Here is a 114,392-nt window from a genome sequence, read left to right on the forward strand (position 1 = left end):
TCGAAATCCGCGGTGACCTCGTCATCCCGATTCTGTTCGGCACCGCATTGGCCTATCTGATCCTGGCTCTGCTGCTCGGCCGTGTCTTCGACTACCTGGAGAAGAAGCTGGTGATTCTGCGATGAGCGCACCCACTCAAGTGCTGTTCGACGAACCGGGGCCGAAGTCCCGCCGGAACAACATCATCCTCTCGATCGTGTCGCTGATCGTGCTGTTGGCTCTCGTGGCGTTTGTGATCTGGAAATTCGCCGACGCCGGTCAGCTTGAACCCGAGAAGTGGTACCCCTTCACCTTCGCGCAGATTCAGACCGTCCTTCTCCAAGGCATGCTCGCGACCCTCAAAGTCGCGGTCGTGGCATCGGTCCTTGCCTTGGTGGTCGGAGTGGTCTTCGCCCTCCTGCGGCTCTCACACAAGAAAGTCATCTCGGTTCCCGGAACGATCGTCCTCGAATTCTTCCGCGGCGTGCCCGTGCTGCTGCTCATCTTCGCGATGTTCCTCCTCTTCGGCAACGAGATCGGAGCCTTCTGGTCGGTCGTCTTCGGCCTGACCCTCTACAACGGAATGGTGCTGGCCGAGATCATCCGCGCAGGCATCCTCGCCGTCCCCACCGGGCAGCGTGAAGCGGCCATGGCGATCGGGCTGCGCTCGGGACAGGTGATGAGCCTGGTGCTCATGCCGCAGGCGCTGCGAGCGATGATGCCGACGATCATCGCCCAGATCGTCGTGCTCCTGAAGGATTCGGCCCTGGGCTTCATCGTCACGTATCAGGACCTGCTCTACCAGGTGAACCTCATCGGCCGTGAGTACAACAACCTGCTGCCGACGTTCATCGTCGGTGCGGCACTGTTCATCATCATCAACATGATCGTCGCCGGGTTTGCCCGCTGGCTCGAGTCCCGACTCCAGCGCAAGACCACCGCCGACACCGAGGCCGACGGCCTGACCTCGAAGATCGTCGACTGACTCTGCAGTCGCGAACAGGGCCCGGTCGACAGCGACCGGGCCCTCGTTCGACCATGTATCGTTCACATAGGAGTCGGCCATGAAGGAGTGCATCAATGCCACAGCCTCAACTCAGCCCTACACCGGTTCGAGTGGTGAAGAACATCGACCGCGAACGGTACGAGCTGTTCACCGATGAGACACCGGGAGAGTTCATCGGGTTCCTCGCCTACCAGGTCATCGATGACCACACCCTGGAACTCCAGCACACAATCATCTCCGAAGGCTTCTCCCGACGAGGCTTCGCCCGTACCCTCGTCACTCGGGTGCTCGACCTCATTCGGGCCGACGAGTCGACCATCGTGCCGACCTGTTCGTACGTGCAGGACTACCTCGAGCGGTTCCCGCAGTACGGCGATCTCGTGGCCCATCAGTGACGGAGAGACCTCGAGGCGGCGGGGCCGGCCGTTTCGCTCCGAGCCCGAGCGGTGACCTCCACATCGGCAATATCCGCTCCGGGCTGCTCAGCTATGTGCGTGCCCGGCAGACGGGCCGGCGGTTCCTGTGGCGGATCGAAGACCTCGATCGGGTGAAGGTCGGCGCGGCCGCCTCACAGCTTCAGGTCTTCGCCGATCTCGGCGTCGTCCCGGACGAGGCGCCGCTGGTCCAATCCGAACGCACTGCCGAATACGCCGCTGCGCTTGCGAGGCTGGAGGCGGACGGACTCGTCTACGAATGCTATTGCTCACGCAAAGACATCGCTCAGGCCCCCAGTGCACCGCACGCACCACCCGGAGCCTACCCGGGGACCTGTCGCCGCCTCGGGGAAGAGGAGCGCGAGTCCGCCCGGCTGAGGCTCGAAGCGAACGACCGGCGGCCGGCGCTGCGTCTGCGCGCGGACAATCGAGTTCACAGCATCGACGATGTGCTGCTCGGCCGGGTGGAGGCGGTCGTCGACGATCTCGTGCTGCGGCGAGGTGACGGTGTCTTCGCCTACAATCTCACCGTCGTCGTCGATGATGCAGCGACCGGAATCGACGAGATCCTGCGCGGGGACGATCTCGCTTCTTCGGCACCCAGGCAGGCGTACCTGGCTCGGCTGCTTGGTCTGGCCGAACCGGGCTGGGTGCATGTTCCGCTGGTGCTCAACGAGGGCGGTCAGCGGTTGGCCAAACGTGATGGAGCGGTGACTTATCAGCAGCTGCGCGGCCTCGGATGGACCAACGAGGACCTCTTCGCCTGGATGCAGCAGTCGCTGGGATTCGCCGGAGACGGTGGCCCGTGGAGATCCGTCGACGATATGGTCAGCGGCATCGATTTCGCCCGGATGTCCACGACGCCGACGGTCTTCATCCCGCCTGCGGGTTCCTAGGGCCGAATCCGCTCATGCCGGCGCCTCGTCAGGCCGCTTCTTCATCAGGCTGCTGACGAGTCGACGGCGTCTCCGATGACTCCGTCATAGATCGCTTCGAACGTGTCGAGAGTGTATTCGATATCGTGTTTGGCCACGACGTCGAGCGACGCCTTCGACATGGCATCGAGTTCATCATCGGGCATCCGGCAGATACGGGTGAACCGGTCAGCCAGCGCATCTGTGTCGCGCGGCGGGAACAGGTACCCGTTGACTTCGTCGCGGACGAGGTGCGGCAGAGCCACCGCATCGGCGAGGACCACGGGTTTGCGCGACGCCAGCGCCTCCAGCGTAGCGATGGACTGCAGCTCAGCGGTCGAGGGCATGCAGAAGAAGGTGCAGCGCTGGTAGGCCTCCATGAGCGCCTTGTCACTGATCTTCCCGAGCACATGCACACGATCGGCGATGCCGAGTTCGACAGCCAGCTGCTTCAGCGGCTCCTCCTGGTCACCACCGCCGACGATATCGGCTTCGAGCCCCAGCGCTGGATCGGTCTTCGCCACGGCCTCGACGATGTCGGCGGCGTGCTTCTCCGAGGAGAGTCGGCCGACGAAGAGAACACGCGGGGGAACGGCCCGCGACGCGGCGCAGTCGAGTTCGCGCAGATGAGCGAAGCGTTCCAGGTCGATCCCGCAGGACACCGCCCTGATGGGCGAGGAGAACCCGTTCTCGGTGAGCAGATCGGCGGCCAGCTGCGTCGGAACCGTGATGAAATCGGCGGACTGGAACTTCCGGCGCAGATCCCACCAGGCGATGGCGGTGCCGCCGTCGAGAACGGCCTTCGGAGCTTTGAGATAGGGGCGGACGTTGTCGGGCATGAAGTGGTTCGTGGCCACGACAGGGATTCCGCGCCTGATCGATTCGGAGAAGGCATAGCGGCCGATGACGAAATGCGCCTGAGTATGCACGACATCGGGGCGGACGCTGTCGAGGAGTCGCGAGAGCTCGGGCTTCGTCTCCCACGGCATGCAGATCATCCACGTCGGGTGCAGGGGCCACCTGTGAGCGGTGAGGCGGTGGACGGTGACCCCGTTCTCGACACTGACCGAGGGTTTGCCCGTGGCCGAGGGGCAGGCCACGTGGACATCATTCCCGCGAGCGGCGAGACCTTCGGCCAAGCGCTCGGCGAACTTCGCGGCACCATTGACTTCGGGGGCGTACGTCTCCGCCGGGATGAGGATGCGGCGTTTCGGGGTGGGACGGTGCGCAGACAGGATTCAGCTCTCCTCGGTGTCGGTCATGGTGTCGGAACGGCGGGCGTTCCTGCGCTGAGCTTCTCGATCTCTGACATCGGGATGATACCGCGACAATACAACGACGGCTGCGCAGGCGACCAATCCGGTGAGAGAGATGAGGATGATGAGCCAGACGGGGGAGTGGGCCGCCTCGCCGAGGACGACGGTGCCGAGGATCACGGCACCGATCGGGTCGATGACGGTCAGGCCGGCGATGACCATCTCCGGCGGGCCAGCGGCATAGGAATTCTGGACGAACAGGGACCCCAGGGCAACTGCCGCCAGCAGCGCCGCGACGTTGATCCAGGTGACCTGGTCGAGTCCGGCCTGGAGGAACTGGACGCTGACCAGGTGAGCGTTCGTCGCCACACAGGCGAACAGCAGGCCGGCGGCGATGATGAGCACGAGCTGAGGGGCGTGGCGGAAGACCACCACGATCACCAGGCCGACCGCCACGGCAACGGCAGTGATCCAGAACAGCGGCATCGCATCGGCTCCGAGGTGGACCTCCGATTGTGCCGTCGTCGCCGATAGCGCGACGAAGAGCGTCACCCCGGCGGTACACCAGACGACTGACTGGACGAGTCGCCTGTTGACCTTGAGCCCACGGTGGCGGACGCCGAGCAGCACCGAGACGATGAGTGAGAACGCTCCGATCGGCTGCACGACCATCACCGGAGCCAGCGCCAGGGCCACGAAATTGCCCGCCGTTCCCACTCCGAGGATGATCAGTCCGAGCAGCCACCGACGATTGCGCAGCAACTCGGTGAAATGGGCCCAGCTCAGGCCGTTGTGGGAGTCATCCTGCCCGGCGACCGCATCGTGCTGATACAAGGCGCCATAGGCCAGTGCCACGGCCGCGATGACGGCGAGGGCGATTGCCACTATGGTCACGATGAGTCTTCCGGTGTAGACGGTGTGGATGTGGGGAGCGGATCGCTTCGAGTCTATCGCGCGGCGCGGCGGCGAAGATGGCCGCAGACTGTGTTTGTCCTGACTGTAAGGCAACCCTGCGGCGACAGGTGGGGAAACCCTCAGCGCTGTGGCCGAAGCACCCTCAACGCTGTGAGCTAAAGCACTCGTCACGGTTTTGTTCGCCGGCCGGGGGATTTGCTAAGCTGGAAGACACGTCCGCAGGAAACTGCGGCATTCCTCCGTAGCTCAGTTGGCAGAGCATTCGACTGTTAATCGAAGGGTCGCTGGTTCGAGCCCAGCCGGGGGAGCAGCCAAGGCCCCGTCCGTTAGGACGGGGCCTTCGTCGTTGCCCGACACCGCGCTCGGGGTCGTCGACGTGGCTGGGGAATAGGCTCTGCACGCGGCGGGTTCATCTGGCATGAAGTCTTTCGGATTCCTCAGTTTCGGTCACTACGACCTTGGCGGCGACCTCGACGCCGGGCGGATGCTGCGCGATGCGGTGGAGATCTCCGTCGGTGCCGACGAGCTCGGCGTCAACGGCGCCTACTTCCGAGTCCACCATTTCGCGACCCAGGCGGCCTCTCCCATTCCGCTGCTGGCGACGATCGCCGCGAAGACCAGCAACATCGAGGTCGGCACCGGGGTCATCGACATGAGATATGAGAACCCGCTCTACCTCGCCGAGGAGGCCGCCGCCCTCGATCTGCTTTCCGACCAGCGAGTGGCGTTGGGCATCAGTCGCGGGTCCCCGGAGCCCGCCCTGCGCGGATGGGAGGCCTTCGGCTACGAGGATCTCACCGAGCCGAAGGCCGCGAACATGGCCAGAGAGAAGTTCGATCGGTTCCTCCGGGCCGTCCGCGGCGAGGAACTTGCCCCGGCCGATCCGCAGCAGTTCGGTTCGGGGAAGCGTCTGCGCATCGAACCGCATTCCCCTGGCCTTGAACGCCGCATCTGGTGGGGAGCCGGGTCCGCCTCCACCGCCGAATGGGCTGCACAGCAGGGTGTGAACCTGATGAGTTCGACTCTGCTCACCGAGGCGACAGGCGCCGCATTCGGAGACCTGCAGGCCGAGCAGATCGCCAGGTATCGTCAGGCATGGAGCGCCGCGGGGCACGGATGGACTCCACGAGTGTCCGTCAGCCGCAGCATCTTCCCGATCACCACCGACCTCGACGACCTCTACTTCGGTCGGCGAGGGGCGGGCCAAGGGGATCAGATCGGCATCATCGACGACACACGGTCGACGTTCGGCCGTACCTACGCGGGCGAACCGGACAAGCTGATCGAAGAGCTCAAGGCCGACGCGGCGATCGCGGCAGCTGATACCCTCATGCTCACCATCCCCAGTCAGCTCGGCGTCGACTACAACCTGCATATCCTCGAGTCCTTTGCCCAGCACGTTGCGCCGGCGCTGGGCTGGGCTCCTGCCGGATAATGCTGAGACGCGGGGCCGAGCCGAATTGCATGAACGTAGGATGAGACGAGGCAGAGACGACGAATAGCTGAGGGGGCCGCGTGAGCGAGAGCACGAAGATGACGCAGACGCAGAAGCGCATCCTCCTCATCGGCCTCGTTCCCCTCTTCATGTCCCTGCTGTCGGTGTCCAGCATCAACGTCGTCCTGCCCTCGATCGCTGCTGATATCGACGCCTCCACTTCGGCGCTGCAATGGGTGCTCACCGGTTATGCGCTGTCCTTCGGCGTGGTCCTCGTCGCCGCCGGACGTGCCGGAGACGTCTTCGGACGCGGACAGCTGTTCGTCATCGGAGTCGGTCTGTTCGGACTGTCCTCGCTCGTGGCCGGAATCGCCCCTGATCCGCTGACGCTCAACATCTCCCGAGTGACAATGGGGTTGGGCTCCGGATTCCTCAATCCGCAGGTCGTGGGCCTGCTGCAGCAGTACTTCCAGGGGCCGCCGCGCGGTCGTGCATTCGGGCTGATGGGCACCACCGTCGGTTTGTCGGTGGCCATCGGCCCTGTGCTCGGCGGTGCCCTCATCGCACTCTTCGGCAGCGACCTCGGCTGGAGAGCGACCTTCCTGGTCAATGTCCCCTTCGCCATCGCCTCGCTCATCCTCGCCCGGGCCTGGCTGCCTGCCGGAGCATGGCGACCCGCCGTCGACCAGGATGCGAAGAACTCCGATAGCGGGAAGGATCTCGACCCCGTGGGGGTCATCCTCCTCGGCGTCGGCGTCCTCCTGATCCTTCTGCCCTTCGTCGAATCATCGCTGGGCTGGTTCATCTGGCTGTCCCTGCCGATCGGCATCGGCATGATCTGGGTGTGGGCCCGGTGGGAGCGTCGATACGCGCGTCTGGGCCGTCCCCCGATGGTCGATCTCGATCTCTTCCGCATCCGCAGCTTCAGCAACGGTTCGATCATCATCGCCCTCTACTTCCTCGGCGTCACCAGCGTCTGGGTCCTCGTCGCCATGTACATGCAGCAGGGGCTGGGACACACAGCCCTGGCCGCGGGAATGATCGGTCTGCCGGCCGCACTGTGCTCGGCGGTCTCAGCCGATGTGTCCGGACGGTTCGTCTTCCAGATCGGGCGCCGCCTCGTTGTCTGGGGGATCGCGCTGTGCCTCGTCGGTCTGGTGGCCACGATCGCCGTCGTCGCGCTGCTGTCCCAGGGCATCGGCAGCGAGTGGTGGATGCTGCTGACCCTGGCGTTCATCGGCACCGCGCAGGGCATGGTCATCAGCCCCAATCAGACTCTCACCCTGCAGGAGGTCCCCCTGAGGTACGCCGGGTCCTCGGGAGGAGTGCTCCAGACCGGGCAGCGCATCGGCACTTCGATGGGGCTGGCGATCATGACCGCGCTGGCGTTCTCGATCACCGCGGTGAGCAATTGGCATTGGGGGATGATGGGGGCGTTCGTCGCGATCGCCGTCATCGTCGTCCTCGCCGGTATCGTCGGTCTCATCGAGGTTCGCCGAGGCGGTCCCCGCCGGGCTTGAGTGCCGCTCGCGGCGCGCCCGGCCGAGTCAGGCAATCGTCAGCTGTCAGCGCAATAATGTTACGGATTTTAGACAATCCGCTGTGTCCGAATGTGGAAGACTGTGAACGCACATCAGCCCATGGAAGGAAACACAGTGGTCGAGGCCGTACCCGATGACGAGCTGGAGCTCGAGGAACTCGTGCGCTCGGGCGGGATCGAAACCTATTTCGCCCCCGTCGTCGACGCACTGACCTTCCACCGAGTCGGCCACCAGATTCTGCAGGCTCCCACGGGTTCCCCGGAGTTGGGTCGCGCCGAGTCGGAGAACCTGCGCCACGCCATGCGCGCCTCGACGATCACGGGTGATATCGATGCCTCTCTGCGTGACTCTGCGCTGCGCACGGCAGAAGGTGCCGGACTGCCGAAGTCGAACCGCCTGTTCCTCCATGCCGAAGCTGAGTCTTTCGCGACCCTCGAGGACCGCACCGGAGAACCCGACCGCTCGGTCATCCTCCAGCTCGACGCCACTCGGGTCGCCTCGTCCCCGGCCTCCGTGCTGCGCTCGGTGCGCTCCGCACGCGCCATGGGATGGGGAGTCGGCATGTCTTCTGTGGGTGCCGACCTGCGCAGCACCGCCTTCGTCCCGCTGGTCAATCCTTCGGTGGTCGGACTCCACCCGGACGTTCTGCGCATCGACTGCGACTCTCATCTTGCCGAACTCAACCGTCTTCTCCACGCCCATCTCGAACGCACCGGTGCGGTCATCCTCGCCGACGGTGTCGAGACTGAAGACGACCTGGACCGTGTGCGTGCGCTCGGGGCACGGTTCATGTCTGGGCCCTACTTCGGTGAGGCCACGAAGCAGCCGCAGGCGTTCTCCGAGCCGAGCGAGGATGCCCTCGTCTCTCACTACTCTCGCAATCTGCCTGCGCTGGGCACCCCGTATTCGATCTCTCAGGGACTGCGGCGCGAGCCTCTGGTGATGAACCGCGAACTTCTCGTCGCTCAGATCGCGGCATTGGAAGAACGCGCTCTGGCATCGGGTACCGCAACCATCACCCTCGGCGTGTTCGGGGAGGACGACGAATTCTCCGAGGCGACGCGACTCCGGTACGAGAAGATCCGGGACACCGTGGGGCTCACGGCGATGTTCTCCGGCGGCTTCGACGGACCGCCGATTCCCGGAGTGCGCACCGGACTCGTCGACGCGTCCGATCCCATCCGCAACGAACACGGCGTCGTTGTGGTCGGGCCGGACTGGTCGGGCATGGTTGCCGCGTCGAAACGCAACGACCCGGGCAGCGACGGACAGACCGTCTTCGATGTCTACATCACGACCGACCGATACACATGCGTCGACGCCGCACGCAGCGTTCTCACTCGCGTCGCACCTCTCACCGCAACGGCGAAGCTGCGGACCTGAGCAGCGCGAGTCCGGGTGTCTCGACTCCGCTGAACGCACGTGTGATCCGAATGGGGAAGCGGACTCCGATGGTGCTAATGTTGTCTCGGCTGGCCCCCGTAGCTCAGCTGGTTAGAGCAGGGAACTCATAATTCCTTGGTCGTCGGTTCAAGTCCGACCGGGGGCACCACGAAGCGCTCCGCTGATTCGGACGCGAACCCTCAGGCCCCGTCACTCAGCTTCTGTTGGCGGCTCGACTTTCTCATTCGAATTCGGTTTGAAGACGGTCCCGGACAACGGAGCGTAGGCAGTCCACTCTCCGTCCGGTTCGTTCCTGACGAGTTCGGCAATTCTGCGGTCGTCTGCCTCCGCCTCGTCGAACAGCCGTGTGAAAGCTGCTTCCGCCTTCGGGTTCTCGGCGGAATGCTCGGCCCGTATTCGCATTGCCTCGGTGTCGTCATCGGATGAAGAGATCTCGACGACGAACTGCGGGCCGACTTCGGCAGACACGAGTCGCGCGAGATGCACGCCTTGCTCGGCGAAAATGCGCGCAGCAGTCTCCGGCACCCAATTGAAGTCGGAATCCAGCGAGTCATAGTAGGACTGTTCCCATGCCTCCAGCTGCGCGACAAGTGCGCCGGACAGCCCCGTGTCCTCGTAGTCGATGGGCATGCTGATCCACAGCACCGTACCCGCATAGTCGGGGAACATGCGGATGGTCCGCGGCGGTCGTTCGTCGGTCATCTGCTCCTCGGTCATGGTGCCAGCCTAACGCCGGTCATTCGTTCGGCCCAGACACCCGACGCCACCAGCATCTTTGATGCTTGGTTGCACGCCGAACATCGACTATCATGTGGTCAGCACCTCCTTTCGGATCGTAGGGGAAGACGTATCCGAGGTAGGAGGCAGAAATGGATATGACTCAGGGCGTACTCTTCGTCCACTCAGCACCTCGTGCGCTGTGCCCTCACATCGAGTGGGCAGCGGGCGGGGCCATCGGCGCACAGGCACGCTTCGACTGGACACCCCAGCCGGCAGCACCAGGTCTCGTGCGCGCAGAAGTCTGCTGGCGCGCGCCCGCAGGCTCCGGAGCTCGCATCGCATCTGCACTGCGCGGCTGGGATTCACTCCGCTACGAAGTCACCGAGGAGCCCTCGGCCGGAGTCGACGGCGGTCGATGGAGCCACACACCCGATCTGGGCATCTACCACGCTGTCACCGACACAGCCGGCAACATCCTCGTCCCTGAAGACCGCATCCGCTCCGTGATGGAACGCGCTGCCGGGGACCCGGCGAAGTTCTCCTCGGAGATGGCGATCGCCCTCGGCGAAGCCTGGGACGAGGAGCTCGACGCGTTCCGCCACGCAGGTGAAGGCGCACCGGTGCGCTGGCTGACGAAGGTCGGCTGAGCCGCTCCCTTCACCGCCGAACTGCACTCAAGTGCGAGAGTACGGGCGTTCACAAATGCCGATGGGCACACCTTCCTACCTCGGGTGTGTCCATTTCGCATGCTTTCGTGCCTGAACGCCCCGTGCACGACGCGCTGCACAAACCACCTTCCCAAGCACGCACCGCGTCCTGCGCCCTCATGGAAACGGCCCACTCTGAGTCGGAAAGCACAGTTTCAAAACCGTGCTTTCCGACTCAGAGTGGGCCGTAGAGCTGTCTGAGTTCGCTCAGAACCTCAGACTGAGCGGAACGCGACGACGGCGTTGTGACCGCCGAAGCCGAACGAGTTCGTGATCGCTGCAATATCGCCGGCAGGCAGATCAGCAGGAGTGTCACGGACGATGTTGATCCCCTTGACCTTCGGGTCGACTTCGTCGATGTTGATGGTCGGGGGAGCGGTGCGAGTCTGCAGCGCCTTGACCGTGAGGATCGCCTCCACGGCACCCGTACCTCCGAGGAGGTGTCCGGTCATCGACTTCGTGGCCGAGACCAGTGCATCGGAGACGTTGTCACCAAGGAGTTCGCTGATGGCCAGCGATTCCGGGATGTCTCCGACCGGAGTCGACGTGGCATGCGCGTTGACGTGCTTGATTTCGCCGGCGGTCAGACCTCCGGCGTCGAGTGCCTGCTGCATGGCGGCCAGCGCGTGCTTGCCCTCCGGCTCTCCACCGGTGATGTGGTAGGCGTCGTTCGAGATGCCCCAGCTGGCCACCTCGGCGTAGATCTTCGCTCCACGAGCCTTCGCATGCTCCTCGGTCTCGAGGATGAGCGTGCCCGCACCTTCGCCCATGACGAAGCCGTCGCGGTCGACGTCATAGGGACGCGAAGCGGTCTCGGGTGAATCGGTGCGACGTGACAGCGCCTGCATCGAATTGAACGCGGCAAGAGTGATCGGGTGGATCGCTGCTTCCGAACCGCCGGCGATGATGATGTCGGCCTTGCCCGAAGCGAGAACGTCATAGGCGTGGCCGAGGCTCTCGGTCGATGAGGCGCAGGCGGAGACCAGGGTCTGCACACCGGCACGTGCCTTGAATTCCATGCCGATAGCGGCCGCAGGTCCATTGGGCATGAGCATGGGAACTGTCAGGGGCATGACCCGGCGCGGGCCTTCCTCCTGCAGGGTGTCCCAGGCGTCGAGCAGAGTCCAGACTCCGCCGATCCCGGTGGCCCAGGAGACGGCGGTGCGTTCCGGATCGGTCTCCTCGAGACCGGCATCGGCCATGGCTTCACGAGCAGAGATGAGAGCGAACTGGCTCGAAGGATCGAGGCGTTTGGCCTGGACCCGTTTGAGATTGTCGGGCACGACCTGTGGGTCGACCTGCGCTGCGAAGTCCACGGCGAGGCCGTACTTCTCTGACCAATCGTTGTCCATCGTGTGGACGCCGGACTGACCGGCCAGAATGGCTTCCCAAGTGGCATCGACAGTCGCGCCCAAGGGGGTTACCGCACCGATTCCGGTGACGACAACTTTAGATGTCATGGTACAAACCTCGTCGATAGTGTGGACACGGCCCGTCTGTGGACGGGCCGTGTTCGGCTGCTGTGTGTCAGGCTTCCTGAGCCTTGTTGATGTAGTCGACAGCGTCCTGAACGGTGACGAGGTCCTTGACGTCGTCATCGGGGATCTTCACGCCGAACTTCTTCTCAGCGTTGACGACGATGGTCATCATCGAGATGGAGTCGATGTCGAGGTCATCGGTGAACGACTTGTCGGCTTCGACTGCTTCGACAGCCAGGCCGGTCTCTTCGTTGACGATCTCTGCCAGCCCAGCGAGGACTTCAGCTTCGGTGAATGCCATTTCTTTCCTACTTTCTGATTTCGGTCGAGGGTTTTTCGACCGTTTGAGGAACTTTTCGACGAGTGTCCCGCCGAATATCTTAGGACATTCACGGAGAGTTTTCCGTGAATGGGTGTGTCTCAGGGCAGGCGCACGACCTGAGCACCGTAGACGAGGCCCGCACCGAAGCCCATCTGCAGGGCGAGACCGCCGCTGAGTTCGGGCTGTTCACGCAGGAGACGTTCGGTGGCCAGTGGGATCGACGCCGCCGAGGTGTTCCCGTTGTCGGCGATGTCACGTGCGATGATAACGGACTCCGGGAGCTTCAGCTGCTTGGCGAGCTCGTCGATGATGCGCATGTTCGCCTGGTGTGGGATGAATGCAGCGAGGTCCTCGGCCTCGATGCCGGAAGCAGCGAGAGCCGCCTTTGCCACCTCGGCGCCGTCCCACACAGCCCAGCGGAAGACGGTCGGCCCGTCCTGACGCAGGGTCGGGAAGGGCAGTTCCCGGTCGTCACGGATGTCGTAGAGGGAATCCGTCATCCGGATGGTCGACCAGTTCTCGCCCTTCGAGCCCCACACCGTCTTCGAGATGCCGGGTTCGTCGGAGGAGGACACGACGACCGCGCCGGCGCCATCACCGAGGATGAACGAGATCGAACGGTCCTCGGGGTCGATGACCTCGGAGAGCTTCTCGGCTCCGATGACGAGGACATTGTCGAGCGTGCCTGCACGCACCAGTGCATCGGCCTGCGAGATACCGTAGCAGTAGCCGGCACACGCCGCGCTGATGTCCCAAGCCGGAATCGGCCCGGTCCCCAGTCGTGCGGTCAGAGCCGCAGCCGCTGAGGGTGTGAAGTACTCGAACGTGACGGTCGAGATGATGATGCCGCCGACGTCCTCCGGCTTCAGCCCCGCCGAGGCGATCGCCTCGAGCGCGGCTTCCTCGGACATGTCGAGGACGCCGACGTCCTTGCTGGCACGACGGCGGGTGACGATGCCCGTGCGCTGCCGGATCCATTCGTCGGAGGAGTTGATGGGTCCGGCGATATCGTCATTGGTGACGAGGTTCTCCGCACGGTAGGCACCGATTCCGGCAATGCGGGAGAAAGTGCCGAGTTCGGCAGTCTTGAGTGTAGGCATGGCGTCTTCTTTCGATTCTCAGGCGTGGGCTGCCGCGAACTCACGCGCGCCGTCGAGGTCGGCGGCCGATTTGATGGCGAATGTCTCCACGCCCTTCATGGCGCGGCGAGCGATTCCGGTCAGCGTGCCACCGGGGACGAGTTCGATCATTCCGGTCACACCGGAGTTCAGCAGCGCCTCCTGGCACAGATCCCAGCGCACCGGGTTCGTGACCTGCTTGACCAGACGGTCGACATACTCTCGGCCGGCTTCGACCGCAGTGCCGTCGGAGTTGCTGAGGATCGACACGGAGGGATCGGAGACCTCCATCGCCGAGGCGGCGGCATCGAGATCAGCGGTGGCGGGAGCCATGAACTCGGTGTGGAAGGCGCCGGCCACTGCCAGCGGGATGACCCGAGCACGTTCCGGCGGGTTCTCGGCCAGGGTCTCGAGCGCCTCGAGAGAGCCGGCAGCCACGGTCTGGCCTCCGCCGTTGACGTTGGCGGGGCTGGCCCCGGCGGCCTCGATCGCGGCGAGAACGTCCTCGGGCTGGCCGCCGACCACGGCGGACATGCCGGTCGGGGTGACGGCGGCAGCGGCCGCCATTCCATCGGCACGGACCTTGACGAAGGCCATGGCGTCCGCCGGGGTGAAGATGCCTGCGATCTGTGCGGCTGCGATCTCTCCCACGGAGTGGCCGGCGACGACGGCAGGGCTGACGCCGAGCTCAGCGGCGCAGGCGACGGCGGAGGCGACGAGCAGAGGCTGTGCCACCGCGGTGTCCTTGATCGTCTCGTCATCGGATTCGGTTCCGTGCAGACGCAGATCGATTCCCGATGCGGTCGAGAGTTCGTCGATCTGTGCCGAGAAGGTGTCGAGTTCGAGGAACGAACTCAGGAAACCGGTCTTCTGGGCTCCCTGGCCCGGACAGGTGATTGCAAGCACTCAGTTCTCTTTTCGTTGGGTTCCGTTGATCAATCTAATGGACACTGGACCGATCTCGGCGAGATTTGTCGTTGTTCGACAATACGCCGTCCTCGGACAGTCGCCCATACACCAAGGCGATGTGGATGACGAAGGCATCACGCGAAGTCGTCGGATCGAGCCCGATGGCGTCGGTGATCTTCCGCAGTCGGTAGCGCACGGTATTCGGGTGCACGGACAGTGCCTTGGCCGTGGCTTCGAGCGAGGACCCGAATTCGACATAGGCGCTCACGGTCTTCAGCAGCTGACCCGTTCCCGAGGTCAACGGTTCGTAATAGCGTTCGATGAGTTCGGTCAAGGCGATCCGGTCCCCGGACAGGGCGCGTTCGGGCAGAAGATCATCGGCTTTGACCGGGCGCGGGGAATCGGGGCGGGCGGTCGCCGCCTTGAGTGCGCGGATCGCCGCCTTCGCCGAGGTGGCCGCTTCGGCAAGTCCCGGCACTGCCGGTCCGACGATGACTTCGGAGGGCCCGAAGCAGTCCGAGAGGTCCTCGACGGCATCGTCGAGTTCCGTCACCCCGCCGAGGACGATGAGCAGACGGTTGTCGTGGATGCCCACAAGAGCATCATCGGCCCAGCGACTGGCCTTGCGGCGGATGCCGTCCAATCCCTTCTTCGCCGAGCGCTGCGGTGCGCGGCCGACGATGACGCACACGGGACCTTCTGACTGCCAGCCGAAGGCAGCGGTGCGGCTGGCGAGTTCGTCGACGGAGTCTCCGCGGACGAGGGCGTCGACGACCATCGCCTCGAGTCGTGCGTCCCAGCTGCCTCTGGCCTCTGCGGCCCGGGCGTAGACATCGGCCGCGGCGAACGCGATCTCCCGGGAGTAGATGAGCACCGCTTCGCGGAGCGCCGGCTGCTCGACGGGGCGAGCGATGTCCGGAACGCGTTCCTCGACGACTTCGACGACGATCTTGAGCAGCTGCAGGGTCTGCTGCAGGCTGATGGCCCGGATGAGGTCGCGTGGCGCAGTCTTGAAGATGTCGGAGACCACACGCAGATTCGTATCGGGCTTGCGGTACCAATCGACGAACGAGGAGATGCCCGATTGGGCGAGCAGCCCCACCCAAGAGCGATCGGACGACGACATCGAGCGGTACCAGGGCAGCTGAGCCTCCAGCCGCTGCAGAGTCACCGATGACAGGACGCCGACTCCGGCACGCAGTCTGCGGGCGGTTTCGGCACGACGGCGCAGGGTCTCGGCATCAGACATCATGAGCACGAGTTTAGATGAATGAGAACAATCCGGTTGTCAGCGACATACAAAGAGTCGAAAAAGGTGACAAACATGGCCGGAGTCTTGGAGACTCCGGCCATATTCGCTGTCAGTGTGCGGGCGAGATCAGGCGCCTGCCCCCTCGGTGGAACCCGAGTTGCCGGCACGGACATCGTTGAGCTGGTACTTCTCAGCCGCCTCGGCGGCCTTGTCGATCGAGATCTTCGCGGTATCGGCCAGCGAGATGAGTGCCTGCGTGACCACGGAAGGACCATCGACGAGGTAATAGCGACGTGCCGCAGGACGGGTGTCCGAGATTCCGTATCCGTCGGTCCCCAGCGAGGTGAAGTGGCTGGGCACGTACTGGCGGATCTGATCCGGCACAGCGCGCATATAATCCGAGGTCGCGATGACCGGGCCCTCGGTCTCGGCCATCTTCTCGGTGACATACGGAGTCCGCGGTTCGGATTCGGGGTTCTTCAGACGCTCGTTCTCGGCGTCGAGTCCGTCACGGCGCAGCTCGGTCCACGACGTCACCGACCACACATCAGCCGAGACGCCCCAGTCCTGGTCAAGCAGCTCCTGAGCCTCGAGCACCCACGGCACACCGACGCCGGAGGCCATCAGCTGAACCTTCGGTCCGCCGTTGTCGGGTCCCTTCTTCAGGAGGTAAAGACCCTTGAGCACGCCTTCGACGTCGAGATCCTCCGGTTCGGGCGGCTGGACCATCGGCTCGTTGTACATGGTGATGTAGTAGAGCACGTCAGGATCTCGCTCATCGGCGGGATCGTACATCCGGTGGATGCCGTCCTTGACGATATGCGCGATCTCATAGCTGTAGGCCGGGTCGTACGAGACCACGGACGGATAGGTCGACGCCAGCACGTGCGAATGTCCGTCGCCGTGCTGGAGGCCCTCGGCCACCAGAGTGGTGCGTCCCGCGGTGGCGCCGAGGACGAAGCCGCGAGCCATCTGGTCACCGGCGGCCCAGAAGAAGTCACCGGTGCGTTGGAAGCCGAACATTGAGTAGAAGATGTAGAACGGGATCATCGGCTCACCGTGGGTGGCATACGAGGTGCCGACCGCGGTCAGTGCCGCGGTCGCCCCGGCCTCGTTGATGCCGACGTGGAGCAGCTGACCGTCCGTGGCCTCCTTGTAGGCGAGGAACAGGTCGCGGTCGACGGAGATGTAGTTCTGTCCGTGCGGATTGTAGATCTTCGCCGTCGGGAAGAACGAGTCCATGCCGAAGGTGCGAGCCTCATCGGGGATGATCGGCACGATCCGGTGGCCGAACTCCTTCTCCCGCATAAGGTCCTTGAGCACGCGTACGAAGCCCATCGTGGTGGCGATCTCCTGTTTGCCTGATCCACGACGACCGGCCTGGTAGGCCTTGTCCGAGGGCATCTTGAGATCGACATGGGTCGATCGACGCTCGGGGGAGTAGCCGCCGAGCTCCGCGCGGCGCTCCTGCATGTACTTGATCTCGGGTGCGTCGACACCCGGGTGGTAGTACGGAGGCAGCTTCGGGTTGTCTTCGAGTTCCTTGTCCGAGATCGGGATCTGGAAGTGATCGCGGGCGAGCTTGAGATCGTCGACCGTGAGCTTCTTCATCTGGTGCGTGGCGTTGCGGGCCTCGAAGTGCGGTCCGAGCGAGTAGCCCTTGACCGTCTTGACGAGGATGACGGTGGGCTGTCCGGTGTGCTCCATCGCGGCCTTGTAGGCGGCGAAGACCTTTCGGTAGTCATGCCCGCCGCGCTTGAGGTTCCAGATCTGCTCGTCGCTGTAGTCCTCGACCATTGCCTTCGTCCGCGGGTCGCGGCCGAAGAAGTTGTCGCGCACGAAGCCGCCGGACTCACCCTTGTAGGTCTGGTAATCGCCGTCGGGGGTGGCATTCATGAGGTTGACGAGCGCGCCGTCGCGGTCCTTGGCCAGCAGCGCGTCCCATTCGCGTCCCCAGACGACCTTGATGACGTTCCAGCCGGCACCGCGGAAGTACGACTCGAGTTCCTGCATGATCTTGCCGTTGCCGCGGACGGGCCCATCGAGACGCTGCAGGTTGCAGTTGATGACGAAGTTGAGGTTGTCGAGCTCTTCGAAGGCAGCGACGTGGAGCATGCCGCGGCTCTCCGGCTCGTCGAGCTCGCCGTCACCGAGGAAAGCCCAGGTCTGCTGCTGTGAGGTGTCCTTGATCCCACGATTGTGCAGGTATTTGTCGAACTGTGCCTGCGCGATCGCATTCATCGGTCCCAGACCCATCGACACCGTCGGATGCTCCCAGAAGTCGGGCAGCTGGTGCGGGTGGGGGTAGGACGGCAGTCCCTGCGGCTTGCCGTCGATGAAGTGCGACTGCTGCTGACGGAAGCCGTCGAGCTGTTCTGCGCTCATCCGGCCCTCGAGGTAGGCGCGCGCATACATGCCGGGGGAGGCGTGGCCCTGATAGAAGATATGGTCGCCGCCGCCTGGATGGTCCTTGCCGCGGAAGAAGTGGTTGAGACCGACCTCGTAGAGGGTCGCCGAGGAGGCGTAGGTGGAGATGTGCCCGCCGACCTCGACGCCGGGACGCTGTGCCCGGTGGACGAGCATGGCGGCATTCCAGCGGTTCCAGCGACGGTAGCGGCGTTCGACCTCTTCATCTCCGGGGAACCAGGGTTCGTTCTCCGGACCGATGGTGTTGACGTAGTCGGTGGCAGTGAGGCTGGGCACGCCGATCTGCTTCTGGCGAGAGCGCTCGAACATGCGCAGCATGACATAGCGTGCTCGAGTCCGACCGCCCTCGTCGATGAGGCCATCGAGGGAGGCCAGCCATTCAGCGGTCTCCTCCGGGTCGATGTCGGGCACCTGGCTGGGCAGCCCGTTGAGGATGGGCCCGCCCTGATTCCGATTGTCCACGATGTGGTCCTCTCTTCAGCTCCACGATCTTCTTTGGTGTAGAGATCATGACCATCGGATGGTGTGTGCTCCGCAGGTTGTCTGAGCCCAGAGGCCACCCGATCTACCTGTCAGCCTAGTACTCCCAGCCGAACTTCGCGCTCCCGCGAAGTTGTGATCTCTCTGACGCATCTGCGCACTGTGCTGACAGGCTCACAGTCCGGTGTGCTGATTGAGTGCCGTTTGAGTGCGCTTGCCGCGCGCGGGCGCGCCGATATTTGCACCTTGGCCACTGTTGGCGGAAGAATACAGGCATGAGCAACTCCGCTTCTGAAAGGACATCCTCCACTTCGACCCTCGCAAACGAGCTGGGACACAACCTCGGCTTGAAAAAGGGCGACTATGTGCAAGAGGTCGGCTATGACGACGACGTCGATCAGGCACTCTGCGAGGCGATCGAGAACATCATCGGAGACAAGATCGCCGATGGCGAAGAGGATGACGTCTACGACGTGATCCTCATGTGGTGGCGGTCGGACGACGACGACCTCGTCGACGGTCTCGTCGACGCCCAGACCACACTGAAGGAGGGCGGAGTCGTCTGGCTGCTCAGCCCGAAGGCGAACCGTCCGGGACACATCAGCCCCGCCGACATCTCCGAAGCGGCTCCCACCGCCGGAATGCACGTGACCTCCACGGTCAGCGCCGCCGACGATTGGGCCGGATTCCGGCTCGTGGGCAAGAAGAACTATTCATGATCCTGCGGCCCGGTGATCGGGCCCCGGATCTCACCCTTCCCGATCACCTCGGATCGGTCATCACCCTCACCGAGGCGGCCCCACTTACCGCTCGTGTGCTCGCATTCGTTCCGTTCGCCTTCTCTCCGATCTGCGGAGACGAACTCGCCGCTCTCGAACAGTGGCAGGAACGGATGCGAAAGGGCTCTCATGCCGTCGACGTCGTGGTCGTCTCAACCGACTCCAAGTACACCTTGGCGGCGTGGGCACAGCAGACGAGGGTCGACGTCACTCTCGCATCGGACTTCTGGCCCCACGGTGAGGCGGCTCGCGCGTTCGGCGTCTTCGACGAGGTCCACGGTGTCGCCGAACGAGGAGTCTTCGTCATCTCACCTGCGGGTACGATCGTGAGTGGCAGGCATGTCGCCCGCACCGAGACTCGGGACTTCTCCGAGGATTTCGCCGCGGCGCTTTCCAGCCTCTGAGAATCGAGCCTCGCCGAAGAACCGATCGACGGCACCTTCGGCGCCTATTGAGGAGGACCCATCATGGCCACGCTGTTCACGAAGATCATCAACGGAGAGATCCCCGGCACCTTCGTCCATCAGGATGACAAGTGCGTCGCATTCCTCGATGTCGCTCCGATGACCGAGGGCCATGTGATGGTCGTCCCGCGCGACGAGATCTCTCACTGGATCGACGCCGACGCAGAGCTTCTCGCCCACCTCACCGCAGTGGCGAAGAGGATCGGAGAAGCCCAGAAGGCGGCCTTCGACTGCGAGCGGATCGGCCTCCTCATCGTCGGCTACGAAGTGCCCCACCTGCACATCCACGTCCTGCCGACGAACTCCATGGATGACTTCGACATCTCCGACCGTGCTCCGATGCAGACACCGGAGCAGCTGGAGGCGCCCGCCGAGAAGATTCGGCAGGCGCTCTCCGCACTGTCCTGATCCGATGCTGCTCGGCTCAGATCGACTCAGAGGCCTTTGACCTCGAGGTAGTGGTCGAGTGAGTCTCTGACGAGCTCGGCTCCCGCGGTTCCGCCGTAGTTCGCGCCGAATCGCGGGTCGTCGACATACATCTGCCCGAGACCGCGCACGTATCCTCCGAGGTCTCCGTCGGGATCATCTGCGGGCGTGCCCGGAACTGCTCGCAGCCATTCAATATGACGTCGGGCGAGGTCCTGGCAGCGGTCCGATTCGGGACGCGCCCCCGCCTCGGCGGCGGCGATCCAGTCCGCGGAGAGAGCGGAAACGAGGGCTTTCCACTCCTTCTTCTCCTCAGGCGACTGGCTGGACCACCATTCGTCTCCTCGTCGGTAGGCGTCGGCTCCCCAGCGCCTGGTCACTTCCTCTTCGTATTCGCGATGGTCGAAACCATCGAACATCTCTTCAGCCATGAGCGGCTCACCTGCTTTCAGTCGTGTGATGGTGACGGTGACGGCGGTGAGCTGTCGGTCGAGCCGGTCTCTCTCGCGTCCGAGTGAGACCAGATGCTGCGACAGCGCCTCGACCGGATCGTCTCTCCGATCGAGTACCTCCGATATCGTCGTCAATGGCAGTCCCAGCTCCTTGAGCAGCAGGATGCGCTGGAGGCGCACCAGGGCTGCTTCGTCGTAGCAGCGATAGCCGTTGGCGGCGATGGAGGTCGGCGGCAGCAGACCGATGGCGTCATAATGACGCAGGGTTCGGCTCGTCGTTCCCGTCAGCCGTGCGATTTCCTGAATGGACCAGTCCATGCCTGACAGCTTAGAAGTTGACGCGGCGTCAAGGTCAAGAGCCGTTTGAGACCTTCGACGAGTGGACGGTGTCAGGCCGCTTCGCGAATCGCGTCCAGCGCCGTGAATAGGTCGCGTGCAAGGTCGTCGACATGTTCGAGCCCGACCGACAGGCGGACGAGGCCGTCGCCGGGCTTCGCCGTCGCGGCTACGGGCCGGTGTGTGAGTGAGGCCGGATGCTGGACGAGGGTATCGGCGCCGCCGAGCGAGACCGCGTGCACGATGAGGTCGCAGTGTTCGACGAAGGTGCGGGCCGCTTCGAATCCACCGGCGAGTTCGATGGCGATCATCGCCCCTCCGCCGCGCATCTGCGAACCGACCAAACCTCGCGGATCGGACCCGGCGAGACCGGGATAGTGGACCCGGGCGACCTCGGGGCGTGTCTGGAGACGACGAGCGAGCTCACCTGCGGTGTCCTGAGCTGCGCGCATCCGCACGGCCAGCGTCCGCAGCCCGCGATGGAGGAGATAGGCGCCCATCGGGTGCAGGAGGGCCCCTGTGATGGCGCGGACCCGGCGCAGGCGCATGGTCCATTCGGTGTTCGTCGCGATGATTCCGCCCATCGCGTCGCCGTGACCGCCGAGGTATTTCGTGGCGCTGTGGAGGACGAGGGCGGCCCCGTGATCGATCGGCCGTTGGAGCACGGGGGTGCAGAAGGTGTTGTCGACCAGCACCGGCACAACTCCCGCTGCGGCGACGACCGAGCCGATGTCGACGAGGTCGAGGCTGGGGTTCGCCGGTGTCTCGACGATGACGAGCCCGGTGTCCTCGCGAATCGCCTCGGCGATCTGGTCCTCCTCCGCCCAGGTGACCGACGTGCCGAGAAGGCCTGACTCGAGCAGGTGGTCACTGCCGCCGTAGAGGGGACGGACGGCGACGATATGGGGCGTCCCGGCCTCGACTGCGGCCAGCAGTGCGGCGGTCATGGCAGCCATTCCCGTGGCGAAGGCGACGGCAGATTCGGCGTTCTCCAATTCGGCGAGCGCGGATTCGAATCGCGCCACACCGGGCTGCCACAGACGTTGGTAGACGGGGGAGTCCCCTTCCTTCAGAGGATGTCCGCTGGCGAGGCTCTCATAGGAATCTCCTCCCGTACGGACGTCGTTGACCGGGTTGGTGGTGGAGAGGTCGATGGCGGGGACATGGACGCCTGCGGCCGCGAGACCGTCCATTCCGCCGTGAACCATACGGGTCTCAGGGTGCATAGAAGTCATAAGCGCATTCAATACACTTCTCCCAGTCTGTGCAATGAACGTGCAATCTCCTCCAAGTATTCGGCCGTTTCCGGGATAGTCTGCGATCAGATATGGGAGACTGTGACTCATGTCGCAGAACGTCTCACTCGATGACACCGATCTTCGCCTTCTGCAGGAGCTCAACGCCGATGCCCGGGCCTCGGGTGCGGTCTTGGCTGCGGCCGTCGGGATCTCCGAATCGACGGTCTCCCTGCGTCTCAAGAGACTGAAGTCGCTCGGCGTCATCCGCGGCTTCCATATCGACGTCGATCCGACTGCGCTCGGGGTCGGTCTGCAGGCTCTCGTATCGATTCGGCTGGCCAAACACGATCGGGCCGAGATCGACGCGTTCACGGCGGCTGCGCCGAAGTTCCCTGGGGTGGTGCGGATGTACCACATGGCCGGAGCCGATGACTACCTGCTGCATATCGTCGCCACTGACACCGCTGCGGTACAGTCCTTCGTCCTCGACTACCTCACCCGATATCCCGCTGTCGCACATACGCGCACGAACCTCATCTATCGGGTCGAAGACGGTTCTGCCTGGATCCCTTCGGAGGCCTGAACTGCCATACTGGCTTCATGGCAGAGAACAAGACCCAGCCGACCGATGCCGATGTCGCCGCTTACCTCGATTCGGTGACTCCCGAGAAGCGTCGCGAGGATGGAATCGCTCTTGACGCGATCTTCCGAGACGTCACCGGTGAGGAACCCGTGATGTGGGGACCCTCGATCGTCGGCTACGGCCGGTACCACTATCGGTCGCCCGTGAACCCGCGCAACCACGGTGAGTGGCCGGCCACGGGATTCTCCCCGCGCAGGAGCCAGCTCTCTCTGTACGGACTCAAGGACCTTCCCGAAGGAGCGAGGCTGCTCCCGCAGCTCGGAAAGTACACCGAGGGGGCCGGGTGCGTCTATGTGCGCCGTCTGGAGAACATCGACGAGGCGGTGCTGCGCCGACTCATCGCGATCGCCGCTGCCCGTCCCGACGATCCCGAGCCGGGCAGCTGATTGCACACGCTGACGGTCGATGACAGGTCCTGTCCGAGAGATCGCAGAATGACCTCGGTGGCCGAGAACGTCGCGGTGTTCATCTGCGAGCCGTGATGCTCAGCCCCGATTTGCGCTGATGGACTGAGAAGTACTGCAGTCCCGCCTCGGCGTCGGCTAGGAATCGCCGGCGGGAGCGGCGGGGCAGCCACACGATCTGACCGGGGGACAGTTCGATCGTTCCGGTTGCGGTCTCAAGGGTGCCGGCACCGGCGAGGACGTGGATGAGCACGTCGAGAGATGGCCCGGTGTGTTCGCGGATCTCGCCGCCGGGGGCGAGCGCGATGACATTCGCATCGAGGTCACGGTGGTGCGTCGGCAGCTGCCAGACGGACCCGGAATCCTCGACGGTCGCGGTCAGCTCGGCAACATCGAGAACGACGCAGGGTACAGGGGTGGCGGCACGACGGATGATGCGCACCCGAACCCCGTCCTGCGTGCTCTCCAGCGGCTCCCACCCGACCGCCTCGGCGAACTCGCGGTCCATTTCGACGCGCAGCCCTTCAGGCGAGTGGTCATTGATGAGGATCAGGCTGGAGCCGACGTCAAGATCTTCATACGCTCTGATGACGAGCGGATGCCGTTCCGACTTCGGTAAGGTCCGGACGTCGATGACGGGTTCGTCTGCCACGGCTGCCCCTCTCAATCGCTTCGATAGTTCCTCCTCGAAACTATCACCGGAGTGATGACTGCCGGCCTGGGCCGGCCAGCGGCGCCGGGCAAAGACCGCTCGGGTCGGTCCTACAGGAGAACGGAAAAGGCACCCCGTGATACGGGATGCCTTGACGGTGGGCCCAGAGGGACTCGAACCCCCGACCCTCTCGGTGTAAACGAGATGCTCTAGCCAACTGAGCTATAGGCCCCACCTGCGTCGTCGATGTCTCCGACAGCGCTTGATCAGTATGCCACATCCGAGGGTGACCGGCGAAACGGGAACGCAGGCGGTCGCGGGACCGCTCAGTGCGTCGGTCCGGACTGCCATCAGGAGGATCGGAGCAGGCGTGCCGCATTGGCGGCGAAATTCTCAGCTGCCTCTGCGGTGTCGACGTCGAAGATCCTGCGATTCTGCTCAACGGCCACGGCACCGAGTGTGAGGGTGAGGATTCCGTGCGAGAGTTCGGCGCCCAGGCGATCAGCACTCAGGGCCCGAGGCGCAACGTCTGTCGGAGCGATCGAATACCCCAGCAGCACGATCTCTGCTCCATCACGGTATTTCAGCAGCACCTCGCGCAGAGACATCGCCGCGGCGAGCGGGTCGGCAGTGGCGGGACAGAGGGCATCGACTTCGGCTTTGAGCGAACGTGAGATGAGGATGAGCAGTGACTGCTTGTCCTTGACGTGCCAGTACAGTGCAGACGGCTGAACGTCGAGTTCGCGGGCGAGCCGGCGCATGGACAGATCGCCCAGACCGTACTGCGAAAGAATGCTCAATGCAGTGGTGGTGATGCTTTCGGCTGTCAGTGCCAATGAGACATACCTTTCATTCTCGAGCAGAGGTCCTTCCCGATTTTTCAGATCGCGTTCCCCTCGCTATAGTAGTTCCTGGTCACGGGATATAGCGCAGCTTGGTAGCGCGCCTCGTTCGGGACGAGGAGGTCGTGGGTTCGAATCCCGCTATCCCGACCAAGGGAAAGTGCCGCAGCATCGCTCAGGCGAGACTGCGGCACTTCTGCATTCCCGGACCGTTGTGAGACCACTCTGCGTCCAAACCATCAAGACGCGAGCAGACGCCTAGAACGAGAAGCAGCGCACGGCCGCACCGAAAGTGGTGCGGTGCGTTCTCGCCGTGGCGCAGGACCAATCGAGTTCTGACCAGATGATCGAGTTTGACCCCGATGACTGGTCCAGAACTCGATGCTAAATGCACAAAGGCGATGGGGCGCACTGCTCGAAACAGCAGTGCGCCCCATCGCCTCAACTCGTGCTCAGGCGGGTGAGCCCGGCTCTTGGGAGGAGCCGTCCGTCGCGTCGGAAGCGAACGGGTGGGTCGCCCGGCCCCGTCGTGGAGCCTGCGGCGCATCGGTTCGGTGGGCCGCCTCGGCGAAGTTCTCTGTCACGAGGTCAGAGTCGGTGCCCCGCCACCGGGCGATGGCCTTCATCACCTGATAGATGATGATCGCCGAGGCGGTGCCCAGGGCGATGCCTTCGAACTGCAGTCCGCCCGGGGTCCAGGTGAAGTTCGCGATGGCGACGATGAGCGCGACCGCGGCAGTGTTGAGATTGATCGGGTTGGAGAAGTCGACCTTGTTCTCCACCCAGATGCGCACGCCGAGCATGCCGATCATTCCGTAGAGCACGGTCGCCGCTCCGCCGAGGACTCCGGGAGGGATCGTCGCGATGATCTCGCCGAACTTCGGCAGCATGCTGAGGACGAGGGCGATGAACGCCGCGCACAGGTAGGCGGCAGTGGAGAAGATGCGCGTGGCTGCCATGACGCCGATGTTCTCGGCATAGGTCGTCGTTCCGGAACCGCCGCCGGATCCGGCGAGGATGGTGGAGAACCCGTCGGCGAAGAGCGTCCGGCCCGTCAGGTGATCGAGGTCGCGGCCGGTCATTGCGGCGACCGATTTCACATGGCCGATGTTCTCGGCGATGAGGACGAGGACGACGGGTAGGAACAGGCCGAGGTAGCCGAGATCGAACGCCGGTGCATGGAACGCGGGCAATCCCACCCAGTCGGCTTTCGAGACGGTGGAGAAGTCGAGCTCACCCTGCAGCCATGCCGCACCATAGCCGACCAGGACGCCGATGAGGATCGAGAGTCGGCCGAGCATCCCGCGGAAGAGCACCGTGGTCAGCAGGATCGCGACGATCGTGATCACGGCGGTCAGGGGAGCGGCCTTGACCCAATCCCAGGCGGCCGGGGCCAGGTTGAGGCCGATGAGGGCCACAATGGCCCCGGTCACCACTGGGGGCATTGTCACCTCGATCCATCGGACGCCGACGAAATGGACCACGAGCCCGACGAGCGCCAAGGTGACTCCCACCGAGATGATTCCACCTTGAGCCAAAGCCATGGCATGAGGTTCGAGGTCCTCTCCGGCCGTGGCCGAGAACCCCGTGACCGCTCCGATCGGGGCGAGCAGTCCGAACGACGAACCGAGGTAGGAGGGCATCATCCCCTTCGTGATGAGCAGGAACAGCAACGTGCCGATGGCGGTGAAGAACAGCGTCGTCGACGGTGGGAACCCGGTGAGAAGGGGCACGAGGAACGTCGCGCCGAACATCGCCACGACGTGCTGTGCGCCGATGCTGATGGTCCGCGGCCAGCTCAGACGCTCTTCCGGCAGAACCCTCTCACCGGGAGCGATCGTCCGCCCGTTTCCGTGCAGACGCCAGCCGCGGCGATTGCCTGTTCCTTTGTGGGTGTCCGTGGGTGCCGACTCCGCCATTGTGTTCCTCGTTCCGTTCTTCCCTGTACTGGGTCGTTGGCCGGCGGTCGGGCAGTGCTCCGGGCCGGCGAAAGAATTCTATGCTCCAGCTCACCGGCACGCCGACTCGACGGCTGACGAAGCGGTATGGCCGGTGTGTCTGAGGACCCTGCTCCGGAAGGCGGGATCAGCATTCTGATAGCCTATTGAACAGTGTTCAGGAGATCTGAACTCGACCGATTCTGACCTTGTTCAATCGCACGGAGACAAAGGACCAATCGATGACGACTGTGAACCCTGACCAGAACGTGAACCCCGGCCAACTCGCCGAGTCCATCCTCAACGGGGGAGCGGCCACCGAAGCCGACGCGCTCACGCTCCTGGCTACGCCGGATGAGGAGCTGTTCGGTCTCGTCCATGCCGGATCGCGACTCCGCCGAGAGCACTTCGGCATGACGATCAAGTTGAACTATCTCGTCAACCTCAAATCGGGAATGTGCCCGGAAAGCTGCACCTACTGCTCACAGTCACTGGGGTCGAAGGCCGAGATCCTCAAATACTCGTGGCTGAGCACCGACGAGGCCATGGAACAGGCGAGCATGGGCATCGGCGGAGGGGCATCCCGCGTCTGCCTCGTCGCCAGCGGTCGTGGGCCGAGCCGTCGCGACGTGGGCCGCGTCGGTGAGATCGTCGAACGCCTCAAAGACGAGAATCCCGAAGTCGAGGTGTGTGCGTGTCTGGGCCTCCTCAAGGAAGGTCAGGCTGAGGCGCTCAAGGAAGCCGGCGCCGATGCCTACAACCACAACATCAACACCGCGGAATCCTTCCACGACAATATCGTCAAGACCCACACCTACGAGGACCGGACGAATACCGTCGAACACGCCAAAGCGGCGGGACTCTCACCCTGCAGCGGCCTCATCGTCGGGCTCGGCGAAAGCGACGAACAGATCGTCGAAGCGCTGTTCGCGCTCAAGGCCCTCGGCTCCGAGTCGATCCCGATCAACTTCCTCGTCCCGTTCGACGGAACACCGCTCGAAGGACAGTGGAACCTCACACCCATGCAGTGCATGAAGATCGTCGCGACAGCCCGCTTCGTCTGCCCCGACCGGGAGATCCGGCTGGCCGGCGGTCGCGAGATCCACCTCAAATCCCTCCAGCCGATGGCGCTGCAGCTGGCCAACTCGATCTTCCTCGGCGACTACCTCACCGCCGAGGGCCAAGCCGCAGCCGACGACCTCGCCATGATCCGAGACAACGGATTCACTATCCTCGGCCAGGAGGACGAGGAGGCCCGGACGGAAGAATCCGTTGGGTGCTGCGGTGCGGAAGCCGGCTGCTGTTCCGACCGGCAGACCCCCGCCGAGGCGGTCGCCCACACCGATCCCGTCATCCGCAGGCGCGGTGCAGGCACCGCTGAAGTCGCCAACGCCTGAGCGGCCGCATGCCGTCAGGCTTGGCGCAGGCTGCGCTTGAGGATCTTCCCGGCCGAGTTCTTCGGCAGTTCGGCAACGAACTCCACCCGCTTCGGCACCTTGAACCCGGCCAAGCGGGACTTGACGTGACCGATGACTTCTTCGGCCGACAACGGCGGCTGGCCGTCCTTGAGGACGACGAAGGCGGCCACCGCCTCGATCCACTTCTCATCGGCGATCCCGACCACAGCCACCTCGGCGACCTGGGGCAGTTCGAAGACGGCGTCCTCGACCTGGCGGCTGGCGACCAGCACGCCACCCGTGTTGATGACGTCCTTGACCCGGTCGACGACCTCGACGAAACCGTCCTCGTCGACCTTGACGAGGTCCCCGGAATGGAACCAGCCGTTGTCGAACGCCTCGGCGGTGGCTTCCGGCCGGTTCCAATAGCCTTCGCACAGCTGCGGCGACCGGTAGAGGATCTCGCCCTCCTCGCCGGGGCCGACGTCGTCACCGTCGGCGTCGACGACGCGGGTCTCGACGAACATGACCGGGCGTCCGGCCGAACCCGGATGAGCGTCATGCTCTTCGGGGCGCAGCACAGTGCACAACGGGCCGAGCTCCGACTGGCCGAAGCAGTTGTAGAAGCCCAGCTGCGGAAGCCGCTGGCGCAGGCGCTCGAGGATCGGTCCGGGCATGATCGAAGCACCGTAGTAGGCCTTGTGGAGGCTGTCGAGGTTGCGGGTTTCCAGGTCCGGGCTGTTGGCCAGCGCCACCCAGACGGTGGGGGCGGCGAAGAACGAATTGATCTCCCGTTCCTCGAAGACGGCGAGCAGCTGCTCGGGCACAGGTGCTGGGACGATGATGTTGTGCGCGCCGATCGACAGAAGCGGCAGCAGGAAGACGTGCATCTGCGCAGAGTGATAGAGGGGCAGGGCGTGGACGGCGCGATCTGTCGCAGCGAAGTCGAGGGACATGAGGGACGACAGGTACTCGTGCAGAAGGGCGCGATGGGTCATCACCGCACCTTTCGGCGCCGAGGTGGTGCCGGAGGTGTAGAGCAGCTGTGCCACGTCCGTGTCGTCGACGGAGAACTCTGTGCTGTCGGCTGGGGCGATCTCCTCCGCGGTGGCGACCGGAACGAGATCGGCGAAGTCGATCACCTGCGCCTCGCCTCCGGTCGGGGTTGAGGTGACTGCGGACATGAGGTCGGAGTCGGAGAAGACGATCTCGGCGCCGGAATTGCTGAGGATGTAGTCGAGTTCGTCGTTCTTCAGCTGATAGTTGACAGGCACGTGGATGAACCCGGCACGGGCGCAGCCGAGATAGAGGAGGACGAAGAGGTCGGAGTTCTTCCCATAGGCGGCGACACGGTCGCCCTTCGTCACACCGAGGCGGACGAGTTCGCGGGCCACAGCGGTCACGGCAGAGTCAAGTTCTGCATAGGTCCAGGTTCGGTCGCCGAATTCGAGGGCCGTGTCGGTGGGGAAGCGGCCGGCGCTGCGTCGGATGAGGTCCGAGACCGTGGACGAGTTTCTGATGACGGGTGATTCGGGGGAGATGTGTGTAGATGTCATGATCCAAATATATGAGCGAAATCACTTTCGCCGAAAATCGTCCGTCGATCTCTACTTCGTCTGCTGCATGGTCCTCGATCCCACGGCGCCGACGATGTGCCCCGGTCCCGATGTAATAGTGTGGGGGACATGAGACATCCGAAGGTGAGTGACTGCGTAGAGGTGTTCGACTCACTGTGGCCACCGGCCTTGGCCGAGCCCTGGGATTCCGTGGGCCTGGCCGTCGGCGACCCCGACGCCGAGGTCCAGTCGATCCTCTTGGCTCTCGATCCGATGGACGCCGTGATCGCCGAGGCCGTCGTTCTCGGCGCAGACCTGGTGTTCAACCATCATCCGCTCATGCTCAAACCCGTGAAGTCGGTGAACGCCGCAACTTTGAAGGGCGGAGCCGTCCACACTCTCATCAGCAGCGATATTGCGCTGTTCAATGCGCACACGAACGCTGATTCGGCCCGCGGCGGAGTCTCCGATGTGCTCATCTCACTCCTGGGCATCGAGGGCGCGCAGCCACTGTCCCCGCATGCCGAGGCTGATGATTCGGGACGCGGCTCGCTGCCGACCGGAATCGGCCGCGTCGGCGACCTCGACCGGCCCACACCGGTCCGGGACCTTGCCAGGCTACTGGCTGCGCAGCTGCCGCGCACCACGACCGGTGTGCGCATCGCCGGCGACCCCGCTGCGACAGCGACCCGTGTCGCGGTCTGCGGCGGCGCCGGCGACTCGCTGTTCGACGAGGTCAGGGCCAGCGGCGCCGACGTCTACGTGACGGCTGACCTCCGCCATCACCCGGCCACCGAGGCGCTTGATGCGGCGAATCGTCGAGAGAGCGGACTCTCGCTCATCGACGTCTCCCACTGGGCGTCCGAGACAGTCTGGCTGAGTGCGGCGGCCGAGGCTCTCGAGACCGAATTCGCGCGGCGCGGGTTCACTGTCTCGCTGCAGCATTCGGCAGTCAACACCGACCCCTGGGTCGAACGGTACTGACAAGGAGACCGACGATGCTCATCACCGACAGCCAGAGAACCGCGCTGCAGACCCTCATCGAACTCACTGCCCACGGGCGCGCCCTGCAGTTCGAGCATGACAACCCGAAACGGGCGGAGGAGCTGCAGGAGCTCATCTCCCGCCACAAGGAGCTCGGAGAGAAGCGGACCGAAGCCGCCGCTGTCGTCGACGGCCATCAGGACGCCATCGCCGAAGCCACCGGACTCATCGAAGCACAGCGATCGAAGATCGAGAAGAAGACCGCCGAGCTCAACGACGGCACCGGTCTGACCAGCAGAGACATGGTGAATCTGCAAGAGGAGATCGCCGGTCACGAAGCTCGGGTCGCCGAACTCGAAGAATCGCAGCTGGAGGAGATGGAGAAGCTCGAAGCCGCTGAAGACGAACTCGCGGCAGTCGATGACCGAATCGCCGAGGTCACGGCCTCCGGTAAAGAGGTGCAGACCGCGGTGAAGGACAGGAAGGCCGAACTGCGGGAGCTCATCGCCGAGAACGAGTCCGCGGCGTTGGGCGCGAGGAGCGAGCTGCCGGAGCAGCTGCTCACGACGTTCGATGCCAATGTCCGCCAGGGCGGTCCCGGGGCCGCCCTGCTCAACGGACCGAACTGTCAGGCGTGCGGACAGGAGATCGGCGGAGCAGTCTGGCACGGAATGCTCGGCGCCGATGTCAACGAAACCTATGAATGCGAAGAATGCGAGGCGGTGCTGCTGCGTCGCAGTTGATTCCGTCTCGACTGACCTCGTCGAATCTGCAGGACTGGGTCGTTGTCGACGCGCGTCTCAGTCGCGGAGGACGATCATGAGGTTGGCCGGCTTCGAGTTCGTCGAGCCTGTGAACTCGACCTCATAGAACTCCTCGGCCCGGGACACAAGGTCTTCAGCGGTCTCCGGCAGGGCCCGATCATCGGACAGCAGCCGACCGGCGAACTCACCTCGGTAGAATTTCGCCCAGTGGGAGACGACGCGACGTTTCCCGCCGCTCACGGACACGGCACCCATGGTGACGACCTGATCGGTGGGACCCGGCCACACGGACCGGTAATCGCTCGAGCGGCAGTCGAGGGCCACCTCGGCGGGGTCGAGGGAGCAGGACTTCGCCAGAACCGGCTTCCAATAGGATGTCAGCTTTCCCAGGGTCCCCAGATCGGTCTTCATCGCCAGTCGGTAAGCGGGGATCTCGTCGAGTCCGTGCACCCGGCCGAACAGGGCGGAGAATACGTGGACGTCGTGGAGGCGGTCCCGCAGCTTCTCGTTATCGGTCGACTGCGCCACCAGCTCACTGGCGCCCATCGCCTCATAGAGCACACCGGAATAGGTGAGCAGCGCGGGGGCGCAGGGGATCTCATCGAGGACGGTGTTCCGTTCGACGTCCGCGGCGAGTGACGCGCCGACGCCGAGCTTCTCGAGGGCATCTCGACGCTTCGAGACCTTCTTCAGCGCAGCGAGCACACGCTTGCGCTTGGTGGTGAGTTCCGGAGCCGAGAGACCGTCGAGATCGAGCGTGGGACCGGTCGGCGACGGAGTCTTGCCCTCGGAGGGCGGCAGCAGGATCTTCACCACCCCATCGTATGATCACGCAGTGACGCGGCTGGGACCGGGTGCGGATGAGGTTGATCACGTTCGATGTCCGGTCTCCGCCGCGTGCGGGTGCTGTGTGCGTGGGGGCATTGCTGAGCGACTACACTGGGTTGCTTGAGGACAGGTCACCAGACGGTCGCGGCTCTCTTCACGAGGGCTGAGGAACGTCCGGGCTCCACAGAGCAGGGATGGTGGGTAACACCCACCCGGGGCGACCCGCGGGCCAGTGCAACAGAAAGCAGACCGCCCAGTTCCGACTGGGTAAGGGTGAAACGGTGGTGTAAGAGACCACCAGGGCGGCGGGTGACCGTCGCTGCTGGGTAAACCCCATCCGGAGCAAGATCAGACAGACGACGTTCGAGGCTGCTCGCCGAGTCGTCGGGTGGATTGCTTGAGGCCGGTGGCAACATCGGTCCCAGATAGATGACCGTCAGGCGAGAAGGGCAACCGACTCGTCGACAGAACCCGGCTTATCGGTGGCCTGTCCTCTCCCACATCCTCAGCTGCGGCGCGTCTTTCAGGACGGACTGCGACGCACCTTCGCCTTACCGCCGTTGACTGCGATCATCGCTGCTCCCACGATTCCGGCGTTGTTGTACAGCTTCGCCGGCTTGAGTTTCGCCCGCGTCTCGATGAGCGGCAGGAACTGGTCATGGGACTTCGAGACTCCGCCGCCGACGATGATGACATCCGGAGCGACCAGCAGTTCGATCTGCGAATAGTACTGTTGCAGCCGAGCCGCCCACTCCGGATAGGTCAGTCCCAGCCGGGTCCTGACCGATTCCGCGGCCTGCGTCTCGGCATCGGCGCCGTTCATCTCGATATGGCCGAGTTCTGTGTAGGGAACCATCCGGCCGTGAGTGAACAGGGCGGTTCCGATTCCCGTGCCCAGCGTCGTCAGCAGCACCGTCTTCTTCCGGTGTTTGCGCCCGGCACCGAAGGTCATCTCGGCCAGTCCGGCGGCATCGGCATCGTTGAGGAAGTACACGGTGCGGCCCGTGCTCTCGCCGATGATGTCGGAGATGGGCGAACCGATCCAACTCTGGTCGAGGTTCGCCGTGTACTCGACGAGTCCTTCGCGGATCACTCCGGGGAAGCCGCAGCCGACAGGCAGGGAGTCGATCGCGGCACGGTCGGCGACGAGTTCGAGTTCGACGGCATGTTCGCTCAGTGCATCCAACAGCGTGGCGATCGTCGCAGCCACGGCAACCGGGGTGCTCGGCTTCGGTGTGAGCTCGCGCAGCCGCTTGAACGGCAGCTTGCCCGTCACCGTGTCGACGAGTGCCGCTTTGATCCCGGTGCCGCCGATGTCGATGCCGATCGCAAAGCGTGGGGAGGTCTCCGCGCTCATATCAGCTCTCCTCGTGTGCGGGTCCGGCGGCAATCGCGGTGTCGGCATCGGGCAGAGTCAGGATATCGGCACCGGACTCGGTCACCACTAGTGTGTGCTCGAACTGAGCGGAGCGCTTGCGGTCCTTCGTCACCACGGTCCAGGAATCGTCCCAGACGTCCCAGTCGATCGTGCCGAGGTTGAGCATCGGCTCGATCGTGAAGATCATTCCCGGTTCCATCGTCTCCGCATGGGCGGGAGCCGCGTCATAGTGCGGGATGATGAGCCCGGAATGGAATTCGCGGCCGACTCCGTGCCCGCTGTAGTCGCGCACGACTCCGTAGTCGAAGCGCTTCGCGTACTTCTCGATCACTCGTCCGACGACGTTGATCTGACGTCCCGGTTTGACCGCTTTGATCCCACGCATCATCGACTCATAGGTGCGTTCGATGAGGAGACGGGACTCCTCATCGACGTCTCCGGCGGTGAATGTGTAGTTCGTATCTCCGTGCATGCCCTGGTAGTAGGCGGTGATGTCGACATTGACGATGTCGCCGTCCTCAATGACGGTCGAATCGGGGATGCCGTGGCAGATCACCTCGTTGACGGAGGTGCACACGGATTTCGGGAAGCCCCGATAGCCCAACGTCGACGGGTACGCTCCGTGATCGCACATGAACTCGTGCGCCACCCTGTCGATGTCATCGGTGGTGATGCCGGGGACGATCATCTCGCCGACGGCGGCCAGGGCATTGGCCGCGATCCGACCGGCCGCCCGCACCACCTCGACTTCTTCGGGGCTGTAGAAATTGTTTCCCCGGCCTTCATCGGCGTCGGCGCGACCGACGTACTCCGGGCGGGGGATGTCCTTCGGCACACCGCGTTCGGGCGAAATGGTGCCGGGCGTGAGCAGGCGAGTGTGAACAGTCATGATGGTGTCGATCCTATGCTGGAAACGCGGCTTTGTCCCGCCGCCCGGTCGCCTGTCGATGCCGCGGTGCGGGCCCGGTGGAGTCTAGAATCGGAAGCAGCCGTGCCAAGGAAGCGGGAGGCAGATTGAGCGACGACACGACATCGGCGGGCCACGAGTTCGCTGGACTGGGCGAAGTGGTGAGCCTGACGAGCGCACCGCAGCAGATCGCGGACCACATCCTCTCCGGAATCGCCGTCGGAGCGCTGCCGGAAGGCACCCTGCTGCCGGGCGAACGGACGTTGGCCGCGGATCTGCAGGTGTCCCGCTCGAGCGTGCGCGCAGCCCTGCTGCGGTTAGAGCGTCTGGGAGTCGTTGAGCGCCGCCGCGGCCGCGGGGGAGGGACGTTCGTCAAGACGGCCCGCCCCGAGGCGCTGGCTCCCATGGCCGGCAGAATCGACGAGTTCCATGCCGAGAGGCGGAACCTGCTTGACGCCCGCGCCGTCTTCCAGAATTCGCTGGCGGCGACCGCGGCCCTGCGACGTACCGAGGAGGAGCTGAGAGAGCTCCGCGAACTGGCCGAAGTCTATTCCCAACGCGCCGAAGCGGCCGCCGCGCGCACCGCGGACGCGCAGTTCCACTTCGCCATCGCCCGTGCCGGTCACAACCCGGAACTCGTGCGCATGGCCATCGACCTCGATACGAAGATCAACGCCGGTTTCCGTCACGACCCGTTCTCGGCCGAGCTCTTCGATCACGCCGTGGACGACCACGCCGCGATAGTCGAGGCGATCGCTGCCGGAGACGCAGAAGCTGCGGGAAGACTCTGCGAGGAGCACTTCAGGTACACGACTATCGTCCCCCGCCCCTAACCCAATTACTACCTGACGGCGGCCCAGCAACCTCGCGCGAGGTTGCTGGGCCGCCGTCAGGTAGTAATAGGGGTTCTTCAGTTGGCTAGGGCGTGGGCCACGGACACTGCTTCGAAGCCGAATGCCTCTGCGACGTTGTCGTTCGTGACGTGCCCATTGTGGATGTTGAGACCACGGGCCAGCGCAGAATCGTTCGACAGTGCCTTGTGCCACCCCTGGTCGGCGATCTTCACAGCAAAGGGCAGAGTCGCATTCGTCAGCGCCGCCGTGGCTGTGTTCGGCACCGCACCCGGCATGTTCGCCACGCAGTAGTAGACCGAGTTATGGACGGTGAACGTCGGATCGTCGTGAGTCGTCGGACGAGAATTCTCGAAGCAGCCGCCCTGGTCGATGGCGATATCGACGAGCACCGATCCCGGCTTCATCCCAGCGACCATCTCATCGGTGACGAGCTTCGGCGCCTTCTTGCCCGGGATGAGCACCGAACCGATGACGAGGTCGGCTGTGGCCAGAGACTTCGTGATCTCGTACTTATTCGACACTTTCGTGCCGATGGCACCGGCGAAGGTCTCATCGATCTGCCGCAGACGCGGAATGTTGATGTCGATGACCTCGACGGTCGCTCCGAGGCCCAGAGCCATCCGGGCGGCATTCGTCCCGGCCACACCGGCACCGATGACGACGACATTCGCGCGCTCGACACCGGGGACTCCGGACAACAGGATCCCGCGGCCGCCGTTGGCTTTGAGCAGGCTGTGAGCGCCGACCTGAGTCGACAGGCGTCCGGCGATCTCGCTCATCGGAGCCAGCAGCGGAAGTCCGCCGCCGTCGGGCTGGACGGTCTCATAGGCGATGGCGGTGGTGCCGGCCTCCATGAGAGCAGTGGTGAGCGCCTCATCCGCGGCGAGGTGGAGGTAGGTGAACAGGACGAGATCCTTGCGCAGGAAGCCGTACTCCTGGGCGATCGGCTCCTTGACCTTGAGCACGAGGTCGCCGGCTGCCCATGTGGTGGCGGCGTCGGGGGCGATCTTCGCGCCTGCTGCCTCGTATTCGGCATCGGCGATGAAGGAGCCCTCGCCGGCTCCTGCCTGCACGGTGACCTCATGGCCGTGGGCGACGAGTTCATGGACGCCGGCAGCGGTGATGGCGACTCGGAACTCATTGTTCTTGACCTCGGTGGGCACTGAAATGCGCATGGTGTGTCCTTCTCTCCTGATCGTGTGCCGCAGGGGCGGAGGCGACCGACTTCTCCGTCGGTCGTCGATGGTGTCAACTCTATTCCTTAGAAGGTTTGGAGAGCAAACCTTTAAATCTGTTTTCGTCACCAATGATGCGAAATCAGTGCGTCTGGGTGCCAGATAACGCGGAAAACATGATTCCAGTCGGGCTCAGACTGCACCAAAGATGCAGATAGAGCGCTTCCAACGCATAAGCGACACATTCCGTCAGTTCGCGACTTGAAACGGTAAGCTGAAAGCGTCAATGCAGAACCCCGCAGAGGAGAGAAGGCTCGCCATGGGACTCTACGAAGATATCGACGACCCGAACTCGAAGTACTACTTCAACCTCGAGACGAACACCGTGGAAAAGGGCCTGGTCAGCGACTGGACCCACCGCATGGGGCCCTACGAGACCGAGGAAGTCGCTCGCGCCGCCCTGGAGAAGGCACGTGAACGCAATCAGCAGTGGGACGAAGACGACGAGAAGTGGAACGGCTGAATAGATGTCGCGTCAGGAGGAATTCGTTCTCAGGACCGTCGAGGATCGTGAAGTGCGGTTCATCCGACTCTGGTTCACTGATGTCCTGGGACAACTGAAGTCCGTGGCCATCGTCCCCGCCGAACTCGAAGGCGCCTTCTCCGAAGGCATCGGATTCGACGGCTCGGCAGTCGAAGGGCTGTCCCGCGTGTTCGAGGCCGATATGGTGCTCAAGCCCGACCCCTCGACGTTCTCTCTGCTGCCCTGGCGCGGGGAGACCGAGCCCACCGGGAGGATGTTCTGCGATATCCACGTGCCCGGGGGAGAGCCGGCGCCGGCCGATCCGCGCAACGTCCTCAAACGCACTCTGGCCAAAGCCGCCGAGCGCGGCTTCACCTTCTATGTGCATCCTGAGATCGAGTTCTACCTCTTCAAGACCGACAATCTCGACCCTGTGTCCGGGATCAGCGACGGCACAGCGCCGATGCCCGTCGACACGGCCGGCTACTTCGACCATGTCAACGGGGGAACGGCCAATGATTTCCGCCGCGAAGCTGTCACCATGCTCGAAGCGATGGGGCTGTCCGTGGAGTTCTCCCATCATGAGGCCGGGCCCGGTCAGAACGAGATCGACTTGCGCTACGCCGACGCGCTGACAATGGCCGACAACGTCATGACGTTTCGGTCGGTCATCAAAGAGGTCGCGATCTCCCAAGGCGTCTACGCTTCGTTCATGCCCAAGCCGATGGCCGATCACCCGGGCAATGGGATGCACACGCACGTCTCCCTGTTCGAGGGCGAGAACAATGCCTTCTTCGAACCGGGGGCCGAATATCAGCTGTCGAAGACCGGCCGACAGTTCATCGCCGGACTGCTCACCCACGCCGCCGAGATCTCGGCAGTGACCAACCAGCACGTGAACTCCTATAAACGCCTCTGGACCGGCCATGAAGCTCCGTCGTACATCTCCTGGGGCCACCGCAACCGTTCTGCTCTCGTGCGGGTCCCGCAGTACAACTCCGGAAAGTCCTCATCCGCCCGCGTCGAGTACCGTGCTCTGGACTCCTCGGCCAACCCGTACCTGTCGTATGCGCTTATGCTCGCAGCGGGACTCAAGGGGATCGAAGAGGGCTACGAACTGCCCGAAGAGGCCGAGGACAACGTCTGGCTGCTCTCTTCCACCGAACGTCGGGCGATGGGGATCGAAGCGCTGCCGCGCAGTCTGTCACATGCCCTGGAGCTGATGGAGGGATCGGATCTCGTCGCCGAGACCCTGGGCGAAGAGGTGTTCGACTTCTTTCTGCGCAACAAACGGCAGGAATGGACCGATTACCGCGCGCAGGTGACTCCATATGAGCTCGCGAAGCACTTCACCTCGATGTGATGGCCGCTATCACCTCACGCACGACCAGCGTCCCGGAGGCCACCTCTCGGTTCCTCCATGAGCTCGATGAGCTCCTCGGTGTCCCTCTGGCCACTGACTCGCGGTTCGTTGATCTCCTCATGGCAACCCCGGATCCGCATGGAGCGGCGCTGGGTCTGCTGCGCGTGATCGAGGCCCCGGGGGAGGGTTCCGCGGCCCTGCTGGACGCAGTGCGGACCGGATCGAAGAGCGAGCTGGCCGAGGACGAACTCAACCGCCCCCTCCTGGCCCGGCTCCTCGCGGTCGTCGGCACCTCGGAGGCGATGGTCGACCATCTGGTCCGGCATCCCGACTCCCTGCCGCTGCTGCTCGTTCCCGACCCGTTCCTGCTGATCTCCACGCCTGCCGCCTCGGCGGTGTCCCTGCGAGCAGAGATGCTCACGGTCCTCGGTGCGGACCCCGAGGACCCGGCTCCGCGCGCGACTGTGACCGGAGATGACGGGGTCAAGGCGCTGCGAAGGAACTACCGGGATGCGGTGCTTCGCCTCGTCGCCGATGATCTGTCGGCGGAGTCTCCGGACGAAATCGTCGACCATGTCATGGCAGTCCTTTCCGACCTGGCCGCCGCTGCCCTCGACGCGGCGCTGGCCATTGCACGAGCCGAACTCGACGAGGCGGCCGACATCCGTCTGGCGGTCATCGCCTTGGGTAAGACCGGAGCACGAGAACTCAACTACGTCTCCGATGTCGATGTCGTCTTCGTTCTCGATTCCGCCGAGACCGAAGGGGCCAGGAGCCTGGCCACCGACCTCGCCCAACGCATGCGCGGCATCCTCTCCGATGCCGGTGGTGAGCCTGCACTGTGGGAAGTCGATACGGCGCTGCGCCCCGAAGGCAAAGCCGGAGCGCTCGTGCGTACGCTGTCGGAGTTCGAGCACTATTACGCCGATATCGCGGAGAACTGGGAATTCCAGGCCCTCCTCAAGGCCCGACCGGTGGCCGGCGATGTCGAAGTGGGGGAGGCGTTCTCCCAGTCACTCCTGCCCTTGGTCTGGCAGGCGGCCAGCCGTCCCGGCTTCATCGACGGGATCCGTGCGATGCGTCGGCGCGTCGTCGACCTCATCCCGGCGGTCGAAGCCCCGCGTCAGATCAAACTGGGTCGCGGCGGTTTGCGTGATGTCGAGTTCTCCGCACAGATGCTCCAGCTCGTCCATGGACGCAATGATGAGGACATCCGCACCCCGAATACGCTCGTCGCCCTCGGTGAACTCGGAGAACATGGCTATATCGGGCAGCAGGACGCCTCTGTCTTCTCCACTGCATACCGGTTCATGCGTGTCGTCGAACACCGAGTGCAGATCCCGAGGATGATGCGCAATGCGCTCATCCCCGATGATGAGGCCAAACTTCGGTCGTTGGCCCGTTCCGTCTTCCGGTCCGGATCTCGGACCGGGGATCGCCTCGAAGAGGCCCGCCGCGACTATGCCAAACAGGTCACCCGCCTCCACGAACAGATCTTCTATCGGCCCATCCTCGAGGCGGCTGTCGGCGTCCACGGCGCCGTCGTCGATGCACAGAAGCGCGGGTCGAGCCTGCAGGCTGCCGCCGACCGTCTTCAGGCGTTCGGATACGTGGACCCACAAGGAGCTTTGGGCCATATCAAGGCGCTGACGACTGGTATGTCACGCACTGCCATGGTCATCAAGCAGGTGCTTCCGGCCCTGCTCGATTGGTTCTCCGATGGAGTCGAGCCCGACCGAGCACTGCTGGCCTTCCGCCGGCTGAGCGAATCGCTGTCCTCCTCCGGCTGGTTCCTCAAGATGCTCCGCGACTCCGGTCTGGCGGCCAAATCTGTGGCCGAAGTGCTCTCCCTGTCCGGATATGCGACGGAACTTCTGCTGCGCCAGCCCGCCGCTGTCGCCTGGTTGGACCGCCATGAGAACCTTAAGGCCCGTGACCTGGAAATTCTCAATGCTGAGGTCGATGGACTGCTCAAGCGCCATGGCGCCGAGGCGGTCACTCCGATCCGTGAGACCTACAGTCGTGAACTTCTGCGGATCGCGTTGCGCGACGTCCTCGGGGTCGGGGACCGAGTCGCCATACCCGGTGATCTCTCCGACCTCATGGACCTGGCGGTCAGAGGTGCCCTGCAGGCGGTGCGAGCAGACCTCGACGGGTCCGAGACCCCGGACTACGAATTCGCAATCATCGCCATGGGCCGGTGGGGCGGACGGGAGATCGGCTACTTCTCGGACGCCGATGCGATGTTCGTCTACCGTCCCGTGTCAGACGACCTCGACGCCGAGGCGCGCGGAAGGCTGAGCAAGCACGTGACGAAGGTGGCCCTCCAGCTGTCGACTCGCCTCAAGGCCAGCGAAGGCGCTCAAGGGGTCGATCTCGATGCTGATCTGCGTCCGGAGGGCAAGAACGGCCCCTTGGTGCGCAGCTTCTCGTCTTACCAGGCCTATTACGCAAAGTGGTCCCAACCGTGGGAGGCGCAGGCGCTGCTGCGGGCCAGGCCGGTGGCAGGCGATGACGGCCTCATCGCCGACTACCTGGCGCTCATCGATCCGCTGCGCTATCCCTCGGAGATGCCGCAGAAGGCACTGACGCAGGTGCGCACTCTCAAGGCGCGGATGGAAGACGAGCGACTGCCGCGCAATGCCGATAAGCGACGACATCTCAAGCTCGGCCGGGGAAGCCTCTCCGATGTCGAATGGACCGTTCAGCTTCTGCAGCTCCAGCACGGGCATCAGGTGGAAGGGCTGCGCACGACCTCGACGCTGACGGCCCTCGACGTGGCCGCTGACGGGGGTCTGCTGCCGACCGAGGATGCCGAACAGCTGGCCGCTGCCTGGCAGCTGGCCACCGATGTGCGTTCGGCCGTGATGCTCTTCCGTGGGCGCACCGCCGAGTCGCTGCCGGCCGATCATACCGAGCTCGAGGCCACAGCCCGCCTGCTCGGTTATCCGGCAGGGGCGGGCCATGACCTCGAAGACGACTATCTGCGCACCACCAGGCACGCACGTTCAGTGATGGAACACCGCTTCTACGACTTCTGATTCTCCAGGTGCGGCAGTCCGCCTACGTGCGATCTGCCGCTCCCGGTCATCGGCCGAATCGGTGGTCGGTGGATGTGCTCAGTCGTCGAATTCGAGTCCGAGCAGGGCGTTTTCGACCACCTCGGGCAGGGCGGGGTGGATCCAGTACTGGCCGGTTGCCACCTCGTCGGCTTTCTGGCTGAAGGCCATGGCCTGGATGAGCGGTTGAATGAGCATCGAGGCTTCGTGACCGACGATATGAGCGCCGAGGATGCGCCTGGTGCTGCGATCGGCGATGATCTTCACGATTCCCGGATCATCGGCCATCGCCCAACCGTAGGCGACATCGGAGAACTTCTGCACCTTGATCGTGACGTCGTGTCCGGCATCAATGGCCTCTGCTTCGGTCATGCCCACATAGGCGACCTGTGGGGAGGAGAAGACGGCACCGGGAACGGCATGGTGATTGACTGCGGCGAGGTCGTTCGCCCGAGCACTGCCGGGCGACCCTGCGGCAACGTCTGCGGCCAGATTGCGGCCGACGATCTTCGCTTCGTGGTTGGCGACGTGTTTGAGCTGATGGGGTGAGGAGATGTCTCCGAGAGCGAATACTCCGGGAACGGGCTGACCGCCCGAGAGGACTCTTTGGTGCTCGTCCACGGACAGGCGGTTGCCGTCGGTGACGTCGAAACCGGCGGCCTCGACGTCGAGCTCGGCGGTGTTGGGAACCCTTCCCGTGGCCACGAGCACTCCGTCGGCGGTGATCGTCTCCGGCAGGTCCGCCTCGGCGAGGCGGCCGCTGGGTTCGAGGGTCAATGTGACTTCACCGTCGGCGATGTCGATCTGCTTGGACTGAGCACCGTGGAGGACGGTGTGGGAGGAGTCGAAGATGCGAGTGAACTCGTCGGCGGCCTCCTCGTCGATATTGCCCAGGAGGCGGGGGCCGCGGGCGAGGACGGTCACCTCGGTGCCGAGGGCGGCGAAGACGTGGGCGAATTCCATGGCGATGATCCCGGAGCCGATGATGACCACTCGCTTCGGCTGTGCGGCGCGGCGCATCACCGTGTTCGATGTGAACACCGGGTAGCCGTCGGAGTCGATGCGGGCTGTGTCGAGCCCGGCGATGTCGGGGATGATCGGGTGGGCGCCGGCGGCGATGACGATGCGTTCGGCGGTGATCTCCTCACCGGAGGCGGTGCGCACGGTCTTCTGCCCGGTGAAGTGAACATGTTCAGCGACAACGGTGATATTGGGCTGGCGGTCGCTGCTGCGGTACTCGCGTCCTCCGGATTCGATCGCGTCGATGCGGGAGAAGATGCGGTCCTGGAGTCCGGCCCAATCCACTTTCGGGTGGGTCGGGGTGAGGTTGTAGCGGTCGGCCTCGGTGGCCTGCTCGGCGAGGGTGGCGGGGTAGACGAACATCTTCGTCGGGATGCACCCGACGTTGAGGCAGGTACCGCCGAAGTGCCATTCCTCGGCGATGGCGGTCTTCAGTCCGGCGAACCGCTTGTCGAGGAACATGTTTCCCGATCCGGTGCCGATGAGCAGCAGGTCATAATGCGTCAAAGTCCATCCCTCCGATGGTGCGTGATCCGACCGGCCGCGTCGACGGCCGCAGAGCCGAAAGGGCGCCACGGGTGATAACCCGTGACGCCCTCACTCTATTCCACCCGGCGGCGGGATCTCAGTTCAGCTGGAATCGACCGCCGATCGAGGTCAGAGTGCGTAGTAGAGCTCGAACTCGGTCGGTGTCGGACGCAGACGAGCAACATCGAGTTCGTTCTCACGCTTGATGCGGATCCACGTCTCGATGAGGTCGGGAGTGAACACATCGCCGGCGGTGAGGAAGTCGTGGTCCTTCTCGAGCTCGTTGAGCGCCTCGTCGAGGGTGCCGGGGACGAGCTTGATGTCCTTGGCCTCCTCGGGTGGGAGCTCGTAGAGGTCCTTGTCGATGGGCTCCGGCGGTTCGATGCGGTTGCGGATACCGTCGAGCCCGGCCATGAGCTGGGCCGAGAAGGCGAGGTAGGGGTTCGACGAGGGGTCCGGAACGCGGAACTCGAGCCGTTTGGCCTTCGGCGAGGATCCGGTCACCGGAATGCGGATCGCGGCAGAACGGTTGCGCGCGGAGTAGACGAGGTTGACCGGAGCCTCATAGCCGGGCACCAGGCGGCGGTAGGAGTTGATAGTCGGGTTCGTGAACGCCAGCACCGCGCCGGCGTGCTCGATGAGTCCGCCGATGTACCAGCGAGCCAGGTCGGAGAGCCCGCCGTAGCCGTTCTCGTCGTAGAACAGCGGCTCGCCGTTCTTCCACAGCGACTGGTGGCAGTGCATGCCGGAGCCGTTGTCGTCGAAGAGCGGCTTGGGCATGAAGGTCGCGGACTTGCCGAGCTCGAAAGCGGTGTTCTTGATCACGTACTTGAAGTCGAGCAGCTGATCGCCTGCGTGCTGGAGCGTCTTGAACTTGTAGTTGATCTCCTGCTGACCGGCGGTGCCGACCTCATGGTGCGCCCGCTCCATCTCGAAGCCGATCTCCTCGAGCGTCAGCGACATCTTGTCACGGACATCTGCGTACTGATCCTGCGGCGAGACCGGGAAGTAGCCGCCCTTGAACGGGGTCTTGTAGCCCTGGTTTCCGCCGACCTCATCAGAGCCGGTGTTCCACGCAGCTTCCTGTGAGCCGATCTTGTAGAAGCTGCCACCGGGAGTGTTCTCGTAGCGGATGGAGTCGAAGAGGTAGAACTCGGCCTCGGCGCCGAAGAAGACAGTGTCGGCGATCCCAGTGGATTCGAGGTAGGCCTCGGCCTTGGCCGCGACCTGCCGGGGATCGCGGGAGTAGGGCTCATCGGTGAACGGATCGACGATCGAGTGCGTGACGACCAGCGTCTTGGCCTCACGGAAGGGGTCGATGTACGCGGAGGTGACATCGGCCAGCAGTTTCATATCGGATTCGTGGATGCCTTGGAAGCCTGTGATGGAGGACCCGTCGAAGAGCAGACCTTCGGTGATCTCCTCGGTGCCGTATGAGGCGGCGGGGAGATTGAAGTGCTGGACCACACCGGGCAGGTCGCAGAACCGGACATCGACGAATTTGACGTCATTGTCCGATATGTAGTTGACGAGTTCTTCAGCAGACGAGAACACTTAGGTCTCCTAGTTCGTGTACGGTGGCCGTTTGTCCTGACCACGGTCAATCTTAGTCGCCGAAGAATGAAGTGGTGATGTCGACCATGTTTCGGGCATGTTTCCTGAGGATCCACTCAGGCCGGATTTCGTAGGCTGGGGGAGTGATCAATCGTGACGACCTTGGTTCCTGGCTCGAAGGACCCCGGTTCGACAGGGAAGAAGACGACTGGCCCGGAAAGCGGCTGGGTCTGCCTGTCAACGGCTCGCATTCTCTGGCCCCGGCGTGGAAGCGAATCCTCGCCCTGCTCGTCGACTGGCTGATGTGTCTGGCGATCGCCAATCTCATCGATCCGGCGAATCCGATCCTCGCGCCCGCGTTCTTCGCCCTCGAGAATTTCGTGCTCGTGGGAACTCTCGGGTATTCGGTTGGCCATCGTCTCTTCGGCATCGAAGTCCGGCGCCTCGACGGCCACGTGCCGGGACTGATCAAGTCGCTCATCCGCGCCGTTCTCGTCGTGCTCGTCATTCCGGCGCTCATCTTCAACCGCGACAACCGCGGAGTCCACGACCTTGCGGCAGGAACCGTCATCCTCCGCCGCTGACCTCCCAATTACTACCTGACGGCGGCCCAGCAACCTCGCGCGAGGTTGCTGGGCCGCCGTCAGGTAGTAAGAGGGGAATACACGGGGAATGGGAAGCGGCGCCGACTCTCGTTGAGTCGGCGCCGCTTTCTTTCGCCTCGGCCGAGGGGTTTCGGCGGAGGGGACGCGGGTCAGCGTCCGCGCATCGCCTTGTGGTTCGGGCGGGCCTTGTTCGGGTCGATGCCCTTCGGGATCGGCGGGCGCGTGCCCTGCGTCCCGAGAGCAGCCAGACGATTGCGCACGGCCAGGACCTCGGCGCGGTTGAGCTTGCGCGGCAGCTTCTGCACGGCCGGGACGACCTGCTTCATCGCGAGCTGGCCCTCTTCCTTGCCACCCTGGAAGGTGTGGACCGGAACATTGGGGAGGATGCGCTCGTGGCGCTTCTTCTCCTTGGCCAGCAGCTTCGCGCTGCGTCCCTTCGGACCTTCGCTCAGCAGCACGACGCCGGCGCGACCGGTCGATCGGAACACGAGGTCGCGGCTCTTCGGATCGACGGCGATGGGCTTCTCATCCATCAGGTATCCGCGGCGGGCCGTGTTGAGAACAGCGCCGAAGGCTCCGGGCTGTCCGTCCATCTGAGCGAAAGCGGCGGTCTCGGCGAAGCGGCCGAGCATGAACATGCCCAACAGCAGACCGACCATGAAGCCGAGGATCGTCGTGAAGATCGCGGTGGTGCCGCCGATGAGCAGACCGATCAGCAGACCGATGAGCGTGCATCCGAGGATCGCCGCAGCCAGCAGCCACGGAGTCGCTTTGTTGTGTTTGGCGGACAGCTCGTAGACCTGACGCATCTGCGCCAGTCGGCCGGGCTTCTTGTTCGGATCCTTTGGCTTGCGCCGGAAGAGTCCCTTACGCGGTTCTTCGCTCATTCTCTCACTTGCTCTTGAGGGGCGTTGCGGCGTCGCCTCCGGTAATCAGGGGGAGGCCGACGCTCATTGCTCAGCAGTCAAGTCTACCTCTTCGCCGGGGCCGAAGGTATCCACAACGGCCTGCGCCTCCTGCTTGGCGGGGGTGTGCTTGTCCAGGTGCGCCAGATGCGAGGGGATCTCCTCTCCGCGGCGGCGCATGGCGGTGGCCCACAGGCGTCCGGCACGGTACGACGAACGCACGAGCGGACCCGACATGACACCGAGGAAGCCGATCTCCTCTGCAGCGTCACGCAGCATCACGAAGTCGGCGGGCTTGACCCACCGGGTGACGGGATGGTGCCGAGGAGAGGGACGCAGGTACTGCGTGATGGTGATGAGGTCGCAGCCGGCATCGTGGAGGTCCTGCAGTGCGGAGATGATCTCGTCGTTCGTCTCACCCATCCCGAGGATGAGGTTCGATTTCGTGACCAGGCCGGCCTCGCGGGCCTGAGTGATCACCGACAGCGATCGTTCGTAGCGGAATGCGGGACGGATGCGCTTGAAGATGCGCGGAACCGTTTCAACATTGTGCGCGAGCACTTCAGGTCGGGAGGAGAACACCTCGGCGAGCTGATCCGGCTTGGCATTGAAATCGGGGATGAGCAGCTCCACGCCGGTGCCGCGTCCGTCGACATACGAGAGGTCGTGGATCTGGCGCACGGTCTCTGCATAGAGCCAGGCGCCGCCGTCTTCGAGGTCGTCTCGTGCCACACCGGTGATCGTCGAGTAGCGCAGACCCATCTCCGCCACCGAGGCGGCCACGCGGCGAGGTTCGTCAGCGTCGAATTCAGCCGGTCGGCCGGTGTCGATCTGGCAGAAGTCACAGCGCCGGGTGCACTGTTCGCCGCCGATGAGGAAGGTCGCTTCGCGATCTTCCCAGCATTCGAAGATGTTCGGGCAGCCTGCCTCTTCGCAGACCGTGTGCAGCTCCTGCTTGCGCACGAGCGACTTCAGTGCGGTGTATTCGGGGCCGATATGGGCCTTCGCTTTGATCCAGGCCGGCTTGTCCTCGATGGGAGTCTCGGAGTTGCGGGCTTCGACGCGGAGCATGCGGCGGCCCTCTGGTGCGATCGTCATCTGAGTTCTCCTAAGCGGTGATGGTCTCGTGCAGGATTTCGTCGAGTCGCTGCGCCACATCTTCGGGAGTGACGGTCCGACCGAGCTCAGCACTGATGGACGTGGTGTCGGCGTCTGTGATCCCACACGGGATGATGGACTCATAGGCGCCGAGGTCGTTGCTGCAGTTCAGGGCCAGGCCGTGCATCGTCACGCCTTCGTGGATGCGGATGCCGATGGCACCGATCTTGCGGTCGCGACGGAGTTCGTCGCCGCGCAGCCAGACACCGGCCCGGCCCTCGATCGTGGTCGCCTCGATCTCGTATTCGGAGAGCAGTCGGATCATCGCGTCCTCGAGTTGGGACACGAAGAGTCGGACCTCTTTGGGGTCGTTGAGCTTGTAGATGCAGTAGGCGACCAGCTGTCCGGGACCGTGCCAGGTGATCTTCCCGCCGCGGTCGACGTCGATGACATCTGTGCCGTCGGTCGGTCGTTCGAAGTCCTCGGTGCGCTTGCCGGCCGTATAGACCGGGGAATGCTCGAGGAGTAGGATCGTCGATCGACGGTCGCCGGCGAGCACTTCGTCGTGGTATCTCTTCTGCAATTCCCAAGTCTGCCGATAGTCCGAGAGGACAGGGGCGAACCCGAGCGTTTCTGTGGCCAGGGGCATGGCTCCACACTATGACTCTTGACCCCAGTGTTCAATTTGTTTCCAATCACATCTGGCGACCTCCACCGAGGCTGTGGCCCTTGACACATAACGACATCGGCGAGCATCATTAAACAACACTAAATGCGACTGATCATCATCAACGGAGATGACGAACCATGACATGGGAGTTCCAAGCAACGATCGCGGATGATATCCATCGCGTCGTCGATTCCGACGGTCGCAGTGCATGGGGCGTCGTGCACAATGATTTCGATGCCGACGACCCCCGTGTTCTCGCCCTCACCGAGGTGGCTCTTCCGACCGGCGCCCGTTCCCTTCTCATCGTCCCCGCTTCGCCCGGTGGTCTCGTCCTCGACGTGATCCGCACCTATCAGGGACTGACCGAGGCCGAGCTGTGCACCCTGTTCCTGGGCATCATCGAGGAGCTCACGACGTGCACGCGACCAGAGGATCGGCTCACTCTGTCCGCGTTCTCCCTCGACGCCCACGGTCGACCGGTCCTCATTCCCGGAGTCTCGGCGCCCATTGCGACGACACCGCGCCGTGCCGTGGGAGAGATGATCTATCACGCCGTCCACGGGCGGCCGTGGGCCGAGGTGCTGCTTCCCGTCGACCTCGCTCTGTCCGAGTCATCGTCGGCTCTGCGGTCGCTCGTCGCAGGCCTCCTGGACGATGCGGCGTCCGAAATCGGGTTGGGCACCGCCCTCGCCGAGGCGGCGGATTCCCTTCGTACACTCGACCGTCCCGCTACGCTTCCAATGGTGCCTGCCGAGAGCGGAACGTCGCCGGAATCGGCCCTCACGGCTCGTCTGCGCGTGGCAACCGGACTCAGACCGCACCGGCGATCCGAGGAGGACAGCGGTTCGACGCACAGCGCACCGGCCCCGCCTCTGCGCGGAGGCGGAGTGACTCCGCTGCGCGCCGAGGCGAAGAGCTCGCGACGCTCGAGACGTGATCGCCGACGCGCAGGCGGCCGAAAGGAGTGGATGGCACCGCTGCTGGGCTCCGTGGACTCCCTGTGGACCCGCCTGCGGGCGGTGGACCTGCATCGTGTGTTCGGTCACGGCACCCTGCTCATCGGCCTCGCCGTGTGCCTGACGGTTCTGGGCGGAGTCGTCGTCTGGTCCTCATGGTCGTCCACCGCGGCCGTGAGCGGAGAAGAGGCGCCGTCCGCCGAGGGGGCGACCCGGCCGCCCGAAGCGACGTCGACGCCGAGCGCAGACGACGTGTCCGCCGTCCTCGAGGAACTGTGCGAGTCACGCGCAGCAGCTCTCAGCAATGGCGACGAGGCGGCTCTGAAGGCACTGACTGTGCCCGACTCGGCCGCCGCAGCAGCCGATGAGCTCATCGATCCCTCGGCGTATGCCGACTCCGACTATTCGATCGATGTCGAGGACGTGGAGATCGTCGCCGCCGACGATGACCGGGTGGTCGCCTCGGCGCTCATGCGGTCGAGCGGAGGCACCGGGGCCGCCCTGGTGGAGTTCGCCGAGCAGACCGTCGAGTTCGAACTGCACAGAGTCGAGGGTACATGGCTCGTAGCGGAGGTCCGGGAGGCGACGACGCGGTGAATGGCCCGAGGGGCCGACCACGAATGGTCGGCCCCTCGATCAGGTGTGTCGGAGAGTCAGGCTCAGAGGTCGAGATCGGCCTCGAAGTTGCCTTCTTCCAGACGTGCCTTGATGGTCTGCAGGAATCGTCCTGCATCCGCACCGTCGACCAGCTGGTGGTTGTAGGTCAACGGCAGGTACACCATGTCGCGGATGGCGATCGCCTCATCGCCGTCGGCCGTCTTCACGGCGATGGGACGGCGGACGATCGCGCCCGTGCCGATGATGCCCATCTGCGGCTGGTTGATGATCGGCGTGTCGAACAGTGCCCCGACGGAACCGATGTTGGTCACCGTGAAGGTACCACCCGAAAGCTCGTCCGGCATGATCTTGTTGTTGCGGGTCCGGTCGGCGACATCGTCGATGGCCTTCGACAGACCTGCGACGCTGAGGTCACCGGCATCCTTGATCACGGGCACGAGCAGTCCGCGCGGGGTATCGACCGCAACGGCCAGGTGCTCGTGATCGAAGTAGGTGATCTGCTGCAACTCGAGATCGTACTGAGCGTTGACCTTCGGGTGCACCTGAAGCGCTTCGACGATGGCCTTGGCGAAGAACGGCAGGTAGGTCAGCTTCGAACCGTGCTTGGCCTGGAATGCCTCCTTATTGGCCTTGCGCAGCTTGACGACGCGAGACATATCCACTTCGATGACCTGCGTGAGCTGAGCGGAGACATCGAGTGACTCGCTCATGCGCTTGGCGATGGTCTGGCGGATACGCGAAGCCTTCTCCGTGGTGCCGCGCAGCTTCGCAGCCTCCTCGGGGATCTCGACCTTGAACGGAGCCTTCGGAGCTCCGGCCGATGCGCCGGACTGTGCCGCGGGAGCGGCAGCAGGGCCGTTCTTCGCGGCCGATTCGACATCCTGCTTGCGGATGCGACCGCCCACTCCGGTGCCGGAGACCTGCGAGAGGTCGACACCCTTCTCGCGGGCCAGACGGCGCACGAGGGGAGTGACGTAGGCAGCGTTCTCACCGACGGTGTCGGCGGCGGCAGGTGCCTGTGCAGCTGCTTCCACCGGCTCTTCGGCCTGAGCGGCCGAGGCGGACTGTGCGGATGCGGTCGCGGCCGGCTTGGGAGCCGATTCCTGCTTCGCTGCCTCCTCCTTGGGGGCTTCCTGTTTCGGAGCCTCTTCGGCGGGGGCTTCCTGCTCCGGAGCTTCCTCGGCGGGGGCCTCTTCCTTGGGCGCTTCCTCAGCCGGTGCGGATTCGGCCGGGGCACCGGAACCGATGCGAGCCAGAGGCGCGCCGACCTCGACGGTATCGTCCTCTTCCGCCAAGTGAGCCTGAACGACTCCGGCAACGGGGGAGGGGACCTCGGTGTCGACCTTGTCGGTGGAGACCTCGAGGAGCGGTTCGTCGACCTCGACCTCTTCACCGACTTCCTTGAGCCAGCGGGTCACGGTGCCCTCGGTGACGGATTCGCCGAGCGCGGGCATTGTGATCTCGGTGCCTTCGGAGGATCCGGAATCCGAAGCGGCAGGTTTCGGATCCTCGGCCGGGGCCTCTTCGGCCGCGGGTGCTTCTTCGGCCGCCGGTGCTTCTTCGGCCGGGGCCTCTGCAGGCTCCTCGGCGGGTTCCTCCGCAGGTTCCTCGTCGTCGGTTGAAGCGCCGCTGCCGTCGCCGATGTAGGCGAGGTCGCCGCCGACCTCGACCACGTCATCTTCTTCGGCCAGGATCTTCTCGAGGGTGCCTGCGTAGGGGCTCGGGATCTCAGTGTCGACCTTGTCGGTCGACACCTCGAGCAACGGCTCGTCTACCTCGACTTCTTCGCCCACTTCCTTGAGCCAGCGAGTGACAGTGCCCTCGGTGACCGACTCTCCGAGAGCCGGCATCTGAACGGAATTCGACATGAGTATTCGTCTCCTCGGATCTTATGAGTGGAAGTGCAGGGGTTTGCCGGCCAGGGCCAAGTGCGCCTCGCCGAGTGCTTCGTTCTGCGTGGGGTGCGCGTGGATGAGCTGCGCGACTTCCTCGGGGAATGCTTCCCAATTGACGATGAGCTGCGCTTCACCGGCCTGCTCGGACAGGCGAGCACCGATTCCGTGCACGCCCACGACCGGACCGTCCTTCTCGCGGATGACCTTGATCAGGCCTGTGGTGCCCAGGATCACGGACTTGCCGTTGCCGCCGAGGTTGTACTCGAGCGATTCGACCTGGTCCGCTCCGTACTTCTCTTCCGCCTGAGCGGAGGACAGTCCGACGGAGAAGATCTCCGGTTCGCAGTACGTCACGCGCGGGATGCCCGATTCGACGACCGGTGCCGGGTTGAGGCCGGCGATCTCCTCCGCGATGAAGATGCCCTGGCCGAAGGCGCGATGGGCCAGTTGGAGTCCGGGGACGATATCGCCGCAGGCGTAGATGTTGCCGACGCCGGTGTGGAGACGTTCATTGGCGAGGACGAACCCGCGATCCATCGGGATACCCTGCTCTTCGAAGCCGAAGCCCTCGGTGACCGGGCCGCGGCCGACGGCGACGAGGAGGTACTCAGCCTCGAGCGTCGAACCGTCTTCGAGAGTGACCTTGACCCCGTCGGCAGTCTCTTCGACGCCCTTGAACATGACGCCGAGCTTGAACTTGATCTTGCGCTTCTTGAAGGCGCGCTCGAGGTTCTTCGAGATGGTCTCGTCCTCGTTGGCAACGAGGTGCTTGAGGCCCTCGACGATCGTGACGTCAGCTCCGAAGGAGTTCCAGACGCTGGCGAACTCGACGCCGATGACGCCGCCGCCGAGCACGATGGCCGAGCTCGGGACCTTGTCGAGCTGGAGAGCCTCGGTGCTCGTGATCACGCGGTCGGTGACCTCGAGACCGATGGTCTTCGATGTCGAACCGGTCGAGAGCAGAACGTTCGTGCCCTTGACGGTGTGGTTGCCGTCTTCGCCGGTGACCTCGACAGTGTCTTTGCCGACGAGCTTGCCGGTGCCGAAGTAGGTGTCGATTCCGCGAGCCTTGACCAGACCCTGCAGACCCTTGTAGTTGCGGGTGATGACCCCGTCCTTGTACTCGAGCACCTTGGCGATGTCGATCCCCTTGAACTCGGCTTCGATGCCGAAGGTCTCAGAGTTCTTGGCGGTGTCGGCGACTTCTGCGGCGTGCAGAAGAGCCTTCGTCGGCACGCAGCCACGGTGCAGGCAGGTGCCTCCCACCTTGTCGCGTTCGATCAAAGCGACCTTCATGTCGAGCTCTGCGGCTCGCAGAGCAGCGGCATAGCCACCGGTTCCGCCACCCAGAACGACAAGGTCGTAGGTCAATTCGTCACTCACGGATTTCTCCTCGTAGCTGTGAATAAGCCTGCAGTACGCAGCTTTCAGTCTTATCTTTCCACTTTTCTTGCGCGGGGCGAAGAAAAACGCTGTCTGATTGGACACAGGTGGGCATCATCACGTTCACCTCGACAGCGTGTAGAACCACCGGGCTCAGGCCTTCGCCTTCGCGATTTCGATGAGGGTGCGCACCGCGGCTCCAGTCGCGGCCTTCGGCGTGTAGCCGAAGGGTGCTGAACCGTTGAAGCTCGGTCCGGCGATGTCGATATGCGCCCAGTTCGCATCCTCTCCGACGAATTCACGCAGGAACGCCGCAGCGGCGAGCATGCCGCCGGGGCGAGGTCCTGAGTTCGTGAGATCGGCGGCGGTGGAGTCGAACCCGGAGAGCATCTCCTCGGGGATCGGCATCGCCCACATCTGCTCACCGGCCACGGAAGCCGAGGCGATGACCTCTGCCCGTGCGGCTTCGGAACCCATGACACCGGAGGTGCGTTCGCCGAGGGCGACGATCTGAGCACCGGTGAGTGTGGCCACATCGATAAGCAGATCCGGGTTCTCAGCCCCCGCATCGGTGAGCGCGTCCGCGAGGACGAGGCGACCCTCGGCATCGGTGTTCGTGACCTCGACGGTCTTGCCGCTGCGCATCTTCAGCACGTCGCTGGGGCGCTGTGCCGAAGACCCGGGCATGTTCTCCGCCATCGGCAGCCACGCAGTGACACGCACCGGGAGCTTGAGGTCGGCGATGCCGAAGAGCGCCTGAACGACGGCCGCGGAACCGGCCATATCGGACTTCATGTCCTCCATGCTCTTCGCCGGCTTGAGTGAGATGCCGCCGGAGTCGAAGGTGATTCCCTTGCCGACGAAACTGAGATGGCGCTTGGCGCCGCGAGGTGCGTATTCGACCTTGACGAGGCGGGGTCCACGAGTCGAACCCTGGCCGACGCCGATGATTCCGCCGTAGCCTCCGGCCTTGAGCTCCTTCTCGCCGAGCACTGTGACCTTGAGCTTGCGGTCCTTGGCCTGGTCCTTGACGATCTCCGCGTAGGACTCCGGGTAGAGATCCAGTGGGGGAGTGTTGACGAGATCGCGAGCTCTGTTCGTCGCGGCCGCGATCACTGCGCCGGCGTCATGGGCTGCGGCGAAGGTCTTGCCCTTGGGGCCGATAACGGTGATCTCGCCCGGAGTCCCGCCTTCGCTGCGGTAGTCGAGGAAACGGTAGGTTCCGAGTCCCGCGCCCACCGTGATCGCTTCGACCTCTGTCGGAGTGGCGGCGGGCAGGGCCAGTGCGATCGACTCGACACCGTCGAGTGCACGCAGCGCCGCTCCCGCGCCGCGACGCAGCGTTTCAGCAGCTGCGGCGACATCGGAGTCATCGGGATCGAAGTCCCCGAGCCCCACGAGCAGGACGGAGTCGGCGGCGACACCCTTCGGAGCGGGAACACGAGCGGTGGATCCGGCCTTTCCGCTGAACCCGATGGCGCGAGCGGCTTCGTCGAGGGCGGTCTTCGCCGCCTTCGCCCCTTCGAGTCCGAGGACCGTCGAGTCGGCTGCCGCCAGCACCAGAACGGAGGCGGTGGCCTTCACCGGTGAGGTCGTGGAGTAGCTGCTGAGGGTGGATGCACCAGCCATGAGTTCCCTTTCAGTCGTCTTTGAACGTTGCTTCGATCCTAATGCCAAACACGCCGACTTGCTGAAGCAGTGAGTCGAGCGCCTGCTGAAGCGATGAGGGACTCTGACATATTCTTAGGTGCGTGTACTCATTGATCTTCAGACTCCTCTTCGTTCCCATGGATGCCGAACGGGCCCATCACCTCTCGTTCTCCGCGCTGCGCCTTCTTGACTCCATTCCTCTGCTCGGTCGCCTGCTCCGCGTCGTCTGTGCCCGCGACACCGTCCGGCCCGCTCAGGTGATGGGTCTGCCCTTCCCCAACCGAGTGGGCCTGGCCGCGGGGTTCGACAAGAACGGCGTGGGGGTCCGTGCTCTGTCGTCATTGGGCTTCGGACATATCGAGGTCGGCACGATCACCGCCCATGCGCAGCCGGGCAATGATCGTCCGCGGCTGTTCCGTCTGCGGAAGAATCTCGCCCTGCTCAATCGGATGGGGTTCAACAACGACGGAGCCCGGCAGGCATCGTTCAACATCGCCGCCGAACGGAGGAAGATCGAATCCCTCCCGCAGCGCCTGCGTCCAATCGTGGGCATCAACATCGGCAAGACGAAGGTCGTCGAGGCGGCCGACGCGGTGGCCGACTATGCCGCCTCGACCCGTGCGCTGGCTCCCTTGGCCGACTACCTCGTCATCAATGTCAGCTCACCGAACACTCCCGGTCTGCGCGATCTGCAGTCCGTGGGCAGCCTGGAGCCGATCATCACCGCCGTCCGCGACACCGCCGCCGAGGTGGTCGAGCGCCCGCGGTCGACGCTGGGTCATGTGCCCCTGCTGGTCAAGATCGCCCCGGATCTCGCCGACGAGGATGTGGCCGAGATCTGCGACCTCGCTCTGCGCACCGGCGTCGACGGACTCATCACGACGAACACGACGATCGATCGCGGTGTGCTGACCGGCGCCGAGGCGGAGTTCGCCGAAGGCCAGGCAGGCGGCATCTCCGGACGCCCCGTGGCCGAACGCTCTCTCGAGGTGCTGCGTCTGGTCAAGAGGCACGTAGGCGACGAGCTCACCGTCATCTCCGTCGGCGGCGTCGCGGATGCGAAAGACGCCCGGGCTCGAGTGGCCGCGGGCGCCGATCTGGTTCAGTTCTATTCGGAGATGATCTACTCCGGTCCGTTCTTCCCCGGCCGCATCGCACGCGGCCTCGAGTCGAGCCGGCTGCTCACTCGGGGTACTGGCGGCGCTTGACCTGAGGCTTGGGCATGCGCAGCGGACGCAGCTGGATGCTGCGCATGACTGCGTAGAAGGTGATGCCCCGTTCGACCTCGCCGAACTTGTTGCGCAGCCGGTTCTTGAGGATGTAGTTGAGCACGAACCCGTCGAGGACGATCAGTGCGATGAGACCCCAGACGGCGTAGGTGAAGTACTGCTGGATCTGCACCGGCTGCGTGAACGCGATGACGAGGATGAGGATCGCGGCTGGTATGAAGATCTCGCCGATCGAGAAGCGGGCATCGATGTAGTCGCGGATGTACCGGCGCTGCGGGCCTTTGTCCCGGCGGGTGAGGTATTTCTCCTCGCCGTTCATCATGCCGATGCGTGCGCGGTCGCGCTCCTGCCGCTGGTGCTCCTTGGCTTGTCTGTTCGCGACTTTGCGATCCTTGTTCACCAAGGGCTGACGGCGCGCGGACTCCTGTTGGCTGCGCTTGGGCGTGGGCCGTCCCTTCTTCGCCTCCGCTTCGCGACGGGCGTCGGCTTCTGCGGAGAGGTCGTCATGGACTGGCTGAGAGGCGGAGGTTTCGTCCTCGGCGCGAGATTTTTTGTTTCCGAACACGAGATGAATACTACCTTTGGAGGATGAGCGAATCGACTTCAGCACTTGACAGTGCACAATTGCATGCCGAACTGGACACCATCTTCGACGAGGTTCTCGGCAATCTCACGGATCTCGTCGCCATCCCCTCCGTCGCCTGGCCGAGCTTCGACGCCGCGAATGTCACGGCCAGCGCCGAGGCTGTCGCGGGCTTGGCGCGTCAGCTCGGCCTCGAGACGGAGATCCTCACCGCGAAGCAGTCGGACGGCGCCGACGGATACCCGGCCGTCGTCGCCTCCGTGCCGGCGCCGGAGGGCGCCCCGACCGTCCTCCTCTACGCCCATCACGATGTGCAGCCGCCCGGCCGCGCCGAGGATTGGGACACCGAACCCTTCGTCGCCACCCGGAAGGGCGACCGCCTCTTCGGCCGTGGAGCCGCCGACGACAAGGCCGGGATCATGGTCCACCTCACGGCTCTGCGGCTGCTGGCCGACCGCCTCGGTGTCGGTGTGACGCTCTTCTTCGAAGGTGAGGAAGAAGCCGGCAGCCCGAGCTTCCGCAATTTCCTCGAGACCTACCGGGACCGCCTGCGCGCAGATGTCATCGTCGTCGCCGATTCGGGCAACTGGGCAGCGGGGACTCCGGCCCTGACGACGAGCCTGCGCGGAATGTGCGCCGTCGAATTCGAGGTCTCCACCCTCGACCACGCCGTGCATTCGGGAATGTACGGGGGAGTGGCACCGGATGCGATGCTCGCGATGACGAAGCTGCTGGCAACCCTCCATGACGACAACGGCTCCGTCGCTGTCGCCGGCCTGCACTCGAGCACAGAGACGTCCATCGACTTCGACGAGGCGACGCTGCGAACAGACTCCGGGGTGCTCGCGGAAACCGAGCTCATCGGCGCAGGCACCTTGGCCTCCCGTCTGTGGACACAGCCGTCGATCACCGTCATCGGTCTCGACATTCCCGATGTGGCGGTCTCCTCGAATACCTTGCAGTCCTCCCTGAAGGCCAAGCTCTCGATCCGACTCGCGCCCGGGGACACCCCCGCCTCGGCGGTCCGGGCCGTCGAGGAGCATCTGCGCGCGCATCTGCCCTTCGGTGCGCAGTTGAGCATCGGGGAGACCGAGGGCGGAAGCCCCTGGCAGGCCGATGAGAACGACCCTGTGGTCCGGACCGCCCGCCAGGCGCTCACCGACGCTTGGGGCACCGAATCGGTGACGATGGGCATCGGCGGATCGATCCCCTTCATCGCCGATCTGCTCGATGTGTTCCCCCGCGCATCGATCCTCGTCACGGGCGTCGAAGATCCCGACGCGAGGGCCCACAGCGCCAACGAATCGCTCTACCTGCCCGATTTCAAAGCCGCGATCGTCGCCGAAGCCCTGCTGCTGCAGCGCCTCGGCGACCACGGATGACACGAATGGGGAATAGCTTGCCGGGCACCGACGTTGTCGCCGGTGTAGCCTGGGGACAGGAACGCGAAAAGGAGTAACCATGACTGTGACCGAAAAAGCAGAAGCCACCCACGAGGTGGAGCTGTCGTCGACCGCTGCCGACAAGGTCCGCAGCCTGCTGGAACAGGAAGGTCGTGACGACCTGCGCCTGCGCGTGGCTGTCCAGCCCGGCGGATGTTCCGGACTGATCTATCAGCTCTATTTCGATGAGCGCTTCCTCGACGGAGACGCGGTCCGCGACTTCGACGGCGTCGAGGTCATCGTCGACCGGATGAGCGTTCCCTACCTCAGCGGTTCGACCATCGACTTCTCCGACACCATCGAGAAGCAGGGCTTCACCATCGACAACCCCAACGCCGGCGGATCCTGCGCCTGCGGAGACTCGTTCCACTGATCAGCCTCGGCTGAGGAGGAGCGCTTCTCATGGACCTGGAGGATCTGCGTGCCGTGTCGTACACGGCAACGCAGCCCCAGGTCCTTTTGTCGTATCGGGCCGGACTCTTCCCGATGGGAGTCGGCCACGGAGGCACCGGTCGGATGGGATGGTGGGCTCCACGACGACGTGGAGTTCTGTTTCCCGGTGACCTGCGCGTGACGAAGAGCCTGCGCAAATCGATGAAGCACTTCACCTTCACCATCAACCGAGCCTTCATGCACGTCATCCGGGCGTGTGCCGACCCGCGGCGGACGGGCAGCTGGATCACCGAGGAGATGATCGAGCTCTACCAGGGCCTCCACGACGACGGGTGGGCGCATTCGGTCGAGGTCTGGAACGACGATGAGCTTGTCGGCGGACTCTACGGAGTCGCCATCGGTTCGTTCTTCGCCGGCGAATCGATGTTCCACACTCAGCGGGACGCCTCGAAGGCCGCGCTGGCCCACCTCGTCGAACTCTTCGACGGAACCGACGTCGTCAGCGGAGAAAGCCGGTCCACCTCGGCGGATGCGGATACGGGACCGGTGGAGTGGCTCATCGACTCCCAGTGGCAGACATCACACCTCGCCACCCTCGGCGTGTCGGAGATCAGCGGCCTGGAGTACTCCGCGCACCTAGATTCCGCGCTCAGGGGCAGTGTCTGTCAGCATATTCTCAACAAATGAACATCTGCAGGTGAATTTCTACCGCGTGTAGCGGTAGTCTTATGAGTGACAGAGTAAGTACACGTCTCTCGGCCTGACCTGGAGACGCAGAACGTTGTGAAAGGCTGCACGTGGATTCTCCGAATCAGTCAGGACCGCAGCGGTCCTGGGCGAAGCGGCTCGGCATTCTGAGCGCCGTGTTGATACCGGCGTTGCTATCGGGTTGCACTAAAGAGCAGATCGCCACAGGATTTTTTCCCGTCGAATCGCAAGGCGCGACGAACCACACTGATGCCTATACAGCGCTGTGGAACGGCGGCTGGATCGCCCTTCTCATCGTGGGCCTCATCGTGTGGGGACTCATCCTGTGGGCCATGGTCGCCTACCGCCGCCGCAAGAACGATCGCGGACTGCCGGTGCAGATGCGCTACAGCATGCCGATCGAAATCCTCTTCACGGTGACTCCGGTCGTCCTCGTCCTCGGCTTCTTCTTCCAGAACGTCCAGGTCATGGAGAAGACGACGGATGACTCCACCCCTGGCGAGCAGGTCATCGAGGTCGCTGCCAAGCAGTGGGCCTGGGACTTCAACTATGAGACCGAAGACGTCTACTACGCCGGCACTCAGGTTGCCCTCGACGGCACCGAAGCCCCCGAGAAGACCGCTCCCGTCCTCTACCTCCCCGTCGACACCGACCTGGAGATCCGCCTGCACTCCCGCGACGTCCTCCACTCCTTCTGGGTCCCCGCCTTCCTCGAGAAGCGAGATATGATCCCCGGCCACGATCAGAGCCTGCATCTGCGTGCCGAGAAGGAAGGCGAGTATGTCGGCAAGTGTGCCGAGCTTTGCGGTGAGTACCACTCGGAGATGCTTTTCAACGTCAAGGTCGTGTCGAAGGAAGAATTCCAGGAGTACACGCAGTCGCTTGCCGATCAGGGCAACACAGGCCAGCTGGGACCGGAGTACGATCGCAACTGGTACCCGAAAGAAGGTGCTGAGAAATGACCGCCACGATGGATCAGGCGGCTCTTGATGCTCCGGTAGTTCCACGGAGCAAGGGCAAGATCATCGTCGACTGGATCACGTCGACGGACCATAAGACGATCGGGTACATGTACCTCATCGGCTCGTTCTTCTTCTTCTGCGTCGGCGGTGTGATGGCGCTCATCATCCGCCTCGAGCTCTTCGAGCCCGGAATGCAGATCGTTGAGACCAAGGAACAGTACAACCAGCTGTTCACCATGCACGGCACATTGATGCTGCTGATGTTCGCCACCCCGCTGTTCGCCGGCTTCGCCAACGTCATCATGCCGTTGCAGATCGGCGCTCCGGACGTGGCGTTCCCGCGGCTGAATGCCTTCGCCTTCTGGATGTACCTCTTCGGCAGCCTTGTGGCCATCTCCGGATTCCTCACCCCTCAGGGTGCGGCATCCTTCGGCTGGACCGCCTACGCGCCATTGAGCAATACGACGTTCACACCGGGCGCCGGTGGTAACTTGTGGGTCCTCGGACTCGCCCTGCAGGGCTTCGGAACCATCCTCGGCTCCGTCAACTTCATCACGACTGTGATCACCATGCGCGCCCCGGGCATGACCATGTTCCGCATGCCGATCTTCACCTGGAACGTCCTGGTCACCGGCATCCTCGTGCTCATGGCCTTCCAGCCTCTGGCTGCTGCGCTGCTGGTGCTCGGTTCCGACCGCGTCCTCGGTTCCCATGTGTTCAGTCCGGGCAACGGCGGACCGATACTCTGGCAGCACCTGTTCTGGTTCTTCGGCCATCCGGAGGTCTATGTCATTGCGCTGCCGTTCTTCGGCATCGTCACAGAGATCTTCCCGGTGTTCAGCCGCAAGCCGGTCTTCGGCTACAAGGAACTCGTCTTCGCGACAGTTGCCATCGCTGCGCTGTCGGTGACCGTGTGGGCCCACCACATGTACGTCACGGGCGTCGTGGCACTGCCGTTCTTCGCCTTCATGACGATGCTCATCGCGATTCCGACAGGTGTGAAGTTCTTCAACTGGATCGGCACGATGTGGAGAGGCTCGATCACATTCGAGACTCCCATCGTGTGGTCGATCGGCTTCCTCGCAACGTTCCTCTTCGGCGGTCTGACCGGAGTCATCCTGGCCAGCCCGGCCCTCGACCAGCATGTGTCCGACACCTACTTCGTCGTGGCGCACTTCCACTACGTCGTCTTCGGCACCGTCGTGTTCGCGATGTTCGCCGGATTCTACTTCTGGTGGCCGAAGTGGACGGGCAAGATGCTCAACGAAAAGCTCGGACACATCCACTTCTGGATGCTGTTCATCGGCTTCCACGGAACCTTCCTCGTCCAGCACTGGCTGGGTGTCGACGGAATGCCGCGTCGTTACGCCGACTACCTGCCGCAGGACGGTTTCACCTGGATGAACCAGGTGTCGACGGTCGGTTCGCTGCTGCTGGGTCTGTCCATGGTTCCGTTCTTCTGGAACGTGTGGATCACCCACCGCAATGCACCCAAGGTGACGGTCGATGACCCATGGGGCTACGGAGGATCGCTCGAATGGGCTACCTCCTGCCCGCCCCCGCGTCACAACTTCACCTCGCTGCCGCGGATCCGCTCCGAACGTCCTGCCTTCGACCTCAACCACCCCGAGCTGCTTGAATACAGCGGTCACGGTCAGGCAGAACCCCAGCTCACAGGAGACAACGCCAAATGAAGTCATCGATCTACGTCTTCAACCTCTGCGGCCTGTTCTTCATCGCAGTCGGGATCTTCTACGGCTTCTTCACCGACTTCACCGAGCTCGTCGGATTCCCGGCGTTGCTCCTCGTCGGACTGATGGCCCTGATGATCGGCGTCTACCTCTGGCTGACGGATCGACGCGTCGGTCGTCAGCCTCAGGACAACGACGACGCCGAGATCTCCGACGCCGATGCCGACTACGGTATGTTCAGCCCGTGGAGCTGGTGGCCGATCGTCAGCGCGGGAGCCGCCGCCGTCGCATTCTACGGAATCGCCATGGGTTGGTGGATCTTCCCGTTCGGTGTCGTGCTCGGCATCGTTGCTCTGGTCGGTCTCACCTACGAACACGATCGCGGCGATTTCGCCCACTGATTCAGTGATCTGATCGCCCAACCACTGTGGCCCGGACTCAAGTCGAGTCCGGGCCACAGTGCTATTCAACGGCAGCGGACAGACCGAAGCAGGTGGACAGGAAAACATCTTGGGGCACGTCCTCCGGTCCCTTGTCGGCGCCGGAGTGGCTGATGGACGCTTGCGTGGTCTCCTGCGGCCCGTACGTACACCCGCAGGGTCGCACTTCTGCCGTTCGCAGTCGGAGCAAACGGCGGACTGCTCTTCCGGAGCTAAAGGCGGACTGCGGTTTGGTCCAGGTTGTTCTGAATTCATCACGTTCTTCGGTGAGCATTTGAGAACATTCAGTACCAATTCGACAGAGCACACCGCGATGAAGGAGGCGTTGTGCCGACGCAATCGCCAAGATCGACATCGGGTCCACCACGGATCGCGGCGGGCGTCCACTAGGGCGGACGCAGACGCAGCCGGAGGCGACTGGAGGCTGAAGAGAGCCCTGGCGACACTCTTTCGCTGGCCAAGATGCGGCGGTGCGTCACTGTACCGTTCGGCTCATTCTCTTTCTGCCAATCTTGGGGCCGATGAGCCTCGATCGGCAGTCGAGACTTTGAGAGCAGCTATGAGGCGCCAGGCAACGTGCCAGGGGAGAGGCAGATTCCACGTCTGGGCACCGCTGAACGAACGCCCGTCTTCGTGCACGGGCCTCCCCGAGGCGAACGGAGCAGTACGTTCAGAAGCTTGCTGCAGGCCCGTCAGCGGCCCGTCGGCAGTCTCAGACGACCTAGTACCCGGCCAGAGCATTTTGAGACGCAGGACGTGGCTCTCATAGCCTACGCCGGGTGTTCCGATTCGCGGAGAACCGCATCGGTTCGACACGGGACCATTCCGATCGAGGCGGAAGCGGCTCAATCCAGGTGGTACTGCCCCTGGCCAGCAGGTGCTGAGACCGACAGGGAAAGGTGCAGATCTCCACATCAGGAGGCGGAGAACGGAGTACGCGACGGGGAGTAACGAGTGACCGCCTCTTCTGTGAATTGAGCGAGGGGCTCAGCAGTTGAACTGCTGAGCCCCTCGTATCAGGTGTGTCGGACCTGTCAGTGTCCGAGTTCCTTGTTGTTCGAACCCTCGACAGCGTCGTGGTCGTGGTGCGAAGCCTCGAGCTCCTGCTTCGTCACCGGGGCCACACGATCTTCGAAGAAGAAGCGAGACAGACGTGCACGCAGCTTCTCCATCCCCGTGATCTTGCCCTCGGCATTCGGCTCGGCCGGTACGTAGGCCGGCGACTCGAACGCGGTGATCTTCCACAGCTTGTGCGGGGGAAGAGCCTCGTGACGTTCGAGGAACTCACCGTGGGGCAGACGGATGATATGGGCCGTCTCCCGTCCGTGCAGAGCGATTTCACGATCCTTGCGCTGAAGCGCGAGGCACATGCGCTTGGTGATGATATAACCGATGATCGGTCCGAAGAAGAACAGGAATCGGAAGATGTAGATCATGTCGTTGAGCGACATCTGGAAGAACACTGCGATGATGTCACCCGATGCAGCCGCCCACATGTTGCAGTAGAAGATGATTCCTGCAACGCCGATGGCGGTACGAGTCGGGTTGTTGCGCGGACGATCGAGGATGTGGTGCTCCCGATGGTCCTTCTGCAGCCACGCCTCGAAGAACGGGTAGATGAACATGACAGCGAACACGCCGCCCATGACGATCACGGCGCTGTTGATGTTGAACGAGATCGGCCATCCGAAGATGTAGAACTCGAACCAGCCCGGGACGATGCGGAGGAACCCATCGGCCCAACCGATGTACCAGTCAGGCTGGGTACCGGCCGAGACCGGGGAGGGGTCATACGGACCGTAGTTCCAGATCGGGTTGATCGTGAACAGCGCCGAGATGAGCGAGAGCAGACCGAAGATGAGGAAGAAGAAACCTCCGCCCTTGGCTGCGAAGGTCGGCAGAACAGGTTCTCCGACGACGTTCTTCTCGGTGTTTCCGGCACCAGGGTACTGGGTGTGCTTGTGCACGACGACGAACATCAGGTGGATGCCGATGAGTGCGATGAGCAGAGCCGGCACGATCATGATGTGCAGGGTGTAGAGGCGGGCCACGATGTCGATGCCCGGGAACTCTCCACCGAAGAGGAAGAACGAGATATAGGTTCCGACGAGCGGCAGCGACTTCAGGATGCCGTCGATGATTCGCAGTCCGTTGCCCGAGAGCAGGTCATCGGGGAGCGAGTAGCCGGTGAAGCCGGCCGCCATGCCCATGATGACGAGCAGAACACCGACGACCCAGTTGAGCTCACGCGGACGGCGGAAGGCACCGGTGAAGAACACGCGGAGCATGTGGACGCTCAATGCGGCGACGAAGAGCAGCGCGCCCCAGTGGTGCATCTGTCGGATGAACAGACCGCCGCGGATCTCCAGGGAGATCGCGAGTGTCGAATCATAGGCTTCGGAGATCTCGACGCCGCGCAGCGGCAGCCAGGGTCCGTCGTAGTGCAGTTCGCCCATGGCCGGCTGGAAGAAGAACGTGAGGAACGTTCCGGACAGAACGACGATGATGAAGCTGTAGAGAGCAACCTCGCCGAGCATGAACGACCAGTGGGAGGGGAAGATCTTGCGACCGAACTCGCGCACGAGGACAGATGCCCCGACGCGGGTTTCGGCGAAGTTCGCCGCCTTCCCGATGGTGGTGGTTGGCTGTGTAGTACTCATGGGTGGTTGATCTCCCAGAACGTAGGTCCGACAGGCTCAGGGAAGTCCGACTGGGCAACCAGGTAGCCTTCGCTGTCCACGGTGATGGGCAGCTGAGGAAGCGGTCGTTTGGCCGGGCCGAAGATGACCTTGCAGTGTTCCGTCACGTCGAAGGTCGACTGGTGGCAGGGGCACAGCAGGTGGTGTGTCTGGTGCTCGTACAGTGCGACGGGGCAGCCGACGTGGGTGCAGATCTTCGAGTAGGCGACGATTCCGTCGTGCGACCAGTCCTTGCGATCCGGATCCTCTTTGAGTTCCTTGGGATCGATGCGCATGAGAAGCACGGCCGCCTTGGCCTTCTCGTTCAGCGGGTGCTCGCTGGCCTCCTCGTCGCCGATGCCCGAAGGCAGGACATGGTAGGCCGAGCCGATGGTGACTTCGTCAGCCTTGATCGGACGTTCGGAATCCACCGAGGGGATTCCGCCGACGTCGCGGGTGAGGCGAGTGCCCTTCTGCCAGAGCGTGTTGAACATCTTGTCGCCCGGCAGCGGACCGAGGTCGCGGAAGACGAGAACTGCCGGCAGCGGCGCGATCGCCAGAGCGGCGATGAGCGTATTGCGCAGCAGAGGACGACGGGCGATGCCCGACTCTTCCTTGGCCTGGTGGAGGATCTCGAGCGCAATCGCCTGATCCTCTTCGCTGCCGCCGATGTCATGGCGTTCGTCGATGCCCTCGTGATCGCTCATGAGGTTCTTGGCCCAGAGCACTGCACCGAAGCCGATGGAGAACATCGCGACAGCGGCACCGAGGCCGACGAACATGTTGTGAAGGCGGATGCTCTGCATCGATTCGCCCGGGGTGAACAGGAAGTACGCCACGATGAACCAGATGGTTCCGATCATCGAGAGGATGAACCAGGCGGCTACCTGTCGTTCGGCGACCTTCTCGGCGCGTGGGTCCGAGTCGGCCAGGCGCGGTTTGTGCTCGGGCAGACCTGGGTTCGTGAACCCGTTCAACTCCTCGAGCTGGCTGCCGCCGCCGGAGTGCTCTTTCGAGGTCATTGAATTCCCCGTCTATTCTCGTAATTGATGGTGAACGACACTGTCAGACTCACTTGGCCCTGGATGACAGCCACACTGTCAGACCGATGACGGCAGCAAGTCCGAAGAACCAGATGAACAGGCCCTCTGCCACTGGGCCCAGCGAACCGAGCTTGAAGCCGCCGGGGGAGGGGTTGTCCGAGACTTCCTTGACGTAGGCGATGACATCGCGCTTGTCTTCGGGAGTCAGGTTCGCGTCGTTGAAGATCGGCATGTTCTGGGGGCCGGTCTGCATCGCTTCGTAGAGGTGCTTCTCGGAGACTTCGGACAGGTTCGGTGCGTACTTGCCGCGGGTCAGCGCACCACCGGAGCCGACCACGTTGTGGCACATGGCGCAGTTGGTGCGGAACAGACCGCCGCCGGCAGCGGGATCACCCTTCGAAGCATCGAGGTACTCGTCTTCGGGAACTGCCGGCCCGGGGCCGAGCGAAGCGACGTAGGCAGCGAGCTGAGCGGTCTGCTCTTCGTCGAACTGCGGTTCCTTGACGCGAGCCTGCGGGCCGTTGGCCTGCAGCGGCATGCGTCCGGTGCCGACCTGGAAGTCCACTGCAGCGGCGCCGACGCCGATGAGGCCGGGACCGGCCTTCGAGCCTTCGGCGTTCATGCCGTGACAGGTGGCACAGTTTGCCGCGAAGAGTTTCTTGCCTTCTTCGATATCAGAGGCGCTGGCTGTGTCCGCCTTGGCGCTCGAAGTCTGCGTGAAGAGTGCATAGGCTCCGCCGGTCAGCAGCAGTCCCACGAGAAGAAGCGCGACCAGCGCCATGGGATGTCTGCGGCGATCTGCTAGAAGCTTCACTTGATCGTCCTTTGCTTGAAGTGTTGTGAGTCCTGGGGGCCGAGCATCTCGGGCCGGCTACTGGAGCAGGTAGATGACGCCGAACAGACCGATCCAGACGACATCGACGAAGTGCCAGTAGTAGGACACGCAGATTGCGAATGTGGCTTCATGGTGACCGAACTTCTTCGCTCCGTAGGCGCGTCCGATGACGAGCAGGAAGCAGATGAGCCCGATGGTCACGTGAATGCCGTGGAAGCCCGTGGTCAGGTAGAAGACGGAACCGTAGCCGTCGGAGCTGATCGAGATGCCCTCGCTGACGAGGGTCGCGTACTCCATGACCTGACCGGAGACGAAGATCGCGCCCAAGGCGAAGGTGAGGTAGAACCACTCGACCATTCCCCATTTGGCGATGTTGAACAGCGACCCGGTCCGCCGGGGACGGAACCGCTCGGCAGCGAACACACCGATCTGGCAGGTGAACGAAGACGACACCAGGATCAACGTGTTGCCGAGAGCGTAGGGGATGTCGAGGATCTGGGTCCTCGCCTCCCACAGCTCCGGAACAACGGACCGGACGGTGAAGTACATGGCGAAGAGCGCGGCAAAGAACATCAGGTCGCTCGCGAGGAACACGATGAAGCCCACCGTGGTCACATTCGGACGATTGACAACCGGATGTGCTGGCGCTGTTTGAGATGCAGTGGCAGTTGACACAACCCCATTATTACCCGTCTCGGGGTGAGTTTTCATCTTTTACCCAGGTTTCGAGAAAGAAATTTCTACACGACGTAGCAAAAACCGCGATCTGGTGCCGAAATCTCGTTTCGGATGCCGCTTCCGCCCGCGTGTCGAAGTCGCGATAGTATGCCGCAGGTAAGGTCCGCCCTGAGCTTCGGGGCGGCGGCAGCCCCTAGTGAGAGTTCAGACGGATGACCGAATCGACGCCCAAGACCACCCCGGCAGCTCAGGCTTCCGGGGCCCGCACCACGGTTCCGGCGGCCGCTGAGAACTGGCCCGACCTGATCATGGCTCTCATGCACCAGCAGGACCTCGATGGAGACCAGGCGGCTTGGGCGATGGATCAGATCATGTCGGGCAAGACTCCGGATGTGACAATGGCCGCATTTCTCGCCGCACACCATACGAAGGGCGAGACGGTCGAGGAGATCGCCGGCCTCGTGGCGGCCATGATGGATCATGCCGTTCCCCTGCCAGGACTGGAAGATTCCGTCGACATCGTCGGCACCGGAGGCGACCGCGCGAAGACGGCGAACATCTCCTCGACCGCGGCCATGATCATCTCCGCCACCGGACAGCGGGTCGTCAAGCACGGAAACCGCGCGACATCCTCGGCGTCGGGATCGGCCGATGTGCTCGAAGCCCTCGGCGTGCGGTTCGACATCACACCCGAACAGACCGGTCAGATCGCCCAAGAGGTCGGACTGGCCTTCTGCTTCGCCAACGTGTTCCATCCGTCGATGCAGTTCGTCTCTGCAGTGCGGCGCCAGATCAACGTTCCCACCGCGTTCAACATCCTCGGCCCCCTGACGAACCCGGCTCGAGCCAGGCATACGGCCATCGGCGTCGCCGATGCCCAGATGGCCCCGCTCGTCGTCGGCACGCTGGCCAAACGCGGGCACCAGGCCGTGGTCTTCCGGTCACGCGACGGTCTCGACGAGCTGAGCAACACCGACGTCAACGATGTGTGGGAAGTCCGTCACGGCGAGATCGAACACACGACGTTCGACGCCCTCGACCTCGGCATCGAGCGGGCGACGAAGGACGATCTGCGCGGCGGCGGCCCGAATGAGAACGCGGCCATCACGCGCGCGGTCCTCGACGGTGAACGATCGGCCGTGCGCGACATCGTGGCCATCAACGCCGCAGCGGCGCTCGTCGCCGCCGACGAGTCGGCTGTGGGCACCTTCACGGAGCGCTTGGCCCTCAAACTCGAAACTGCGGTGGCGACGATCGACAACGGGGGCGGCGCGGACAAGCTCCAACAGCTCATCGACGTCTCACACAGAGTCGCTGAGTCGAACCGCTCCTGAGCTCTGTGCATGGCTGGTCGCTCCCTGACGGGGCAGCGACCAGCCATGATCGCCTGCGGGCGTCACAGAGACGAGCTCGGCGGTCTCCAGCCAGCCGGCCAGCAGACGCGACTCCTCCGGGAGCGAGTCGGTCTCCTGCGGCAGCGCTCCGGGGGCAGGGACCCATTCGGCCGTCGAACTCAGCGCCGACAGAGAATCTCCCATGGCTTGCCTGGTCGACACATGGCCGGCGCCGGCGAGTTTCCCGTGGCGGATGATCGCCAGGTCCCAGCCGGAGTCGAAACCGGGGGCCGCCGCAATCAGTTCGGGAACTCTCCGCAATGCCGTGACCTGTTCGGCTCGCGCCGCGATGGACACTGCCGAGCGCATTGAGTCACGGACCTCGGCGGCCGTTTCGAACCGGGCCTCTCCTGACAGTCGCTGCATGCGTTCAGCGGCCAAGCGCTGCAGTGAGGACAGGTCCCCATCGAGCAGAGCGAAGAGCTCGCGGATCGAGCTCTGGTAGTCATCGACATCGGTGATCCCAGCGCAGGGACCGCCGCATTGACCGACCTGTGCACTCACACAGGGACGATGTACGCCGAGGCTGCGCTGCGTGATCGCTGCCGTGCACCTCTTGACGGGGTAGAGGGTGTCGAGGAGTTCCTTGACGGCCTGGGCCGACTTCCGTGAACGGAACGGTCCCAGCGGTGGAGCGGGGGAGCGTTCGAGCGCCGAGTTCGCCCGGACCACCGACAGTCGGGGGAAGAGCTCATCGCTGAGGACGATCCAGGAATTGCGTTCCGGGTTCTTCGACCGTCGGTTGTAAGGCGGCGCCAACTCTCCGATGAGGCGGATCTCGCGGACTTCGGCTTCCAGCGGGTGGGCGCAGGGCAGGCAGCTGACCTCTTGTGCCGCAGTGATCATCTCGGCCATGCGGCCACGGTTCTCCGAGGCGTTGAAGTACCCGCGCACTCGCCTGGCCATATTTCCGGACTTGCCGATGTAGAGCACACGGCGAGTGCCGTCGAGGAACATGTAGACGCCGGGCTCCGCGGGAACGCCCTTGGCCAGGTGGGATTTGGCCTGACGCTTCGCCCACCCTGACTGCCTGACGGTCGACAGCTCCTCCAGCGTCGTCACTCCGTAGCCGCCGAAGCGTTCGAACAGATGGTGGAGGAGCTCGCCGGTCGCTCGCGCATCGGAGAGCGCACGGTGATCGGGCTCGACCTGGGTGCCGAAATGAGCGGCGAGCGTCGAGAGTTTGTGGTTGCGCACTTCGTCGCGGCCGACCACGCGTCGGGCCAGCGTGACGGTATCGAGGACTGTGGGCGCCGGCCAATGGTAGTCGAGACGTTCGCAGGCCGAGCGGAGGAATCCGATGTCGAAGGGCGCATTGTGTGCGACCAGCACCGCACCGACGGAGAATTCCAGGAAGCTCGGCAGAACCGAGCTGATCGGAGGTGCGTCATCGACCATCGCATGAGTGATGCCGGTGAGCCGGGCGACGAATGGGCTGATCACGGAGTGTTCCGGTTTGACCAGGGTCTGGAACTCGCCGATGACCTCGCCGCCGAGAGTCTTGACCGCGCCGATTTCGGTGATCTCCGATTGCCCGGCTCGGGTGCCCGTCGTTTCGAGGTCGACGATGACGAAGGTGACGTCGGACAGGGGAGTTCCGAGGCTGTCGAATGACAGCTGAGTGTTGTGCAGTGCGCTGGGCGCGCGGTCGAACGGGACGGTCATGATGTCCAGTCTCTCAGGTGTCGCTGACACGAAGCGGCCAGCATCGCTCACACCGAGGATCCGTCGCCGTCGTCGGCGGAACGATGGCTCGGCAGGTGGAAGAACAGACCGACCGCGCCGCCGATGCCGACGGCCAGGCCGATGAGCAGGTACCACCCGGGCAGCGGTCGGAAGAAGATCACGCCGATGAGCAGCAGCACGACCGCGCCGAGAGCCGCGGCCCAGGACAGCACGAGAGTGGGCGAAGCGGTGCGCCACCCGATCGGCTCCGCCGGTTCGCGCTCCCAATGCTCGGTGTCCTCGAGGGCGTCGCGAACATCCTCGGCGGGCATATCACCCGTCGTCGCCGAGGGTTCGGCGATCTGCCGGACGAGGTCGTCCCATTCCTCGTCGCTGATGCGCGATCGGTCGTGCCCGATCCGCTCCGGATCGGGAACCTCCCCTCGCCAGTCCTCCCGGCCCTCGTCGTCGGGAGTCGAAGCGGTGCCGTCGTCGTTCATACCTGACTCAGCAATTCCGTGGCCCCAGCTATTCCCCGGTCTCGGACTGCCGTGGCACGGTCGTTTCGGTGGAGACCGCCTGCAGGACCGCCTCTGCGATGGTGTTCGCGTCGAAGTCGAGGGTCGCCACATGGCGAGATCGGCGCAGGGCGACGATCCTCGGCGGGTGCGGAAGGTTCGATCGCAGCGCACGCAGCGTCCGCGGACTCACGACGTTGTCCTCACCGGAGACCATGGCAGTGACGGGGCGGGTGACTTTCCACAGATCGTCGCGCAGGGTTCGCAGCGCACGATGGAACGTGGCCAGGGGAGCCACCGGCGTCCGTTCGTAGGCGTACTCGTCGCGGTCCGGGTGGGCGATGTCGCCGCCGATCGACGGAATCGTGCGCACGACGTGCCTGAGCACTGGCAGCAGGGGAGCGAAGGGAGAGTCGATGTAGAGGGCAGGATTGACCACGACGATCTCGTCGGGCGCACCCTCTGCCGCCGCCAGGGCGAGTGCAAGGGCTCCACCCATCGACAGGCCGGCGACGACGACACGCTCGTGGTCGGCCTGCAGCCGACCCAGCTCGGTGCGCGCCTCGCCGAGCCAGTCGGACCATCCAGTGGAGTCCATGTCCTGCCATGAGGTGCCGTGTCCGGGCAGCTGGGGGACGCTGACGTCGACGCCCTCCGCTGCGATCGCGCGGGCGATCGGGACCCAGGAGACGGGCGAACCGGTGAGTCCGTGCAGGAAGAGAACCGCGGAGGCTGAACCGTTGTCGAGGCTGCGATAGGCGGCCGTCGGGTCCGCTCCGAGTGTGAAATCGATCTCCATGCTCCCAGCATGGCACGGATGAGTCCGAGACGGACTTCGCTGTTCACCGTTCGTGTCGATATATGATTGCCGAGGACGACAAAGAGTCGTAGTCGGAAGGGTGCGCGTGTTCTACTGGTTTCTCAAGCGAGTCCTCGCCGGACCCATCCTGCGGATCCTCTTCCGTCCGTGGGTGCGGGGCCTGGACAATCTGCCGTCCGAGGGCCCGGCGATCATCGCAGGAAATCACAACCACTTCATGGACTCGATCTTCGTTCCGCTGCTCGCTCCGCGTCCCGTCGTCTATCTGGCGAAGAAGGACTACTTCACCGGTCGCGGAATCAAGGGTGCGGTGACACGGTGGTTCTTCAAGCTCAACAATCAGCTGCCCATGGACCGCGGCGGCGGATCGGGATCTCAGGCGTCGCTCGAATCGGGTCTGAAGGTTCTCCGTGAGGGAAACTCGCTGGGCATCTATCCCGAAGGCACTCGCTCGCCCGACGGGAAGCTCTATCGCGGACGCACCGGCATTGCGCGTCTCGTCCTCGAGTCCGGCGCGCCTGTGGTTCCAGTGGCGATCATCGGCACGGACAAGCTGCAGCCTGCCGGTCGCCTCGTTCCCAAGCTCCGGCGTGTCGGAGTCGTCTTCGGCGCACCGATGGACTTCTCGAAGTATTCGGGTCTTCCTGTCGACCGTTTCATGCTGCGGTCGGTCACCGACGAGATCATGTACGAGATCATGCGCCTGTCCGGACAGGAATACGTTGACAGCTATGCGTCGACGGTCAAAACCAAGCTGCTGACGAGCGCCAAGCCGAAGAAGACGGATCCTCCGAACCGGGATGAATCGAAATCAGACGGCGAAAGCCCGTCGAACTAGGCCCTTCGGCCCCGGCTCCTTCCGCTCCGGGTCGCCTGAATGACATCCATGTGACATGTTCGAATACTGCGGTAACGGCGACACGCGGAAATTGTTACCTCGAGATGTTTGTCCTGGCGGGGACGGCAGAATAACTTGGAGTTGTTGAATCCCACTGTAGGTTCGCTGGGAAGAGAGCTAGAATGACTATGTTCTCGGTCCTTCCAAGCGACCTTCGCTTCCCCCAGGGACTTTAAGGAGGAGTCGGTGTGAACCGCTCAAGTCATGAAAGCGTCGACATGACGCCGATGCCGTCAGCAGCCCAAGGGCTGCTGTTCGATGATGATCTGCCCGTACTCGATGAAGAGGCCGGCTACCGCGGTCCCACCGTCTGCAAGGTCGTCGGCATCAGCTACCGTCGCCTCGATTACTGGGCGCGCACCGATCTGGTGACCCCGTCGATCCGCAATGCGACCGGATCCGGCAGCCAGCGGCTCTACAGCTTCCGTGACATCCTCGTCCTCAAGATCGTCAAGCGACTTCTCGACACCGGCGTCGGACTGCAGTCGATCCGCACCGCGGTTGAGCACCTGCGTTCCCGCGGCGTCGACGATCTCTCACAGATCACCCTCATGTCCGATGGCGCCAGCGTCTTCGAATGCACCTCACCTGATGAGGTCGTCGACCTCCTCCAGGGAGGGCAGGGCGTCTTCGGCATCGCCGTCGGCCGCGTCTGGAACGAAGTCGAAGGTTCGCTGTCCGAGTTCCCGAGCGAACGAGTCCCAGAAGACGACGCGGCCCTCGAAGCCATGGATGAGCTCGCCGCCCGTCGCGCACGCAAGTCCGGCTGACAGCCGACAGAGTACTCACACCACCACCGAGGCGGTCCGCTCAGTTCGAGCGGACCGTCTCGGTCGTCGTATGGAACGGAAAGGTGAGGCGCCGGGCGCCTCGAATGTGTCCGAGGCGCCCGGGAACAGAGAACTGCCGTCGCGAACCTGAGTTCGCGACGGCAGTCGACGTGTTGGTGGGGGAGCGGGGGCAGCTAGTCGTTCACTTCTGCTCGGGCTGCTGAGCGCCGTTCTTCGCCGGGGCGGCACCGCGTCGTCCGCGGATGTTCTCCGAGCGCAGTGCTCGTTCGAGAAGAGCGTCGAACGAGCCGGCGACTTCTTCGGCGGGTTTGCCCGGCCAGGAGTGGATCGGACGCGCCGATCCCTGAGCCTGCTGCATGACGGCCCGTTCGGCCAAGGGCGGATTGAGGACGAGAGGACCGAACATCTCACGCATCTCCTGGATGCGATAGTCATGTTCGGTCGAACCGGCACGTACCCGATTGACGACCAGGCCGAGTGGCTGCAGATCGGAGGCACCACGCTGCCGCAGCTCGTCCGTCGCCCGCAGGGCACGGTCGGCAGCCGCAACAGAGAACAGGCTGGGCTCGGTGACGACCGCGACTCGGTTGCTCGCTGTCCACGCCGTACGGGTGAGACCGTTGAGGCTGGGCGGACAGTCGATGAGGACGAGTCGGTAGCCTTTCGCGATGCGAGTCAGGGCATCTTCCAGCCGGCGCAGATAGCGCTCGGACAGCGAAGGCCGATCGAATTCCGCGGCACGCGGAGATCCTGAGATCACATCGAGGTGGCCGAGCCTGTCACCGACCCACCCGGAGGGGATGATCGCCTCGGACAGGATCTTCTGGGACTTCGGAGCAGCGAGCACATCGGCGATGTCGACACGCGTCGAGGTCGGCACATCGAGGCCGGTCGACGAGTCCGCCTGCGGGTCCATGTCGACGACCAGGGTGGGAATCCCCCTGTTGTAGGCCGCCGAGGCCAGACCGAGCGTCACGGATGTCTTACCGACTCCGCCTTTGAGGCTGCTGATACTTAGGACAAGCACCCTCCTACGTTAACGTATTGGCGGCTGCCGAGCCGTGCCGACCACGCCGAGACTCACGTCTCAGTCCAAAGTCGACCCCCGGGCGCAGAGGTGTTCCAGGTCACTTGTAGAGTATGTTCCCGACAGCTTGTCGACCAGTCGCCCAGTGCGGCCGATACAGAAGTGAGAGACACCTATGTTCTCTAAAGTCCTCGTGGCCAACCGCGGAGAGATCGCCGTTCGTGCGTTCCGTGCCGCCTATGAGCTCGGAGCCTCCACCGTCGCAGTCTTCCCGTATGAAGACCGCAACTCCGAACATCGCATGAAGGCCGACGAAGCCTACATGATCGGTGAGGAGGGTCATCCCGTCCGCGCCTACCTCAGCGTCGAAGAGATGCTGCGGGTGGCGAAGGAGAGCGGCGCCGACGCCATCTACCCCGGATACGGCTTCCTCTCTGAGAACCCCGATCTGGCACGAGCCTGTGCCGAAGCGGGCATCACTTTCATCGGCCCCAAGGCCGATGTGCTCGAACTGGCAGGAAACAAGGTCCAGGCGCTGGCGGCAGCACGCAATGCGGGCATCCCGGTCCTCGACTCGACACGTCCGTCGGCCGATATCGCGCAGCTGCTCGCCGATGCCGAATCGATGGAATACCCCCTCTTCGTCAAGGCCGTCGCCGGCGGCGGTGGTCGCGGAATGCGTCGCGTGGCTCAGGCCTCCGACCTCGAAGACGCTCTCAAGGCCGCGATGCGCGAAGCCGAAGGCGCCTTCGGCGATCCCACGGTCTTCATCGAGCAGGCGGTGCAGCGCCCCCGTCACATCGAGGTCCAGGTGCTGGCCGACAACGACTCGAACGCCATCCACCTCTTCGAACGCGACTGCTCCGTGCAGCGCCGCCACCAGAAGGTCGTGGAGATCGCTCCGGCCCCGAACCTCGATCCCGAGATCGCGGCCGCCCTGCACGCAGATGCCCTGAAGTTCGCAAAGGCGCTGGGCTACCAGAACGCCGGCACCGTGGAATTCCTCCTCGAAACCGACGGGCCGCGCGCCGGCAAGCACGTGTTCATCGAAATGAACCCGCGTGTCCAGGTCGAACACACAGTGACTGAAGAGATCACCGACGTCGACATCGTGGCCTCGCAGATGCGCATCGCCGCCGGGGCCACCCTCGAAGAGATCGGCCTGCGCCAGGACGAGATGCGGATAAAGGGCGCCGCACTCCAGTGCCGCATCACCACCGAGGATCCCGCGAACTCGTTCCGCCCCGACACCGGCACGATCACCGCCTACCGCTCTGCCGGTGGTGCAGGTGTGCGCCTCGACGGCGGAACCGTCCACGCCGGTGCTGCCGTCAGCCCCCACTTCGACTCGATGCTCGTGAAGCTCTCGTGCCGCGGCCGCGACTTCGCTCAGGCCGTCGGCCGTGCCAAACGCGCCCTGGCTGAGTTCCGCATCCGCGGCGTATCGTCGAACATCGGCTTCCTGCAGGCCGTCCTCGATGATCCCGCATTCGTCGCCGGAGACTTGTCCACGTCCTTCATCGAAGAACGCCCGCAGCTCTTCGACGCTCGAGTGAGCGCCGACCGCGGCTCGAAGCTGCTCGACTACCTCGCCGATGTCACGGTCAACCGCCCCCACGGCGAACCGGGCCTACGCATCCGTCCGGGCGACAAGCTCCCGAGCATCGACCTCTCCGCAGCACCCGCTGCGGGCAGCCGCGACCGTCTCGCCGAGCTCGGACCGGAGGGCTTCGCCCGCGCCCTGCGTGAGCAGAGCTCCCTGGCCGTCACGGATACGACATTCCGCGACGCCCACCAGTCCCTGCTGGCCACCCGTGTGCGCACACGAGACCTGCTGGCCGTGGCCGGGCACGTCTCCCGGATGACACCCGAGCTGTTGAGCATCGAGGCCTGGGGCGGTGCGACCTATGATGTGGCGCTGCGCTTCCTCGGCGAGGATCCATGGGAACGTCTCGAAGCCCTGCGCACCGCGGTGCCCAACATCAACCTGCAGATGCTTCTGCGCGGACGCAACACCGTCGGCTACACCCCGTACCCGACCGAGGTTACCGACGCATTCGTCGATGAGGCGGCCCGCACGGGCATCGACATCTTCCGCATCTTCGACGCTCTCAACGACGTCGAGCAGATGCGTCCGGCGATCGAGGCCGTGCGCGGAACGAACACGGCACTGGCCGAGGTGGCCCTGTGCTACACCTCGGACATCCTCGATCCGAAGGAAGAGCTCTACACGCTCGACTACTACCTGCGCTTGGCCGAACAGATCGTTGGCGCCGGAGCTCATGTGCTCGCCATCAAGGACATGGCCGGCCTGCTGCGCCCTGCCGCCACGGTCAAGCTCGTGACTGCTCTGCGGGAGAACTTCGACCTGCCCGTCCACGTCCACACCCACGACACCGCGGGCGGACAGCTGGCCACCCTCTATGCAGCTGCCGCCGCCGGTGCCGATGCCGTCGATGCCGCCTCGGCGGCCATGGCCGGAACCACCAGCCAGCCGAGTCTCTCCGCGCTCGTCGCCGCATTCGAGAACACCGAGCGCGACACCGGCATCAGCCTCGACGCCGTCAGCGACCTCGAACCCTACTGGGAATCGGTGCGCAAACTCTACGCACCCTTCGAGTCCGGGCTCGCCGGACCGACCGGCCGCGTCTACCGTCACGAGATCCCCGGTGGACAGCTGTCGAACCTGCGCCAGCAGGCCGTCGCACTGGGCCTGGGGGAGCGGTTCGAGGACATCGAGCACATGTATGCGGCCGCCGATTCGATTCTCGGCCACCTCGTCAAGGTCACCCCGTCCTCGAAGGTCGTCGGCGATCTGGCGCTCCACCTCGTCGGCGCCGGAGTTGCGCCGGAGGAGTTCGCGGAGAACCCCGACAAGTTCGACATTCCCGATTCGGTGATCGGCTTCCTCAACGGTGACCTCGGTGACCCTCCGGGCGGCTGGCCCGAGCCGTTCCGCACGAAGGCCCTCGCCGGCCGTTCCGCCAAGCCGCTCACCGAGCATCTCGAACCGGCGGATGCCGAAGCACTGCAGACGCCGGGCCGGGACCGGAAGGACAAGCTCAACGAGCTGCTGTTCCCCGGGCCGACGAAGGAATTCCAGTCGATGCGCTCGAACTACGGCGACCTCTCCGTCGTCGAGACCTCCGAGTACCTCTACGGCCTCACCAGTGGGGAAGAGCATGCCGTCGAGCTGGCGAAGGGCAAGAACCTGCTCATCGGCGTCCAGGCCATCGGCGGCACTGACGAGCGCGGGATGCGTTCGGTCATGTTCACCCTCAACGGGCAGCTGCGTCCGCTGCAGGTGCGTGACCGGTCCGTCGAAAGCGAAGTCAAGACTGCGGAGAAGGCCGATCCGAACAACAGCGGACACGTCGGCAGCCCGTTCGCCGGTGTTGTGACCATGCAGGTCCACGAGGGCGACAGGGTCTCCGTCGGCGACACCGTGGCCACCATCGAGGCGATGAAGATGGAAGCGACGATCACCACGCAGACGGCCGGAACCGTCTCCCGTGTGGCCATCGCCGATGTCCAGCAGCTCGAAGGCGGAGACCTCGTCGTGGTGATCGATGCCTGAACGTGAGATCCGACTGTGGGGAGACCCCGTGCTCCGCAGCAAGTGCGAACCGGTGATGGTCTTCGATGATCACGTCGAAGCTCTGGCAGCCGACCTCGTCGACACCGCACGGCCCGGGGGCCGTGCGGCCGTCGCCGCTCCGCAGATCGGGGTCGGACTGCGAGCCTTCGGCTACGACCTCGACGGTCGCACGGGATATGTCATCAACCCGGAGATCGTCGAGCTCGGCGGGCAGCTGCGAGATATCGAAGAAGGCTGCCTCTCCGTCCCCGGGCTGTTCTTCCCCACCCCACGCTACGAGTTCGCTCGGGTACGCGGGGTGGATGCGAAGAATCAGCCGATCGAGATCGAAGGCACGGAAGTCTTCGCCCAGATGCTCCAACACGAGGTGGGGCACCTCGACGGGCAGGTCTACATCCAGACTCTGCCCGGGGAACGCCGGCGGGAGGCCATGAAAGCCATCCGCTCGGCCGATTGGTTCCTCGCCCGAATGCCCTGAGCCGAGTCATTCGCACCCGACCGACCATATAGACCAAGAAGGAGAAGTTTATGAGCATCCAGCGCACCGCCGTCATCGGCAGCGGACTCATGGGAGCCGGAATCGCCGAGGTGCTGGCGAAGTCCGGTCTCGACGTCATCGTCCGCGAGATCAACGAGGAGGCCTCGGCCGCCGGTCGTGCCCGCATCGAGAAGTCCCTGGCTCGCGCAGTGGACAAGGGCAAACTCGATGCCGCTGCCCGCGACGAAGCACTCGGCCGACTGCGGTTCACCACCGATATCAGCGATCTCGCCGATCGTCAGCTCGTCATCGAGGCGGCCAGTGAGAACGAGGACATCAAGAAGTCGATCTTCGCCGAGCTCGACCAGGTCGTCACCGACCCGGAAGCGATCCTGGCCTCGAACACCTCGTCGATGCCGATCATCCGATTCGCGCAGGCGACCTCGCGCCCCGAACGCGTGCTGGGTGTGCATTTCTTCAACCCCGCACCGGTCCAGCCGCTCGTCGAGATCGTGTCCTCGGTGCTCACCACCGAGGATGTCCGCAGCACCGTGACGTCCTTCGTCGCCGATGTGCTCGGGAAGAATCCGATCCAGGCCGATGACCGCCCCGGTTTCATCGTCAACGCCCTGCTCATCCCGTACCTGCTCAGTGCGGTCCGGATGCTCGAGACCGGACACGCGACGAAGGAGGACATCGACGCGGGAATGGTCGGCGGCTGCGCCCATCCGATGGGACCGATCAAGCTGGCCGACCTCGTCGGTCTCGACACCTGCCTCTATGCAGCAGAGAGCATGTATGAGGAGACCGGTGACCCGGCGAACAAGCCTCCGATCCTGCTGTCGCGCATGGTCGATGCCGGCCTGCTCGGTGTGAAGTCCGGACGCGGATTCTACGAATACTGATCCGACGCTCCGGTACAGACAGGTCCGCCCCGAACCCTTCGGTTCGGGGCGGACCTGTCTCAGTCTGCAGGCAGCGTTCGGGTGTCAGCTGGCGAGCAGCTTCTCATAGCTGGCCAGGCGAACACACGCCACGAGGCCCTGAGCGGCGAGTTCGACCTCATCGAGGGTCGGCATCGTCGGCGCGATGCGGATGATGTTGTTGTGGGGGTCGAGACCGTACGGGTGTGTGGCACCGGCAGGAGTCAGCTTCACTCCGGCTTCCCCTGCGAGTTTGACGACCCGGTCGGCGATGCCCTCGATCGTTGTCAGAGTGATGAAGTACCCGCCGTCCGGTGAGGTCCACTGCGCCAGCTCTTCCGCTCCGAGTCCGTCCTCGAGCGCCTTGAGCACCGCATCGAACTTCGGTGCGACGATCTCGGCATGCTTGCGCATATGTGCTTCGACCCCGGCCGGGTCGGAGAAGAACCGGACATGGCGCAGCTGGTTGATCTTGTCAGGGCCGATCGCGACCTTCCCGAGGTTCGCTCGCATCCAATCGACCGTGGCCGGGCCTCCGGCGAAGAACGACACACCGGCCCCGGCATGAGTGATCTTCGACGTCGAGGCGAAGACCCATGCGCGTTCGGGATGACCCGCCTCTGCGCAGAGGGAGAGGATGTCGAGATTGTCCGGATGGTCCTCTCGCAGATGGTGCACCCCGTAGGCGTTGTCCCACAGCAGAGTGAAGTCGGGCGCCGCCGTCGGCATGGCAGCCAGCTCCCGTGCCCGCGTTTCGGTGACCGTGATTCCGGTCGGGTTGGAATACATCGGCACCAGCCACATGCCCTTGACCGCCGGATCTTCGGCCAGACGCTGCGCCTCGGAGATGATCGGGCCCTCGTCATCCATCGGGATGGTCAACAGCTCGAACCCGAGGGATTCGGCCAGGGTGAAATGGCGGTCGTAACCGGGCACGGGACACAGCAGCTTATGCGGACCCTGCCCCCACGGGCGATCATCGACGGCCGTGCCGTGCATGAGGGCGAAGGTCAGCGCCTGGGTCATGAAAGTCAGCGAGGCATTGCCGCCGGCCAGCAGCTGATCGGCCGGAACCTTGAGCAGCGGAGCGAAGATCTCCCGCAGTTCGATGAGTCCGTCGAGTCCGCCGTAGTTGCGGGTATCGACACCACCGGGAGTGCGGAAGTCGTCGCCGCTGACCGCAGTGAGCAGATCGGCAGCGAGGTCGAGCTGCTCCGGGGCCGGCTTGCCCCGTGTGATATCGAGCGCGAGACCGCGCGAGGCGAATTCCTCGTATGCGGCGGAGGCTTCGTCCAGTTTGGACGAGAGGTCGGACGGTGCGGACATGCTGGCTCCTTAGGGCTGGGAACGGGCCGTTGACTCCATCCTATCGACTCGGCGAATGTCGACGACGCTAGAGTGGTCTGCAGCGGTGACCCGGACGACCGCAGGCAACTCGATGAAAGGCAGACTCAGATGGTGCGACCACGTGCGCAGGCCGCCCACGGACGCAGTTTCGGCACCCAGGCCGGAGTCTATGACGAGGTGAGGCCCGGATATCCCGACTCCGCCCTCGACCTCGCGCTGACCGGTTGGGAGCCGCAATGGTCCGGTCTGCGCGTATGCGACCTCGGTGCGGGAACAGGGATCCTCAGCCGCCGGCTGCTCGCACACGGTGCTGATCTCATCGCCGTCGATCCCGACACAGCCGCACTCGAACGCAATCCTGCCCCCACGAAGATCGGCACCGCTGAGGACACCGGCCTGAAAGCAGAGAGCCTCGACCTCGTCACTGTCGCGCAGGCCTGGCATTGGTTCGACGAAGCGCAAGCAGCCGCCGAAGTGGCGCGCATCCTTCGCCCGGGAGGCCGGCTGCTCATCCTCATCAACCAACTCGATGTCCGCGTCGACTGGGTGCTGCGCCTGAGCCGGATCATGCACGCGGGCGACGTCTATCGACCGCAGTACCGACCTCAGCCCGGCAACGGTCTGGCTCTCACCGACCACAGGCTCGTCGAATTCACCACGGAGCTCGCCGTCGACGGAATCGTCGACCTCGCTCGCACACGGTCGTATTGGCTGCGCTCGAACGAGAGGACACGAGCCCGAGTCGAAGCAAACCTGCGCGAGTACTTCAGTGTCGAGCATCCTGTGTCCGGCACAGTGGATCTGCCGTATATGTGCCTGGCGTATCTCCTCGAACGGGCCTGAAACGCACGAAGCGGGCCGCACCCGATGAGGGTGCGGCCCGCTGTCGGCAACCGGGGAACGCCTCGGCGTCCGAACCTCGGCCACCGTGATTCCGTCGGAATCCGGCGCCGGTGTCAGCTGTCGAGGCCGGGGGAGCGGGGCTCGTCGGACGAAGACGATTCAACCACCTCGGGGGAGGTCTGTCCGGCTGCATGGGAGACGGAGATCTTCCGGGGGCGGGCCTCCTCGGCGACGGGGATCGTCAGCGTGAGGACACCGTCGCTGTAGTCGGCGCGGATGCGATCCAGCGCCACCCGGTTGCCGAGCGTGAGCTGGCGGGCATAGGTGCCGTTGGTGCGTTCTCGGGTCAGCCACTTCACGTCCTTGTCGGCGACCTCGGACTCGCGGCGAGCGCGAACCGTGAGCGTGCGGTCTTCGACGTCGACATCGATGCTGCTCGGATCGACTCCGGGCATATCTATGCGGGCGATGAAGACTTCGCCGTCGCGGTAGAGGTCCATCGGCAAGGTGGTGGCGTTCGGGGTGCGGGTCACCTCGGAGAAGAATCGGTCGAGGTCACGGATGGGGTCGAAACGTGTAGCCATGTGCTTCCTTTCGTTCGGGTCCTACATTGAGTCAAACACACTCAACTTTGAAATGATTCCAAACTCATGAAATTCTCAGTCTGTGAGCCTGGTTCCCATACTCCTCGCCCTTCTTCCCGTCACGGCGCTCATCGCATTCGGTCTCATGCTGAAGAGACTGCCGGGATTTCGGAGTCAGGAATTCTGGTCGGGCGCGGAGAAGCTCGCGTACTACTGTCTCCTTCCGGTGCTCCTCTTCACCTCCGTCGCCGAGGTGGACGTGGCCCATGTCCCGCTCGCGCGCTTGGCAGCGGCTCTCGTCATCCCCACCGTGATCGTATCCCTGGGCATCGTCCTCGCCCGCCGGGTCATCGCCCGCGATCTTCCGGCCTTCACCTCCGTTCTCCAAGGCGGGATCCGCTTCAACACCTATATCGGCCTGTCGTTGGCGGGCAGCCTGTTCGGTTCCGAAGGCAGCGCCGTGGCCGCGATCGTCGCGGCGATCCTCGTCCCCACGGTGAATGTCATCTCGAGCCTCGGCTTCGAGTTCCTGCGCACCGGACCGAGCTCGCTGCTCGCGCTGTTCAAGGCGATCGCGACGAATCCTCTCGTGCTCGGCTGCGTCGCCGGAGCCGCGGCCAATGTCAGCGGTCTGGGTCTGCCGGACGTGGCGGCCACGGTCCTCGAACCCTTGGCGGTCGCCTCGCTGCCCATCGGGCTCCTCTGCGTCGGTGCCGGTCTGCAGGCGTTCTCGATGCGTGCCCATGCCCGGGCGATCATCGTCTCGACGATCGTCAAGCTGATCGTGCTGCCGGGGCTGTCCCTCGTCGCACTGTCTCTCTTGGCAGTCCCGACGGTGCCGGCGCTGGTCGGACTGCTCTTCCAGTCGATCGCCACGGCGAGCTCGGGCTATGTCATGGCCCGGCAACTCGGGGGAGATGCGAAGCTCATGGCCGCACTCATCGCCGGTCAGACCGTCGTCATGCTCGTGTCCCTGCCGGTCGTGCTGCTCATCGGCAAGTCGGTCCTCGGCTGAGGACGAACCGGTCTCCCCACAACCTCGGGCCTGCATACGACAGCGGCCGATCCCGTGCTGGGATCGGCCGCTTGAGTACTCGATTCGAGTTCACACTCGACTCATGGAGCTCGATCTGAGCGCTGAGCCGGAGCGGTCATGCAGTTCTCACTCGCTGTCGGCGGTGATATCAGGGTGGCGTGAGCCGAGTTCGGAGTCGATGCGCAGGACACCGGCACCGTCGTTGCCGACGCGCTCGAGGCGACCGATGATCTCGGAGATGCTCGACTCCTCCTCGACCTGCTCGTCGATGAACCAGTGGAGCAGCGGCAGGACGTCGAGGTCGGCCTCGTCCTGAGCGGTGCGGTAGATGTTGCGGATGGACTCCGAGACCTTCTCCTCGTGGGCCAGTGCAGCCTTGAAGAAGTCGATCGGCTGCGAACCGGAGACCTTCGGAGCGGCGATGTCGCCGATCTGAGGGGCGAATCCGCGGTCGAGGCAGTGCTGGGTGAACTTGGCGGCGTGAACCTGCTCTTCTTCGGACTGGGCGCGCATCCAGCGCGTCATTCCGGGAAGATCGAGATCATCGAGCTGGATGGAGAGCTGGAGGTAGACCAACGAGGCTTCGAGTTCGAGGGTGACCTGCTCGTTGAGGACCTTCTGCATAGCGGGGCTCAGGTGCATCTTTTACTCCTTTGCGGTTCGAGGCGGATCCGTTCCGCCTGCTTAGAGAATATCCTGACACCTTTTCTAGAACCGTTCCAGTGTGGAAAGGCTCGGCAAACTCTGCCCAGGTATGCCATACCTGCCTCGACCGACGCTGCGTCCTGCGCAGAATGCCGATCAGAGGTCCGGCCGTCTGAGGTGATGACCGGTGGCGGCTTCGAAGGCATGAGCGACTCGCAGCAGCTCGACGTCCGCACCGGGCTTGGCCACGATCTGCACGCCCACCGGCAGACCGGAGGCCGAGAAGCCGGCGGGTACCGAGATGGCTGGGCAGCCGGTCGCCGAGATGAGGCACAGTGCCCGCATCCAATCGAGATAGTTCTCCAGCTGTACCCCGTTGATCTGACTGGGATACTCGATGTCCGCATCGAACGGCCGGACCTGGCACGTGGTGAGCACGAGGACGTCATGGCCGGCGAAATAGCTGTCGACTTCCGCGTGCAGGCGGGTGCGTGCTGATTCGGCCGAAGCCACCTCGGCACCGGTGAGGTCGAGGCCCATGCGGATGTTCCACCGGACCGATTCCTTGATTCTGTCCGGGTGCGCCTCATACAGACCGCCCCAGGAGCCCACGAAGTCGAGGGCGCGGCGGACGTTGAATACCTCGTCGGCGTCCGTGAGATCCGGGATCTCTTCGTCCACATGCGCGCCGAGGCTGCCGAACACCGGCGCGGCGGAAGCGACGATCTCCTGCACCTCGGATTCGACCGGAAGCAGTCCGTCCAGGTCGGGGTTGAAGCCGACCCGCAGTCCGGCGAGGTCGGGGGAGCGGTCGGCGTCGAGTGCGAACTCCGGGAGGTCGAAGACACTGCCCGATTCCAGGATCGATTCCGGCGCCGAAGGATGTGGCCCCGAAGCCACCGACATGAGCAGCGCCACGTCGGAGACCGTGCGTGCCATGAATCCGCTCTGGGACAGCCACGCGAAGGGGTTGCCCGGTCGAACGTGGGGGATACGGCCGTTGCTCGGTCGCAGACCGACGACGTTGTTGAACGATGCGGGCGACCGCAGTGATCCGCCCATGTCGGAGCCGTCTCCTGATGCCTGGATCCCGGCCGCGAGCACCGCCCCCACACCGCCGGAGGATCCCGATGCCGATTTCGTCCGGTCGTAGGGGTTCACGGTTGTGCCGAACACCTCATTGAAGGTGTGGGAGCCGGCGGCGAACTCGGGCACGTTCGTCTTGCCTGTCGTCGTGATGCCGGCGGCTTTGAGCCGGGCGATGATGAGCGCATCCGATTCGGGCACGCGATCGGCCATGAGCGGTGAACCCCAGGTCGTGCGCATACCTGCCGTGTCGTGGGTGTCCTTATGCGTCATCGGCACTCCGTGCAGGGCACCGAAGCTCTCACCGCGGGCGGTTGCTGCGTCTGCGGCATCAGCTCGGGCGAAGGCGGTTTCGTCGTCTCGTGTGACGACGGCGTTGAGAGCAGGGTTGACCTCATCGATGCGGTCGAGATGGGCCTGCAGAGCCTCCCGAGCAGAGACTTCTTTGGCGGCGATTCGGCCGGCCAGCTCACGGGTCGACCACCACAGCATCTCCTCGCTCATGCGCGGTCCTTTCCGACCTTGCTCAGCACCGCGGACAACGCGGCTCTGATGCCCGTCTCGAGAGTGGTCTCGACATCGTCGGGAGCGAAGAACGGGGAGTGATTCCCGGGCGGGGTCTGACCATCGGCGAACTTCTCGGGGGAGTAGCCACCGAAGAACCAGTACACGTATGGGACGCCGATGTCATCGCCGAACGCTCCGACATCCTCGCTGCCGGTGGCGGGCTCGGACAGGTGGACCTGTTCGGTGCCGAGTTCGGCTCCGACATGGGTGAGGAACGACTCGGTCTCCTCGGGGTGGTTGTAGCACCGCGGGAACCGATACATCTCTTCGATCTCGGGTTCCGGAGCTCCGGAGGCAAGAGCCTCGGCTTCGATGATGCGGCGGACCCGGTCGAGGACGATCGCGCGGACCTCCTCGGTGAAGGTGCGGATATTGAGTTTGAATTCGGCGGAGTCGGGGATGATGTTCTCTTTGAGTCCGCCGTGGAAGGTGCCGACGGTGACGACCGACATGTCGCGGCCGGAGATCTCGCGTGACACGACCGACTGAAGGCGGGTGATCATATAGGCGCCGAGGACGATCGGGTCGATCGCGTTCTCCGGCTGGGATCCGTGTGCCTGCTTGCCCTTGACGGTCACGCGCAGGCAGTCGGACATCGCCATGGCGGTGCCGCTGCTGACGTAGAGGTGACCGGCGGCACCGGGCCACACGTGCTGACCGAAGATGACCTCGGGGCGCACGATCTCATCCCAGAGCCCGTCATCGAGCATGGCGCGCGCACCTTGGCCGGTCTCCTCACCGGGCTGGAAGAGCATGACGACTGTTCCCGACCACAGGTCCCTGTGTGCGACGAGGTGCTTGGCGAGGTAGAGGCCGACCGTGATGTGAGTGTCGTGGCCGCAGCCGTGCATGACCTTCGTCGTCTCGCCGTCGGGAAGAGTGCCGTCCGCCGTGGAGGCATAGTCGAGTCCGGTGTCCTCGCTGATCGGCAGTCCGTCGATGTCGGCACGGTAGCCGATGACCGGACCGTCGCCGTTCTCGATCACGGCGACGACTCCGGTTCCGCCGAAGGTGTGTGTCTTCAGTCCGAGGGCCTGGAGCCGGGAGGCGATCTCCGCGGCGGTGTTCGTCTCCTGCATGGACAGCTCGGGAGTGCGGTGGAAGTGCTTGTAGTCGGCGATCGTCTGGTCAAGATCGGCACTGATCGACGCGCGGAGGGCGGAGTTGAGTGACATGATGTCCTTTCAGCAGAGGTCTGGTGCCATCTTGGCAGGAATTGTCGGATGCGGGGGTCGGTCTCGGCAGACGAGCACCGAACGTTGTCAGCCCTCAGTTGATGCCGACGGTGTCGGTGCCGTCGCTGTCGGGTCTTTTGTCCGTGACCGCCTTGTTGCGGGTGAACCATGTGATGAGGATGGTCAGGAACACGACGATGGCGACGTCGCCGGGCGCGAGCACGGGAACCAGTCTGACGAGGACGAGGATGACCAGCGCCGCCATGCCGAGGGCGATGAGCGTCGATTTCAGCTGCTTGAGAGAAGCGATGAGCTGGACGGTGACACCGCCGAGGATCGCCGGGAGGATGTAGAGCTTCGCGACGAGGGTCACCGGCTCGGGAATGAGGGAGACGAGCCAGGTGCCGAGGATGCCGACGAAGATGACCATCGAGGCGACGTGGATGATCGCGGCTCCGCAGATGGCCATCGTCGCCGCGTATTCGCCCTTGCGGGTGCCGGGCTTCGCCCCGATCGTGTCCTGGGCGACGATCGCCGAGGGCAGCAGCTTGTTCGCGACATTGCCGATCATGAAGGCCTGGTACATCCCGGCGGGTCCGAGGATCGGGAAATAGGTGAGAGGTTCGACGATGTAGAAGACTCCGTAGACGGCGAACACGGCGAGGAATCCCTTGAGGATCTCTCCGAAATCGATGTTCGCGTCGGCGACGAACAGAAGATAGAACGGCACCGAGGTGGCGATGAGGAATCCGATGAACAGCGTGATCGAGCCCCACCGGCTGGTGGTGCGCTCGAATGCCGCGTGCGAGGGTGATGTGATGATCGATGACATGGTCTCTCCTCAGGCTTCGGGCATGCCGAGACCGGCATAGTGGGCGAAGTAGGCGGCGACGAGGCCGATGAGCAGGGAGATTCCCAATCCCCATTCCTTCAGCCAGTTCTGTTTGAGCGTCTTGGCGAGCAGCAGGCAGATGCTCATCACCACTGCCGAGACGATGACGGCGATGACATGGGTCGGTGACTTCGGCAGCTCACGGAAGGTCAGCGCCGCGAAGGCCGCGAGCAGTGCCGCACCCGGGATGATCGACATGAGTGCGGGATTGACCTTCTCGAGCTTGTGAGAGCTGCGTTTGAAGATCGGGGTGAGGATGAGGGTGGAGATCATCCAGCCGGCGCCCGAGAGGCTCATCGCCATGAGGGCGACGATGAACACGCCGCGAGTGAAGGTCTCATCACCGAGGTTGGCACCCATGGTGCCTGCCGCCAGGGACGCAGATGCGACCTCGGTGGCGGCGGACCCGATGAGTCCGACGCGGACGATGACCGGGGGAGTGCCGAACAGAGGCAGCAGAGCGATGGCGACGAGGACCACCGACAGCGATGGCCCGATGGCGGCGACACCGCCGGCGCGGAAGGCCGAACGGACTTCCTGTTGGCTCATACCCGCGGACTCGGCGTTCTTCTTCACCGCGGTCATGTAGATGAGCGATTGAACGACGACGACACCCATCACCGCCATCGCGAGTATCCAGAGAATCGGTGCGTTTGCGAGGCCGATGTAGTCGGCCGAACCGCTGGCCACGGTCATGGTCAGCTCCTCACTTCATTGTCGAGTTGCAGGGGCGCAGGACGGCGATCCACATTGGTATACCATCACGCAGCGCGCAGGAACAACTTATACTGACCGAACGGTCAGGACCATGGTTTGACCAGAAGTTCTCAACACTCGAGATTCATCGGAGCGATTTCTGATGCCCTTCCCGCCTTGCGGAACGACACCACCCGAGATCGTCGGTACGGTCCCAGGCATCCGGACTTAGGCTGAGGGCATGGATGAAGTCACGACCACTCAGCTCGATCAGGCAGAAGCATGTTGGGTCACAGCCCTCCGTCGAGTCCGCACCTCCGATCTGAACCGGACGAGCGGGGCGGCGGAATGGTCGAATGCGGAGCTCATCAATCACCTGATCGGCGGGGGAGTCCGCTACACGAAGCTGCTGCAGCAGGCGAGCACGGAGGAAGTCGAAGCCACCAGGGGAGCCGATCACCTCGGAGAGGACATGCTCGATTCCTTCTGGACTCACGAGAGGTCGTTCAGGGCGCTGGTGTACGAATGCGACCTCCACGCGCCCGTCGCTCACCGGATCGGCAGCATCCCGGGAGCGCAGCTGGTGCAGATGCGCATTCTCGAGCTCGCACTCCATGCCGCTGATCTCTCGCGCGGCACCGGACATGACTGGCCGATCGATGAGAGCCTTGCCGAGTTCATCTCAACCGAGCTCGGCGATCTCATCATCGACTTAGGGCCTGAAGGCGGGTACAGGCCGCCACGCCCGATCGGCGGGGGAGTCACGCACGCTCAGCGCGTGTTGCTGCTGTCGGGCCGGTAAAGGGTTCCAGGCGGTGACCTGGTGGATCCGCGGTGCTTCAGCGCTTCTTCGGTGAGATGTACATGGTGATGCGTGCGGTGACGAAGGCGATGCCGTTCGCGTCGAAGACATCCACAGGGACGATCAGGTCGAACTTCTCGTCGCCGAATTCGGGGATCTCTTCAAGCCGGGTGACTGCCATGACCGCCCCTTTGCTGGCCTTGGCGTTGTATTCCACGGTCATTCCCGCTGGGATCCAGCGGTGAGTGGGCGGCACGGTCGCTTCCGTCATGACACCGGCGGCGACTTCGGCCATATTGCACGACGCGATTGCGTGATAGGTGCCGATATGGTTGTGCATTCCACGGCGGTTGGGCGCAGTGACGCGGCACAGCCCGGGTCGCAGCTCTTTGATCTGCGGGCGCACAGTACGGAAATAGGGTGCTTTGAAGCAGATGCCCTGAGAGAACAGCCATGAACCGACGAGGCCGCCCAGAGGCATCTCCTGCATCTTCTTCCAGAGCTTGAAGGTGGGTGCAGATTCGGCGGTCTGCACGGCTGTGGTGTCTGCGGTCATGGAGGCGCCCTTCACTGTGATCTGAGTTACTGTTCAGTAAACATGCTATCAGTCGGACCATTCGGCGAGCGTGTGGTCACGAGTGCGCTTGAGGAGTTCACGCAGCACCGATTCGTCGGCATCATTCAAGCGCGTGAGATACAGGCACGACGTGCCGCTGCGGTACTTGCCGAGCCTGGAGGCAAGGTCGGGCCAACGGTCCTCATAGTCGCTCGTGAGATAGATCGTATGCTGACGCGAGGCAGGGGAGTACGCGAGAACCGGCATCGTGCCGCCATGTCCTGATTCGTAGCGATACTCGACCTCGCCGAATCCGATGATGCGTGAGGCCCAGACAACGGGCTCTTCGCCGGAGATCTCTGTGAGGATCTCGCGCAGGCGATCAGCCTCGGCGCGCCTGGGACCGCCTGCACGGTCGAGCACGTCATCGACGGGTTCGCCTGTCGGTCGCATTGCTGGTTGCTTCGTCGCCATTTCGCCTCCCAGTCAGAACTCGGCAGAAGACCTGGACCATCAGATTGCAGAACACATCTGCGGCCATCGATCGTCAGCATCAACTCTATAGGCGAGACCACGGGGAAGCGGCTCGGCTCTCAATCTTAACTTAACATAATGTATATTATCGGCGTTCTATCCTAAGACGGAGAGGAGCTTCGAAACTCACGGATGACACCCCCGACACGAAAGCACAATGCGCAGCGACGACCCTCACCGACAGAAATGGCCGTGAGCGACGCATGGGTCACTCACGGCCATTCCATGATCACGATCACAGCGCACGTGTCCATGCCTGCAGATCGTTGATCGTCAGATCAACGTGTGGTCTCAGCTGCCGACGGTGACGTTGCCGCCGAGGCCGACTTTGCCGCTGTCGTCAGAGCCACCGTCGTCCTTCTTGCCGCCATCGTCCTTCTTGCCGCCTCCGTCATCGGCAGCGCCATTGGACTTCGTCAGTCCGGCTTTCTCACCGCAGGTCGGCCATGCGCCCGGCCCCTGCTCTTTGAGGACCTTCTGAGCAATCCGGATCTGTTCCTTCTTGCTGTGCTCATCCGCAGTGCCCGAACCGCCGAAGCCGTTCCAGGTCTGCTTGGAGAACTGCAGTCCGCCGTAGTATCCGTTGCCGGTGTTGATGTGCCAGTCTCCGCCGGATTCGCATTCGGCGACCTTGTCCCAGACGCCCTTCTCAGATGCCTGGGCCGGCTGCCCTGCGCTCATTCCGGTCAGTCCGGCCGCTGCGACAGCGCCGGCGCCGACGAGCAGGGCGACCTTGCGGAGGCTTGTGCTGTAGAGGTTCACTGTGTCTTCTCCAAAGTACGACTGCATTTCGGTTCTGTAACCCGGTCGTTACCGAGCCGTTATACACCGTAACGAATCAACTGCCGCATTTGAACCCGAGACCGTGAATTCAGCATCCGAATCGCCTCCGCGGAACCTGAGTGAGGCCTGAAGAGCAGCGGCTCCCCCGGTCAGGAATTCACGTACTGTGCCAGATGCTCCGCGGTCAGCGATCCGTTCGCCTTCGCCCCTGCGACCAGCTCAGTCGGGCTGCCTTCGAAGACGATCGACCCTCCGTCATGTCCGGCGCCGGGCCCCAGGTCGATGATGTGATCGGCGTGAGCCATCACGGCCTGATGGTGTTCGATGACGATGACGGTACGCCCCGAATCGACGAGCCCGTCGAGGAGCTGGAGCAGATTCTCGACATCGGCCAAGTGCAGACCGGTCGTCGGTTCGTCGAGGATGATCACCTGCGCGGCATCAGCGGCCTTCGCCGACAGATGGACCGCCAACTTCAATCTCTGCCGCTCTCCCCCGGACAGAGTCGTCAGCGGCTGACCGAGGCTGACATAGCCGAGTCCCACCTCGGCGAGGATCTTCAGAATCTTCACGACCGCGGGGATACGCGACTCCCCCGCACCGAAATGCTCAATCGCTGCGTCCACCGGCAGGTCGAGGACCTCACGGATATTCAGTCCGCCCAAGGCGAACTCGAGCACCTCGGCTTGGAAACCCTTGCCCTCGCACTCGTCGCAGGGTGCGGACACGCCGCCCATGAGCGCCATATCCGAATAGATGATTCCGGCCCCGTTGCACACGGGACAGGCACCTTCGGAGTTCGCGCTGAAGAGAGCGGGCTTGACCCCATTGGCCCTCGCGAATGCCTTCCGAATGGGCTCGAGCATCCCTGTATACGTGGCCGGGTTGCTGCGCCGGGATCCCTTGATCGGCGCCTGATCGATCATCACGACCCCATCACGTCCACGCAGGGATCCCTCGATGAGGCTGCTCTTACCGGACCCTGCGACGCCGGTGACGACGGTGAGCACGCCGAGGGGCACGTCGACATCGACATCTCGCAGATTGTGCGACCCGGCCTCGCGGATCTCGAGAGCTCCCGCCGGCTCCCGCACCTTTTCCTTGAGCGACGCCGTGTATCCGAGGTGGCGACCGGTGAGCGTATCGGATGCCCGGAGACCGTCGACGGTGCCGGTGAAGGTGACCTCTCCCCCGTTGCTGCCGGCTCCGGGTCCGAGATCGACGATGTGATCGGCGATGAGGATCGTCTCGGGTTTGTGTTCGACGACGAGCACCGTGTTGCCTTTGTCCCGCAGCGCCAGCAGGAGTTCGTTCATCGATCGGATGTCGTGTGAGTGCAGGCCGATCGTCGGTTCGTCGAAGACGTAGGTGACGTCCGTGAGCGAGGACCCGAGGTGGCGGACCAGTTTTATCCGCTGCGCCTCTCCCCCGGACAGCGATCCGGCTGATCTGTCCAAGGACAGATAACCGAGGCCGATGTCGTTGAAGGCGCGCACATCCGCACGCAGGGAATCGAGCAGCGCCGAGGCGGCTCCCGGCTCGATCTGGTCCAACCAACCCGTGATGTCCGAGATCTGCAGAGCGCAGACATCAGCAATCGACTTGCCGGCGATCAGCGAGGACCGGGCGGCTCCGTTGAGCCGTGTCCCTGCGCATTCGGGGCAGGTGGTGAAGACGACGGCACGGTCGACGAATTCGCGGATGTGCTTCTGCATCGAATCCCGGTCCTTGGACAGGAACGACCGTTGGATCCGCGGAATCAGCCCGTCGAAGGTGATGTTGGTGCCATTGATCCTGACCTTCTCGCCTTCGGCATAGAGCAGATAGTGCCGCTCCTTCTCATCGAAATCGGCGACCGGTTTGTCCGGATCGAAGTACCCGGATTCGGAGAACATGCGCACCGACCAGCCGCCGGGTTTGTACCCGGGAACGGTGATGGCCCCGTCATTGAGAGATTTCGACTCATCGACCACCTCGGCGATGGAGATGTCCGTGGCTGTGCCCATGCCCTCGCAGTGCGGGCACATGCCGCCGTTGACGGAGAATGCCTTCCGTTCGACCTGTTTGCCCTCGCCCTTGTCGATGGTCACCGCGCCCTTGCCGCTCAGGGTGGCGACGTTGAAGGAATACGCGTTCGTCGATCCGAGGTTCGGTTCTGCCAGACGCGCGAAGAGGGTGCGCAGCTTCGCATTGATATCAGAGACCGTGCCCACCGTGGAGCGCGGGTTCGCCCCGATCCGCTCCTGGTCGACGATGATGGCCGTCGTCAGTCCCTCGAGGACGTCGACCTCGGGTCGGGCCATCGCCGGCATGAAGCCTTGGACGAAGGCGGAGTAGGTCTCGTTGATCATCCGCTGGGACTCGGCGGCGATGGTGTGGAAGACGAGTGAGCTCTTTCCGGAGCCCGAGACGCCGGTGAAGACCGTGAGACGGCGCTTGGGGATCTCGACGCTGACGTTCTTGAGGTTGTTCTCCCTGGCTCCGCTGACGCGGATGAGGTCGTGGCTGTCTGCACTGTGCACTGGTGTCAGTCTCTCTGCTGGATGCGGATCATGTTCCCGGCGGGGTCCCGCAGGGCGCAGTCTCGCAGACCATAGGGCTGGTCCATCGGCTCCTGCACGATGTCGGCGCCCTTGGCCTCCACCTCGGCGAAGGCCTCATCGACGTTCGGTGTCGCGAGCACGATCGCGGCATAGCTGCCTTTGGCGATGAGTCTTTCGATGGTCTCCCGTTCGGTGTCGCTGATCGTCGGGTCGGTCACGGGCGGGGTGAGCACGATCGATGTGTCGGGTTGGCCGACCGGTCCCACCGTCAGCCAGCGCATGCGTCCGGCACCGACGTCGAGGCGCAGCTCGAAGCCGAGGATGTCACGGTAGAAGGTCAGGGATTCTTCCGCATCGGTGTGCGGCAGGAAGCTGGCGTTGATCGAGATGTCCATGTCAGCAATCGTAGACTGCTCAGCTCGGTGGGACTTCTCGATTCCTGACCGGTCGCAGTGCATTCTTCACCACGATCGTCGGCAGCCGGTGCTCGCCCGCGGCGACCCCGTCGCGGTAACGGGTCGGTGAGAGTCCGACGAGTTCGCTGAAGCGAGTGCTGAAGGTGCCCAGGGACGAGAAGCCGACGGTGAAGCAGATCTCGGTGATCGTGAGATCGCCGCGGCGGATGAGGGCCATGGCTCGTTCGATCCTGCGCGTCATGAGATACGAATACGGTGACTCGCCGAAGGCCGCTCTGAACTGGCGGCTGAGGTGCCCGGCGGACATGTGCACGCCTGTGGCCAGGGCCTCCACGCTCAATGGCTGGTCGAACTCGCGGTCGATGCGGTCCCGGACCCGGCGCAGAGCCACCAGCTGTTCGTTCACCCCTCGTCGACTCCCTGCTTCAGGGTGCGTCCGCGGAAGAAGTCGGGATGGCGGACGGATTGGAAGATCATGATGACCACTCCCAGGGCCAGCACCCCGATGCCGAGGACGAAGACGAGTCCGACGCCGAAGACCGAGGATCCCGAACCGTAGTCGGGGTCGAGAGAGTCGATTGCGGTGGTGACGAAGATGATCAGCAGGGTCACGCCCCCGACGAGCGGGAACAGGAACCGGTAGAAGAACGTGCGGGTCGAGGAGAAGAGGCTGCGTCGGAAATACCAGATGCAGGCCAGACCCGTGATGCCGTAGTAGAAGCAGACCATGAGTCCCAGCGCAGTGATCGTGTCCCACAGAGCGTTCTCCGAGAGCAGGCGCATGACGACATAGAAGATGATCGCGGCCCCCGCCGAGGTGACGGTGGCGACCGATGGGGATTTGTAGCGGGGAGAGACCCGACCGTACTTCTCAGGAAGCGCCCCGTAGTGGCCCATCGCCAGGATCGTCCGCGAGGGCGAGACCATCGTCGCCTGCAGCGAGGACAGGGAAGATGAGAGCACCGCAACGGACACGAGCACAGCGAAGGGCCCCATGACCGGGCCGGCGAGTGAGGCGAAGATCGATTCCTGGTTGTCGGGGTTGCCCGCACCCAGCCCTTTGGTGCCGACCCCTGCGAAGGAGATGACGGCGATCGTACAGGCGATGTAGATGATGACGATCGCGATGATCGTGAGCATGGCAGCGCGACCTGGAGTCTTCTCCGGATCCTTCGCTTCCTCGTTCATCGTGATCACCGTGTCCCAGCCCCAGAACAGGAAGATCGACAGCGATACGGCCGCAGCGACGGTGGAGAAGTCGCCGGCGGACAGCGGATTGAACCAATCAAGCGAGACCGGGGTCGGATCATAGGAGGTGCCGTTGGACGCCTGCACGATCGCAGCGACGACGAACCAGCCCAACGCCAGCACCTGGAAGGCGACCAGCCATACCTGCAGCTTCTCGGTGGCTTCGACTCCCCGATAGGACACCCAGGCCGCAGCAGCGGTGAGGATGATCGTCACGGGGATGTTGATCCACAGCACCCGTGTGAGTTCGGCGATGGACGGATCGGAGAACACTTGGGACAGCAGAAGGAAGAGGAAGTCGACGGCAACGGCTGCGAGGTTGGACAGCACAAGGACGGTGGCGGCGACGAGCCCCCAACCGCCCATCCAACCGAGCCACGGCCCGAACGCTCTGGTCGCCCATGTGAACGTCGTGCCCGAATCCGGCATCGCGGTATTCAGTTCGCGGTAGCCGAAGACGACGAGGAGCATCGGCACGAAGCCGATGAGCAGCACGGCCGGGGTGTGCACTCCGACCTCGGAGATCGTCGGACCCAGTCCCGAGGTCAGCGTATAGGCCGGAGCGATGCAGGAGATGCCGATGACGGCTCCCCCGATGGCTCCGATCTTGCCGGCGGAGAGTCCTTTGGAGCTCAGTCCGCTCGTGTTCGTCGACGGTGACGGCTGTGTGCTGCTCATCTCAGGACTTCTCGCCGAGGATCCTCTCGGCGGTGGCGGTGCCGATGCGCACCGCTCCGTCGACGTGCTGGTAGCCTTCGGCAGCGATATCGGAGCTGGCGAAGTGGATGGGCCCGACCGGGTCGTTCTGGAACGGTCCCCACCGGTGCAGACCGCCCAGGTCGTAGCTCGTCGCATAAGCTCCGCGGGTCCATTCCTCCGCGCCGAAGTCGGAGAGGTAGAACACTCGGGGGTCGAGTGCCTTCGGGCCGAGGAATTCGGCGAGGGCTTCGAGGATCTTCGTCCGGCGGGACTCTTCGTCCAGGGCCCACATGGCATCGGCGTTGACATCGGAGATGAAGCCGACGAGAGTACCCTGCTCTTCACCGTGGTTCGTGTTGTCGTAGACCTCTTGGACGAGACGTGAGGCACCGAATCCGGTTCCGCACAGACCGTCTTCGCGCCAGAACGGGCTGTCGTAAGTGGCGTGGACCTTGATGACGAGCCCCATCGACTGGTGTTGGTGGAAGATCTGCTGGAGCCTCGGCAGCGGCGGGTCATAGCTGATGCGCGAGTACAGGTTCGGTGGCACGGCGACGATCGCATGGCCTGCGCTGACTGTCAGCTCGTCGGTGGAAACACTGACGCCGGTCTCCGACCATTCGATCCGGCGCACCGGCTGCTGCAGACGGACGATGTCCTCGCCGAGCTCCTCGGCCATCTGCACCGAAACCGACTGCATCCCGCCGACGACGCGACGATCGAGGATGAAGTGATCGTCGACGAGATTCGTGAACGATCCCGCCGAGGCGGCCATGAGAATGGCTTGGAGTGCTGAGAAGGTGGTGGCGGGCTTGGTCAGCATGCCGCCGGCGACGAACAGCCCGATGTTCTCACATGCGAGTTCGTCCTCGGACTGCTGGCGCAGCCAGTGGTGAAAGGAGATCGAGTCGAGTTCGGCAGCGTCTTCGGCATCCCAGGGTGAATTCGGACCGATCCTGGCGGCGAGTTCGTCGAGGATGCCGATGAGACGTTCCATCTCGGACTGGGTCGACTCCCCCACCGGGAACATCTCTCCCGAGTAGACGGTGCGTTTTCCGTCGGGAGCGATGTAGACGCTGTCTCCGTCGCGGTACCGCGGGTAGGTCTCTTTGCCGAGTTCGTCGACGAGCGCGAGCAGCGCGGTCTGGTCCGGGGAGATCCACTGGCCGCCGAGTTCGAACATCTGCCCGTCGATGTGTTCGGTCCAGGTGCGGCCGCCCACGCGGTCACGGGCCTCGAGCACGATGACGCTGCGTCCGGCCTTCCGCAGCCGACGGGCGGCGCTCAGGCCCGATGGGCCTGCTCCGATGATGACGACGTCACGGGTTTCTGCGGACACGGCGAACTCCTCCTGAAGCGATTGGGTGGCTTCAGACTAACGAGGTCCCGGGCCCGTGCCAAGACGGATTCGGCAAGTGCGGAATCCGCACTCGCCCGTGCGGTCAGCGGAACTCGCGGGGATCCGCCGCAGGGTCGTTCTCAAGGGTGGTGATGAAGCTCCACGAATCGGGTCGCGAACCGTCGAGGTCATTGAATCCGTAGTGGACAGCCAATCCGTGGGTGTCCTGCGTCGTCGAGTTGAAGCTGTGCCGGTCGGGATCGGCGGCCAGTGCGACAACGGAACGACCGAGCAGATGAGGCGTCTCGGAGATCGCAAAATCACGTGGCGGTTCGGTGCGGGTTTCGTCGAGCGAGTCGCGCATCCAGTCATCCTCTGTGGTGCCGAAGTGATCGAGCATCATCTCCGATCGCAGCCAACCGGGGGTGATGGCGACCGCGGTCGCTTCCACCTTGGCGAGTTCGTGGCCGAGCCCGAAGGCCAGACGGCTCACAGCCGTCTTCGTGAGGTCGAGGAAGATATTCTCCCGGTAATGGCCCGCGTTGAACTCTGCGGTGCCGTCGGTGATCTCGATGTGGAGACCGCCCGGATTCCGTGTGAGCAGGGGCAGGGCGGCATGTGCGGTGTGCAGGTGAGTGAGCAGACCCGCCCGGAACAAGCGCATCTCGGTATCGAGTTCAGTCTCCCAGAACGGTGTGCCCCACTCGACGTAGGCTTCTCCCCCGATGTCGTTGACGAGGATGTCGAGACGACCGTGGTGGGCTTCGATCTGGCCGATCACCTGTGAGATCCGGGCCGGATCGAGGTGATCACAGACGTGGGCTTCGGCCTGGCCGCCTTCGTCGGTGATGAGGGCGGCGGTGTCTTCGATCGTCTCTGTGCGTGCGTAGTCGGAGGGACGCTCGTGGGTCGATCGGCCGGTGCAGTGGACGAAGGCGCCGGCGCGTGCGAGGTCCCGGGCGATGGCGCGGCCGGCTCCTCGGGTGGCCCCGGCGACGAGGGCGACCTTGCCGCTCAGCGCACGTTGGGAGAACGGAGCGAAGTCGGCGGGGTCGGCGGCGTGAGCTGATTCCGGTGTCGGTGTATTCATGGGAACAGTCTCATCGGCTTCCACTGACATCTCGTGTCAGTGTCCTTCATTATTCTCGGAATTATGAAAGCTGCTCGCCTCGTTTCGGAGATCGTCATCCTCGGTGCGCGTTCTCGGCCGCTCACGGCATCCGATCTCGCGCGACGTCTCGAGGTCACCGAGCGGACGATCTACCGTGACCTCGGTGAGCTGTCGCGGATGGGCGTGCCCGTCATCACCGAGGCGGGGCCCGGCGGCGGGATCAGCCTCCTCGGCGACTGGGTCTCGCCTGTGGCGGGTCTGACCCGGGACGAACTCGACTCTCTCCTCATCGGCTCCCCTGCCGCGGCCGATCTCGGCTTCTCGTCCGCGTTGGCCACGGCCCGAGCGAAAGTCCTCGCCGAATCGTCATCGGCATTCTCGCAGCTCATCCTCGTCGACGGGCCGGATTGGTTCATGGCCAAGGAGGATCCCGAGCAGCTCGACACCATCGTCACCGCACTGCGCACTCAGCGGGGACTGCAGGTCACATATCGCGGACGGAACGGTCTGCGATCGCGCACACTGCTGCCTCTGGGACTCGTCGTCAAGGCCGGTCGCTGGTATCTCGCGGCGCAGCCGCCGGGAGGCAGTCCCCGAACGTATCGAGTTTCACGGATCGGCTCGGCCGAGCTGCGATTCCTCCACTGCACTCCCCCGCCTTCTTTCGACCTCGCGGACTACTGGACGGGGGCGCAGGCTGAATTCGATGCTTCGATTCGTCGGATACTCGTGAGACTGCGGCTGCCCGTGGCCCAGATCGACGACCTTAAGCGCGCGATTCCGGGCCGACTCACCGAGGACGCCATCAACACGGGGCGGACGGATCGCGACACCATCGAGATCGACCTTCCCATGGAACCCGCCGGGGTGGCCGTCAGCCAGCTCGTCACCGTGCCCGGGGTCGAAGTCCTCTCGCCAAAACAGCTCCGCCGCGTCCTGCACGATCATGCATGGGCCGCGGCGGAGCTCAATGAGTGACGTGAGCAGTCAGCAGCTCACCGCCCGGGTCACTGCACTTCGTACTTGCCGTTGATCTGCCCGGCGCCGACACCGCCGACGGCCTCCATGGCGGCTTTGGACAGGTCGAAGCACCGATTGCCGTGGTAGGGGCCGCGGTCGTTGACCCGCACCGTCACGGACTTTCCGTTCGCGCTGTTCGTGATTTTCACCTTGGAGCCGAACGGCAGAGTCTTATGGGCCGCGGTGAGCTTGTTCGTATCGAAGATCTCGCCGTTTGCGGTCTGTTTCCCGTCGAATCCGTCACCGCCGCCGTAGTAGGACATCGGGCAGCTGCCGGACTCGCCGGCCGACTTGCCGGAGTTCGACGGTCCGTCGTTCTCATCAGCGGACCCGCCGGACGAGCCCTCGTCGCCAGAGGATTCTCCGCCGCCGGACGAGCCCTGATCCTTTTTGTCAGCGGTCTTCGACGGCTCAGGGCTGGGCGTCTCGATATGAGTGTCGATCGTGACTTCTGCGGGCTTCTCCTTGGCCTGCTTCTTCGCCTTGGCGAGGAATTCATCCGCGGCCTTCGTCGGCTCGGAGACGGCGACAGCGGGGGCTTCGGCCGGCGCTTCGGCCACGACCTGGCCGCCCGTGGAGGCACCATCGGGCACCATTGCAAGGCTCGAAGCGACGACGGCTGCCGTTGCGGCCGTCGGCACGATGAAGGCGGAGAGCACCGGACGGGTGCGGACTGCTGCCAGCACTCCCCCAGCGGTGTTCGGGCGGCCGGTCGGTGCGTGGCGTCCGGTCTTCTTCTTCGCCGTCAGCGCTGAGAAGATCGAACCGGTCTTCTTGGTGCTCGGTGCTGAGTGTCTGCCCACAGTGGTGTTCCTCGTCGTCATCAGAAAGTGTCTCGGCAACTCGGAGATGCAACGGGAAGACCTCTCGCAAAAGTGCGCTCGAGGAGAAACTCCAAGTTATCTGATCGTTACCTTCACAGATTCTAGTTAAGGAACTGTTACAAAAGCAATGTGGCACACCCGAACGGTGTGCCACATCGCTGAGATCCTGCTCACGACAGCATGTCCGTGTGCCGCTGGTCCTCGGAACCTCGACGGATGCGAGAAACGCAAGGCGGTCCTGGCGAGCCGGTGATGGTCAGCGGGACTTGCGCGTCACCAGTTTTCGGACACCGTCGGCTCCTGTCGTCACGGTCTCCTGTGCCCGGTCGAAGGCTCGTTCGACCTTGCCGCTGCGCACAGCGTCATCGATCGCGTGCGAAACGGAACCCAGTGCACGGTTGACGCCGTTCTCGGTGGCTTCGATGAGGCGGGAGGTCGAGGCCGCCTCACGCACATTCTTCACACCTGTGCTCGCGACGCTGTATGCGCGTCCGGCGGCCCGGCGGGCGCGTTCTGTCGGGGTCTTCGCGGTTGCGTCGATGACGTCGTCGGGTTCGATGGGTTCGCGGTGTGAGCTCATGGCTCCATCCTTGAACACAGCCTCGGCGAAATCAACACCCTGGTTAGGATTGGACCATGAATTCCCAGCGGGAGGTCATCGCGGACCCAGAGATCATCGCGCACCGAGGCGGCCTCTGGCCGGGGATGAGCGAAAACACCCTCGAGGCCTTCGCCGCTGCGGCGTCGGCCGGAGTCAAGTGGATGGAGACCGATGTCCACGCCTCCGCTGACGGCATCCTCTTCGCCGCACACGATGCCGACCTCAATCGCATCGCCGGGCTGGGCCACACCATTCGGGAACTGCCGGCAGCCGAGCTCGACCGAGTCGAACTCCTCGCGGGCGGTCGACTCCCCCGCCTCGAGACGCTGGTGGAAGCACTGCCGGACGTGCGATGGAACATCGATGTCAAAGCCGCCCACAGCATCGGCCCGATGATCCGCTTCGTTCACAATTTCCATGCCGCCGACCGCATCCGCCTCGCTTCCTTCGATTCCGCAACGCTCCGACGGCTGCGCATAGCTCTGCCCGGTGTGCGGACGTCGACGGGGACGACGGAGACCGCCCTCTTCGCCCTCGGCCGACTGCCGGGAATTCCCGATCATGGGGTTGCTCCCCTCCCGCCCGGAGCCGACGCTCTCCAGGTTCCGGTCTCGTTCAGACGGATCCCCGTAGTCACAGCGGACTTCGTCGACCGGGCTCACCGGTCAGGTCTGCTCGTCCACGTCTGGACGGTCAATGACGAGGCGACGATGCGGACGCTGCTCGATCAAGGAGTCGACGGGATCGTCACCGATGATGTCGAGCTCGGCCTCGACGTGCTCGCTGGCCGACACGGCTGAGTCGAGATTCCGGTCGAGGAATGGATCACTCCCGGTCGGCGAGGAATATTCGAGCACGGTAGACTGTTACATTGCGTCCAAGGTGTGCAGTCGAGTCGGAAGGTCTTAGATATGAGCGAACGCAGTCTCCGCGGAACACAGTTGGGCTCGCGCAGCCTCGAAACCGAAGAGGGCGTCGAGCCGGCACCCCGCCAGATGGTCGAATTCGAATGCGAAGACGGGACCCGTTTCAAGGTGCCGTTCTCCATCGAAGCCGAGGTTCCCTCGACCTGGGATTCGGGAATCCACGGCATCGGCGTCCGCGTCGGGGTCAATGAACCCGATGGCGAGCCCGTCAAGCATGTGCGTTCCCACTGGGACATGCTCCTGGAACGCCGATCCTTCGACGAACTCCAGGTGCTCCTCGACGAGCGCCTCGCAATCCGTCGCGGTGAGGTTCCGGCCCAGAGCTGATATAACCACAACAAGAGCACACAAGGGGTGCAGGTCAACCGACCTGCACCCCTTATTGCTACCTGACGGCGGCCTAGCAACCTCGCGCGAAGTTGCTGGGCCGCCGTCAGGTAGTAAGAGGGGAATTTAGGTGGTGGGGGTGGAACGGGTCAGCAGGCGGCGCAGCTGACTGCGGCGGCGGGTCAGGCCCCAACTCGCAACCTTCGTGAACGCTTCGGTGATGATCGAGCCGCTCATCTTCGATTCACCGAGCTCGCGTTCGACGAAGACGATGGGCACCTCGGCGACGCGGAAGCCAGCTTCGACGGTGCGGTAGGTCATGTCGATCTGGAAGCAGTATCCCTGCGACTGCACACCGGAGAGATCGAGTGCCTCGAGCACAGCGCGGTTGTACGCGCGGAAGCCGGCGGTCGCATCTTTGACTCCCAGACCCATGACAGCGTTGACGTAGACGTTCGCGCCGCGGGAGAGGAAGTATCTCGACTTCGGCCAATCGACGATCTCGCCGCCGGGCACCCACCGTGAGCCGATGATGAGGTCTCCTCGTCCTTCTCCCGCGGCGTCGAGCAGCTGCCCCAGGTCGAGGGAGCGGTGAGAACCATCGGCATCGAACTCGCAGATGATCTCGTAGTCGCGTTCCAATGCCCATTCGAATCCAGCGATATAGGCCATTCCGAGCCCTGACTTCTCGCTGCGGTGGAGGACGTTAATGCGGGGATCCTTCTCAGCCTGCTCATCGGCCCACACGCCGGTTCCATCGGGAGAGCCGTCGTCGACGATGAGGACGTCGACTTCGGGCTGCTGTTCGAACAGTCCGGCCAATGTCACGGGGAGGGCGAGACGTTCGTTGAAAGTGGGGATGACGACAAGAATCTTGGAAAGCACGGACTCCACGATACGCGGAAGTCGCCCCAGACAATGAGTCGACACCCCCGCCTTCGGACCACGCTGCCGCAACAGCGAGTTATCTATTGACGGGAGTGCCGACTCCATCCCACGTCAAGCGGAATGTTCACGTCGAATCTAGTGGCCGCCGGAGACTTTGCAAAATCGCTGTGACCTGGGCTGATGGCTGAAACTGCAGGTCAGAGGCTCAAATGAAAAACCGGAATTTTCAGTCCATCGGCGTGTCGGCTGGACAGGCCGAAGCATCGGTTTCAGATCAGAGTTCCACCCGGGTGGGCAGCGCCACATCGGGAGACAGTTCGGGCAGCCCCGGTGTTCCCGACCGCGGATCGGTGCTCCAGGCTGCGACGCGCGGGTCGGCGACCTGGACGACGAGCCGTTCGACCTTCCAGCGCACGATATCGGCATCGGCACCGGGGGCGAGCACTCCGCCTTCGGGATTTCCGGCCGCCCGGTGGGCGAAGCGGGTGGCAGCGTTGAAGGCCGCACGGGCGCCGATTCCTCCGTCGCCGACGACGGCATCCCGCACTCCTGCCCAGGGCGAGGTTTCGGAATGGCTGAAGGACACCTGCGCTCCGGCGGCGAGCAGCTGTGCCAAGGGCTGCGGGCGAGCCGGGTCGAGGGTGATGGCGATTCCGCTGCGGCCGAGGGCTTGGACCTGATCGTCCGGAACGGCGAAGTCCAGGCGCAGACGGTACCCGTGGCGTTGGGCATGTGCGGCATCGGCCCGCAGGGTCTCGAGCACCTCGGTGAGCTGGTCGTCCGAGGCGACGAGGATGAAGAGGCTCAGTGCCGGCAGCTCCTCGAGTCCGAGCAGGTCAGCGGCGGTGATCGAGGCCCGACGGGTTCCGAAGGAGCCGGACTCCAGCTGCGGGTAGTCGACGATCGACAGTGCCTCCGGAGCGTCGGCGGCGAACCGGGCGACCGCCTCGGCGGTGCCGATCGCGTGCACATGGGTGAACCCCTGTGCGTACAGGTCGGCGGCCGACGGGGCCGAGTCGTCCACGATCAGCCCGGCATGGACGAAGCCCGGGGTGAGGAAGTCCTCACCGAGGTCGATCGCCTCCGGGTCCAGAGCCTTGGCCGCTTCATCGGAACCGATGAATGAGACCTTTCCGTCCGCATATCCCAGCGCCGTCGCAAACGGGTCGACACTGCTGTAAACATCTCCACCAAAGTACATAGTCACAGCCGACAGGCTACACCGTCGGCCGTTGCGGCTACACCTGTGTCAGGAGGGTCGGGTATCGTCACCTGATGTGAAGCCCTTGGTTCTGCTCGATACTCCAGCCCTGTACTACCGCGCCTTCTATTCGGTGCCGGATTCGATCGTCAATGCCGACGGTCACCCGGTCAACGCCGTTCGAGGGGTGCTCGACACCGTCGCGCAGATGGTGCGCCGGTTCGACACCGATCGTGTGATCGCGACGATGGACGCGGATTGGCGTCCGGCCTTCCGCACCGCGATCATGCCCGAGTACAAGGCGGCACGCGTCAAGGACGAAGAAGCCGGCACGGAGATCCCACCTGAGCTGGCCGTGCAGCTGCCCATCATGAACCGCGTCCTCACAGCCGCGGGGATTCCCATCGCCGAGGTGGCCGGGACCGAAGCCGATGACGTCATCGCCACGATGGCTGCCCAGTCGAAAACCCCTGTGATCATCGTCTCCCCCGACCGCGATCTGTTGGCTCTGCTCGACTCGTCCGCCGAAGTCAGCGTACTGCGCCCCCGGAAAGGCGGCGAGTGGGAAGCCCTGGCACAGACCGACCTTCCGACCGCCTACGGAGTGCCCGACGGCGCCCGCTATCGCGAGCTCGCCGCTCTGCGCGGCGATCCGTCCGACGGGCTTCCCGGAGCACCCGGTATCGGGGAGAAGACCGCCGCGACGCTGCTGGAGAACTTCGGCTCCCTCGAATCGATCGTCAAGGCCGCCAAGGCCGGGGTGAAGACCGGCGGGCTCAGTCCGAAGCGAGCCGCAACGATCATCGAGGTCGAGGAGAGTCTCTACAAGACTCTGGAGGTCATGCGCTGCCTGACCGACGTCGAGCACGGCATCGACCTCGACCGCGTCCCGAACAGCTTCGACCGCGCCGGGGTCGAAGCTGCGGCCGAGGGGCAGAACATCCGCCGCTCCGTCGACAATCTCACCAGTGCTCTCGAATCCGTGTCGGGGACCGCCGGTGCGGCCTCCGCACACTCCGCGGCACCTGGGCGCACAGCGACGGCGTCCGCGTCACCCGAGTCTGCCGAGTCAGCTGAGTCAACAGTACGGAACGGGACCGACGGTTCGTGGGCTCAGTCGCGGCTCGTCGGCTTCGACCTCGAGACCACCGGAGTCGAACCGGCCACCGCCCGAATCGTCACCGCCGCCTTCGTCGACTCGGCGGATCAGGTGCGCACGTGGCTGGCCGATCCGGGGATCGAGATCCCAGAGTCGGCGCGGGCGGTCCACGGCATCACCACCGAATTCGCTCAGGCCAACGGAGCGGCCGCCACTCAGGTCATCAGCGAGCTGTGCGCAGAATTCGCCGCACTGAGAGAAGAGGGCGCCGTCGTCGTCGGACACAACGTCGTCTACGACCTCAGTGTGATGGCCGCCGAGGTGGCCCGCCACCGCCCGGACATCGATTTCCCTTCGATCATCCCGACGATCGTCGACACCTTCGTCGTCGACAAGCACATCGATCCCTACCGCAAGGGCAAACGGACGCTCATCGAGACGGCGAAGAGCTACCGCGTCGAACTCCTCGACGCCCATGATGCTGCCGCCGACGCTCTGGCCGCTCTGGACATTTCCCGAGCATTGGCCGAGAAGTCGACGGAAATCTCAGCGATGAGCAACGATGAGATCATGGCCGCACAGGCCGATTGGAAGCGCTCACAGGCGGCAGGGCTGCAGGCCTGGCTGCGGAAGAAGGGCAACGCCGAGGCCGTCGTCGACGGTTCGTGGCCCATGTCCTGAACGCTAGACTCGACATCGACGTACAAACGACGAAGGACGACAATGGGATTCTTTTCTCGCCTGCTCAACCGACCCGGCTCTCATGCGGAGAAGACGACAGGTTGGTTCGAGCGCGCCGTCGACGATCTGGACGCGGCCGGGCGCGAATTCTCCGAACTCAGCGATGCCGAAATCACGGAGGCCGCCGGCGAGGTCTTCGGCTCGGGCACACAGCAGCAGACTCTCATCCGCTACTGTGCTCTGGCGCGCGAAGCCGGTGAGCGGGTGCTGGACGAACGCGCCTATGACACACAGCTTCGCGGACTCGTCGGGCTGCTGCAGGGCAGCATCGTGCAGATGGCCACCGGTGAGGGCAAGACTCTCGTCGGTGCGCTGGCCGCAGCCGGCTACGCACTGCAGGGGCGACGCGTGCACGTCGTCAGCGTCAACGACTACCTCGCCGTCCGTGACCGCAACTGGATGAAGCCCCTGTTCGACCTCCTCGGAGTGAAGTCAGCCGCGATCTCCGGCGCGCAGGGCGACGACGAACGCCGTGAAGCCTACCGCTCCGAGGTCGTCTACGCCTCGGTCACCGAGGTCGGCTTCGATGTCCTCCGTGACCGGTTCCTCACCGAGGATGCCGATCAGCGGGTGCCCGAACGCGATGTCGTCATCGTCGATGAGGCCGACTCCGTCCTCATCGACGAGGCGCGTGTGCCACTCGTCCTCGCCGGTTCTTCCAGTGTCCAGGACACCGACGCCGCGATCGCAGCGCTCGTGTCCCGGCTCAGCCCTGACACCGACTATGAGGTCAGCGCCGACAGGCACGCCGTCTCACTCACCGACGCCGGAGTCGACCGGGTCGAGGAGGAACTCGACGTCGAACTCTTCGGAGAGGACTCCGAGACGCTCGCCGCCGTCAATCTGGCACTCCACGCCCGAGCGCTGGTCAGACGCGACGTCGACTATCTCGTCGTCGATGGACGGATCAAACTCATCTCCTCGTCCCGAGGTCGCGTCGCCGAACTTCAGCGCTGGCCGGATGGACTCCAAGCCGCGGTCGAAGCCAAGGAGAGCCTCGACGCCACCGACAGCGGTGAGATCCTCGACCAGATGACGGTCGAAGAGCTCATCCACGGATATCAGACCGTCTGCGGAATGACCGGCACCGCCCTGGCCGTCGGGGACGATCTGCGCGAATTCTATGGGCTGGAGATCGTGCCCATCGATACGCACCTGCCCGTGATCCGCGTCGACGAACCCGACCGCCTGTTCACCTATCAGGAGTCGAAGGAACGAGCGATCGTCGAAGAGGTCGCCGACCATCATGCCCGCAGCCGTCCCGTTCTCATCGGCACCTCCTCGGTGGCCGAGAGCGAGTCGTTGGCCGAACGGCTGACCGAACGCGGAATCGACGTCGCCGTCCTCAACGCTAAGGACGATTCCCGGGAAGCAGAGATCATCGCGAAAGCAGGTGCACCTGGCGCGGTGACGGTGTCGACGCAGATGGCCGGACGCGGGACGGACATCCGACTGGCCGACGACGAGGTCGCTGACGCCGGGGGCCTCCTCGTCATCGGCGCCGGTCGCTATCCGTCATCGCGACTCGATGACCAGCTGCGCGGTCGCGCAGGTCGTCAGGGCGATCCCGGCACGTCCGTGTTCTTCACCAGCCTCGAAGACGAACTGGTCACCAGGGTTCCCGAGATCCAACGCTTCGTCTCCGAAGGTGATGAGACGGGTCTCATCGAATCCAAGCGCGCGCTCGGCCTCGTCGAACACGCTCAGCGCATCGCTGAGGGACAGAACACCGCACTGCATCGTGACACCTGGCGCTTCAACGAGCTCATGGCCAAACAGCGCGAGCTCGTCCTCGAGCGCCGAGCCGAGATCCGCAAGGACGACGAGCCCGTCGAGCAGCTGCGCAAGGAGCTCGGCGACCGTGCCGATGAGATCGCGCAGGACCACTCCGACGAGCTGCTGGACTCGGTGCTGCGAGAGGTCATGCTCTTCCACCTCGACGCGCGTTGGGTTGATCACCTCGCCTTCCTCAACGATCTGCGTGAGGGCATCCACCTGCGCACATTCGCCAGGGAGAAGCCGCACGAGGCGTTCAACACCGAGTCGATTCGGGTCTTCTCATCGTTCTGGTCCGATGTCATCGACGATTCGAAGTCGACGATCGAGGAAGCGACGATCACCGATGAGGGAATCGACCTCGAGTCGCACGGACTCAAACGCCCGTCGTCGACGTGGACCTACCTGACGACGGAGAACGCGTTCGGCTCCGATATCGAGAACATCGTGAAGAAGGTCCGCCGCTGAGACGAAGACGCTGCGTCTGCGCTCCCCCGGCGGAGAGCGCAGACGCGGTGACGCTCAGGAGTCGGCGACGACTCCGCGACGAATGGCTTCGATGGTGCGACGAACGCGCACTGCGGTCTCCGCGTCGATGACCTCCGCGACCTGACCGAGCAGATCGAGGCTCTGCTTGGCCCATCTGACGAAGTCACCGGCGGCGATATCGCTGCCCCGCAGTGATTCCGACAGGGTTCTGCCTTCTGTCCACCGGTACATCGGTCTGATCAGCCCACGGTCCGGTTCGTCAGTCGTGGTCAGAGCATGCTGTTCTTCGAGGTGGAAGAGCCGACGCCAGATCGTCTCCGATTCGTCGCAGACAGCCTTGAGGTCGGGGCTCGGAGCCCGATGTGCGGTCAGGGTGTCCCTGCGCGACTGGAAGACGAAGATCGATGCGAACGCCGCAAGTTCCGGCTCATTGAGTCTGTCCCACAATCCGGCGCGGATCGTCAGTGCCACCAGGAGATCCCGTTCGCCGTAGATCCGACGCAGCATAGTCGAGTGCTCGGGATCGAACCCGAGCCCGCGCAGCACATCCTGGACTCGGTCGAACACCAGAGCGATCGAGGTGGTGCGGCCTTCGATCCGGGCGATGAGCGAATCGTTCTCCCGGATGAGTTTGTCCGCACGGTTGGCCCACCGGGCGTGGAGTTCCCGGTCCGGGCAGTCGTGACAGGGATGTGCCCGCATCTGCGCTTGGAGCTCGGCGACAGTGGTGCTCTCCCCCTGATGCTCTCGGGTCGATTCCCAATGGGCTTCCGCATCGACCCTGCCGTCGGCAACGGCAGATTCGAGGATGGACAGCAGCTGCCTGCGGTCGCCTGCCTGCCGGTGGTTGAACTTCTTCGGTACTCGGACGCGCCCTTGAGAGGCGACGGGTTCGGTCACCTCGTGGGGTCGCAGATGCCACACTTTGCCCTGCTCTGTGAGGACGGTGGGCAGTCGTGAGACACCGTCCTTGTTGCTCATCGGAGAGATGATGACTGCGCGTCCGCCGACCCGTTTGGCCGGCATCGTCACGACATCGCCGATCTTGAGAGCGGTGAGGGATTCGACGATGTCGCGCTGCCTGTTCCGCGACTTCGTCCGGGTCTCCTGCTTCTGCGTATCCGAGATCGCCCGGCGCAGTCCGGCGTATTCGGAGAAGTCACCGAGGTCGCAGTGCATCGACTTCTCGTACGCCTCGATCGTGGCTTCGTTCTTGCGCACCTTCCGGGCCAGGCCGACGACGGCCTTATCGGCCTGGAACTGGGCGAAGGAGGTCTCGAGCACCTTGGCTGCCTCGTCCGAACTCATTCGCGACAGCAGATTCGCGGTCATGTTGTAGGTCGGCCCGAACGCCGAATTCAGTGCGTAGGAACGGTTCGAGGCCAAGGCTGCCAGCTCGCTGACCTCGATGGTCGGGTGCCAGACCACGACCGAATGGCCGATGCGGTCGATTCCGCGGCGACCGGCTCGTCCGGTCAACTGGGTGTATTCCCCCGGGGTGATCATCACATGTGCTTCGCCGTTGAACTTCACGAGCTTTTCGAGCACGACGGTGCGCGCAGGCATGTTGATGCCCAGCGCCAGCGTCTCCGTGGCGAAGACGACCTTGATGATTCCCTGCGAGAACAGCTCCTCGACGAGCTGTTTGAACTGCGGGATCATCCCCGCATGGTGCGCAGCAACTCCGAGCAGCAGACCCTCACGGAAGGTGTGATAGCCGAGGATGCCGAGGTCTTCGTCGGCGAGATCGTCGCGCAGCGACTCGAGGGCGGCATTGACGATCGTCTTCTCCTCCCGAGAGTTCAGATCGGTGCCCGTGCTCAGATACTGTTCGACGGCTTCATCGCAGCCATTGCGGGAGAAGATGAACATGATCGCCGGGAGCATGGCCGCCTCGGCGAGAGATGCCACCACCTGAGTGCGGCTGGGACGGCGGAATCGGGCACGGGTGGCACGTGCGCGCTTCGACCGCGGTCCCCCGTGTGTCCGAGTGGCGTGGTTGAGTGCCGGATCGATGCGGTCGGAATCGCTGTGCGTGAACAGGTCGTACATCCGGTGGCCGACCAGGACGTGATTGACCAGCGGCACCGGCCGGTGGCTCGTGGACACGATCGTCGTCGGTCCCCGGACTTCACGCAGCCAGGCCCCGAACTCCTCCACATTCGACACCGTCGCCGACAGAGACACCATCTGCACTCGGTCCGGCAGGTGGATGATGACCTCTTCCCACACCGGTCCGCGGAATCGGTCGGCGAGGTAGTGGACTTCGTCGAGGACGACGAAGCCGAGGTCCGAGAGACCAGACACGTCGTTGTAGAGCATATTGCGCAGCACTTCGGTGGTCATCACGATGATCGGCGCATCGCGGCGGATCGATGTGTCGCCGGTGAGCAGCCCGACGTTCTCCGCCCCGTGGACCTCTGCGAGGTCATTGAACTTCTGATTGCTCAGCGCCTTGATCGGGGTCGTGTAGAAGACCCGTTTGCCCTCGCCGCGAGCCAATTCCACAGCGAACTCCGCGATGAGCGTCTTGCCGGCACCGGTCGGCGCTGTGACCAGCACGTCCTCGCCGTCCTGCAGATGACTGCAGGCTTCGATCTGGAAGTCATCGAGGGCGAACTCGGTGCGCTCCATGAACTGTCCCAAGGGAGTGCGGGCGAATTCCGCACGCTCCTTGAAGTCGGCATAGGCGGCCGAGGGGCTCAGCGGTTCATCGGCAGAAGCGTCGGTCGAAAGCGGCGTAGGGTCAGTCATTCTTCTCTTCGTCGGTCAGTTCATCCTCGTCGACCCACAGGCCCTGCGCGATGAGGCGCTTCTTACGTCGGCGATCATTGAAGACACAGATCACCCACGCCAGACAGAACAAGGTCATCATGGGGATGACGAGGAAGAACATGGACATGGCGTCCGGAGTCGGGGTGGCGATCGCGGCGAACAGGAAGACGAGCATGACGATGATGCGCCACGATTTCTTGATCCTCTCCGCCGACAGGATTCCGAGCATGTTGAGTCCCACCATGAGCACGGGAAGGACGAACGCAAGTCCGAAGACGACGATGATGATCATCACGAAGCTCAGATAGTCCTGTGCCGGGATGATGTTCGTGCCGCCCTCGGGGGTGAACGAGGTCAGTGCCTTCACCGCATTGGGCAGAGCGAAGAACGCCATGGTCGACCCGGCCAGGAACAGCGGAATCGCTGCCCCGAGGAATCCGAGGGAGTACAGCTTCTCCTTGCGCTTCAGTCCCGGGACGATGAAGGCCCAGACCTCATAGAGCCAGATGGGGCAGGAGAGGAAGAGACCGATGAAGAACGAGAGTTTGATCTTCAGGTCGAAGGGAGAGGCGACTCCGGCGAAGTTGATCTCGGCCATCCGTCCGCCGTTGTCACGGATCGTCCGGATCGGCTCTTGGAGGATGTCGAGGACAGGGTCGTAGAGGAACCAGCCTGCCACCGCGCCCAGAGCGATGGCGATGGCGGAGATGATGACGCGATTGCGCAACTCGACGAGGTGCCCGACGACGGGCATCTTCTTCTCAGGATTGCTCTTCCGTGATCGAGATGGCTTCCGCTGGCTGTTCTCTTTCACTTCTCGTGAGACTGCGGGTCCTGCTTCTCTCGCCGCGACTCCTCGGTACCAGTGGTTTCACCGGTGGCCGTGGTGGAATCGGTCGAGGAGTTCTGGTTGAGCGCTCCCGGCTCGGTGGTCTTGCCGGATTCGTCGTCGTCGCGCAGGTCCTTGACTTCGGACTTGAAGATCTTCATCGACTGTCCCAGGCTTCGGGCCAGCTGCGGCAGTTTGGGTGCGCCGAAGATGATCACGATGATGAGGATCACGATCGCGATCTGCACGAAACTTGGTCTCATGGGGAGCTCCTTGGATTGTTGATGCTGTGGATGATTCTACGCGCTGCGGCTGAGCCTTTCATCCACATCCGGGCGCGGTCTTCGTCTCAGCCGAGCCTGCGCAGGGCGGCCGCAACGGCTTCGGTGTCGTCGATCTCGGTGATGACATCGGCATGGCAGAGCAGGAACCGGCTGAGCCAATCCACCGAATGCACGAGCAGGCGGATGCGTACGCTCGTGTCACCGCCGTCGAGGTACTCGCGATTCGTCACGTCGAGTTCATCTGCCAGCCATGCTCCCGCGGCCCCGAGACCGAGGGTGACTTCGTAAGAGCTCGTCGTCGACTCACTGACCGACATCGGCGGATGCGCTGCCGGTTCCCAGGAACGGATGCGCCCCAGGGCGAAGCGGCGGGGTGCTCCGGCCGAGTAGCACCAGGCATCGACGTACCAGTCAGCACCAGGTACGAGCCGGGTCGGGGCGATGGTCCGGGTCGTGAGTTCGTCGCGGGAGCCGACGTAGTAGTCGATGCTCATCGCCGTGCCTTCTTCGACAGCCTGTCGCAGTGCGGTCAGCAGCTCTTCGTCGGCATCGATGGGGCTGACGTCGACGGCGGTGCGCAGGTTCTCTCCTGCCGCCACACGCAGTTTGGATGCTGCTGTGGCCACGGCTTCGGAATCGAGTCCGGGCAGGGAAGAGAGCATATCGAGCGCGAGCACGAGGACGCCGGCTTCCTCGGCGCTGAGCCGCACGGGCACGGAGACCTCTTCGGCGTTGGAGATGAATATCTGCCCGCCTTCCCAGGAGGCGTCGATGAGATCATCGGGCATATGTCCGGGTCGACCTGTAACGAAGAGCAGCTGCAGATCGTCGATGAGGGTGTCGGAGTCGATGCCGAAATAGGCGGCGGTCTCTTCGAGGTCCGCTCCCGGATGCGCGTCGAGGTAGGGCACGAGGCTGAGCAGCCGGGTGAGGCGTTCACGCGCTGAGGACACTGGTGCCTCCCAAGCGGTTGAGCGAGTCCCGAATCGTTTCGCGTCGGCGGTCGACGGCACGCACGAGGTCGGGCGGATCGACCACGTCGACGGCGTCCCCGAAGCCGACGATCTCAGCGGCGAGGCCCTCGACATCGGAATACCCGATGATCACGTCGTCTCCGTCGCTGCGGATCTGTCGACGGCGCAGCGGATCGGCCCGGTGCGCACGGATGCGCAGCGTCGCCTCGGCGACGACGGCCATCTCGGAACTCGACTGCAGCGCCAGCTGCGGGGAGAAGTCCTCGGGAATCTCATAGTCGCCGGGTTCACGGCCGCTGAGCTTCGCGATCCCTCCCTCAACACGGGAGAGCCGGAAGGTGCGGCGAGCTTCGCGATCGAGATCGAAGCCGAAGAGGTAGACGCGGTCACCGCGGCTGAGCAGCGCATAGGGTTCCAGACGCACTTTCCTCACGCTCTGGCCGGGTTTGTGGTAGCGGAAGCCGACGGCTTCGCGGGCGTTGATGTGGTGAAGGGCCGTGGCGAAGTTCGCGCTGGCCAGCCGGTGCGCGGCGGTGCCCGGGTCGACGCTTCCCGGTCCGGCGGCGGACTGGCCGAGGTCGATGCCGAGAGCACGCAGCTTCGTCAGCGCCTGAGCCGAGGACTCCCCGAGTTCGGTCTCCGCCCAGAACGCGGCGGCCACGGTCACGGCAGCCACCTCGGCGGGGGTGAGATCGACGTCGCCCATCGCATAGTCGGCGGTGGAGATCCGATACCCCGTCTCCCCCGCATCGCCATAGGCATCGTGTTCGGCCCGGGTGGCGATGGTGATGCCCATGTGCCGCAGCAGCTCTTTGTCGCGAGAGAATTTGCGATCGAAGGCGACCTCGTCGAGTCCGGAATAGCCGTCGATGGCGCTCATCAGCGTCTTGCGCGACACCCAGCCGCGGGAAGCGCGCAGGGCGATCAGCAGATTCATCAGACGTTCGGTCTGCTGTCTCTGTCTGCTGGTGCGGGGTGTATTCACGATTCCACCGTAACCTAAGCCGGGCGATAGTCTTGGGACCATGATTCATTGGCGCAAAGGAATCGTCGCAGCGATTCGCTCCACCCGGCCAGGATACACAGAGGTCGAGGTCGAACTGGACGAGGCCGTGCCCGGCACCGATGTGAGATCCATCCGAGCGGTCGCCTACACCGATGCCGTCGGGCAACCGCAGAACCGGGACACCGTCATCGTCAATGTCTCGGCTCTTGCGAAGCGCCTGGGCACCGGTGGCTTCGGTCTCATCGTCGCCCTACCCGATGCGCTGCCGGCAGATCCCCCGGACGGCCCCGGTCATCTGGTCAAGGACCGCTATTCGCCGTTGCAGACGATGGTCCTCGGCGTCGACGATCAGGAGTCGCAGCATCATTCCACCCTCGCCGAGGCGGACAGCCTCGGTGGCATGCCGGTGGTCGTGGCCGATCTGCATTCGGCTCTGCCCGCGGTACTTGCCGGCATTCGCGCCGTCGACCCGTCGTTGTCGGTGGCTTATGTGCTCAGTGATGGTGCGGCTCTGCCGGCCCCGTTCTCTCAGGCCGTCGCCGGACTCAAGGACGCCGGCTGGCTTCAGGGCGTGATCAGCACAGGTCAGGCCTGGGGCGGAGATCTCGAAGCGGTGACCATCCACACGGGACTGCTCGCGGCCAAACACGTGATGGATGCCGATATCACCATCGTCGCTCAGGGCCCTGGGAATCTGGGCACCGGCACGAAGTACGGCTATTCGGGGCTGGTCACCGGAGAGCACCTCAATGCCGCTGCTCTGCTCGGCGGGCATCCGATCGGTCTGCTGCGGATG

105 protein-coding genes, 4 tRNA genes and 1 other RNA gene (2 of these 110 cut by a window edge) are annotated in these 114,392 nt (G+C 64.1%); 48 read left to right on the forward strand and 62 right to left on the reverse strand.

From position 1 onward, the window contains the following. The 4 genes from KTJ89_RS02630 to gluQRS all read left to right on the forward strand — a co-directional run. On the forward strand, positions 1-125 hold the 3' portion of the coding sequence (locus tag KTJ89_RS02630; protein WP_092014068.1) for an amino acid ABC transporter permease. It extends 538 nt beyond the left edge of the window; only the last 125 of its 663 coding nucleotides appear in the window; its start codon lies off the left edge, out of view; the stop codon is at positions 123-125. Then, the gene (locus KTJ89_RS02635) at positions 122-964 is read left to right on the forward strand and encodes an amino acid ABC transporter permease (RefSeq protein ID WP_139907983.1); all 843 of its coding nucleotides are present in this window, start codon (positions 122-124) and stop codon (positions 962-964) included. Before KTJ89_RS02630 ends, KTJ89_RS02635 begins: the two co-directional genes overlap by 4 nt. A gap of 95 nt (positions 965-1,059) precedes the next feature. Beyond that, entirely contained in the window at positions 1,060-1,380 is a 321-nt protein-coding gene (locus KTJ89_RS02640) for a GNAT family N-acetyltransferase (protein ID WP_172169338.1), read from the forward strand. Beyond that, positions 1,377-2,315 (forward strand): tRNA glutamyl-Q(34) synthetase GluQRS, encoded by a 939-nt coding sequence (gluQRS, locus tag KTJ89_RS02645; protein ID WP_259356747.1) that lies wholly within the window; start codon positions 1,377-1,379, stop codon positions 2,313-2,315. The genes KTJ89_RS02640 and gluQRS overlap by 4 nt, the downstream gene beginning before the upstream one ends. A 44-nt stretch (positions 2,316-2,359) precedes the next feature. Here the strand turns inward: gluQRS and KTJ89_RS02650 are convergent, their stop codons facing one another. Both KTJ89_RS02650 and KTJ89_RS02655 read right to left on the reverse strand, forming a co-directional pair. Next, positions 2,360-3,571 carry a glycosyltransferase gene (locus KTJ89_RS02650; protein WP_310650273.1) on the reverse strand — a complete coding sequence of 404 codons (1,212 nt, stop codon included), beginning with the start codon at positions 3,569-3,571 and terminating at the stop codon, positions 2,360-2,362. Beyond that, positions 3,572-4,483 carry a DMT family transporter gene (locus tag KTJ89_RS02655; RefSeq protein ID WP_259356748.1) on the reverse strand — a complete coding sequence of 304 codons (912 nt, stop codon included), beginning with the start codon at positions 4,481-4,483 and terminating at the stop codon, positions 3,572-3,574. Positions 4,484-4,739: 256 nt separating this feature from the next. Here KTJ89_RS02655 and KTJ89_RS02660 point away from each other — a divergent pair. The 5 genes from KTJ89_RS02660 to KTJ89_RS02680 all read left to right on the forward strand — a co-directional run bounded on the left by KTJ89_RS02660 (position 4,740) and on the right by KTJ89_RS02680 (position 9,032). Beyond that, a tRNA-Asn gene (locus KTJ89_RS02660) sits at positions 4,740-4,812 on the forward strand. A gap of 110 nt (positions 4,813-4,922) precedes the next feature. After that, positions 4,923-5,939 carry an LLM class flavin-dependent oxidoreductase gene (locus tag KTJ89_RS02665; protein ID WP_172169344.1) on the forward strand — a complete coding sequence of 339 codons (1,017 nt, stop codon included), beginning with the start codon at positions 4,923-4,925 and terminating at the stop codon, positions 5,937-5,939. 98 nt (positions 5,940-6,037) lie between these two features. Continuing rightward, complete coding sequence (locus KTJ89_RS02670; RefSeq protein ID WP_374990248.1) at positions 6,038-7,459, forward strand: MFS transporter; 1,422 nt, start codon at positions 6,038-6,040, stop codon at positions 7,457-7,459. 120 nt (positions 7,460-7,579) lie between these two features. Then, positions 7,580-8,863, forward strand: coding sequence for an EAL domain-containing protein (locus tag KTJ89_RS02675; protein WP_139467118.1), 1,284 nt, complete (start codon positions 7,580-7,582; stop codon positions 8,861-8,863). Positions 8,864-8,955: 92 nt separating this feature from the next. Further along, a tRNA-Ile gene (locus KTJ89_RS02680) sits at positions 8,956-9,032 on the forward strand. 41 nt (positions 9,033-9,073) lie between these two features. Here KTJ89_RS02680 and KTJ89_RS02685 read toward each other — a convergent pair. Beyond that, the gene (locus tag KTJ89_RS02685; protein WP_259356750.1) at positions 9,074-9,601 is read right to left on the reverse strand and encodes an immunity protein CdiI family protein; all 528 of its coding nucleotides are present in this window, start codon (positions 9,599-9,601) and stop codon (positions 9,074-9,076) included. Between the two features lie 158 nt (positions 9,602-9,759). On the opposite strand from KTJ89_RS02685, the gene KTJ89_RS02690 reads away from it, so the two are divergent. Next, complete coding sequence (locus KTJ89_RS02690) at positions 9,760-10,251, forward strand: DUF3145 domain-containing protein (RefSeq protein WP_039211244.1); 492 nt, start codon at positions 9,760-9,762, stop codon at positions 10,249-10,251. A 275-nt stretch (positions 10,252-10,526) separates the two neighbouring features. Here the strand turns inward: KTJ89_RS02690 and KTJ89_RS02695 are convergent, their stop codons facing one another. The 6 genes from KTJ89_RS02695 to aceE all read right to left on the reverse strand — a co-directional run bounded on the left by KTJ89_RS02695 (position 10,527) and on the right by aceE (position 18,279). Then, the gene (locus KTJ89_RS02695; RefSeq protein ID WP_139467143.1) at positions 10,527-11,771 is read right to left on the reverse strand and encodes a beta-ketoacyl-[acyl-carrier-protein] synthase family protein; all 1,245 of its coding nucleotides are present in this window, start codon (positions 11,769-11,771) and stop codon (positions 10,527-10,529) included. 67 nt (positions 11,772-11,838) lie between these two features. Then, positions 11,839-12,090 carry an acyl carrier protein gene (locus KTJ89_RS02700; protein WP_025776743.1) on the reverse strand — a complete coding sequence of 84 codons (252 nt, stop codon included), beginning with the start codon at positions 12,088-12,090 and terminating at the stop codon, positions 11,839-11,841. 119 nt (positions 12,091-12,209) lie between these two features. Continuing rightward, positions 12,210-13,211: a beta-ketoacyl-ACP synthase III gene (locus KTJ89_RS02705; RefSeq protein ID WP_259356751.1), complete on the reverse strand. Its 1,002-nt coding sequence runs from the start codon at positions 13,209-13,211 to the stop codon at positions 12,210-12,212. Positions 13,212-13,229: 18 nt separating this feature from the next. After that, complete coding sequence (locus tag KTJ89_RS02710; protein ID WP_139467147.1) at positions 13,230-14,135, reverse strand: ACP S-malonyltransferase; 906 nt, start codon at positions 14,133-14,135, stop codon at positions 13,230-13,232. Positions 14,136-14,169: 34 nt separating this feature from the next. After that, positions 14,170-15,390: a PucR family transcriptional regulator gene (locus tag KTJ89_RS02715; RefSeq protein ID WP_139467149.1), complete on the reverse strand. Its 1,221-nt coding sequence runs from the start codon at positions 15,388-15,390 to the stop codon at positions 14,170-14,172. A gap of 126 nt (positions 15,391-15,516) precedes the next feature. Beyond that, complete coding sequence (gene aceE, locus KTJ89_RS02720; RefSeq protein WP_259356752.1) at positions 15,517-18,279, reverse strand: pyruvate dehydrogenase (acetyl-transferring), homodimeric type; 2,763 nt, start codon at positions 18,277-18,279, stop codon at positions 15,517-15,519. Between the two features lie 293 nt (positions 18,280-18,572). Between aceE and KTJ89_RS02725 the strand changes: the two genes are divergently transcribed. The 3 genes from KTJ89_RS02725 to KTJ89_RS02735 all read left to right on the forward strand — a co-directional run bounded on the left by KTJ89_RS02725 (position 18,573) and on the right by KTJ89_RS02735 (position 19,948). Continuing rightward, a complete protein-coding gene (locus tag KTJ89_RS02725) occupies positions 18,573-19,016 on the forward strand; it encodes a DUF3052 domain-containing protein (RefSeq protein ID WP_139467151.1) in 444 nt (147 codons plus the stop codon). Beyond that, on the forward strand, positions 19,013-19,480 hold the full coding sequence (locus KTJ89_RS02730; protein ID WP_172169391.1) for a redoxin domain-containing protein: 468 nt from the start codon (positions 19,013-19,015) through the stop codon (positions 19,478-19,480). Before KTJ89_RS02725 ends, KTJ89_RS02730 begins: the two co-directional genes overlap by 4 nt. Before the next feature lie 63 nt (positions 19,481-19,543). After that, positions 19,544-19,948, forward strand: coding sequence for an HIT family protein (locus tag KTJ89_RS02735; protein WP_139467155.1), 405 nt, complete (start codon positions 19,544-19,546; stop codon positions 19,946-19,948). Between the two features lie 26 nt (positions 19,949-19,974). Here KTJ89_RS02735 and KTJ89_RS02740 read toward each other — a convergent pair whose 3' ends face one another. After that, on the reverse strand, positions 19,975-20,736 hold the full coding sequence (locus tag KTJ89_RS02740) for a MerR family transcriptional regulator (protein WP_139467157.1): 762 nt from the start codon (positions 20,734-20,736) through the stop codon (positions 19,975-19,977). Positions 20,737-20,807: 71 nt separating this feature from the next. Next, positions 20,808-21,989 carry an L-methionine gamma-lyase gene (locus KTJ89_RS02745; RefSeq protein WP_139907999.1) on the reverse strand — a complete coding sequence of 394 codons (1,182 nt, stop codon included), beginning with the start codon at positions 21,987-21,989 and terminating at the stop codon, positions 20,808-20,810. A gap of 109 nt (positions 21,990-22,098) precedes the next feature. Here KTJ89_RS02745 and KTJ89_RS02750 point away from each other — a divergent pair, with 109 nt between their 5' ends. Both KTJ89_RS02750 and KTJ89_RS02755 read left to right on the forward strand, forming a co-directional pair. After that, positions 22,099-22,575: an Lrp/AsnC family transcriptional regulator gene (locus tag KTJ89_RS02750; RefSeq protein WP_101546684.1), complete on the forward strand. Its 477-nt coding sequence runs from the start codon at positions 22,099-22,101 to the stop codon at positions 22,573-22,575. Between the two features lie 17 nt (positions 22,576-22,592). After that, a complete protein-coding gene (locus tag KTJ89_RS02755; RefSeq protein ID WP_139467160.1) occupies positions 22,593-23,021 on the forward strand; it encodes a DUF1801 domain-containing protein in 429 nt (142 codons plus the stop codon). Positions 23,022-23,100: 79 nt separating this feature from the next. Here KTJ89_RS02755 and KTJ89_RS02760 read toward each other — a convergent pair whose 3' ends face one another. From KTJ89_RS02760 to KTJ89_RS02770, 3 genes are all read right to left on the reverse strand, one after another. Then, the gene (locus KTJ89_RS02760; protein WP_172169394.1) at positions 23,101-23,691 is read right to left on the reverse strand and encodes a DUF2249 domain-containing protein; all 591 of its coding nucleotides are present in this window, start codon (positions 23,689-23,691) and stop codon (positions 23,101-23,103) included. Positions 23,692-23,849: 158 nt separating this feature from the next. Further along, a tRNA-Val gene (locus KTJ89_RS02765) sits at positions 23,850-23,923 on the reverse strand. Between the two features lie 118 nt (positions 23,924-24,041). Next, positions 24,042-24,527 (reverse strand): TetR family transcriptional regulator, encoded by a 486-nt coding sequence (locus tag KTJ89_RS02770; RefSeq protein ID WP_139467163.1) that lies wholly within the window; start codon positions 24,525-24,527, stop codon positions 24,042-24,044. Between the two features lie 82 nt (positions 24,528-24,609). Here KTJ89_RS02770 and KTJ89_RS02775 point away from each other — a divergent pair. Further along, positions 24,610-24,686 (forward strand) — tRNA-Pro (locus tag KTJ89_RS02775). A gap of 299 nt (positions 24,687-24,985) precedes the next feature. Here KTJ89_RS02775 and KTJ89_RS02780 read toward each other — a convergent pair. Then, the gene (locus tag KTJ89_RS02780) at positions 24,986-26,452 is read right to left on the reverse strand and encodes a uracil-xanthine permease family protein (protein WP_253903695.1); all 1,467 of its coding nucleotides are present in this window, start codon (positions 26,450-26,452) and stop codon (positions 24,986-24,988) included. Between the two features lie 260 nt (positions 26,453-26,712). On the opposite strand from KTJ89_RS02780, the gene bioB reads away from it, so the two are divergent. Then, positions 26,713-27,867 (forward strand): biotin synthase BioB, encoded by a 1,155-nt coding sequence (bioB, locus tag KTJ89_RS02785; RefSeq protein WP_259356753.1) that lies wholly within the window; start codon positions 26,713-26,715, stop codon positions 27,865-27,867. 14 nt (positions 27,868-27,881) lie between these two features. Here bioB and KTJ89_RS02790 read toward each other — a convergent pair whose 3' ends face one another. Further along, positions 27,882-29,423, reverse strand: coding sequence for a fatty acyl-CoA synthetase (locus KTJ89_RS02790; protein ID WP_259356754.1), 1,542 nt, complete (start codon positions 29,421-29,423; stop codon positions 27,882-27,884). 129 nt (positions 29,424-29,552) lie between these two features. Here KTJ89_RS02790 and KTJ89_RS02795 point away from each other — a divergent pair, with 129 nt between their 5' ends. Next, complete coding sequence (locus KTJ89_RS02795; protein WP_172169403.1) at positions 29,553-30,407, forward strand: Nif3-like dinuclear metal center hexameric protein; 855 nt, start codon at positions 29,553-29,555, stop codon at positions 30,405-30,407. 14 nt (positions 30,408-30,421) lie between these two features. Continuing rightward, complete coding sequence (locus KTJ89_RS02800) at positions 30,422-31,150, forward strand: zinc ribbon domain-containing protein (RefSeq protein WP_172169406.1); 729 nt, start codon at positions 30,422-30,424, stop codon at positions 31,148-31,150. A gap of 57 nt (positions 31,151-31,207) precedes the next feature. On the opposite strand, the gene KTJ89_RS02805 is transcribed toward KTJ89_RS02800, so the two are convergent. Further along, positions 31,208-31,984 (reverse strand): YaaA family protein, encoded by a 777-nt coding sequence (locus tag KTJ89_RS02805; RefSeq protein ID WP_172169409.1) that lies wholly within the window; start codon positions 31,982-31,984, stop codon positions 31,208-31,210. 141 nt (positions 31,985-32,125) lie between these two features. Between KTJ89_RS02805 and rnpB the strand changes: the two genes are divergently transcribed. Further along, an RNA gene (rnpB, locus tag KTJ89_RS02810) (RNase P RNA component class A) lies at positions 32,126-32,494 on the forward strand. A 28-nt stretch (positions 32,495-32,522) separates the two neighbouring features. Here rnpB and ppgK read toward each other — a convergent pair. Both ppgK and map read right to left on the reverse strand, forming a co-directional pair. Continuing rightward, complete coding sequence (ppgK, locus tag KTJ89_RS02815; protein ID WP_139467169.1) at positions 32,523-33,356, reverse strand: polyphosphate--glucose phosphotransferase; 834 nt, start codon at positions 33,354-33,356, stop codon at positions 32,523-32,525. A gap of 1 nt (position 33,357) precedes the next feature. After that, positions 33,358-34,266, reverse strand: a complete 909-nt coding sequence (map, locus tag KTJ89_RS02820) for a type I methionyl aminopeptidase (RefSeq protein WP_139908003.1) — start codon at positions 34,264-34,266, stop codon at positions 33,358-33,360. Positions 34,267-34,391: 125 nt separating this feature from the next. Between map and KTJ89_RS02825 the strand changes: the two genes are divergently transcribed. After that, a complete protein-coding gene (locus tag KTJ89_RS02825) occupies positions 34,392-35,117 on the forward strand; it encodes a FadR/GntR family transcriptional regulator (RefSeq protein WP_172169412.1) in 726 nt (241 codons plus the stop codon). 77 nt (positions 35,118-35,194) lie between these two features. Here KTJ89_RS02825 and ald read toward each other — a convergent pair whose 3' ends face one another. Next, complete coding sequence (ald, locus tag KTJ89_RS02830; RefSeq protein WP_039207730.1) at positions 35,195-36,313, reverse strand: alanine dehydrogenase; 1,119 nt, start codon at positions 36,311-36,313, stop codon at positions 35,195-35,197. 319 nt (positions 36,314-36,632) lie between these two features. Here ald and KTJ89_RS02835 point away from each other — a divergent pair, with 319 nt between their 5' ends. The 3 genes from KTJ89_RS02835 to KTJ89_RS02845 are packed head-to-tail and all read left to right on the forward strand — an operon-like array spanning position 36,633 to position 41,240. Next, positions 36,633-36,836, forward strand: coding sequence for a hypothetical protein (locus KTJ89_RS02835; protein WP_062242447.1), 204 nt, complete (start codon positions 36,633-36,635; stop codon positions 36,834-36,836). A 4-nt stretch (positions 36,837-36,840) separates the two neighbouring features. After that, positions 36,841-38,199: a type I glutamate--ammonia ligase gene (glnA, locus tag KTJ89_RS02840; protein ID WP_062242448.1), complete on the forward strand. Its 1,359-nt coding sequence runs from the start codon at positions 36,841-36,843 to the stop codon at positions 38,197-38,199. Next, the gene (locus KTJ89_RS02845; RefSeq protein ID WP_259356755.1) at positions 38,199-41,240 is read left to right on the forward strand and encodes a bifunctional [glutamine synthetase] adenylyltransferase/[glutamine synthetase]-adenylyl-L-tyrosine phosphorylase; all 3,042 of its coding nucleotides are present in this window, start codon (positions 38,199-38,201) and stop codon (positions 41,238-41,240) included. The genes glnA (KTJ89_RS02840) and KTJ89_RS02845 overlap by 1 nt, the downstream gene beginning before the upstream one ends. A gap of 78 nt (positions 41,241-41,318) precedes the next feature. Here KTJ89_RS02845 and KTJ89_RS02850 read toward each other — a convergent pair whose 3' ends face one another. Next, on the reverse strand, positions 41,319-42,785 hold the full coding sequence (locus KTJ89_RS02850; RefSeq protein ID WP_172169415.1) for a mycothione reductase: 1,467 nt from the start codon (positions 42,783-42,785) through the stop codon (positions 41,319-41,321). 150 nt (positions 42,786-42,935) lie between these two features. Further along, complete coding sequence (gene glnA, locus KTJ89_RS02855; RefSeq protein ID WP_101547431.1) at positions 42,936-44,360, reverse strand: type I glutamate--ammonia ligase; 1,425 nt, start codon at positions 44,358-44,360, stop codon at positions 42,936-42,938. Between the two features lie 143 nt (positions 44,361-44,503). On the opposite strand from glnA (KTJ89_RS02855), the gene KTJ89_RS02860 reads away from it, so the two are divergent. Next, a complete protein-coding gene (locus tag KTJ89_RS02860; RefSeq protein ID WP_172169418.1) occupies positions 44,504-44,944 on the forward strand; it encodes an RDD family protein in 441 nt (146 codons plus the stop codon). Positions 44,945-45,114: 170 nt separating this feature from the next. Here KTJ89_RS02860 and KTJ89_RS02865 read toward each other — a convergent pair whose 3' ends face one another. The 3 genes from KTJ89_RS02865 to lipB form a co-directional block, all read right to left on the reverse strand. Then, the gene (locus KTJ89_RS02865; protein ID WP_139467176.1) at positions 45,115-45,852 is read right to left on the reverse strand and encodes a DUF4191 domain-containing protein; all 738 of its coding nucleotides are present in this window, start codon (positions 45,850-45,852) and stop codon (positions 45,115-45,117) included. 63 nt (positions 45,853-45,915) lie between these two features. Beyond that, on the reverse strand, positions 45,916-46,968 hold the full coding sequence (lipA, locus tag KTJ89_RS02870; protein WP_092013963.1) for a lipoyl synthase: 1,053 nt from the start codon (positions 46,966-46,968) through the stop codon (positions 45,916-45,918). Between the two features lie 10 nt (positions 46,969-46,978). Beyond that, positions 46,979-47,617 carry a lipoyl(octanoyl) transferase LipB gene (gene lipB / locus KTJ89_RS02875; RefSeq protein WP_139467178.1) on the reverse strand — a complete coding sequence of 213 codons (639 nt, stop codon included), beginning with the start codon at positions 47,615-47,617 and terminating at the stop codon, positions 46,979-46,981. A 158-nt stretch (positions 47,618-47,775) separates the two neighbouring features. On the opposite strand from lipB, the gene KTJ89_RS02880 reads away from it, so the two are divergent. Beyond that, positions 47,776-49,191 carry a hypothetical protein gene (locus KTJ89_RS02880; protein WP_172169421.1) on the forward strand — a complete coding sequence of 472 codons (1,416 nt, stop codon included), beginning with the start codon at positions 47,776-47,778 and terminating at the stop codon, positions 49,189-49,191. A gap of 62 nt (positions 49,192-49,253) precedes the next feature. Here the strand turns inward: KTJ89_RS02880 and sucB are convergent, their stop codons facing one another. The 3 genes from sucB to KTJ89_RS02895 all read right to left on the reverse strand — a co-directional run bounded on the left by sucB (position 49,254) and on the right by KTJ89_RS02895 (position 54,119). After that, positions 49,254-51,080 carry a 2-oxoglutarate dehydrogenase, E2 component, dihydrolipoamide succinyltransferase gene (sucB, locus tag KTJ89_RS02885; protein WP_172169424.1) on the reverse strand — a complete coding sequence of 609 codons (1,827 nt, stop codon included), beginning with the start codon at positions 51,078-51,080 and terminating at the stop codon, positions 49,254-49,256. A gap of 21 nt (positions 51,081-51,101) precedes the next feature. Next, on the reverse strand, positions 51,102-52,490 hold the full coding sequence (gene lpdA / locus KTJ89_RS02890; RefSeq protein ID WP_139467181.1) for a dihydrolipoyl dehydrogenase: 1,389 nt from the start codon (positions 52,488-52,490) through the stop codon (positions 51,102-51,104). A 153-nt stretch (positions 52,491-52,643) separates the two neighbouring features. Then, the gene (locus KTJ89_RS02895) at positions 52,644-54,119 is read right to left on the reverse strand and encodes a leucyl aminopeptidase (protein ID WP_139908011.1); all 1,476 of its coding nucleotides are present in this window, start codon (positions 54,117-54,119) and stop codon (positions 52,644-52,646) included. Positions 54,120-54,241: 122 nt separating this feature from the next. Between KTJ89_RS02895 and KTJ89_RS02900 the strand changes: the two genes are divergently transcribed. Then, a complete protein-coding gene (locus KTJ89_RS02900; RefSeq protein ID WP_139467183.1) occupies positions 54,242-55,348 on the forward strand; it encodes a quinone-dependent dihydroorotate dehydrogenase in 1,107 nt (368 codons plus the stop codon). Here KTJ89_RS02900 and KTJ89_RS02905 read toward each other — a convergent pair. Next, positions 55,323-55,934 (reverse strand): DUF3043 domain-containing protein, encoded by a 612-nt coding sequence (locus KTJ89_RS02905; protein WP_139467184.1) that lies wholly within the window; start codon positions 55,932-55,934, stop codon positions 55,323-55,325. The genes KTJ89_RS02900 and KTJ89_RS02905 overlap by 26 nt on opposite strands. Positions 55,935-55,957: 23 nt before the next feature. On the opposite strand from KTJ89_RS02905, the gene KTJ89_RS02910 reads away from it, so the two are divergent. From KTJ89_RS02910 to KTJ89_RS02935, 6 genes are all read left to right on the forward strand, one after another. Next, the gene (locus KTJ89_RS02910) at positions 55,958-57,334 is read left to right on the forward strand and encodes a dipeptidase (protein WP_259356756.1); all 1,377 of its coding nucleotides are present in this window, start codon (positions 55,958-55,960) and stop codon (positions 57,332-57,334) included. Between the two features lie 79 nt (positions 57,335-57,413). Beyond that, a complete protein-coding gene (locus KTJ89_RS02915; protein ID WP_025778316.1) occupies positions 57,414-57,767 on the forward strand; it encodes a HesB/IscA family protein in 354 nt (117 codons plus the stop codon). A gap of 29 nt (positions 57,768-57,796) precedes the next feature. Continuing rightward, positions 57,797-58,474: a leucyl/phenylalanyl-tRNA--protein transferase gene (gene aat / locus KTJ89_RS02920; RefSeq protein WP_259356757.1), complete on the forward strand. Its 678-nt coding sequence runs from the start codon at positions 57,797-57,799 to the stop codon at positions 58,472-58,474. Positions 58,475-58,584: 110 nt separating this feature from the next. Further along, the gene (ctaC, locus tag KTJ89_RS02925; protein ID WP_139467187.1) at positions 58,585-59,457 is read left to right on the forward strand and encodes an aa3-type cytochrome oxidase subunit II; all 873 of its coding nucleotides are present in this window, start codon (positions 58,585-58,587) and stop codon (positions 59,455-59,457) included. Next, complete coding sequence (ctaD, locus tag KTJ89_RS02930; protein WP_139467188.1) at positions 59,454-61,151, forward strand: aa3-type cytochrome oxidase subunit I; 1,698 nt, start codon at positions 59,454-59,456, stop codon at positions 61,149-61,151. The genes ctaC and ctaD overlap by 4 nt, the downstream gene beginning before the upstream one ends. Continuing rightward, positions 61,148-61,549: a cytochrome c oxidase subunit 4 gene (locus KTJ89_RS02935; protein WP_139467189.1), complete on the forward strand. Its 402-nt coding sequence runs from the start codon at positions 61,148-61,150 to the stop codon at positions 61,547-61,549. The genes ctaD and KTJ89_RS02935 overlap by 4 nt, the downstream gene beginning before the upstream one ends. A 1,073-nt stretch (positions 61,550-62,622) precedes the next feature. Here the strand turns inward: KTJ89_RS02935 and qcrB are convergent. Genes qcrB through ctaE form a run of 4 tightly spaced genes read right to left on the reverse strand, consistent with a single transcriptional unit; the run spans position 62,623 to position 66,855 of the window. Beyond that, positions 62,623-64,248 (reverse strand): cytochrome bc1 complex cytochrome b subunit, encoded by a 1,626-nt coding sequence (qcrB, locus tag KTJ89_RS02940; protein WP_139467190.1) that lies wholly within the window; start codon positions 64,246-64,248, stop codon positions 62,623-62,625. Next, the gene (gene qcrA / locus KTJ89_RS02945; protein ID WP_259356758.1) at positions 64,245-65,288 is read right to left on the reverse strand and encodes a cytochrome bc1 complex Rieske iron-sulfur subunit; all 1,044 of its coding nucleotides are present in this window, start codon (positions 65,286-65,288) and stop codon (positions 64,245-64,247) included. The genes qcrB and qcrA overlap by 4 nt, the downstream gene beginning before the upstream one ends. Before the next feature lie 49 nt (positions 65,289-65,337). Beyond that, on the reverse strand, positions 65,338-66,123 hold the full coding sequence (gene qcrC / locus KTJ89_RS02950; RefSeq protein WP_139467192.1) for a cytochrome bc1 complex diheme cytochrome c subunit: 786 nt from the start codon (positions 66,121-66,123) through the stop codon (positions 65,338-65,340). A 57-nt stretch (positions 66,124-66,180) separates the two neighbouring features. Further along, entirely contained in the window at positions 66,181-66,855 is a 675-nt protein-coding gene (ctaE, locus tag KTJ89_RS02955) for an aa3-type cytochrome oxidase subunit III (RefSeq protein ID WP_172169436.1), read from the reverse strand. A 179-nt stretch (positions 66,856-67,034) separates the two neighbouring features. On the opposite strand from ctaE, the gene trpD reads away from it, so the two are divergent. After that, positions 67,035-68,156 carry an anthranilate phosphoribosyltransferase gene (trpD, locus tag KTJ89_RS02960; protein WP_259356759.1) on the forward strand — a complete coding sequence of 374 codons (1,122 nt, stop codon included), beginning with the start codon at positions 67,035-67,037 and terminating at the stop codon, positions 68,154-68,156. Here trpD and KTJ89_RS02965 read toward each other — a convergent pair. Genes KTJ89_RS02965 through KTJ89_RS02975 form a run of 3 tightly spaced genes read right to left on the reverse strand, consistent with a single transcriptional unit; the run spans position 68,124 to position 71,198 of the window. Further along, on the reverse strand, positions 68,124-69,881 hold the full coding sequence (locus KTJ89_RS02965) for a DEDD exonuclease domain-containing protein (RefSeq protein ID WP_172169442.1): 1,758 nt from the start codon (positions 69,879-69,881) through the stop codon (positions 68,124-68,126). The two genes, trpD and KTJ89_RS02965, sit on opposite strands and share 33 nt — an antisense overlap. Before the next feature lie 47 nt (positions 69,882-69,928). Further along, positions 69,929-70,381, reverse strand: a complete 453-nt coding sequence (locus tag KTJ89_RS02970; protein WP_139467195.1) for a YiaA/YiaB family inner membrane protein — start codon at positions 70,379-70,381, stop codon at positions 69,929-69,931. A gap of 28 nt (positions 70,382-70,409) precedes the next feature. Further along, positions 70,410-71,198, reverse strand: coding sequence for an alpha/beta hydrolase (locus KTJ89_RS02975; protein WP_172169445.1), 789 nt, complete (start codon positions 71,196-71,198; stop codon positions 70,410-70,412). Between the two features lie 106 nt (positions 71,199-71,304). Between KTJ89_RS02975 and KTJ89_RS02980 the strand changes: the two genes are divergently transcribed. Both KTJ89_RS02980 and KTJ89_RS02985 read left to right on the forward strand, forming a co-directional pair. After that, positions 71,305-72,057 carry a lysophospholipid acyltransferase family protein gene (locus KTJ89_RS02980; RefSeq protein ID WP_139467197.1) on the forward strand — a complete coding sequence of 251 codons (753 nt, stop codon included), beginning with the start codon at positions 71,305-71,307 and terminating at the stop codon, positions 72,055-72,057. Between the two features lie 248 nt (positions 72,058-72,305). After that, complete coding sequence (locus tag KTJ89_RS02985; protein ID WP_101544153.1) at positions 72,306-72,887, forward strand: MerR family transcriptional regulator; 582 nt, start codon at positions 72,306-72,308, stop codon at positions 72,885-72,887. Between the two features lie 202 nt (positions 72,888-73,089). Here KTJ89_RS02985 and KTJ89_RS02990 read toward each other — a convergent pair whose 3' ends face one another. Then, positions 73,090-73,935: a ParA family protein gene (locus KTJ89_RS02990; protein WP_139908018.1), complete on the reverse strand. Its 846-nt coding sequence runs from the start codon at positions 73,933-73,935 to the stop codon at positions 73,090-73,092. A 175-nt stretch (positions 73,936-74,110) separates the two neighbouring features. Here KTJ89_RS02990 and KTJ89_RS02995 point away from each other — a divergent pair, with 175 nt between their 5' ends. Genes KTJ89_RS02995 through KTJ89_RS03005 form a run of 3 tightly spaced genes read left to right on the forward strand, consistent with a single transcriptional unit; the run spans position 74,111 to position 78,916 of the window. After that, entirely contained in the window at positions 74,111-77,512 is a 3,402-nt protein-coding gene (locus tag KTJ89_RS02995; RefSeq protein ID WP_172169448.1) for a pyruvate carboxylase, read from the forward strand. Next, on the forward strand, positions 77,505-78,011 hold the full coding sequence (locus KTJ89_RS03000; RefSeq protein ID WP_172169451.1) for a peptide deformylase: 507 nt from the start codon (positions 77,505-77,507) through the stop codon (positions 78,009-78,011). Before KTJ89_RS02995 ends, KTJ89_RS03000 begins: the two co-directional genes overlap by 8 nt. 50 nt (positions 78,012-78,061) lie before the next feature. Continuing rightward, positions 78,062-78,916 (forward strand): 3-hydroxybutyryl-CoA dehydrogenase, encoded by an 855-nt coding sequence (locus KTJ89_RS03005; protein WP_172169454.1) that lies wholly within the window; start codon positions 78,062-78,064, stop codon positions 78,914-78,916. A gap of 84 nt (positions 78,917-79,000) precedes the next feature. On the opposite strand, the gene KTJ89_RS03010 is transcribed toward KTJ89_RS03005, so the two are convergent. Continuing rightward, the gene (locus KTJ89_RS03010; protein WP_172169457.1) at positions 79,001-80,260 is read right to left on the reverse strand and encodes an aspartate aminotransferase type Ic; all 1,260 of its coding nucleotides are present in this window, start codon (positions 80,258-80,260) and stop codon (positions 79,001-79,003) included. A gap of 129 nt (positions 80,261-80,389) precedes the next feature. Between KTJ89_RS03010 and KTJ89_RS03015 the strand changes: the two genes are divergently transcribed. Further along, positions 80,390-81,124 (forward strand): class I SAM-dependent methyltransferase, encoded by a 735-nt coding sequence (locus KTJ89_RS03015; RefSeq protein WP_172169460.1) that lies wholly within the window; start codon positions 80,390-80,392, stop codon positions 81,122-81,124. 113 nt (positions 81,125-81,237) lie between these two features. On the opposite strand, the gene KTJ89_RS03020 is transcribed toward KTJ89_RS03015, so the two are convergent. Beyond that, positions 81,238-81,708, reverse strand: a complete 471-nt coding sequence (locus tag KTJ89_RS03020) for an Hsp20/alpha crystallin family protein (protein ID WP_139467204.1) — start codon at positions 81,706-81,708, stop codon at positions 81,238-81,240. 82 nt (positions 81,709-81,790) lie between these two features. Between KTJ89_RS03020 and KTJ89_RS03025 the strand changes: the two genes are divergently transcribed. Continuing rightward, the gene (locus KTJ89_RS03025) at positions 81,791-82,723 is read left to right on the forward strand and encodes an AEC family transporter (RefSeq protein WP_172169463.1); all 933 of its coding nucleotides are present in this window, start codon (positions 81,791-81,793) and stop codon (positions 82,721-82,723) included. A 147-nt stretch (positions 82,724-82,870) separates the two neighbouring features. Here KTJ89_RS03025 and KTJ89_RS03030 read toward each other — a convergent pair whose 3' ends face one another. From KTJ89_RS03030 to KTJ89_RS03050, 5 genes are all read right to left on the reverse strand, one after another. Beyond that, complete coding sequence (locus KTJ89_RS03030) at positions 82,871-83,386, reverse strand: ferritin (RefSeq protein ID WP_139467206.1); 516 nt, start codon at positions 83,384-83,386, stop codon at positions 82,871-82,873. 159 nt (positions 83,387-83,545) lie between these two features. After that, positions 83,546-84,979, reverse strand: coding sequence for an amidase (locus tag KTJ89_RS03035; protein WP_259356760.1), 1,434 nt, complete (start codon positions 84,977-84,979; stop codon positions 83,546-83,548). Then, a complete protein-coding gene (locus KTJ89_RS03040) occupies positions 84,976-86,217 on the reverse strand; it encodes an amidohydrolase (protein WP_259356761.1) in 1,242 nt (413 codons plus the stop codon). Before KTJ89_RS03040 ends, KTJ89_RS03035 begins: the two co-directional genes overlap by 4 nt. A gap of 94 nt (positions 86,218-86,311) precedes the next feature. Beyond that, positions 86,312-87,049: a hypothetical protein gene (locus KTJ89_RS03045; RefSeq protein ID WP_172169472.1), complete on the reverse strand. Its 738-nt coding sequence runs from the start codon at positions 87,047-87,049 to the stop codon at positions 86,312-86,314. Between the two features lie 9 nt (positions 87,050-87,058). Beyond that, positions 87,059-87,805, reverse strand: coding sequence for a DUF5058 family protein (locus KTJ89_RS03050; protein WP_139467210.1), 747 nt, complete (start codon positions 87,803-87,805; stop codon positions 87,059-87,061). A 241-nt stretch (positions 87,806-88,046) separates the two neighbouring features. Here KTJ89_RS03050 and KTJ89_RS03055 point away from each other — a divergent pair, with 241 nt between their 5' ends. Further along, the gene (locus tag KTJ89_RS03055) at positions 88,047-88,607 is read left to right on the forward strand and encodes a maleylpyruvate isomerase N-terminal domain-containing protein (protein ID WP_139908024.1); all 561 of its coding nucleotides are present in this window, start codon (positions 88,047-88,049) and stop codon (positions 88,605-88,607) included. Positions 88,608-88,644: 37 nt separating this feature from the next. Here KTJ89_RS03055 and KTJ89_RS03060 read toward each other — a convergent pair whose 3' ends face one another. From KTJ89_RS03060 to KTJ89_RS03100, 9 genes are all read right to left on the reverse strand, one after another. After that, positions 88,645-89,163: a hotdog fold domain-containing protein gene (locus tag KTJ89_RS03060; protein ID WP_216656720.1), complete on the reverse strand. Its 519-nt coding sequence runs from the start codon at positions 89,161-89,163 to the stop codon at positions 88,645-88,647. 48 nt (positions 89,164-89,211) lie between these two features. Then, positions 89,212-89,637 carry a DUF1801 domain-containing protein gene (locus KTJ89_RS03065; RefSeq protein WP_139467212.1) on the reverse strand — a complete coding sequence of 142 codons (426 nt, stop codon included), beginning with the start codon at positions 89,635-89,637 and terminating at the stop codon, positions 89,212-89,214. 351 nt (positions 89,638-89,988) lie between these two features. Further along, positions 89,989-90,486, reverse strand: a complete 498-nt coding sequence (locus KTJ89_RS03070; RefSeq protein ID WP_139467213.1) for a transglycosylase family protein — start codon at positions 90,484-90,486, stop codon at positions 89,989-89,991. 143 nt (positions 90,487-90,629) lie between these two features. Beyond that, entirely contained in the window at positions 90,630-93,002 is a 2,373-nt protein-coding gene (locus KTJ89_RS03075; protein WP_259356762.1) for an ATP-binding cassette domain-containing protein, read from the reverse strand. 5 nt (positions 93,003-93,007) lie between these two features. Next, positions 93,008-93,418 carry a VOC family protein gene (locus KTJ89_RS03080; RefSeq protein WP_139467215.1) on the reverse strand — a complete coding sequence of 137 codons (411 nt, stop codon included), beginning with the start codon at positions 93,416-93,418 and terminating at the stop codon, positions 93,008-93,010. Between the two features lie 19 nt (positions 93,419-93,437). Further along, a complete protein-coding gene (locus KTJ89_RS03085) occupies positions 93,438-93,845 on the reverse strand; it encodes a helix-turn-helix transcriptional regulator (protein ID WP_139467216.1) in 408 nt (135 codons plus the stop codon). Further along, the gene (locus tag KTJ89_RS03090) at positions 93,842-95,365 is read right to left on the reverse strand and encodes an APC family permease (protein ID WP_172169475.1); all 1,524 of its coding nucleotides are present in this window, start codon (positions 95,363-95,365) and stop codon (positions 93,842-93,844) included. The genes KTJ89_RS03085 and KTJ89_RS03090 overlap by 4 nt, the downstream gene beginning before the upstream one ends. A 1-nt stretch (position 95,366) precedes the next feature. Continuing rightward, positions 95,367-96,725, reverse strand: a complete 1,359-nt coding sequence (locus KTJ89_RS03095; RefSeq protein ID WP_172169478.1) for a flavin monoamine oxidase family protein — start codon at positions 96,723-96,725, stop codon at positions 95,367-95,369. Between the two features lie 103 nt (positions 96,726-96,828). Next, positions 96,829-97,815: an SDR family oxidoreductase gene (locus KTJ89_RS03100; protein WP_172169481.1), complete on the reverse strand. Its 987-nt coding sequence runs from the start codon at positions 97,813-97,815 to the stop codon at positions 96,829-96,831. 63 nt (positions 97,816-97,878) lie between these two features. Here KTJ89_RS03100 and KTJ89_RS03105 point away from each other — a divergent pair, with 63 nt between their 5' ends. Further along, entirely contained in the window at positions 97,879-98,814 is a 936-nt protein-coding gene (locus tag KTJ89_RS03105; protein ID WP_172169484.1) for a helix-turn-helix transcriptional regulator, read from the forward strand. 29 nt (positions 98,815-98,843) lie between these two features. Here KTJ89_RS03105 and KTJ89_RS19240 read toward each other — a convergent pair whose 3' ends face one another. Next, positions 98,844-99,680 carry a septal ring lytic transglycosylase RlpA family protein gene (locus KTJ89_RS19240; protein ID WP_172169487.1) on the reverse strand — a complete coding sequence of 279 codons (837 nt, stop codon included), beginning with the start codon at positions 99,678-99,680 and terminating at the stop codon, positions 98,844-98,846. Positions 99,681-99,936: 256 nt separating this feature from the next. Further along, positions 99,937-100,260, reverse strand: coding sequence for a hypothetical protein (locus KTJ89_RS03115; RefSeq protein ID WP_172169490.1), 324 nt, complete (start codon positions 100,258-100,260; stop codon positions 99,937-99,939). A gap of 56 nt (positions 100,261-100,316) precedes the next feature. Here KTJ89_RS03115 and KTJ89_RS03120 point away from each other — a divergent pair, with 56 nt between their 5' ends. Further along, positions 100,317-101,081, forward strand: a complete 765-nt coding sequence (locus KTJ89_RS03120) for a glycerophosphodiester phosphodiesterase family protein (protein ID WP_139908033.1) — start codon at positions 100,317-100,319, stop codon at positions 101,079-101,081. A 111-nt stretch (positions 101,082-101,192) separates the two neighbouring features. Further along, entirely contained in the window at positions 101,193-101,534 is a 342-nt protein-coding gene (locus tag KTJ89_RS03125) for an RNA polymerase-binding protein RbpA (protein WP_098731087.1), read from the forward strand. A gap of 126 nt (positions 101,535-101,660) precedes the next feature. Here KTJ89_RS03125 and KTJ89_RS03130 read toward each other — a convergent pair whose 3' ends face one another. Both KTJ89_RS03130 and KTJ89_RS03135 read right to left on the reverse strand, forming a co-directional pair. Continuing rightward, positions 101,661-102,419, reverse strand: a complete 759-nt coding sequence (locus KTJ89_RS03130) for a polyprenol monophosphomannose synthase (RefSeq protein ID WP_259356763.1) — start codon at positions 102,417-102,419, stop codon at positions 101,661-101,663. Positions 102,420-102,696: 277 nt separating this feature from the next. Further along, positions 102,697-103,623 carry a metal-dependent hydrolase gene (locus tag KTJ89_RS03135; RefSeq protein WP_172170273.1) on the reverse strand — a complete coding sequence of 309 codons (927 nt, stop codon included), beginning with the start codon at positions 103,621-103,623 and terminating at the stop codon, positions 102,697-102,699. A gap of 76 nt (positions 103,624-103,699) precedes the next feature. Here KTJ89_RS03135 and KTJ89_RS03140 point away from each other — a divergent pair, with 76 nt between their 5' ends. Both KTJ89_RS03140 and secA2 read left to right on the forward strand, forming a co-directional pair. Then, the gene (locus KTJ89_RS03140) at positions 103,700-105,403 is read left to right on the forward strand and encodes a 5'-3' exonuclease H3TH domain-containing protein (protein ID WP_259356764.1); all 1,704 of its coding nucleotides are present in this window, start codon (positions 103,700-103,702) and stop codon (positions 105,401-105,403) included. Positions 105,404-105,445: 42 nt separating this feature from the next. After that, positions 105,446-107,707, forward strand: coding sequence for an accessory Sec system translocase SecA2 (gene secA2, locus KTJ89_RS03145; RefSeq protein ID WP_139908035.1), 2,262 nt, complete (start codon positions 105,446-105,448; stop codon positions 107,705-107,707). A 54-nt stretch (positions 107,708-107,761) separates the two neighbouring features. On the opposite strand, the gene KTJ89_RS03150 is transcribed toward secA2, so the two are convergent. From KTJ89_RS03150 to KTJ89_RS03170, 5 genes are all read right to left on the reverse strand, one after another. Beyond that, complete coding sequence (locus tag KTJ89_RS03150) at positions 107,762-110,482, reverse strand: DEAD/DEAH box helicase (protein ID WP_139467225.1); 2,721 nt, start codon at positions 110,480-110,482, stop codon at positions 107,762-107,764. Further along, positions 110,475-111,317 (reverse strand): twin-arginine translocase subunit TatC, encoded by an 843-nt coding sequence (gene tatC, locus KTJ89_RS03155; RefSeq protein WP_308423766.1) that lies wholly within the window; start codon positions 111,315-111,317, stop codon positions 110,475-110,477. Before tatC ends, KTJ89_RS03150 begins: the two co-directional genes overlap by 8 nt. Continuing rightward, complete coding sequence (gene tatA / locus KTJ89_RS03160) at positions 111,314-111,595, reverse strand: Sec-independent protein translocase subunit TatA (RefSeq protein WP_139467226.1); 282 nt, start codon at positions 111,593-111,595, stop codon at positions 111,314-111,316. The genes tatC and tatA overlap by 4 nt, the downstream gene beginning before the upstream one ends. Before the next feature lie 86 nt (positions 111,596-111,681). After that, entirely contained in the window at positions 111,682-112,569 is an 888-nt protein-coding gene (locus KTJ89_RS03165; RefSeq protein WP_139467227.1) for a WYL domain-containing transcriptional regulator, read from the reverse strand. Next, entirely contained in the window at positions 112,553-113,575 is a 1,023-nt protein-coding gene (locus KTJ89_RS03170; RefSeq protein WP_229663924.1) for a helix-turn-helix transcriptional regulator, read from the reverse strand. Before KTJ89_RS03170 ends, KTJ89_RS03165 begins: the two co-directional genes overlap by 17 nt. A 40-nt stretch (positions 113,576-113,615) precedes the next feature. On the opposite strand from KTJ89_RS03170, the gene KTJ89_RS03175 reads away from it, so the two are divergent. Next, positions 113,616-114,392, forward strand: the 5' portion of a protein-coding gene (locus KTJ89_RS03175; RefSeq protein WP_172169499.1) for a DUF3866 family protein. The gene runs 357 nt beyond the window's last position; only the first 777 of its 1,134 coding nucleotides appear in the window; the start codon lies at positions 113,616-113,618; its stop codon lies off the right edge, out of view.

The organism is Brevibacterium sediminis (assembly GCF_024895295.1).
GTDB lineage: Bacteria > Actinomycetota > Actinomycetes > Actinomycetales > Brevibacteriaceae > Brevibacterium > Brevibacterium sediminis.

Coding starts and splice junctions, on each gene's coding strand:
- KTJ89_RS02635 (WP_139907983.1), top strand. CDS start 122: ATGAGCGCACCCACTCAAGTGCTGTTCGACGAACCGGGGCCGAAGTCC.
- KTJ89_RS02640 (WP_172169338.1), top strand. CDS start 1,060: ATGCCACAGCCTCAACTCAGCCCTACACCGGTTCGAGTGGTGAAGAAC.
- KTJ89_RS02665 (WP_172169344.1), top strand. CDS start 4,923: ATGAAGTCTTTCGGATTCCTCAGTTTCGGTCACTACGACCTTGGCGGC.
- KTJ89_RS02670 (WP_374990248.1), top strand. CDS start 6,038: ATGACGCAGACGCAGAAGCGCATCCTCCTCATCGGCCTCGTTCCCCTC.
- KTJ89_RS02675 (WP_139467118.1), top strand. CDS start 7,580: ATGGAAGGAAACACAGTGGTCGAGGCCGTACCCGATGACGAGCTGGAG.
- KTJ89_RS02685 (WP_259356750.1), bottom strand. CDS start 9,601: ATGACCGAGGAGCAGATGACCGACGAACGACCGCCGCGGACCATCCGC.
- KTJ89_RS02690 (WP_039211244.1), top strand. CDS start 9,760: ATGACTCAGGGCGTACTCTTCGTCCACTCAGCACCTCGTGCGCTGTGC.
- KTJ89_RS02695 (WP_139467143.1), bottom strand. CDS start 11,771: ATGACATCTAAAGTTGTCGTCACCGGAATCGGTGCGGTAACCCCCTTG.
- KTJ89_RS02700 (WP_025776743.1), bottom strand. CDS start 12,090: ATGGCATTCACCGAAGCTGAAGTCCTCGCTGGGCTGGCAGAGATCGTC.
- KTJ89_RS02705 (WP_259356751.1), bottom strand. CDS start 13,211: ATGCCTACACTCAAGACTGCCGAACTCGGCACTTTCTCCCGCATTGCC.
- KTJ89_RS02715 (WP_139467149.1), bottom strand. CDS start 15,390: ATGATGTCTGATGCCGAGACCCTGCGCCGTCGTGCCGAAACCGCCCGC.
- KTJ89_RS02725 (WP_139467151.1), top strand. CDS start 18,573: ATGAGCAACTCCGCTTCTGAAAGGACATCCTCCACTTCGACCCTCGCA.
- KTJ89_RS02730 (WP_172169391.1), top strand. CDS start 19,013: ATGATCCTGCGGCCCGGTGATCGGGCCCCGGATCTCACCCTTCCCGAT.
- KTJ89_RS02735 (WP_139467155.1), top strand. CDS start 19,544: ATGGCCACGCTGTTCACGAAGATCATCAACGGAGAGATCCCCGGCACC.
- KTJ89_RS02740 (WP_139467157.1), bottom strand. CDS start 20,736: ATGGACTGGTCCATTCAGGAAATCGCACGGCTGACGGGAACGACGAGC.
- KTJ89_RS02745 (WP_139907999.1), bottom strand. CDS start 21,989: ATGACTTCTATGCACCCTGAGACCCGTATGGTTCACGGCGGAATGGAC.
- KTJ89_RS02750 (WP_101546684.1), top strand. CDS start 22,099: ATGTCGCAGAACGTCTCACTCGATGACACCGATCTTCGCCTTCTGCAG.
- KTJ89_RS02755 (WP_139467160.1), top strand. CDS start 22,593: ATGGCAGAGAACAAGACCCAGCCGACCGATGCCGATGTCGCCGCTTAC.
- KTJ89_RS02780 (WP_253903695.1), bottom strand. CDS start 26,452: ATGGCGGAGTCGGCACCCACGGACACCCACAAAGGAACAGGCAATCGC.
- bioB (WP_259356753.1), top strand. CDS start 26,713: ATGACGACTGTGAACCCTGACCAGAACGTGAACCCCGGCCAACTCGCC.
- KTJ89_RS02790 (WP_259356754.1), bottom strand. CDS start 29,423: ATGACATCTACACACATCTCCCCCGAATCACCCGTCATCAGAAACTCG.
- KTJ89_RS02795 (WP_172169403.1), top strand. CDS start 29,553: ATGAGACATCCGAAGGTGAGTGACTGCGTAGAGGTGTTCGACTCACTG.
- KTJ89_RS02800 (WP_172169406.1), top strand. CDS start 30,422: ATGCTCATCACCGACAGCCAGAGAACCGCGCTGCAGACCCTCATCGAA.
- ppgK (WP_139467169.1), bottom strand. CDS start 33,356: ATGAGCGCGGAGACCTCCCCACGCTTTGCGATCGGCATCGACATCGGC.
- map (WP_139908003.1), bottom strand. CDS start 34,266: ATGACTGTTCACACTCGCCTGCTCACGCCCGGCACCATTTCGCCCGAA.
- ald (WP_039207730.1), bottom strand. CDS start 36,313: ATGCGCATTTCAGTGCCCACCGAGGTCAAGAACAATGAGTTCCGAGTC.
- KTJ89_RS02835 (WP_062242447.1), top strand. CDS start 36,633: ATGGGACTCTACGAAGATATCGACGACCCGAACTCGAAGTACTACTTC.
- glnA (WP_062242448.1), top strand. CDS start 36,841: ATGTCGCGTCAGGAGGAATTCGTTCTCAGGACCGTCGAGGATCGTGAA.
- KTJ89_RS02845 (WP_259356755.1), top strand. CDS start 38,199: ATGGCCGCTATCACCTCACGCACGACCAGCGTCCCGGAGGCCACCTCT.
- KTJ89_RS02865 (WP_139467176.1), bottom strand. CDS start 45,852: ATGAGCGAAGAACCGCGTAAGGGACTCTTCCGGCGCAAGCCAAAGGAT.
- lipA (WP_092013963.1), bottom strand. CDS start 46,968: ATGACGATCGCACCAGAGGGCCGCCGCATGCTCCGCGTCGAAGCCCGC.
- lipB (WP_139467178.1), bottom strand. CDS start 47,617: ATGCCCCTGGCCACAGAAACGCTCGGGTTCGCCCCTGTCCTCTCGGAC.
- KTJ89_RS02880 (WP_172169421.1), top strand. CDS start 47,776: ATGACATGGGAGTTCCAAGCAACGATCGCGGATGATATCCATCGCGTC.
- sucB (WP_172169424.1), bottom strand. CDS start 51,080: ATGTCGAATTCCGTTCAGATGCCGGCTCTCGGAGAGTCGGTCACCGAG.
- KTJ89_RS02895 (WP_139908011.1), bottom strand. CDS start 54,119: ATGGCTGGTGCATCCACCCTCAGCAGCTACTCCACGACCTCACCGGTG.
- KTJ89_RS02910 (WP_259356756.1), top strand. CDS start 55,958: ATGAGCGAATCGACTTCAGCACTTGACAGTGCACAATTGCATGCCGAA.
- KTJ89_RS02915 (WP_025778316.1), top strand. CDS start 57,414: ATGACTGTGACCGAAAAAGCAGAAGCCACCCACGAGGTGGAGCTGTCG.
- aat (WP_259356757.1), top strand. CDS start 57,797: ATGGACCTGGAGGATCTGCGTGCCGTGTCGTACACGGCAACGCAGCCC.
- ctaD (WP_139467188.1), top strand. CDS start 59,454: ATGACCGCCACGATGGATCAGGCGGCTCTTGATGCTCCGGTAGTTCCA.
- KTJ89_RS02935 (WP_139467189.1), top strand. CDS start 61,148: ATGAAGTCATCGATCTACGTCTTCAACCTCTGCGGCCTGTTCTTCATC.
- qcrB (WP_139467190.1), bottom strand. CDS start 64,248: ATGAGTACTACACAGCCAACCACCACCATCGGGAAGGCGGCGAACTTC.
- qcrA (WP_259356758.1), bottom strand. CDS start 65,288: ATGACCTCGAAAGAGCACTCCGGCGGCGGCAGCCAGCTCGAGGAGTTG.
- ctaE (WP_172169436.1), bottom strand. CDS start 66,855: ATGAAAACTCACCCCGAGACGGGTAATAATGGGGTTGTGTCAACTGCC.
- trpD (WP_259356759.1), top strand. CDS start 67,035: ATGACCGAATCGACGCCCAAGACCACCCCGGCAGCTCAGGCTTCCGGG.
- KTJ89_RS02965 (WP_172169442.1), bottom strand. CDS start 69,881: ATGACCGTCCCGTTCGACCGCGCGCCCAGCGCACTGCACAACACTCAG.
- KTJ89_RS02970 (WP_139467195.1), bottom strand. CDS start 70,381: ATGAACGACGACGGCACCGCTTCGACTCCCGACGACGAGGGCCGGGAG.
- KTJ89_RS02975 (WP_172169445.1), bottom strand. CDS start 71,198: ATGGAGATCGATTTCACACTCGGAGCGGACCCGACGGCCGCCTATCGC.
- KTJ89_RS02995 (WP_172169448.1), top strand. CDS start 74,111: ATGTTCTCTAAAGTCCTCGTGGCCAACCGCGGAGAGATCGCCGTTCGT.
- KTJ89_RS03000 (WP_172169451.1), top strand. CDS start 77,505: ATGCCTGAACGTGAGATCCGACTGTGGGGAGACCCCGTGCTCCGCAGC.
- KTJ89_RS03005 (WP_172169454.1), top strand. CDS start 78,062: ATGAGCATCCAGCGCACCGCCGTCATCGGCAGCGGACTCATGGGAGCC.
- KTJ89_RS03010 (WP_172169457.1), bottom strand. CDS start 80,260: ATGTCCGCACCGTCCGACCTCTCGTCCAAACTGGACGAAGCCTCCGCC.
- KTJ89_RS03015 (WP_172169460.1), top strand. CDS start 80,390: ATGGTGCGACCACGTGCGCAGGCCGCCCACGGACGCAGTTTCGGCACC.
- KTJ89_RS03020 (WP_139467204.1), bottom strand. CDS start 81,708: ATGGCTACACGTTTCGACCCCATCCGTGACCTCGACCGATTCTTCTCC.
- KTJ89_RS03030 (WP_139467206.1), bottom strand. CDS start 83,386: ATGCACCTGAGCCCCGCTATGCAGAAGGTCCTCAACGAGCAGGTCACC.
- KTJ89_RS03035 (WP_259356760.1), bottom strand. CDS start 84,979: ATGAGCGAGGAGATGCTGTGGTGGTCGACCCGTGAGCTGGCCGGCCGA.
- KTJ89_RS03040 (WP_259356761.1), bottom strand. CDS start 86,217: ATGTCACTCAACTCCGCCCTCCGCGCGTCGATCAGTGCCGATCTTGAC.
- KTJ89_RS03045 (WP_172169472.1), bottom strand. CDS start 87,049: ATGTCATCGATCATCACATCACCCTCGCACGCGGCATTCGAGCGCACC.
- KTJ89_RS03050 (WP_139467210.1), bottom strand. CDS start 87,805: ATGACCGTGGCCAGCGGTTCGGCCGACTACATCGGCCTCGCAAACGCA.
- KTJ89_RS03055 (WP_139908024.1), top strand. CDS start 88,047: ATGGATGAAGTCACGACCACTCAGCTCGATCAGGCAGAAGCATGTTGG.
- KTJ89_RS03060 (WP_216656720.1), bottom strand. CDS start 89,163: ATGACCGCAGACACCACAGCCGTGCAGACCGCCGAATCTGCACCCACC.
- KTJ89_RS03065 (WP_139467212.1), bottom strand. CDS start 89,637: ATGGCGACGAAGCAACCAGCAATGCGACCGACAGGCGAACCCGTCGAT.
- KTJ89_RS03070 (WP_139467213.1), bottom strand. CDS start 90,486: ATGCAGTCGTACTTTGGAGAAGACACAGTGAACCTCTACAGCACAAGC.
- KTJ89_RS03080 (WP_139467215.1), bottom strand. CDS start 93,418: ATGGACATCTCGATCAACGCCAGCTTCCTGCCGCACACCGATGCGGAA.
- KTJ89_RS03090 (WP_172169475.1), bottom strand. CDS start 95,365: ATGAGCAGCACACAGCCGTCACCGTCGACGAACACGAGCGGACTGAGC.
- KTJ89_RS03100 (WP_172169481.1), bottom strand. CDS start 97,815: ATGAATACACCGACACCGGAATCAGCTCACGCCGCCGACCCCGCCGAC.
- KTJ89_RS03105 (WP_172169484.1), top strand. CDS start 97,879: ATGAAAGCTGCTCGCCTCGTTTCGGAGATCGTCATCCTCGGTGCGCGT.
- KTJ89_RS19240 (WP_172169487.1), bottom strand. CDS start 99,680: ATGACGACGAGGAACACCACTGTGGGCAGACACTCAGCACCGAGCACC.
- KTJ89_RS03115 (WP_172169490.1), bottom strand. CDS start 100,260: ATGAGCTCACACCGCGAACCCATCGAACCCGACGACGTCATCGACGCA.
- KTJ89_RS03120 (WP_139908033.1), top strand. CDS start 100,317: ATGAATTCCCAGCGGGAGGTCATCGCGGACCCAGAGATCATCGCGCAC.
- KTJ89_RS03125 (WP_098731087.1), top strand. CDS start 101,193: ATGAGCGAACGCAGTCTCCGCGGAACACAGTTGGGCTCGCGCAGCCTC.
- KTJ89_RS03135 (WP_172170273.1), bottom strand. CDS start 103,623: ATGTACTTTGGTGGAGATGTTTACAGCAGTGTCGACCCGTTTGCGACG.
- secA2 (WP_139908035.1), top strand. CDS start 105,446: ATGGGATTCTTTTCTCGCCTGCTCAACCGACCCGGCTCTCATGCGGAG.
- KTJ89_RS03150 (WP_139467225.1), bottom strand. CDS start 110,482: ATGACTGACCCTACGCCGCTTTCGACCGACGCTTCTGCCGATGAACCG.
- tatA (WP_139467226.1), bottom strand. CDS start 111,595: ATGAGACCAAGTTTCGTGCAGATCGCGATCGTGATCCTCATCATCGTG.